Source organism: Inquilinus sp. YAF38 (genome assembly GCF_052113205.1).
GTDB lineage: Bacteria > Pseudomonadota > Alphaproteobacteria > DSM-16000 > Inquilinaceae > Inquilinus.
The window spans coordinates 1-109,584 of sequence record NZ_JBFRCU010000013.1 but is presented as its reverse complement, the minus strand read 5'-3'; the positions used below and the strand labels follow the sequence as shown (position 1 = coordinate 109,584).

Genomic DNA, 109,584 nt, shown 5'->3' with positions numbered 1-109,584 from the left:
CCCTCGGCGATTCGGTCCTGCAGGTCGAAAATCTCCTCGACCGTGCCGTCGAAGCGCCCGGACCACAGATGCAGCGCACTGGCGGCATCGATCAACTGGGCCGTGATCCGCACCCGGTTTCCCGATTTCCGCACGCTGCCTTCCAGCAGGTAGCGGACCTCGAGCGTCCGCGCAATTTCGCGAGGATCGGCAGGCCGTCCCGTGGCTCGATACGCCTCGGCCGAATGGCGGGCGATCACGGTGAAGTCGCGGATGCGGGAGAGCGTGGCCGTGATCTCTTCCACGGCGCCGTTGGCCAGGACGGAAGCCGCGGGATCGTCCGACAGATTGTCGAACGGCAGGACGACGATCGACGGCAGCTCATCCTCGTCGTCCTCCGCCGCTGCGTCTGCCGTGGCCCGCTCGATCTCTGTCCCGGGAGGCGCCCAGATCCACACCTCCATCGGTTCTTCCATGTCTTTCAGCGTTTTCATGATCCGGACGAACGGCGCCGACAATGACTTGCCCAACTGCCAGCGCACGGAATGGGTGATGGCGATCCCGCCCGGCGGTGCCGCCTGCTGCAGGCGGACGACGAAGGCGACGGCCGCGCCGAAGCGATCCTCACCTTCGATGAAGACGTCGGCGAGTGCGATGCCGGCGCGCACCAGGATCGGCCGCTGCGGTCGCCGCGCGGTGCGGACCGCCATCGCCTCCTGGAACTCGACCGTCCAGCACACGGCGTCCTCGATGTTCGGGAACTCGATCAGAACACCGTCGCCCATGGACTTGAATACATGACCATGCCGGGCCCGCAGTGTCGCGCCCAGAAGTTCACGGCGGATCGACGCCAGCGCCGCCAGCGTGGCGCGCTCATTCTCCTGCACCAACCGTGTGAAGCCGGCGACGTCGAGCGAGACGATGACGGTCAGCCGGCGCTGGGGAGTCATGAGCGGGGGTCTCCAGCAGCTGTGTCAGCTTGATATGTGCCTACCGATCTCGCAACGCCGGAGAGCCGGTCCGACGCTGCAGTGCACTCATCCAATAGTCGTAGTCGTGACCGGCGCCGGTCACATATGCCAGCCATGCTTCGGCTCGGCCGTCAGCGGGTCGTAATGCTGGTCGACCAGGTCGATCAGCGCGCGGACGGTGAACACGGAGGCCAAGTCGTCGCGCGGGAGATCGACGCCGAGCGCCTGCTCGATGTCCCAGGCCAGCCGCGTGACGTCGGCGGGGGCGAGGCCGAGATCCTCCAGCAGCCGGTCGTCCGGCGTGACGGTGCGGCCCGCCGGCGCCGCGGTGCCCAGCACCCGCAGCACCTCGGCCTCGGCCCGGTCGCGCCCGCTCATGACGCCGGCTCCAGCGACCCCAGCAGGGTCGGCAGCAGCTCGGACACCGTGGGGTGGATCGGCATCGACCGCTGCAGCACATCGTAGGGCGCCTTGGCGTACATCAGGTCCAAGAGGCCGTGCACCACCTCGTCGCCGCCGGTGCCGAGGATGGCCGCGCCCAGGATCTGCCGGGTCTCGGCGTCGACCACGACTTTCATGAAGCCATCGGTCTCACCCTTCTCGACGGCGCGGCCGACCCGGGTCATCGGCCGTTTGGCGACCAGGATGCGGCGGCCGGAGCGGCGCGCCTCCGCCTCGGTCATGCCGGCGCGGCCGAGCGGCGGGTCCGTGTAGAGGGCGTAGGCGGTGATCCGGTCGCTGACGCGGCGCTTGTCGCCGTCCAGCAGGTTGGCGGCGACGATCTCGAAGTCGTTGTAGGCGGTGTGGGTGAAAGCGCCGCGGCCATTGCAGTCGCCCAGCGCCCAGATCCCCGGCACGTTGGTCTGCAGCGTGTCGTCGACGGTGATGTAGCCCTTCTCATCGGTGGCCACGCCGGCGGCCTCCAGCCCCAGATCGTGGGTGTTCGGCCGGCGCCCGACCGCCAGCAGCAGGTGCGACCCGGTGACCACCGGCGCGCCGGCGGTGCAGTCGACCGTCACCGCCACGCCGTCGCCCTGCCGCGCCACGCTCAGGCATGTGGCGTTGGTGCGGATGGCGACGCCCTCCTTCTCCAGGAAGCCGGCGACCGCATCGGAGACGTCCTCATCCTCGCGGCCGATCAGCCGGGGGCCCATCTCGATCACCGTCACCTGGGAGCCGAAGCGGCGGAACATCTGGCCGAACTCCAGCCCGATATAGGAGCCGCCGACGATCACCAGATGCTCCGGCAGCGTGTCGAGATCCATCATCGTGCTGTTGGTCAGGTACGGCACATCCTTGATCCCCGGCATCGGCGGCACCGTGGCCCGGCCGCCGACATTCAGGAAGATCCGTTCGGCAGTCAGGGTCTCGTCGCCGACCTGGACGCTGCGCGGCCCGGTCAGCCGGGCATGGCCCTGGATCACGGTGCAGTTCGCCATCCCGCGCACCCAGCCCTCGACCCCGACCCGCGACTGGCCGGAGACGGCGTCCTTGCGCGCCTTGACCTGCTTCATGTCGACCCGCGGCGGGCCGGGCAGGACGACGCCGAATTCGGCGGCGCGCTGCGCCATCCGGGCGGCATAGGCGCTGGCGACCATGGTCTTGGTCGGGATGCAGCCGGTGTTGACGCAGGTGCCGCCGAAGCGCGCGCGCTCGACCACCGCGACGCGCTGCCCGGCCCGGCTCAGCCGGTCCGCCAGCGCCGGTCCGGCCTGGCCCGTGCCGATGATGATGGCGTCATAGCTGGTCATCGCCGCCTCCCTGTTGCCGGGGAGAAGGATAGCGCATCCGGCGGCCGGTGACCGGTCTCGCTTCGTCGGGTCCCGATTGAATTTTTACGACGAACCGTGGCGTTTCGCTATGATGTGCGGGTCCACGAGCGAAGGAGGCATTGCCATGGCCAAGGGTCAAGTGCGCAAGTCCAAGGAAGCCAAGAAGCCGAAGAAAAGCGCACCGGAAAAGCCGAAAGCCGGTGCGCCTTCTTCGGTTGGCCTGACGACCAAGAAGGCCTGACATCTGCGGAGAACCGGGGCCCGGGCAACCGGGCCCCGGCCGTGGGCTACTGATGGGCAGAATCCTGCTTGAGAGATCCAGGATGGATTTCGACGAAGCGATTCTGCGGTTCTGCGATCCCGTCCGCGGTCGGCACCAGGGGATCGTCTTCGCCAACGCCGCGCACGACGAACAGGGATTCCGACGCGCCCCGGGCGATCAAGGCATCTCGGACAGCCTCGGCACGGCGGAGCGAGAGTCTTAGATTGTCAGCAGCCGATCCCGTGCGATCAGCGTGCCCGATGAGGTCGACGCGATCGATACCCTTGAACCATCCGACTGGATCCGATGCATCCAGTATCTTTATGGTCTCGCGATTCAACTGAGCGCTGCCGGAATCGAAGAACACCAGCGAGTTGTCAACAATGGTGATGACTTCCCCGGGTTTCAGGTTCTGGTTGAAGGGATCGGGCTTATCGGCCTGTCCACAGCCGGAGAGCCCGGCGCAGATCAGTGCTATCGCAATTGAATGCCGCATTGTTTCCCCGCTGCGCGACAGTGAAAAGAGCCCGATACGGTGTCAATCGGCGGCGCCGGTCTCGGCCCGAGGAACCCGCCCGGTGCCAGTCGACCTATCGTGCTGGATCGGGGCAGATTTCAGGCGCGGTGTCGTGGATCAGGACCCAACGATTCTGTCGTTCGCGGACCCCATCGGCCGTGGGCACGAGTGGGTCCTGTTTCGCCGACCCCGCGAACCACAAGCAAGTCTTTGCGAACTCCATAGGCAATCAGCGCGTCGCGGACCGCTTCAGCCCGCCGTATCGATAGGCGTTGATTACCGGCCTGCGAACCGAATCGGTCCGTGTTGCCGGTGATCTCGATCGGGCCTGTTTTTCGACAGTGCAGCTCGGCGGCGGCCCCCCTCACAATTTGCTCCGATTCTCGATCCAGCCGAGCGCTTCCGGTCTCGAAGAACACCAGCCTATTGGCCTCTATAAACACATTAATGTCTTCGACCTGTAGATCCTGCTTTGCAGGATCAGGTCTGATATGATTTGAGCAACTGGCGAGCGCGATGCATGCCAGCGCAATTGCGGTCGAGTTCCACATCGGCTTCCCTCTGGGAAAGCCTGAAAGCGATCAGACCAGGTGTCAATCGCTGGCTTGCGGTCAGCCCCCGAGAAACCGCTCCAGCAGCCGGCGCGCCGCGGCGGTCGGCAGCAGGCGGCCGGCGGCGACCTCGGCTTCCAGCGCCGGCAGGGCCCTGGCCACCGAAGGATGGCCGCGCAGCGCGTCCAGCAGGCCGTCGCCGAGCTCGCGCCACAGCCAGGACCGGGCCTGCTCGGCGCGGCGTTCGGCCAGGGCGTCGCCCATCTGCGCGCGAAAAGACTCGATGGTGTCCCAGACAGTGTCGATGCCGCGATTCTCCAGCGCCGAGCATTGCAGCACCGGCGGGGTCCAGCCGCCGGTCCCGCGCAGCAGCGCCAAAGCGTGGCGATATTCGGCGGCGGCATGGTTGGCGGCGCCCTTCCGGTCGCCGTCGGCCTTGTTCACCACCAGGATGTCGGCGACCTCGACGATACCGCGCTTGATGCCCTGCAGCTCGTCGCCGGCGCCGGGCAGCAGCAGCAGCACGAAGACGTCGACCATCTGCGCCACCGCGGTCTCGGACTGGCCGACGCCGACGGTCTCGACGATCATCACGTCGTAGCCGGCGGCCTCGCACAGCAGCAGGGTCTCGCGGGTGCGCCGCGCAACCCCGCCCAAAGTGGAGCCGGCCGGGGAGGGGCGGATGAAGGCGGCGGGGTCGCGGGTCAGCAGCTCCATCCGCGTCTTGTCGCCCAGGATCGAGCCGCCGGAGCGCTGCGACGACGGGTCGACCGCCAGCACCGCGACGCGGTGGCCCCGGCCGGTCAGGTGCAGGCCGAAGGCCTCGATGAAGGTCGACTTGCCGACGCCGGGCGGGCCGGAGATGCCGATCCGCACGGCGCCGCCGGCGGCGGGGGCCAGAGCCTCCAGCAGCGCCTCGGCGCGCTCGCGGTGGTCGGCGCGGCGGGATTCGACCAGGGTGATGGCGCGGGCCAGGGCCCGGCGATCGCCGCCCCGGATCCGCGCCGCCATGCCCTCGACCGTCTCCGCCGTCACCCGCAATCCCTCGCATTGATTCTGCATCTGGAAGGCTAGGCGATTTGGCCGGGCATGCCTATTCGGAGGACGGCTCATCGAGGGCGCCGGTCCAGCGCAGGGTCAGCCAGAAGGCCAGCGCCCCGGAGGCGCCGAGAGCTCCGAACATACCCAGGAAGCGGAGGAAATCCAGCCAACCGACCAGGGTGGGGATGCCATCGACGCTGACGAGGACGCCATTGGCCCATGCCGTAGAGCCTGGCGAACGCCTGACCGGCCAGGTGAAGATACCGATCGGGATCACCCCTATGAGGAACCCCGTCGCGACGGCGAGGCCGGGCCATTGCCAGCGCTTCGCGCGATAGATAAGCGCGATCGGCAGGCCCAAGATGAGTGCATGGCCAAGCGCGAAAACGAATGCGACGGGCAACATCACGATCATCTGCACCGCTGCCGAAGAGATCGCGGCCGGCACCAATGCGCCGAGAAGAATGGCCGTGATCCAGGCAAACGGCATGGCCCCCTCCTGTTGTCGAGATCAGCCCGCGACCGGCTGCGGCTGCACCCGCCGCAATCCCAGCCGTGGCGGCAGGTCGGCGGGCTGCTTCAGGTCGCGGACCAGGCCGAGCCGCTCCAGCCCGCGCAGCAGCCACCAGCCGGGGTCGGCCTGGCCCGGCTCGACGCCGAGGCGGGCTGAGTCCGGGAAGGCATGGTGGTTGCCGTGCCAGGACTCGCCGAAGGTGACCAGGCTGCAGTAGCGGATGTTGAAGCCCTGCACCGCCACGCCCTCGACCCGCCAGCCCTGGTCGCCGTTACGATGGGCGAAGTGTCCGACCAGCCAGTGCCCGGTCAGCGACACCGCCACCCGCATCGGCACGCCCCAGACCAGCCAGGGCAGGCCGCCGATGCTCCAGAATAGGACGGCCCAGGGCAGCTGCTGCAACATCCAGCTGCGCTCCAGGATCCGGTAGAAGCGATCCTGCAGCACCCGCTGCTCCGGCGCGAAGCGGGGCGGGCGGTCGAGCACCAGCCGGCAATGCATCTGCCACCAGGCGTCGCGCAGCATCCCGGCGCGATGGGCGTGCAGGTCGTGGCATTCCGCCTGGCGCTGCGCCCAGTCGCGGGTGTCGTGAAGCCGCATCATACCGATCGGCCCGGCCATGCCGACCAGCGTGCCGAGAGTGACCAGCAGATGCTCCAGCCACAGCGGTGCCGCGAAGCTGCGATGGATCAGCAGTCGGTGCATGCCGACGGAATGGCCGGCGCAGATGGTGACGGCGGTGGTGGCGACGAACAGCCCCACCGCGCTCCAACTGGTGGCAAAGGGGGCGAGGCCGAGTGCCGCGGCGGTCATGCCGCCGGTCCACAGCGACCGGGCCGGCGCCCATTCCACCCGGCCGTGCACGGCGCTGCTGTCGGCATCGGCGATCATCCGGGTGGTGGAGACGCAGGCCATTGGATCCTCCAGCAGGGTTGCACCGTGCGCTGAGGTTCTGTATTTAGGTATTTACCTAACTGTATGGCGACCAATCTGTCAATGGTTAGTTAACTGCCTAAATACTGCGCCGGCCTGGCCGGCAGGATGACTCATGCAGCGTGTCTTCGAAGCCCTGGCCTCGGCCCCCCGCCGGAAGATCCTGGCCTATCTCGCCCATGCCGAGCTGAGCGCGGGCGAGATCGCATCGCGCTTCGAGATGTCGAAGCCGTCGATCTCGCAACATCTCAGCGTGCTCGAGGCCGCGGGGCTGATCGCCGGCGAGAAGCGCGGTCAGTACGTCTATTACCGGCTGCTGCAGGACAACCTGGCCAACACGCTGAACGGCTTTGTCCAGGAGGTCTGCCCGGTCAGCCGCCCGCTGAAGCGGGAAAGCGCGCGGCTGGCCAAGGCCAGGCAAGAAGGCTGAAACGGCGCCTCAGCCGGCCGCTCCGCCGATCTGCTCCGAGATGCGGGCGGCGGCGTCCTGAAGTGCCGCCAGGGCGTCCGCCGGGGAGATCGTGTTCCCCCGCTGCGGCAGGAAGGGCAGGGTCAGCGCGGCGACCGCCAGCCCCGAAGGGTCGAGCACCGGCGCGCTCATGTCGGTCAGGCCCGGTGCCGTCTCGCTCGGCGCCATGTCATGGCCCGCCGCGGCGATGCCCTCCAGCCGCGCCAGGATGTCTTCGACCGGCAGTTCGTCCCGCTGCGCCATGATCCGCACCATCTCACCGCGCCGCGGGTCGCGCTGGAAGGCGGTCAGGATGCGGGCGGAGACCAGGTGCATCGACAACGGGAAGACCGCACCGAGCTTCACGGTCCAGCCCATCGGCCGGTCCGGCTCGGCCTGGGCCAGGATCAGGAAATGTTCGCCGCTGGCCATGCTGAGATGGCAGGCCAGCCCGACCTGGGCGGCGAGGCCTTCCATGATCGGCAGCGCCGCCTGCTGCAGCCGGCGGGTCGGCGGATGCTGGGTGCCGAGCTGGAACAGCCGCAGCGTCAGCCGGTACTCGCCGGTCTTCGGGTCGCGGGCGACATAGCCGCGGCGCTCCAGCACGCCGAGCATGCGGAAGATCTCGCCGACCGACCGGCCGACCCGGGCCGCCAGGGACTTCTGGTTGATGCCGCCGGGCTCGGCCGCCAGCGCCTCCAGCAGGTCCAGCCCCTTCTCCAGCGCCGGGGCGCCCGGCTTGGCGCCGTCCCGGTCGTCGGCGTTGACATCCCATCTCGTATGGTTTTCCATATTTGAAATCATAACTGCATTAATAAAACTGGAACATCGCAAAGATGCCCGACGTCGGAGGAGCCGCCATGAAGATGCTGTCCCCGGCCGCGGTGGAGCATTACCGCACGCACGGCTATGTCGCGCCGATCCGGGTGATGCCGGCCGAAGAAGCGACGCAGATCCGCCGCCATCTCGAAGCGCATGAGGGCGTGCACGGGACGTTGAAGGKGCCGATGCGCCACAAGAGCCATCTGCTGTTCACCTGGCTGGACCGGCTGATCCGCCACCCCGCCATCCTCGACGCGGTCGAGGATATCATCGGCCCGAACATCCTGGTCTGGGGCTCGAGCTTCTTCATCAAGGAGCCGCGCGATCCCGGCTTCGTCTCCTGGCACCAGGATTCGACCTATTGGGGCCTCGACCCGGCCGACATCGTCACCGCCTGGGTGGCGCTGTCCGAGAGCACGGCCGAGAACGGCGCGATGCGGGTGATCCCGGACAGCCATCTGCTGGACCAGGTGCCGCATCGCGACACCTTCGCCGCCAACAACCTGCTGTCACGCGGCCAGGAGATCGCGGTCGAGGTCGACGAGGCGAAGGCGCGGATGCTCGAACTGCAGCCCGGCGAGATGTCGCTGCATCATGTCCGGCTGATCCACGGCTCGGACCCGAACCCGTCGGGCAAGCGCCGCATCGGCTTCGCCATCCGCTACCTGCCCACCCATGTGCGCCAGGTCGTCGGCACCCATGACGCCGCGACCCTGGTCCGCGGCGTCGACGAGTTCCACAATTTCGAGCCGGAGCAGCGGCCGGATTCCGACCTGTCCGAGGCCGCGCTGGCCTTCCACGCCCAGGTCACCGGCACCCACCAGCAGATCCTGATGCGCGGCACCGCCCGCCCGCCAGCCGCCTCGCGACTGGGTAAGGCCGGGTCGGCGGTCATCGTCACGACACCACGGCTTCGACCATCTCCGGGTCGCGGTTCGGCCGGTCCGGCGTGACCAGCTCGCCGCGCTCGGCTGCCTCCTGCTGCCGGCGCCACATCTCGGCATAGCGGCCGTCCTCGGCCAGCAGCTGGGCGTGGCTGCCGCGCTCGGCGATACGGCCGTCGGCCAGGACGATGATCTCGTCGGCGTCGATCACGGTCGACAGGCGGTGCGCGATCACCAGCGTGGTCTTGCCGCGGCTGACCTCGCGCAGATTGGCCTGGATCTCGCGCTCGGTGTTGGTGTCGAGCGCCGAGGTCGCCTCGTCGAACAGCAGGATTGCCGGGTCCTTCAGGATGGTGCGGGCGATCGCCACGCGCTGCTTCTCGCCGCCCGACAGCTTCAGCCCGCGCTCGCCGACCTTGGTCTCGTAGCCGTCGGGCAGGCGCAGCACGAAGTCATGGATGCGCGCCATCCGGGCGGCGGCCTCGACCTCCTCGTCGCTCGCCCCCGGCCGGCCATAGGCGATGTTGTAGCGGATGGTGTCGTTGAACAGCACCGTGTCCTGCGGGACGATGCCGATGGCGGCGCGCAGGCTGGATTGGGTGATGTCGCGGATGTCCTGGCCGTCGATCCGCACCGACCCGGCGGTGATGTCGTAGAAGCGGAACAGCAGGCGGCTGATGGTCGATTTGCCGGCCCCGGTCGGGCCGACGATGGCGACGGTGTGCCCGGCCGGCACGCTGAAGGTGACGCCCTTCAGGATCGTCCGGCGCGGGTCGTAGCCGAACTCGACATCGGTGAAGCTGACCGTGCCGCCCTGGACCTGGAGCGGCTGGGCGCCGGGCGCGTCCGTCACCTCCTGCGGCACGCCGAGCAGCGAGAACATCTTCTCGATGTCGACCAGCGCCTGCTTCACCTCGCGATAGACGAAGCCGAAGAAGTTCAGCGGCAGGTACAGCTGGATCAGATAGGTGTTGGCCAGCACGAAGTCGCCGACCGTCAGCCGGCCGTCGACGATGCCGGCCGCGGCCATCCACATCACCGCGGTCAGGCCGATGGCGATGATTGCGGCCTGGCCGATGTTCAGCAGCGACAGCGACACCTGGCTGCGCACCGCGGCCCGCTCGTAGCGGATCAGCGACGCCTCGTAGCGCCGCGCCTCATGGCCCTCGTTGCCGAAATACTTGACCGTCTCGAAGTTCAGCAGGCTGTCGATCGCCTTGGTGTTGGCCTCCTGGTCGGTCTCGTTCATCTGCCGGCGATATTTGGTCCGCCATTCCGTCACCCACAGGGTGAAGGCGAGGTAGAGGGCGACGGTGGCCAGCGTCACCAGCGCGAACCACAGGTCGAGGATCCACCACAGCACGGCGACGACGAACAGGATCTCGACCAGCGTCGGCAGGATGTTGAACAGCATGAAGCGCAGCAGCGTGTCGATCGCCGCATTGCCCCGCTCGATCGCCCGCGACAGGCCGCCGGTCTGGCGGTCCAGGTGGAAGCGCAGCGACAGGGCGTGCAGGTGCTGGAAGGTGGCCAGGCCGGTGCGGCGGATGGCGCGCTGGGCCACCTTGGCGAAGATCGCGTCGCGCAGCTCGCCGAAGGCCAGGCTCAGCACCCGGGCCGTGCCATAGGCCAGGATCATGCCGACCGGCAGGATCAGCGGCAGCCCACCCTTCACCGACAGGGCGTCGATCGCGCCCTTGTAGAAGATCGGGGTGTAGACGCTGGCGACCTTGGCCGCGATCAGCAGCACCACCGCCAGCACCACCCGCGCCCGCATCTCCAGCTGACCGACCGGCCAGAGATAGGGGGCGAGCGAGCGCAAGGGATGACGACCCTTGGCGGCGTCGAGGACGGAAGGGGGCGTGGCGGCGTTCATGGTGCGTACCCTAAGCGGGCGGCCCGCGGGCGGGAAGGGTAAAGCCGCTTCGCCGATCCCGATCCGCATCGGTAAAACTGTACGCATATGTTGCATCAAAACAACGCTGTGTGACTTTCACGATCGCTTCACGCCAAAAGGACTCCTCTGCGGCCCATACCGCGCTACGTATCTGAAGATTGCTGGAGATCCATTGATGCGACGCTTCGTTGTCCCGCTTTTGTCCCTGCTGCTCGGCGCGGCGGCTTTGCCGGCTGCGGCACAGGCCGGGTTGACGCCGGCGGCCGCGTCGCTCGATACCGCTTCCCTGTCCGACCCGCGCGCCGCCATCGAGGCGGTGATCGGCGACGGCGACACGATCACCGTCGGCGGCGTGGTGCTGAAGGCGCGCGAGGTGCGCGACCTCTATGCCGGCCGCGGCTGGTTCCCGCTGTGGATCGACATGGATGGGCGGCTCGATCCGCGCGTCGGGCCGGTCCTGGCGCGCCTGGCCAAGGCGCGCGACRAAGGTCTGGTCCCGGCCGACTATTATGTCGAGGCACTGGAGGAGTTGATCCGCTCCGCCGATGCCGACGACGTCGTCGCGACCGAGATTCTGCTCAGCGCCGCGGTGATGCGCTATGGCGTCGACGTGCATTCCGGCCGGCTGGTGCCGCGCGAGGTCGACCCGACCTTCGACATCACGCCGAAGCCGGTCGACCGGGCGGCCCTGGCCACCGCCGTGTCGATGCTGCCCGATCCCGACCGGTTCCTGGCCGATCTGGCGCCGAAGCATGCGCTATACCAGCAGCTGAAAGGCTCGTTGAGCGGCTTTGAGACGCTGGCCGAGGCCGGCTGGCCGACCATCCCGGCGGGCAACAGTGTGCGCCCGGGTGAGGAGAGCGACCGGGTGCCGGTGCTGCGCGCCCGCCTGGCCGCCACCGGCGAGCTGGTCGGCGATCCCGCGGACCGGAGCCACCTGTACGACCCGCAGCTGGTGGCCGCGGTCGAGCAGTTCCAGACCAAGCACGGGCTGAAGCCGGACGGCATCCTCGGCCGAGCCACCCTGGCCATGCTGAACCGGCAGGGGCCGGAGCGGATGAACCAGATCGTCGCCAGCATGGAGCGGCTGCGCTGGCTGCCGGACGACCTCGGCCCCGACTACCTGATGGTCAACATCGCCGGCTTCACCATGGACATCGTCGCCGACGGCCAGCTGGTGCGGACCATGGACGTCGTGGTCGGCCAGCCCAAGAACCAGACGCCGCTGTTCAACAGCGCGCTGACCTATCTCGAGTTCAACCCGACCTGGACCATACCGCCCTCGATCGCCGCCAAGGAGTACCTGCCGAAGCTGCGCAACAATCCGGGCTACCTCGCCAGCCGCAACTACCGGCTGTTCTCCGGCTGGGGCGGCGGCTCGCGCGAGATGGGCGCCGGTTACGTCGATTGGAACGGCGTCGGCGCCGGCACCATGCGGTCGCTGCGCATCCGGCAGGATCCGGGGCCGGGCAACGCCCTCGGCAAGGTCAAGTTCATGATGGCGAACAACTGGAGCGTCTATCTCCACGACACGCCGTCGAAGAGCTACTTCCAGCGCGCCAACCGCGCCCTGTCTCATGGCTGCGTGCGGCTGCAGGATCCGATCTGGCTGGCCGACTATCTGCTCGACGGATCGTCCGACTGGTCGCCGGCGCGGCGGGAGCGGGTGATGGGCAGCTGGACCCCGACGACTCGGATCAACCTGCCGGCTCCGATGCCGCTCTACCTCGTCTACCAGACCGCCTGGATCGATCGGAGCGGCGAGGTGGCGTTCCGCGACGACATCTACGGCATCGACGCCAAGGTCATCGCAGCGCTCCAGGCCCGTGAAACCCGGCGCGAACAACTCGCATCTTCACGCTGAAATCATCGTACGATTCTGACGTTGCTCCAAAGGGCGGCCGAATTTCGGTCGCCCTTTTTTATTTCATCTTGATGATCCTGAGTGGGGGTAAAGTATCTATTATGATTTTCTGGATCTATACTTGATCCTTCACCAAAAGTGCGACAGATCTACCACAATGTTGCCATTATGGCACAGAGTTTCTTTGTAGATCCGCGAAGAAACTGTTGATTCCCGCTTCGCYCTGCTTCACAAAGGACCGCATCGAACGGCCGGCGCCCAATACAGGCGTGTAAAGCGTCAGAAATGCCGGACGCGTAAAGAGTGATCGTTAGGAGCAGCGGGAACGATGCAGAGACGGCAATTCCTCAGGTTGTCGGCCGGGGCTGTTGCAGCCGCCGCCGTCGCGCCAATGGCACCACTCTCAGCCCTGGCCGCCACCAACCGACGAACGCTCCATCTCTACGACGCCCATAATCTCGTTGAAATCAAGGAAGAGTACTTCGTCGACGGCTGGTACAATCCGGACGTCCTGGCCAAGTTCAACTACTTCCTGCGCGACTGGCGGTCGGACGAGGTTCGGGTCATGGACCCGAAACTGCTCGACATCCTCAATTCGCTGCAGCGCAAAGGCGGGTCGAACGAGCCGATCCATGTCGTCTGCGGCTACCGCTCCCGCGCCACCAACGCCATGCTGGCCCGCCGCAGCCGTGGCGTCGCGCGCAACTCCCTGCACATCCAGGGGCAGGCCGCGGACATCTTCATGCCGAACATGAGCCTGGCCAGCCTGCGCCGGAACGCGGTCGGGCTCGAGGCCGGCGGCGTCGGCTATTATCCGCGCTCGAACTTCGTCCACGTCGACACCGGCGACATCCGCACCTGGTGACGATCCGGGATTGACGGGCAGGGGCCGCCGCAGGGCGGCTCTTTCCGTTCGGGTCCGCATCACAGATCGATCAGCGCGTAAGGCCGGCCGCTCGGCTTCTCGATCGCCCAGGCCACATTGTAGACCGGCGCCCCGGCAGGGGTGTGGCCCTGATACACGCCACGATGAGCGTGGCCGTGCACCACCGCGCTGACGGTGAAGCGGTCGATCGTCTCCGCCAGGCGCGAGGAGCCGAGGAAAGGGTAGATCTCCAGCGGCTCGCCCTCGATCGTCTCGGAGATCGGGGCGTAGTGCAGCACCACCATCGCCCGCTGCGTCTTCACCGTCCGCATCGCGTTCTCCAGCCGCATCGCCTCGGACACGGCCACGGCGACGAACTCCTTGGTCTCCGGCTCGCCAAAGGAACCCAGCATCCGCCGGCCGAAGCCGCCGGCGAAGCCCTTGACCCCGACGAAGCCGACGCCGTCGATCTCGACCGCGTTGCCGTCGAGCAGCTTCAGCCCCGCCTCGGTCAGGATCGACTTCACCGTTTCGATCTCGCCGCATTCATAGTCGTGGTTGCCCAGTACGCCGATCACCGGGATCGGGCAGGCACGCAGATCCTCGGCCAGCCGCTCCGCCTGCCGGACCGTGCCGGTGTCGGTCAGGTCGCCGCACAGCACCAGCGCGTCGGCCGCCTTGGCGATCTCACCGAACATCTCGCGCAACGGATCGGACTGGTCTTTGACATGGATGTCGCCGATCGCGGCGACGGTGAATTTGCCGTTCTTCGCCATGAGTCGGTCCCGTTCTCCCGTCTCGTGTCAGGCATCGCGCCATTCGCCCTCGCCGCCGACATCGGCGAAGCCCCACTCCTCAACCGCCATGGCGTAGTCGACCCGTGACAGCATCCGGCCGCGGCAGACCTTCATCTGCGGTGGCGGCAGGTCGAGCTGGTGGCGCAACCGGTCCATCAGCTCGTCCATCAGCCAGCGCGGCACCCGGTTCCGCTCGGTCGGATAGGCCCAGCGGAAGTTGAGCAGATGCACCAGCAGCATCTCCCAATGCAGCTCCATGTAGCCGAGCAGCCGTTGCCAATCGATCTGATCGTGCTGCTTCAGGATGACATGGATGACATCGGCGCCGTCATAGCGGTGGCGCATCTGGATGAAGGCCTTGGACCAGACCAGTTCGGTCGGGGCGACGATCTGGACCTGACTACCGAAGACCTCGATCTCGCGGGCGTGCTCAAACCACTGGTCGTTCACCGGCATAGTGCCGTTCGACGAGGCGTAGATCACATCGAAGAAGTGCCGGCCCTTGTGCACCTTGCCGAGCCAGCGCTCATCCTCGATCTCGATCGAATAGCCGAGGTCGTGGAACATTCCGAGGATCCGCGGGCTGTCGCCGGCCTTGCAGAAGATGTCGAGATCCTTGGTCGGCCGCGAGATGCCGGTATAGGCGCTGACGGCGTAGGTGCCGGCCAGCAGGAAGGGCAGGCCGGTCGCCGCGAGCTCACGCAGGGCATCGGAGTAGAACGCCTCGGCCTGCGGATCGTGCAGCGTCGGCGCGGCAGCGGCGATGATCGAGGTAATCGGCCGGTCCTCCCGGTTGCGGCAGCAGGCGTTGCAACAACCGGATGTCGAGGGGATCAGTTCCGTCGGCCGTTCAGCCCCCGGCTGCGTGCTTGGCGCAGAAGCCATCGGCGTCGAGCGTGCGGAAATCCTGCAACGCGTCGCGCAGCCGGTCATGCGGCCAGTCCCACCAGGCCAGCGCCAGCAGCCGCGCCTCCACCGCCTCGGTCACCCGGCGGCGGATCGGCCGGGCCGGGTTGCCGGCGACGATGGTGTAGGGGGCGACGTCGCGGGTGACCACGGTGCCGGCGCCGATCACCGCCCCGGTGCCGACCGCGACCCCGGGCAGCACGATGGCGCCATGGCCGATCCAGACGTCGTGGCCGATCGTCACCCGATGGTCGCGGCGCCAGGCGAAGAAGTCGGTGTCGTCGGTGTCCGCCAGGCCATAGGCGGCGGAGCGGTAGGTGAAGTGATGCTGCGTCGCCCGCCAGGTCGGATGGTTCGGGGCGTTGAGCCGGGTGTAGGCGGCGATCGAGCAGAACTTGCCGATCTCGACGCACCAGGCCATCGCCCCGTCCATCAGATAGCTGTAGTCGCCGAGCGTGACCTCGTTCAGCACGGCGTTTGCACCGATCTCGGTGTAGATGCCGAGGCGGCTGTCGGAGACTCGGGCGGTCGGGGCGATCAGGGGGACAGGCCCCAGGGTCTCAGTGTTCATCGGGCTCTCCGGGCGGACGTCGTATAAAGGTCTAGACAAGTTCGATGACGATTCTGCTGCCGCCCGGGTGACAATCCCAACGCCCCGCTTGTGCCGCGGACGGTCTTCCCCTTGAGTGCGCGAATGCCCGCGTCCTCCCATCTCGGCCTGCCGCCGCTCAACGCCCTGGTCGTGTTCGAGGCGGCGGCGCGGCTGGCCAATTTCTCCCGCGCCGGAGCCGAGCTGGGCCTGACCCAGAGCGCGGTCAGCCGCCAGATCCTGAAGCTCGAGGCTTTCATCGGCGGCAAGCTGTTCCAGCGCACCCCATCCGGYGTCAGCCTGACCCCGCTGGGCGAGAGCTATGTCGCCGAGGTCCGCCGTATTCTCGGCGACCTGGTGGCGGTAACCCACGGTGCGCGCGGCTCGGCCGGGCCGCGCCAGGTGACGCTGGCCTGCTCGCACGGCATCGCCGATCTCTGGCTGATGCCGCGGCTGAAGGCGCTCGACGCCGCCCTGCCGGGGATCGAGCTGCGGCTGCGGGTGACCGACGATGTCGCCCATCTCCGGCTCGACGAGTTCGACCTCGCCATCTTCTACCGGCGCGAAAGGCCGAGCGGCGTGGCGCTGCACGTGCTCGGCACCGAGGAGATCGTGCCGGTGGCGGCGCCGGGCCGGCCGGCGCTGCAGGACGATCCGGCGCCGACCCTGCTGGCGATCGAGGATTCGCTGCGCGAATGGATGGACTGGCCGCACTGGTTCGGCGCCGCGGCGATGCCGCTGCCGGCGAAGACAAGGATCTGGCGGCTCGGCTCCTACGCCCTGGCGGTGCAGGCGGCCTCGCAGGGGCTGGGCACGGCGCTGGGCTGGACCTGGCTGCTGCGGGACCAGCTGGCCTCCGGCACGCTGGTGCCGGCGCATGACTTCCATCTGCGCTCCGAAGGCTCGTTCTACCTGATGCGGCCGCTGGACCGGCATGTCCGCCGGGTGGTGCGCCAGACGATGGACTGGCTGGTCGCAAGCAACGCCGGCTAGGTGCTGAAGCATGATGCCGATCATGCTCCGGCGCCATCGCTTCGGCGCTGTTAACACATTGTGCTCTTGTATTATTTTGCGACCACGTTCATGTTATGTTCCATGAACAAGGCGCAGACCGATTCGGCCACCGAGGCCCCGGCCGCTCCGCAGGAGGAGCGGGCGGCGGATCTGTGCGTGGTGGCGGAGCTGGTCGAGATCCAGATGTCGATCGCCCGGGCGACGCAGCAGGAGGCGCTGCAGGCGCCGCAGCCCGGGGTCGACTATTGCCAGCGGATCGCCACCGTCTCGCGCGCCGTGCGGCTGACCCTGCTGCTCAAGGACAAGCTGTCGCGTCAGGCCGAGGAGAAGCGCAAGGCTGCGGCGCAGCGCGAGGCGGCGCAGGAGGACTGGCACGMGCTGCGGGTCMGGCTGGCGATGATGGCGGCGGCCTATGAGGTGTCCGAGGACGGCGAGGAGGCCGACCGCCGCGCCGACGAGGTGTGCGAGCGGCTGGAGCGGCCGGAGGTGGCGGAGCTGGTGGAAGCCAGCCGGGCCGAGGTCGCGGTGGCGGCGCTGTGCCGGCGCTGGGGCTACCCGGTGCGGGTGAAGCAGTGGCTGGAGATGGCCGACGAGGCCCTGGAGGAGCTGGGCTTCATTCCGCCGGAGGACGGCGAGGACGATCCAGAGGATGCGCCCGAGACCCGCCCGGCTGGCCGCCGCAAACCCAAGCCGGCGGATACTGGATAGCCGCCGGCGAACGCACTCGCTTCACCAACCTTCAGCACCAGCGAACGCAGCCTTCCACACTCCCCCTCCCCTTGCGGGAGGGGGTTGGGGGAGGGGTCTGCGCGCGTCCGCCATCCTATAAAACCCCGTCATCCCCGCGAAAGCGGGGATCTCATCCCGCTCGACCGGACAGAGATTCCCGCTTTCGCGGGAATGACGAAAGAAGAGACGGGTCGACGTTCTGAGCAGGTCTCGCAAACGGGAGAGGCATCACCGTATCGGCGCGGTCCAATCGGCGAAGCCCCGGCCGGCATCGGCCAGGCGGCGCAGCAGCGGTGCCGGGGCCAGGGCCGGCTCGCCGCGGGCGGCGGCGAAGGCTTCCAGCCGGGCCGCGACGGTGTTCAGCCCGACCTGGTCGGCATGGAACATCGGGCCGCCGCGCCAGGCCGGCCAGCCATAGCCGTTGACCCAGATCGTGTCGATGTCGCCGGGGCGGGCGGCGATGCCCTCCTCCAGGATCCGGGCGCCCTCATTGACCATCGGATAGACCAGCCGCTCGACGATCTCCTCGGTCGGGATCGGGCGGCGGGTGACGCCGAGCCGGGCCGAGACCTGCTGCAGTAGCGCCTCCACCTCCGGGTCGCGCACGCCGCTGCGGGCGCCTTCGGGGTACAGGTAGTAGCCGCGCCCGGCCTTCTGGCCCAGGCGCCCGGCCTCGCACAGCGCGTCGGCCACCGGCGCTGTCTGGCCCAGCGACTTGCGGTTGCGCCAGGCGATGTCCAGCCCGGCCAGGTCGCTCACGGCAAAGGGCCCCATGCGGAAGCCGAAGCCGGTCAAAGCGGCGTCGACCTCATGCGGCAGCGCGCCCTCGATCAGCAGGCGCTCGGCCTCCTGGGTGCGGCGGGCCAGCATGCGGTTGCCGACGAAGCCGCGGCAGACGCCGACCACCACCGGCACCTTGCCCAGCCGCTTGCCCAGCTCCAGCGCGGTGGCCAGCACCTCCGGCGCCGTCGCCTTGCCGCGCACCACCTCCAGCAGGCGCATGACATTGGCCGGGCTGAAGAAATGCAGCCCCACCACGTCGGTCGGGCGGGCGGTCGTGGCGGCGATCTGGTCGACATCGAGATAGGAGGTGTTGGTGGCCAGGATCGCGCCCGGCTTCGCCACCCGATCCAGCGTGCTGAAGATCTGCCGCTTCACATCCAGGTCCTCGAAGGCGGCCTCGACCACCAGGTCGGCGTCGGCCGCGGCGTCCAGCCCGACCTGGCCGGTCACCAGCGACAGGCGGTGGGCCTCGTCCTCCGCCGACAGGCTGCCGCGCTTGACCGAGGCGGCGTAGGTGCCGGCGATGCGGTCCAGGCCGCGGGCCAGCAGCTCCTCGCTGGTCTCGATCACGGTGACCGGGATGCCGGCATTGGCGAAGCACATGGCGATGCCGGCGCCCATGGTGCCGGCGCCGATCACCGCGGCCCGATGGATCGGCCGCCGCGCCGTGTCCTTCGCCAGCCCCGGCACGCGGGCGGTCTCGCGCTCGGCGAAGAAGGCATAGCGCAGCGCCTTGGACCGGTCGTCGGCGACCAATGCCGTGAAGCGGGCACGCTCCAGCGCCTGCCCGGCCGCGAAGGGCTCGGTGAAGCTGGCGCGCACCGACTCGGCCAAAGCGGCGATATTCGGCAGGTCCGGGCTGCGCTTCAGCGCCTCGGCCGCCGCCTGCTCGAAGGTCTCGCGGCCGCCCGGCTGCAACTGCCGGTCCAGGTCGCGGGTCCGCCGGTTCGTGCCGGTCTCGGTCAGCTCAAGCGCCTTGGCCCTGGCCGCGTCCAGCAGGTCGCCCTCGGCCACCGCGTCGACGATGCCGAGCGCCAGCGCCTCGGCGGCGGAGACGGGGGCGCCGTCGGCCATCAGCTTGAACGCGGGGGCGGCGCCGATCAGCCGCGGCAGCCGCTGGGTGCCGCCAGCGCCGGGGATCAGCCCCAGCTTGACCTCGGGCAGGCCCAGCTTGGCGCCCGGGCCGGCGATGCGGGCGTGGCAGCCCAGCGCCACCTCCAGCCCGCCGCCCAGCGCCGCGCCGCCGATCGCGGCGACCAGCGGTTTGCCGACTGAATCGAAGCCGTCGATGACCTCGGGCAGGGAGGGGGGCGCCGGCGGCTTGCCGAACTCGCTGATATCGGCGCCGGCGATGAAGGTGCGGCCCTCGGCGGCGATGACGATGGCGCGCACCGCCGGGTCGGCATCGGCCCGGCGCACCGCCTCGGCCAGGCCGGCGCGGACGCCGGCGTCCAGCGCGTTGACCGGCGGGCTGGCGATGGTGACGACGGCGATGCCGTGCTCGATCGTGCTGCGCACCTTCTCCATCGGTCCTCCCGGTTCGGCGATCATATCCGTGTCGACCTCGGTATAGGCGATGTCATTGATCCGCAAGCCGGATGGTATAGGCTTCAGATCCTGTTCCTCGGCGCAGCGGGCGGAGCTCATGGCTCGGCATGGGAAAAGGCAGATCGTACCGCCGGCCGCGGCGGCTGTGACGGCGCTGGCCCTGCTGTTGCCCGGGCCGGCCTCGGCCGGCGACTGCATGGCCCGCGCCGCGCTGCAGGCCGGGGTGCCGACCGAGCTGATCCTGGCCATGTCCTATGTCGAGACGCGCTGGCGGCAGCAGGCGGTGAACGCGGCCAACAGCAATGGTACCGAGGATATCTGCATGATGCAGATCAACTCGATCCACTATCCCCGCCTGGCCGCGCTCGGCGTCACCCGCGAGGCGCTGCTGGCCGACCGCTGCGTCTGCCTGCTGGTCGGCGGCGAGATCCTGCGCGAGATGCGCGCCGCCACCGGCGGCAGCGACATCTGGTCCGCCGTCGCCGCCTACAATGCCGGGCCGGACAACCTGGCGGCCGGCCGGCCCTATGCCGACCAGGTCCGCAAGGTCTATGAGGCGATCCACGTCATCCAGGGACAGTGACGGAGGGTCGAGCGGATCGGCCGGTGCCAACCCCCTCACCCGAAATCGCTGCGCGATTTCGACCTCTCCCCAGGGAGAGGTATCGCGAATGCGGCTCATATTCCCTCTCCTCGGGGAGAGGGAGGGGCCCGGCCCGCTTGGGCCGGGAGGGTGAGGGGGTGGCCCAGGCCCCGATCGGCCGTGCTTACTGCGCGATCTCCCAGGTCACGTTGACCCGGGCGGTGAACTCGCTCTCGCCGGCCTCGACCGGCACGGCGTCGAGCTTCTCCCTGGCATAGGCGGCCATCATCGGGCGCGGCGGCTCGGCGCCCGGCTCGGCGATCGCCAGGATGCGGCCCAGCTTCACCCCGGCCGCCTTGGCGATCAGCTCGGCCTTGCGCCGGGCGTCGGCCACCGCGGCCTCGCGCGCCTTGTCCAACACCGGCGCCGGGTCGGCCAGGCCGAAGTTGACACCGTCGATCTGGTTCGAGCCGCTGGCGACCGCGGTGTCCAGCACGGCGCCCAGCTTGGTCAGGTCGCGCACCCGCACCGTCACCTGGTTGCGCACCTCGTAGCCGTCGATCTTCGGCGCCTCGCCCGAACCCTCCTTCGGCTGGGCGTAGCGCGGCTGCACCGAAAAACCGCTGGTCTGCAGGTCGGCGGGCTGGATGCCGGCCTTCTTGAAGGCATCGATCAGCGCGGCCATGGCCTTGCTGTTGGCGGCCACCGCCTCGCTCGCGGTCTGGCCCTCGCTGGTGACGCCGCTGGTCACGGTGGCCTGGTCGGGTGCGGCGCTGGCGCTGCCCTCGCCGGCCAGGGACAGGGTCTGGGCAGAGGCCTCGACAGCCAGGGCCGGCGCCGAGACGGCGATCGTGCCCGGCACGGCGACGGCGGCGAGCAGGGCGACGGCGAGGACGCTGCGGCGGAAGCGGTTCATGGTCGAATCCCGAAGGAGTTGCAGTTGGGCGGGAGTAGAGGGGCGAATTGCGACGATGCCAAGGCAGGTATCGGGTCCCATAGGCATCGGCTCCGGGGCAGGGTAGAAGGGGAACCCGGACGGAGGGAACAACAATGACGGCCGACTTCATCCTGCCGCGCGACGCCGATCTCGGGCTGCGCCGGATCGCCAACCGCACCGGCCTCGCCGCCGCCCTGCTGCCGAACGGCGCGCTGTTCGCCCTGTCGCACCGGGCGGATGAGAAGAGCGACCCGGTGCTGGTCAACCAGGTGCTGGGATCGCCGGTCGCGGGCGGCATCGGCCGGCTTCTGCTTCGGCTCGGCGGCGGCCGGGTGGTCGAGGCGGTCGGGCCGGCGGCGCGGCTGCAGGTCGGCGTGGGGCCGGACCGATTCGTCTGGGCCGGGGAGAGCGACGGCCTGGCGCATCGCGTCACCCTGTGGCTGGCGCCGGACGCCGATCTCTGGCTGTGGCGGGTCGAGGTCGAGAACAAGGGCGCGGCGGCCGAGGTCTCGGCGGTCCTGCTGCAGGATATCGGCCTCGGCAGCCGCGGCTTCCTGATGAACAACGAGGCCTATGGGTCGCAATACACCGACCACCACGTTGCCCGGCATCCCAAGCTGGGGCCGGTGGTGATGAGCCGCCAGGCCCTGGCCCAAAGCGGCCGGATCCCCTGGGTGGCGCATGGCTGCCTGGAGGGTGCTTCGGGCTTCGCCACCGATGCGGCGCAAAGCTTCGGTCCCGGCTTCCGCGACCGCGCCGAGGTCACGGGCGACCTGCCGAACGAACGGCTGCAGCACGAGGTCGCCTGCCCGGCCATCGCCTCCGCCCCCGTCACGCTGGCGCCCGGCGCCAAGACAACCTGGAGCTTCTTCGGCCTGTTCGTGCCCGATCACAAGGCGGCGTCGGCGGATGCCGACCTGGCCGTGGTCGACCAGGCGCTGCAAGCCGCCGAATCCTTCCGTCCGGCCGAGGTGGCGCTGGAGACCCCGGTGCGCGGCCTGCTGCAGGACGCCCCGCCGCTGGTGGCCGAGGATCTCGACACCGCCGCGCTCGACCACCTCTGGCCGACCCGGCGGCTGGAGGAGCGGCAGGACGGGGCGCTGCAATCCTTCTTCGTCGATGAAGGCGACCTCAATCGCCACGTCGTGCTGCGGGCCAAGGAGCGGGACCTGCGCCGCCGCCATGGCGCGCTGCTGCGCTCCGGCGCGGCGCTGCTGCCGACCGACGACCTGCTCTGCGCCACGGTCTGGGCGCATGGCGTCTTCGCCGCCCAGCTGACAATCGGCAACACCTCGTTCCACAAGCTGTTTTCGGTCTCGCGCGACCCCTACAACATCACCCGCGCCTCGGGCCTGCGCATCCTGGTGGATGCGGGCGAAGGCTGGCGGCTGCTGTCGGTGCCCTCCGCCTTCGAGATGGGGCTGGCGGAGGCCCGCTGGATCTACCGCTTCGGCGGCCGGACCGTGGCCGTCCGCGCCGCCGTCTCGGGCGCCGACACGGCGATGCAGTGGCGGGTGGAGGTCGAAGGCGCGGCCTGCCGCTTCCTCGTCCTCGGCCATCTCGTGCTCGGCGAGCGTGAGCTGGAGCAGGCGGGGCGGGTCTCGATCGACGCGACAGCCAAGCGCATCGCCTTCCGCCCCGACCCGGACTGGCTGTGGGGCCAGCGCTATCCCGATTCGGTCTACCATCTGGTGACCCCGACCCCCGACGCGATCGAGGCGGTCGGCGGCGACGAGCTGCTCTATGCCGACGGGCAGGGCCGGGGCGGCGGATACATCGCGCTGCGCACCGGGACGGTCGCCGGCTTCGGCTTCGCCGTCACCGGATCGCTGACCGACGCGGCAGCGGCCGCCGCCTTGGCCGACCGCTACGCCGCCGGCGTGTCCTTCGACGAGATGCTGGGCTCGGCCAACGCCCATTGGGCGGAGGTGACGCGCGGCCTGCGGGTCACCGGCGGCGGGTCGGAGGGTGCGGCGCTGGACGCCGCCTTCCCCTGGCTGGCGCATGACGCGATGATCCACCTGACCGTGCCGCACGGGCTGGAGCAGTACACCGGCGGCGCCTGGGGCACGCGCGACGTCTGCCAGGGCGCGCTGGAGTTCCTGCTGGCGCTGGAGCACGACGCGGCGGCGAAGCAGGTGCTGCGCACGGTCTTCGCCCAGCAATACGAGGGCCGGGGCGACTGGCCGCAATGGTTCATGCTGGAGCCCTACGCGCCGATTCAGGACCGACATGCCCATGGCGATGTCATCGTCTGGCCGCTGAAGGCGCTGTGCGACTACATCGAGGCCACCGGCGACATGGCCTTCCTGGACGAGCCGGTGGCCTGGCGCAACGAGCAGGACTTCACCCGCACCGAGCGGCAGGACCCGGTCTCGGCTCATATCGACCGCATCGTCGCGGTGGTGCAGGAGCGCTTCATCCCCGGCACCCGGCTGCTGCGCTACGGCGAGGGCGACTGGAACGATTCGCTGCAGCCGGTCGACCCGCATCTGCGCGACTGGATGGTCAGCGCCTGGACCGTGGCCCTGCTGATCCAGCAGCTCAACCGCTGGGCCGCGGTGCTGGACCATGCCGGCCGTCCGGCCAAGGCGCGTGAGATCGAAGCCCTGGCCGGGTCGATGCACTGGGACCTGCAGCGCCATCTGGTGCGCGACGGGGTGCTGGCCGGCTATGCCGTGTTCAACCCCGACGGCACGGTGGCCGAGCTGCTGCTGCATCCGGACGACACCCGCACCGGCCTGCACTATTCGCTGCTGCCGATGAAGCGGGCGCTGATCGCCGGGCTGTTCGCGGGCGAGGCGGTCGAGCGCCATCTCGAGCTGATCCGCGAGCACCTGACCTTCCCGGACGGCATCCGGCTGATGGACCGGCCGGTGACCTATCGCGGCGGGGTCGAGACCCTGTTCCGCCGGGCCGAATCCGCCGCCTTCTTCGGCCGCGAGATCGGGCTGATGTACACCCACGCCCATCTCCGCGCCGGCGAGGCGATGGCGGCGCATGGCGAGGCGGATGCGGTGTGGCGGATCCTGCTGCAGGCCAGCCCGGTGGCGTCGACCGAGGTGGTGCCGAACGCGATGCCGCGCCAGCGCAACGCCTATTTCAGCTCCAGCGACGCCGCCTTCGCCGACCGCTACGCCGCCGGCGCCGACTGGGCCCTGGTGAAGCAGGGCGCGATCGCCGCGGATGGCGGCTGGCGGGTCTATTCCAGCGGGCCGGGCCTGACGACCAACCTGATGCTGTGCCACGTCTTCGGCCTGCGCCGCAGCTTCGGCGAGCGGATCACCGACCCGCTGCTGCCCTCCGCCCATCCGGATCTGGCGGTGGAGCTGGTGCGGGGCGGCCAGCGGCGGCGCTTCGGCCGGCCCGCGGGGGCATGAGCGCCGCAAGTTCCGGGTTGCGGATATGGTCGCCGGTGGCTGGGATGCAGCCATGATCTTCGCCGATCCAATCCCGCCGATCACCGCCGGCACGATCGACACGCCGCTCGGTCCGATGCTCGCCCTGGTCGACGCCACGGGCGCCCTGGTCGGCCTGGATTTCGACGGCGCCGACGGCACCCCCACCTTCAGCCAGCGCCGCGCGGCTCGCCAAGGTCTGCAGACCGGGCCGGCCGACGCCGTGGCGCTCCGTCCGGTCGCGGATCAACTCGCCGAATACTTTGCCGGCCGGCGACGGGTGTTCGACCTGCCGATGGCGCCCTTCGGCACGCCGTTCCAGCGTCGGGTCTGGGCGGCGCTCTGCGACATCCCCTGCGGCACCGTCCTGACCTATCGCGACCTGGCGCTGCGGCTCGACCGGCCGCAGGCGGCCCGTGCCGTCGGCGCCGCCAACGGCGCCAACCCGATCTCGGTGATCGTGCCCTGCCACCGCTTGGTCGGCAGCGACGGCACCCTGACCGCCTATGGCGGCGGCCTGCACCGCAAGGCGGCGCTGCTGGAGCTGGAGGGCGCAAGGCCGCAGGCGCTGTCGCTGGCGGTCTGAGCCCTCTCGCTTCACACTCCTCACCTGTGGTTCACTGCCGCCACGACGACATTCCTCGGGGGAGGATTCATGACCACGCCGCGCTACATCCTGCACCATGCGCCGCGCTCCCGCTCCAGCCGCATCCTGTGGCTGATGGAGGAGACCGGGGTGCCCTTCGCGGTCGCCCAGCACGACTTCGCCAAGGCGACGCACAAGGACCCCGCCTATCTCGCCATCAATCCGGCCGGCAAGGTGCCGGCGCTGATCGACCTCGGCCCGGCCGGGGACTGGTCGCCGCCGGCGGTGGTGACCGAGAGCGCCGCGATCTGCGCCTATGTCGCCGACACCCTGCCCGAGGCCGGCCTCGCGCCACCGGTCGGCTCGCGCGAACGCGCCGCCTATGCCAGCTGGATCGGCTACTGCCCTTCGGTGCTCGAGCCGGCGCTGTCCGATTCGGTGTTCCCGCGCCGGGAGGAGCCGCCGGCCAGCACCCTGGGCTGGTGCCCCTTTCCGGAGGCGCTGCGGCGGGTCGAGGCGACGCTGCAGGCCGGCGGGCCCTATCTGCTCGGCGCCGGCTTCAGCGCCGCCGACGTGCTGATCGGGTCGCTGCTGCAATGGCTGCAGGGTTGGGGCAAGCTGCCGGAGAATCCGACCCTGGCGGCCTATCTCGCCACGCTGGCGACGCGTCCGGCGGTGCAGCGCGCCCAGGCCCGGGACGCGGCGCAGAGCGCGGCATGACGCTCCGGCTGATATCCGCGGTCGCGGCCGTCGCACTGATGGCAGCGGCCGGTCCTGCCGGGGCAGAGACGCCGCATCCCTGCGCCGCCGACGCGGTCGACCATGCTCGCAAGCTGCTGGCCTTTCATTTCGGAGAGAGCGACCTGTCGATGTCGGTGGACGACACTGCCAAGCTGGTCGGCACGGTCAAGGCGCTACAGGGCAAGGGCCACTTCGACGTACTCGAGGTGATGGGCTATATCTACAAGGGCGAGTACCGCATGCACTTCATCTATGCGCAGATCCCTGGCGATTGCGTGCTGATGGGGCAGGAGATTCTGGAGACCAGCGATCCCTACTGACGTCATCCGGCCCGTCGTCGCCACCGATGCGCCGGCCATCGCCGCGTTGCATGTCGCGGTCTGGCGCGACACCTATCGCGACCTGGCGCCACCCGAGGCCGCGGCCGCGCTCGACGTCGCCCGCCGCCAAGCTCGCTGGGAGGCGACCCTGGCCGATCCGGCGCAGATCGCCCTGGTCGCCGAGATCGACGGCGCGCTGGCCGGCTTCGGCCTGGCCGGGCCGCCCGGCGACCCCGCCTTCGACGGCCGGGGCGAGGTCAAGTACCTCTATGTCGGGCGCGACTTCGCCCGCCGCGGCACCGGCCGCCGCCTGCTCGCCGCCCTGGCGGCGGCGCTGGCCGAACGGGGCTATGCGGCGCTCGGCCTCGGCGTCGTGGTCGGCAACGATCCGGCGATCGCCTTCTACGAGGCTCAGGGCGGCCGCCGCGCCGGCGCCTATACCGACCCCGGCCCGCTCTGGCGCTCGCACAACCTGCTCTACGCCTGGGACGACCTCGCGGCGCTGGCGGCGCGGGGATAGGGCGGTCAGTCGGACGAGCGACGGGCGTCGACCGGAGCCTCGCGGCGATCGCCCTCGAAAAGCGGTCCGCCATGACGTCCCAGCTCGACTTCGGCGAAGGCGATCAGGAGATCGGCTCGACCCTCGGCGAGCAGGCGCTGGAAGGCTTCGTCGAAGTCCCGGCCGAGCGATTCGTCCAGCGCCGCCAGCAGTCGGGGAATCCATTTCCCGCTTCCGGTCCAATGGCCGCGTCCCAGCAGCATCAGATCCGCGAGCCGCTGATGGAGGGCGGCGCCGATGGCCAGCAACTCCTGCGGCGTGCGCCGATCCCGCAGATCATCGAGCAGGTCGGTGATCTCGTATCTGAGCGCGTCGCGGCGTTCTGCCGCCAGCGGCGGAGGACCCTTTGCTAGAAGTCCAAGGGCCTCGGAGCGCAGGGTTTCGGCCCCAGCGGTGACCGGGCCGACGAGGCGACCATCGGCGACCATGGTGACGATGCTGGGGCGGCCCCGCGCCGCATCCTGATCCATGAACCACCGCAGCGTCGCGGGGTCATGGACGAAGGCCTCGACCGGAAAGCCGCCCGACCGGAAGGATTCCCGCCTGGCGCGATCGATCCGGCCGTACACCACTACGAGGTCGATGTCGGAATGGGCCGTACCCTGGCCGCGAATGATGGAGCCTGCCACGAAGGCGAAGTCCGCATCCGGGTAGCGTTCGGCCAGCACAACCTGGGCCGTCACCAGCGCCGCCTCGATCCGTGCGGTTCCCGTCGTCATCACCCGTCCCCCGAGGCCGGCCGAATCCCTACTCGAACCGCAGCCGCTCGACCAGGAAGTCGATGAAAGCGCGCACCCGGGCCGGCATGGTGCCGCGGCCCAGGAACACGGCGTGGATCTCCTCCATCTCGCGCGGGTCGTGGTCCGGCAGCAGCTCGACCAGCCGGCCGGCTTCGAGGTCGGGCCTGATATGATAGAGGGCCGTGCGGCCGATGCCCATTCCGGCCAGCACCGCCTGGCGCAGCGTCTCGCCATTGTTGACCACCAGCGGGCCGGTCACCTGCATCGGCTTCGGCCCGTCCGGCCCGGTCAGGATCCAGTCGGTGAAGCTGCGCCGGTAGTTGAAGGTCAGGCAGTCATGCCCGGCCAGATCGGCCGGGGTCTGCGGCACGCCGCGGCGCTCGAGATAGGACGGCGCCGCGATCACGGCACGCCGGCTGGCGCCCAGCTTGCGGGCCTGCAGGCTGCTGTCGCGCAACGGCCCGTGGCGGATGGCGACATCGGTGCGCTCGGCCAGGATGTCGACCACCTCGTCGGTCAGACTGACATCCAGCGTCACCGCCGGGAAGCGGGCGCGGAACTCCGGCAAGAGCGGCACCACGCAATGGGTGCCGAACGGGATCGAGGCGCTGATCCGGAGCCGCCCGCGTGGTGCCGAAGCGCCGGCGACGCCGGCCTCGGCCTCGGCGATGTCGGCCAGGATCCGGCTGGCCTGATCGTAGAACAGGTCGCCCTCCGGCGTCGGCCTCAGGCTGCGGGTCGAACGGGCCAGCAGGCGCACCCCCAGCCGCTCCTCCAGCCGGCCGATCAGCTTGGCGACGGCCGACGGCGTCAGGCCGAGACGGCGGGCGGCGGCGGAGAAGCTGCCTTCCTCCACCACCCGGACGAAGACTTCCATTTCACCGGAACGGTTGATGTCCATCGGCGGTTCTCGGCTGGAGTGCTGCGGTTCGATTCCCTGAAATCTTCAAATCAAGGTTTCGGACTATCGAGGGTGGATTCGGAAACGACGTCCTGGCATGCTGCGGTGCATCAAAACTGGTTTCGAGGTGTTGCCGGCCCAGCTGGACTGGGTCGCTAGACGGAAGGGATCTCCCATGTCCAGAATCCTGATCGAGCAGGACGGCGCGCAGCGCAAGGCCAGCGCGACGTTCTTCCGCGGCGAGACGACGAATTTCTACCCGAGCGACAAGTCGCTCGAGCGCGCCGGCGTCGTCTCCGACTACTTCGCCAAGGGCTGGATGCCGGCCGAGCGGTTCGTGACCCAGGACACGCCGATCGTCGCCTTCGGCTCCTGCTTCGCCGAGAACATCAGCCGCTACCTGCACAAGGCCGGCTTCAACGTCCTGACCAAGCGCGACAATCTCGCCTATGTCTCGAGCATGGGCGACGGTATGGTCAACACCTTCGCCATCCGCCAGCAATTCGAATGGGCCTGGCTGGGCAAGACGCCGCAGGCCGAGCTGTGGCACGGCTATGACGCCGCCCAGTTCGGCTATGACGAGGCGGTGCGGCAGCGCACCAAGGCGCTGTTCGACGAGGCGGAGCTGTTCGTCATCACCCTCGGCCTGTCCGAGGTGTGGTACGACGAGCCGACCGGCGAGGTGTTCTGGCGGGCGGTGCCGAAGGACAAATACGACCCGGCGCGGCACAAGTTCCGGGTCACCAGCCATGCCGAGAACCTCGAGAACCTGCAGGCGATCCATGCGCTGATCCGCGCCTTCCGGCCGGATGCGGCGGTGCTGTTCACGGTGTCGCCGATCCCGCTGACCGCGACCTTCCGGCCGGTGACCTGCCTGTCGGCCAATGCGGTGTCGAAGGCGATCCTGCGCTCGGCGATGGACGAGTTCTTCCGCCGCAACGCGCCGACCGACCCGCGGCTGTTCTATTTCCCGAGCTACGACATCGTCATGCACGGCTTCAGCCACCAGTGGCGGGACGACCGGCGGCATGTCTATTCCCATGTGCTGGACTTCAACATGAAGGTGTTCGAGCGCTACTACTGCCAAACTGAAATGGACGACGTGGCGGTGCTGGCCTCGTTCCGCTACGCCCAGCGCCAGGACCGGCGGATCGGCCAGCTCGGCCACGCCGCGGTGGCACTGCACGAGGCCGAGACTCCGGATGAGCGCAGGGCCGCCCGGGTGGCGGCGATCAAGAGACAACGCGAGCTGGAGCGGGCGAAGATCCGCGAGGAGCGGCGGCAGCAGCGCATCGCGGCGCGCCGTGCGGCGCAGGGGGCGGCGATCGCGGCGGAGTAGCGGGTTTGGCATCTTGGAAGCCACGTCACAACTGATTGGCTTCCCCGAAGCATAGTTCAAGCTGGGTTTGGCGGCCATCTAGCGGTGAGCTTTCATCGCAAGGTGGCCGTCATGCCCGTCGCCCTCTATGCCCTCGCAGTCGGTGCCTTCGGCATCGGCATCACCGAATTCGTGATCATGGGCCTGCTGATGGAGGTCGGGACCGATCTCGGCGTCTCGATCTCCTCCGCCGGCCTGCTGATCAGCGGCTATGCGCTCGGCGTCGTCGCCGGCGCGCCGATCCTCACCACCCTGACCGGCCGGATGCCGCGCAAGACCGTGCTGCTGGGGCTGATGGTGATCTTCACCCTCGGCAACCTGGCCTGTGCGGTGGCGCCCGACTACGCCACGCTGATGGCGGCGCGCGTGCTGACCGCCTTCGCCCACGGCACCTTCTTCGGCGTCGGCTCGGTGGTCGCCACCGGCCTGGTGCCGGCGCAGAGGCGCGCCTCGGCCATCGCCATCATGTTCACCGGCCTGACCGTCGCCAACGTCCTGGGCGTGCCGTTCGGCACCTGGCTGGGCCAGGGCTTCGGCTGGCGCTCCACCTTCTGGGCCGTGACCGCGGTCGGCCTCGTCGCCCTCGCCGTGATCGCCTTCGCCGTGCCGAAGGACGAGGCGCCGGCCGAGCCATCGGACTGGCGGCAGGACCTGACGGTGCTGGCGCGCCGCCCGGTGCTGCTGGGCCTGCTGACCACCGTGCTGGGCTTCGCCGCCGTCTTCGCCGTCTTCACCTATATCGCGCCGATCCTGACCCAGATTACCGGCGTGTCGGAGCACGCGGTGTCGCCGATCCTGCTGGTGTTCGGCGGCGGGCTGGTGGTCGGCAACCTGGTTGGCGGCAGGTTCGCCGATCGCTGGCTGGTGCCGACGGTGCTGGGCAGCATGCTGGTCCTGGCCGTGGTGCTGGGGCTGATGACCTTCGCCGTGCACAGCATCGTGCTGACCGTGATCTTCGTCGGCCTGCTCGGCGCCGCCGGCTTCGCCACCGTCGCGCCCTTGCAGATGTGGGTGATGGAGAAGGCGGAAGGCGCCGGCCAGAGCCTGGCCTCCAGCTTCAACATCGCCGCCTTCAACCTCGGCAACGCGCTGGGCGCCTGGCTCGGCGGCCAGGTGATCGAGCACGGGCCCGGCCTCGGCGCCGTGCCCTGGGTGGCGGCGCTGGTGCCCCTGGTCGGCGTCGCGGTGGCCATGGTCAGCCTTCGGCTCGACCGCCGAGCCCCGGCCCTGGTCCCCGTTGCGGACTGCGCCTCCTGATCAACAAGACGGCCCGCCGATCCCCGGCGGGCCGTTTCCGTGTCAGCCCGTGGTCCGGTTGGGTTCGGGCATGATGTCGCCGGTGTCGGTCTGCGCCATCGCCCGCTCGCGCTCGACCATGTAGTCGCGGGTGATCGGCACGGTGTCGATGCGCTTGGCGAATTGCAGCTGGAAGATCACCGTGGTGCGGTAGCGGAAGCCGACCTCACACAGCGCCAGGTAGAACTCCCACATCCGGCAGAAGCGCTCATCGTACAGCTTCGCGGCATCGGCCCGGCGGGCCATGAAGCGCTCGCGCCAGTGCCGCAGCGTCTCGGCATAGTGGATGCGCAGCACCTCGACATCGGTGACATAGAGACCGACGCGCTCCGCCATCGTCGCCAGCTCCGACAGGGTCGGCAGGTCGGCGCCCGGGAAGATGTATTTGCGGATGAACGGGTTGATCGGGCCCGGCGTGTCGGAATAGCCGATGCTGTGGATCAGGGCGACGCCGTCATCGGCCAGGAGGCCATGCAGCTTGGCGAAGAACTCGGCGTAGTTGCGCTTGCCGACATGCTCGAACATGCCGACCGAGACGATGCGCTGATAGGGCCCGGCCTCCTGCCGGTAGTCGCGCAGGTGGAACTTCGCCCGGTCGGCCAGCCCGGCCGCTTCCGCCCGCGCCGTGCTCAGCTTGTGCTGCTCGGTGCTCAGGGTCACGCCGGTGACGTCGGCCCCGGCCTCGCGGGCGAGGTAGAGGCCCAAGCCCCCCCAGCCGGAGCCGATATCCAGCGTCTTCAGCCCCGGCCGGTCGAACAGCAGCTTGGCGGCGATGTGCCGCTTCTTGTTCAGCTGCGCCGTCTCCAGGCTGTCCCCGGGGTTGGCGAAATAGGCGCAGGAATACTGGCGGTCGGCGTCCAGGAACAGGTCGTACAGCTGGGCCGAAAGGTCGTAGTGATGGGCGACGTTCTGCTGCGCCTTGCCGACCGGGTTGTACTGCTTCAGCCCGCGGGTCACCCGCGCGATCAGCGCCAGCCAGCCATGGCGGTCGACCTTCAGGTTCTTCGCCACCACCGCCAGGAAGTCGTAGAGCGAACCCTCCTCGACGGTCAGCTGGCCGTCCATATAGGCCTCACCCAGCGCCAGCCCGGGATTGCGCATCAGCGTATAGGCCAGCCGCGGGGACTTCAGCCGGATCACCGCGCGGGGCGGAGAGCTGTCGCCGATGGCATGCGTACGGCCGGCGGCGTCGACCACCCGCAGGCTGCCGTCCCGGACGATCGATTTCAGAAGTGCGATGAACATCCTGTCCGAATCTCTCTCTGACCGCCGTCAGGCGCGGATCGGACGCAGCCCGTGCGGGCATGGCAGGCGATCCGGATCGCCGGGGCGATTCCCTGTCCAAGCGCAAAGTTGGATCATGCCTTGGAACATTTGTGTACCCTTTTTGTCGAATCCGCCGGTCAGCCCCGGCGGATCTCCGGCACCAGCGCCGCTGCCTGGCGCAGCTCCGCCACGAAACGCCGGTGCTCCGCCTCCTGCGCGGCCGGGTCGGGCAGGCGCAGCAGATAGGATGGGTGGATCGTGACCAGCCCCGGCAGGTCGTCGCGGAAGCGCAGCGGCCGACCGCGCAGCGCCGACAGCGGCCCGGCATGGCCGGACAGCGACCGCGCCGCGGTCGCCCCCAGCGCCACCGCCAGGCGCGGCCGCAGCAGCGCCAGCTCCCGCTCCACCCACCAGCGGCAGGCTTCGACCTCGCCGCTGTTCGGCCGCTGATGGATGCGGCGCTTGCCGCGCACCTCGTATTTGAAGTGCTTCACCGCATTGGTGACGTAGATGCGGTCGCGGTCGATCCCGGCCTCGGCCAGGGCCCGGTCGAACACCTGGCCCGCCGGGCCGACGAAGACCCGGCCCGTGAGGTCCTCCTGGTCCCCGGGCTGCTCGCCGAGGAAGACGACCGGTGCGTCCGGTGGCCCCTCGCCCAGGACCGGCTGAGTTGCCGGGCCGTGCAGCGGGCAGCGCCGGCAGGCGGCGATCTCCGACGCCAGCCCGGCGAGGGTGCCGGCGGGGCCGGGCTCGTGCAGCCCCGGCGCCGGTATCGCCTTGCGCGGGGGCTCGGCTGTCGCCGCGATCATCGCCCGGGTGCGGGCCGGCGCGCCGTCCAGCAGCTTGGGAATCAGCCCGGCTTCCGGCAGGTTGCGCCAGTAGCGCTTCGGCATCTCCGCCCGCAGCATCGCCGGGTTGGCCCGCGCCGGATTGAAGGTGGCGGCGTAATAGCGGCGCCAGGCCTCCTCCAGCGCATCCTCGTCCGGCGCATCCTCGCGCCGCATGCCGGGGCCGATGTCGAGCGTCCCGTCGTCCCAGTGCAGCGACCCGTCCGGCGTCAGGATCGACCAGCGCATCGCTGCGAACCGGCCGATGAAAAAGTGCGCCGCCCGGCGCAGGATGTGGTGCTCCGGCTCGAACCAGGCGACGAAGCGCTCGGCGCCGTCCGCCTCGATCCGGCGGAAACGCAGGAAGGCGGTCATCCGGTGCTCGTCACGGTCGACCGCGCCAGCCATCCGCTCCAGCCGCCGGACCAGCGGGTGAGTGGGGTCCTGCAGCAGCGTGCGATGGCCGTGGCCCAACTGCCACAACGCGGTGTAGAGCAGGGCGAAGCGTTCCGGGTCGCGATGGCAGATCACCGGTTCCGCCAGCTCATGGAACCGCTTCGGCACGCTCAGCGGCGGGGCCGCGGCATTGTCCGGGGCTGGGTCGCCGAAGGGCAGGGCGCTCTCCTCCCCCTCCTGCCAGGACACGGTCTCCGGCTCTGCGCCGACGGCGATCAGGCTACGCGCCGCCCGGCGGAAGGCGTCGAGATCGTCGGGACGCTCGATCCGGACCGTGCGCATCACGCGAACAGCGACAGCTGGGTGGGCGGAGGCGCCAGCCGGACGCGCAGATCGGCCCGGTCCAGCAGGCGGGTGGGGCGGTGGTCGGCCGTGACGATGAAGGGCAAGGCGCGCTTCAGGCCGCCGGTCAGCCGCGCCAGGTCGGCCAGGCGCAGCGCGTGGAACCGGCGCGCCTCGACGATCCGGTCCACCGTCCGCGTGCCCAGGCCGGGCACGCGCAGCAGCAGGCCGCGCTCGGCCCGGTTGACGTCGAGCGGGAAGCGGTCGCGGTGGCGCAGCGCCCAGGCCAGCTTGGGGTCGACCGCCAGGTCCAGCATGCCGTCCGGGGCGCCGGCCAGGATCTCCTCCGCCGCGAAGCCGTAGAAGCGCATCAGCCAGTCGGCCTGGTACAGCCGGTGCTCGCGCTGCAGCGGCGGCGCCTTGGCCGGGAGGGCTTGGCTCGCCTCCGGGATCGGGCTGAAGGCGGAGTAGTAGACCCGCTTCAGCCGGTAGCCGGCATAGAGGCCGGCGACAGTGCCCAGGATGGCGCCGTCATCGGCCCCGTCGGCGCCGACGATCAGCTGCGTGCTCTGCCCGGCGGGGGAGAAGCGGGGCGCCTTCGGCTCCGCCTCCGACTCGTCGATGCCCAGCCGCAGCCGGCCCATGGCGCCGCGGATGGTGCGGCTGCGCTTCTCCGGCGCCAGCCGGGTCAGCCCGTCCTCGGTCGGCAGCTCGATGTTGATCGACAGCCGGTCGGCGTAGCGGCCGGCCGCTGCCAGCAGCTCGGGGCTGGCCTCCGGGATCGTCTTCAGATGGATGTAGCCGCGGAAGCCGTGCTCCTGCCGCAGCCGGCGCGCCACCTCCACCAGCTGCTCCATGGTGTGGTCGGCGGAGCGGACGATGCCGGAGGACAGGAACAGTCCTTCGATGTAGTTGCGCCGGTAGAAGCCGATGGTCAGCCGCACCACCTCGTCGACGGTAAACCGGGCACGGCGGACATTGCTGGTCCGCCGGTTGATGCAGTAGGCGCAGTCGTACTGGCAGAAATTGGTCAGCAGGATCTTCAACAGCGACACGCAGCGCCCGTCCGGCGTGTAGGAGTGGCAGATGCCGCGGCCGTTGGTGGAGCCAAGCCCCTTGCCGTCGCGCGAATCGCGGGCGGTGGCGCCGGAGGAGGCGCAGGACACATCGTATTTCGCGGCATCCGCCAGGATCTCCAGCTTGGCGTCGAGGGTCATGGCTCTGTTCATGTTGCTAATTTGTTCTCATTCACGATGGAGTCAATGGCCGTGTTGTCGCGTTAAACTGAGGCAACGAATCCGCAGGAGGGACCCATGGCCGAGGTGGCCAACAATCCGGCGCTGAACCGCTATGAGATGCTGGTCGAGGGCGTCACCGCCTTCGTCGAATACCGGCGCGAGGGCGATGTGATCGCGTTGACCCACACCGAGGTGCCGCAGGCCCTGTCTGGCCGCGGCGTCGGCACGGCCCTGGCGCGCGGCACGCTGGACCTGATCCGCGCCGCTGGGCTGACCATCCGGCCGCTGTGCCCGTTCATCGCCGCCTTCATCGAGCGCCACCCGGACTACTCGGATCTGGTGGCCGCCGATCGCGGTTGACGCTGTCCGCCGCGGCCCCGCAGATTTGCCGGACAAGAATCCGGAAGCAAGAGGCGGTCATGGCGGAGCTGTGCGATCTCGAGGCGGTGGAGCTGCGGCGCCTGATCGGGGCGGGGGAGGTCTCGCCGGTCGATCTGGTCGAAAGCTGCATCGCCCGGATCGAGGCAGCGGACCCGGCGGTCAACGCCATCACCGCCAAGGCGTATGACCGGGCCCGGGCCGAGGCGCGGGCGGCCGAGGCCGCGGTGCGCCGCGGCGACGCGCTGGGACCGCTGCATGGGCTGCCGATCGGGGTGAAGGACCTCAGCGACACCGAGGGGCTGCTGACCGCCTATGGCTCGCCGCTGTTCGCCGACAACGTGCCGGCAGCGGATGAGCGGGTGGTGGCGGTGCTGCGTCAGGCCGGCGCGATCGTGCTGGCCAAGACCAACACGCCGGAATTCGGCGCCGGCGCCAACACCCGCAACCAGGTGTTCGGCCCGACCCGCAACCCGTTCGACCATGACCTGACCTGTGCCGGCTCCTCCGGCGGCTCGGCGGTGGCGCTGGCCTGCGGCATGGTCCCGCTGGCCACTGGCTCCGACCTCGCCGGCAGCCTGCGCACCCCGGCCGCCTATTGCGGCATCGTCGGCTTCCGCCCGACGCCGGGCCTGATCCCGACCGAGACCCGCGGCCATGGCTGGTCGCCGCTGTCGGTCGACGGGCCGATGGCGCGCACGGTGGCGGACGCGGCGCTGATGCTGTCCGCCATGGTCGGGCACGATCCGCGCGACCCACTGTCGCTCGGGGTCGAGGGCGAGCCCTTCTGCGCGCTCGCTGCGGTCGATCTCGGCGGCCTGACCGTCGCCTTCACCGAGGATCTCGGCTTCGCCCCGGTCGACAGCCGCGTCCGCCGCAGCTTCCGCGCCGCCCGGCAGGCGCTGGAGCCGGCGGTCGGCGGCAGCGTCGATTTCGCCGTGGATATGAATGGTGTGGACGAGGCCTTCGCCACGTTGCGCGCCGTCGGCTTCGTCGCCGGCCATCGCGAGAAGGTCGAGGCGACGCCGGACAAGGTCGGTCCGAACGTCACCGCCAATGTCGCCGCCGGGCTGAAGCTTGGCCTCGCCGACGTGGCCAGCGCGCTGACGGTGCAGACCCGGGTGGTGCGCGACGCCGACGCCTTCCTGTCCGAAGTCGACGTGGTGATCTGCCCGGTGGCCGGCCACCCGCCATTCCCGTGGCAGGACTGGTACCCGGCCACGATCGACGGCGCCGTCCTGTCCAGCTACTTCCACTGGCTGGCGCTGGCCTATGGTCCGACCATGGCCGGCCTGCCCTCGGTGGCGCTGCCCTTCGGCCGTGACGAGGCCGGCCTGCCCTTCGGCCTGCAGATCATCGGCCGCCGCCGCGGTGACCATGCGGTGCTGTCCGCCGCCCGGGCGATCGAGGCCTGGGCCGGGCAAAACGGCTTCGGCCGGGCGATACCGACGGTCGCCTGACGATTTATCGGCCGGGCCTGTCACATCCGCGAAGGCCATCTCGTCTTGATGTCGAAACCGCCCCGACGGGCGGTTCCGATCTCAAGACTGGAAGGTTCGACCCATGTCCACTCGTCTCGACTACGCCACCGTCGCCCCCGGTGCCATCAAGGCCCAGTACGGCGTGCACATCTATCTGGAGGGCTGCGGCCTGCCGATGACCCTGCAGGAGCTGGTGTTCCTGCGCGTCTCGCAGATCAACGGCTGCGCCTATTGCCTCGACATGCACGCCAAGGCCCTGCGCAAGGACGGCGAGGGCCAGCAACGGCTGGACGCCGTGGCCGGCTGGCGCGAGGCGCACGGCCTGTTCAGCGCCCGCGAGCGGGCGGCGCTGGCATGGGCCGAGGCGCTGACTCTGGTGGCCGACACCCGCCAGGTGCCTGACGCGATCTATGATGAGGTGAAGGCCCAGTTCAGCGATCGCGAGCTGGTCGACCTGACCCTCGCCATCGGCTCGATCAACAGCTGGAACCGCCTGGCCGTGGGCTTTGCCCGGGGGCCGGAGCCGGACGAGCAGAGCCGGAAGGCCGCCGCAGCCTGAGGGCCGACAACCGGTTCCGCTCACCAAACAGGGGATCTTTCGACATGTCCATGCGTCTCGATTGGGCCGCCACGGCCCCCGGCGCCCTGAAGGCGCAGTACGGCGTGCACGTCTATCTGGAGAGCTGTGGCCTGCCGAAGTCCCTGCTGCTGCTGGTCGACCTGCGCGTGTCGCAGATCAACGGCTGCGCCTTCTGCCTCGACATGCACGCCAAGAGCCTGCGCGAGGCCGGGGAGAGCCAGCAGCGGCTCGATTGCCTGGCGGGTTGGCGTGAGGCGCACGGCCTGTTCAGCGCCCGTGAGCAGGCGGCGCTGGCCTGGGCCGAAGTGCTGACCTGCGTCGCCGACGCACGGCAGGTGCCGGATGCAATCTATGAAGCGGCGAAGGCGCAGTTCAGCGATCGAGAGCTGGTCGACCTGACGCTGGCCGTATGCTCGATCAACAGCTGGAACCGGTTGGCGGTCGGCTTCGGCAAGGGGCCGGAGCCGGATGGTGCCAGCCGCGAGGCTGCCGCGGCCTGACGTTCTGCCGGTCTGCGGGCTCCGGCGGGCGGCTTCGGCCGCCCGTCGCTTTTTCACGCCATGACATCCGGCTTGCCTCGACGCATTTTGCACTGCAGCATCCCGGTCCGGGACGACAGATCCCGAAGAGTGGGAGTGCACCGAGGTGAGCGTTTCCGCGCCGATCCGGCGCATCACGATCCCGCAGCTCCGCGCCCGCAAGGGGCAGGAGCCGATCGTGGTGCTGACCGCCTACACCACGCCGGTGGCCCGGCTGCTGGACCCGCATGTCGACGCGCTCTTGGTCGGCGACAGCCTGGGCATGGTGGTGCACGGGTTGGACAGTACGGTCGGCGTCACGCTCGAGATGATGGCGCTGCACACCGCCGCGGTCCGCCGCGGCTCGGCCCGGGCCGCGATCGTCACCGACCTGCCCTTCGGCAGCTACCAGGCCTCGCCGCGCGACGCCTTCGCCGCCTCCGCCCGGCTGATGGCCGAGGGCGCCTCGGCGGTGAAGCTGGAGGGCGGCGAGGAGATGGCGGAGACGGTAGCCTTCCTCACCGCCCGCGGCATTCCGGTGATGGGCCATGTCGGCCTGCTGCCGCAATCGGTCAACGTGCTGGGCGGCTACAACGCCCGCGGCCGGTCGGCGGGGGAGGCGGCGCGCATCCTCTCGGCCGCCAAGGCCATTGCCGCGGCCGGCGCCTTCTCGCTGGTGATCGAGGGCACGGTCGAGCCGCTGGCCCGCCGGATCACGGAGGAGGTGCCGATCCCGACCATCGGCATCGGCGCCTCTGCCGCCTGCGACGGCCAGGTGCTGGTGACCGACGACCTGCTGGGCCTGACCGGCGCCGCGACGCCGCGCTTTGTCCGCCGCTATGCCGACCTCGAAGCCGTGATCACCGAGGCGGCGACGGGCTTCGCCGCCGATGTCCGCGCCCGGCGCTTCCCGGGCCCCGAGCATGTCTTCGCCGAGAAGAAGCCGTCATGACCGATCCCGCCAATCCCGTGATCGCCCGGACCGCGGCCGAGCTGCGCGCCGCCGTGGCCGGCTGGCGCCGGGCCGGCGACCGCATCGGCCTGGTGCCGACCATGGGCGCGCTGCACCAGGGCCATCTGGAGCTGGCCGCGGCCCTGCGGAAGGCCGGGGCCGCCCGGGTGCTGTTCAGCATCTTCGTCAACCCGGCCCAGTTCGGCCCGAAGGAGGATTTCAGCCGCTATCCGCGGCGCGAGGCCGAGGACCTGGCCAAGCTGGCCTCGATCGGCGCCGACCTGGCCTATCTGCCGACGGTCGACGAGATTTACCCGGAGGGCTTCGCCTTCTCGATCGTACCCAGCGGCCCGATCGTCGCCGATCTCGAGGCGGCGGTGCGGCCCGGCCATTTCGCCGGGGTGGCGACGGTGGTGGCGAAGCTGCTGATCCAGGCGGCGCCGGACCTCGCCGCCTTCGGCGAGAAGGACTATCAGCAGCTGCTGCTGGTGCGCCGGCTGGTGCGCGACCTGGACCTGCCCTGCGAGATCCTGGGCGTGCCGACGGTGCGCGACCGCGACGGCCTGGCCCTGTCGTCGCGCAACGCCTATCTCGGCGAGGCGCAACTGGCGGTGGCGCGGCGGCTGAACCGGATCATGGCGGAGATCGCCGCCGATCCGGCGTTGCTGGCCGCGGGGCCGGACCGGCTGCGCGACGCCGGCTTCGACGCGGTCGATTATCTGGTGCTGCGCGACGCCGAGACGCTGGCCGAGCCGGCGCCCGGCCGGCCGCGGCGGCTGATCGCCGCGGTCCGGCTCGGCGCCACGCGTCTGCTCGACAACATGGCCGTGCCGTAAAGCCTACTGGGCCGGCGCCGGCTGCGTCTGGTCCTGCTGTCCGGTCAGCGAGGAGGGCGGGGCCGACAGCGGCCGGCGCTGGATCGCCTCGGCCGGAACCGCGGGCGGCGCCGGCTCGCCCTGCATGATCGGGCGGTCGATCGGCACGGTGTTGTCGCTGCCGCAGGCGGCGAGGGCCAGGACGGATAGGCCGGCGGCGGCCAGGATCAGACGGGTCATGGGCATCCTCGGTCGTTCCATGGGGTGCGCACTCTAGCCATCCAGGGCGGCGGAGGCGAGGGGTGGCGCCACCCTGGAAGCTGCAACGCGATTGCGGCAGAAATCGGCAGGCGGGCCTCAAAAACTGTCATGCCCGGGCTTGACCCGGGCATCCAGAAAATGTCGACAGCGTCTGGATTGCCGGGTCAAGCCCGGCAATGACAGTGAGTTGAATGGAACGGACGGCTCAGACAGCCGATTCCATCAGTTTCTTGGTGGTCTCGACCAAGCCCTTCACCGCGGCGACCGACTTGTCGAAGGCGGCCTTCTCGTCGGCGTTGAACTGGACCTCGACGATCCGCTCCACGCCGCCGGCGCCGATCACCACCGGCACGCCGATGTAGAAGTCGCTGACGCCGTACTGGCCGGTCAGGTAGGCGGCGCAGGGCAGCACGCGCTTTTTGTCGCGCAGATAGCTCTCAGCCATGGCGATGGCGGAGGAGGCGGGGGCGTAGAAGGCGCTGCCGGTCTTCAGCAGGCCGACGATCTCGGCGCCGCCGTCGCGGGTGCGCTGGATGATCTGGTCCAGCTTCTCCTGCGTGGTCCAGCCCATCTTCACCAAGTCCGGCAGCGGGATGCCGGCAACGGTGGAGTAGCGGGCCAGCGGCACCATGGTGTCGCCATGGCCGCCCAGCACGAAGGCGGTGACGTCCTCGACCGAGACGTTGAACTCCTCGGCCAGGAAGTAGCGGAAGCGGGCCGAGTCGAGCACGCCGGCCATGCCGACCACCTTCTCCGGCTTCAGGCCGGAGACCTCGCGCAGCACGCCGACCATGGCGTCCAGCGGGTTGGTGATGCAGATCACGAAGGCGTTCGGGGCGTATTGCTTGATGCCGGCGCCGACCGCCTGCATCACCTTGGTGTTGATGCCGATCAGGTCGTCGCGGCTCATGCCCGGCTTGCGCGGCACGCCGGCGGTGACGATGACGACGTCGGCGCCCTCGATCGCGGAATAGTCGCTGCCGCCCTTCAGCACGGCGTCGAAGCCCTCGACCGCCGAGGCCTGGGCGATGTCGAGCGCCTTGCCCTGCGGCACGCCGTCGACCACGTCGAACAGGACGATGTCGCCGAGCTCCTTGAGGCCGGCGAGAAGGGCGAGGGTGCCGCCGATTTGCCCGGCGCCGATGAGGGCGATCTTGTTGCGCGCCATAGCGTGCCATCCTTATGAGGGGGCGAAAAGTCGGCCCTGTCCTAGCGCTATTTCGCAGATGCGGCAAGAACGGGCGGGCCCGTCGCGGGTTGATCCGGACGAAGCGGTTGTCATCGACGGCAAGCGCCCCAGATCAGGTCCACAACAATGGCAGGTTCCGCGATGCGCATTCTCCTCCCGGCCGTGCTCGCCGTCGTCGCGGTGGCCGGCACCTCCCGCGCCCAGGAGGCTCAGCCGGCCAAGCCTGAAACGCCGCCTGCCGCCGCCGAGGCTCCGGCTGCGCCCGCAGCCCCGGCGCCCGACCAGCGGCAGGCCTCGGAGACGCCGGCGGTGGTGATCGATGGCGGCGCGGCCGGCACGCTGCTCGGCAAATCGGTGCGCAGCGCCTCGGGCGACGATCTCGGCCGGGTCGTGGACGTGGTGGTCGACCGCGCCGGAATGACGCGGGCCGCCATCGTCGATTTCGGCGGGTTCCTCGGCGTCGGCTCGCGCCAGATCGCGGTCGACTGGCGGGTGCTGCACTTCCCCAAGGACGGCAGCATGGACACCATCGTCACCGACCTGACCGAGGCCCAGCTGCGCGGCGCGCCGGCCTACAAGCGGGACGAGCCGGTGGTCGTGGTCGGCCGGGCGGACACCGCGCCGGCCCCGGCCGCACCGGACGCGCCGGGCTCGCCGTCCTCCGCTCCCGCCCCGGCCCAGGCCGCCCCCGCTCCCGCAGCCGCGCCGGACGCCAACGCACCGGCGCCGAAGCCCTAGCCGGGCCGATGGCGGGAAACGGCGGTTTCGACCGGAAGGACGCAGCCGGGGCCACGGCTCCGGTCGACGCGACTGTGCCGCAGCCGTCTCGCGGCAGCCGCCGCGGGCTCGACTGGTTCGTGTTCTTCGTCGCCGATGTGCAGACCGGGTTCGGCGCCTTCGTCGCGGTGTTCCTGACGACGCAGCGCTGGACCCAGGTCGATATCGGCCTGGTGCTCACCGTCAGCGGGCTGGTCGGGCTGGTCGGGCAGGTGCCGCTCGGGGCCTTCGTCGACAGCGTGCGGTCGGTGCGGGCGACGGCCGCCGTGGCGCTGACCGCGATCGGCATCGCCGCCTTCGCCTTCGCCGCCTGGCCGATCTTCCCGGTCGTGCTGGCGTCGCGCGTGCTGCACGCGGCGGCCAGCTGCATCGTCAGCTTCGCCATCGTCTCGCTCAGCCTCGGCCTGGCCGGCCCGGCCGGAATGGGCGAGCGCCTGGGCCGCAATGCCGCCTTCGCCTCGGCCGGCACCGGCATCGCCGCCGCGGTGATGGGGCTGTGCGGTCAGTATCTGTCGAGCCAGGCGGTGTTCTTCCTGGCCGCGGCGCTGGTGGCGCCGGCGCTGTTCGCCCTGACCCGAATCCGGCCCGGCGAGATCCGGGCGGCCCCGGCGGCGCCGCGGCGGGAAGGGAAGGGGCTGCAGTCTTCGCTGGCCGGCCTCGCCGTGCTGGCGCGCAACCGCACGCTGATGATCTTCGCCGGCTGCATCGCCATGTTCCACCTGGCGAATGCGGCGATGCTGCCGCTCGCCGCCAGCATGGTGACCCTGCGGTCGAGCCAGGCGGCGACGCTGATGGTCGCCGCCGCGGTGATCGTGCCGCAGTTGACCGTCACGGTCCTGTCGCCCTGGATCGGCCGGGCGGCGCAGCGCTGGGGCCGGCGGCCGTTCCTGATCCTCGGCTTCGTGGCGCTGGCGGTCCGCGCCTTCCTGTTCTCGCTGACCGGCGAGCCGCAGTTGCTGGTGCTGTTCCAGGTGCTGGACGGTGTGTCGGCGACGGTGCTCGGCGTGCTGGTGCCACTGACCGTGGCCGATCTCGCCCGCGGCAGCGGCCATTTCAACCTGGCCCAGGGGCTGGTCGGCTGCGCCATGGGCATCGGCGCCGCGATCAGCACCATCCTGGCCGGGCTCGTGGCCGATGCGTTCGGCAGCTACGCCGCCTTCACCACCCTGGCGGCTGTCGCCGCCGCCGGGCTGGTGCTGATCACGCTGACGATGCCGGAGACACGGCCAGCCGAGGAGGCCTAAAGCTCCGGCGCGAAGCGGGTGCGCAGCTCCTCCGGGATCGGGAAGGACTGGCGCGTCTCCAGGTCGAACATCGCGCTCACCGTCTCCGCCGTCGCGTGGCAGCGGTCGCCGACGAACAGCGCCTGGGCGTAGGTGAAGGACTTGCCGCCCAGCTTCACCATCCGGGTGCCGATGCGCACGTCGTTCGGCCAGGTCAGCTCGCGCAGGAAGTTCATGGTGATGCGGACCACCACGGCGCCGCGGCTCTTGCCCAGATGGATGCCGGCATCGCGGAAGAAATGCAGCCGCGCCGTCTCGAAATAGACGCCGTACGCGTTGTTGTTCACATGGCCCAGCGCGTCGGTGTCGGAGTAGCGCACGCGCTCCTCCGCCCAATGCGGGTAGGCGGCGGGATCGGTCGGGTCGAACTCAGTCATTCTGCACTCCGGTCGGGGCTGCCCGCGAGATAGCCCCGAATCGGCGGCGGAGAAAAGCCGCAGCTTGTCGCGAGACAAGGTTCCGGTCGCCGGGCGGGGCCGGCGGGCCTACCGTTCCCGGACCAGGGACAGAAGGAGAAGCGCCATGAGCGCCGAACAGGATTGGCTGGTCACGGTGGCCGGGACCGAGGCTCTTTTTCCCGCTTTGCCGGCCGAGCAGTTCCTCGACCGGCTGCAGCACGGCACCATGGAGACCGGGCTGTACGCCCCGCGCGGCACCGATCCGCAGGAGCCGCACAGGCGCGACGAGCTCTATGTGGTCTGGCGCGGCACCGGCACATTCTTCCGCGACGGCGAGCGCAAACCGTTCGGGCCGGGTGACGTGATCTTCGTTCCGGCCCATATGGAGCATCGGTTCGAGGAGTTCAGCGATGATTTTGCGACATGGGTGATCTTCTGGGGGCCGGAGGGCGGGGAGACGCGCTAGAGCTGGCACCGCGAGCCACGCCGGCCTGGGGTGCCGATCTCGGCGCACCGGCGACGCCGCGACAGGAAGCCGAGGCGCTGCGCCTGGCCGCCGAGATGGGCGCCGTGGCCGGCCGCTTTGCGCTCGACTGGGCGGCGCTGCAGCCGGAGGGCCGCGGCAAGCTCGACCCTGCGGCGCTGGCCGGGCTTGATCGCCGGGTCGATGCGATGGGCGAGGCCGGGCTAAGCCCCTGGCCGATGCTGGCGCCGGCCCGGCTGCCGCGCGACATCCGCATCCGCGGCGGCTGGACCGCGCGCGACACGGCCTGGCGCTTCGCCGAATTCGCCTGCCGGGTCGCCGGTCGGATCGGCGACCGCATGGCGGCGCTTTCGGTCGATGCTGGCGCCCCCGGCTTCGCCCGCGACGAGGCCGCCTGGCGCGACCGCCCGATCGGCATGGCGGAGGACGCGGCCTACCGCGCGATCCTGCACCATCTGCTGCTCGGCCGCGGCCTGGCGCTGTCGGCGCTGCGGCAGGAGAGCACCGGCTGGCGGCTGGGCGCCGCGCTGGCCGGCCCGCCGCCCGAGCCTTGGGACGACACGCTGGCCTCCTCCGACGCCGTCGTGATCGCGGAGGCGCTGGGCTGGGAGGGGGCGGTCTCCACCCTGCGCGACGGCCGGTATCCGGAACTGGCGGCCGAGCGGCTGGGCCGGCTGGTCGAGGAGGACGACGAGAAGCGCTGCCGCGGCCCGGTCGACCTGCTGCTGCTCGACCATGCCGGGCCGCTCTGGGCGCGGATGGAGGATGCGGCCCCGGGCGGGGTCGAATTGCTCAGCCGGCCGCGCGGCACCGCGCCGGAGAGCGCCGGCCCCGACTCGCTGCGCCGGGCGCTCGACCGGCTGGCCGCGGCCTGGCCGAAGCTGCCGCTCCATCTGACGCTGCGGGTCGCGGCCGACGACCCGCCGCTGCGCGAGGGCCGGATCGAGGACGGTGTTCGGATCGAGCGGCTGGAGGTGCAACTGGAGGCCGCCGAGGCCGCCTGGGAAGCGGGCGCGCCGCTCGCCACCGTGTTCCTCGGCCCGGTGCTGGACGACGGCGCCGCGCCGCCCGCCGGGCTGGCCGTCTGGGACCGGCGCGCCGACGCGCCGCTGCCGAAGGACAGCTGGCGCCGGCTGCAGTTCCGCATCCGGGGGTAGGGAAGATCGGCGGGCGAATGCGCCACCCGCCGTGACGGCCGGCGCTACAGCACGAAATCGGCGGCGATGCAGGTCGTCATGGCTTCCCTTCGCGTGAAACGGGTCGCGGGTCGGCGCGGCCGGCCGAAGATGAAAACTGGAAGAATAATTCCTGACGGCCCGCTCAAACGGCCGGCGCAAGTCCCTGTAAAACCTGGATTCGACCGATAAAACCCCTGTTCCGTAGCAGCACAATGTGACGTCGGTATGTTCGCCGCGGGCATGGCCGGCCTTCCGCCTGCGACGGAACCGGACGGGCCGCGCTGCGTTGATTCGTCACGCCGCGGGGGGACGCCGCGACGCCATCGCGGCGACAGCCCGCGGCCTGATGGAGTGTCAGGTCATGACTCGGACCCGTCTGCGCCGGCTGGTACAGGCCGGTACCCTGGCCGCAGCCGCGGCTGGCCTCGGCGGCTGCTACGCCTATCCGGTGGGCTATGCCGGCTACAGCACCTATGGCTATGACGACTATGCCTATGCGCCGCCGCCGACCTACAGCGCCCCGAGGTACTACAGTTATCCTCGGGCCTACAGCTATCCGCGAGCCTACAGCTATCCAAACTACTACAGGGCCCCGCGGTACTCCGGCTATCCCCGGTACTACGGCTATCCACGCTACGGCTATGGCGTCGGCTACAGCACTTACGACGACGATGCTCGAGGCGGCAACCGGCGCTAGCCGCCGGCCGCCCATGTCTTACCCAGCCGCGGGTTGAGGGAAGCGGCCCGCGGCCTTAAGGAGTATCAGCTCATGTCCCCGACCGGTCTGCGTCGGTTTTTCCTGGTGGGTGCCCTGGCGACTGCGGCCAGCCTGGGTGCCTGCGTCGCCTATCCGGGAGACTACGGGTACGACGGATACGGCGACAGCTACGCCTATAACGACTATGGCTACGGCACCGGCTATTCCCGGCCGAGCTACGGCTATCCCGGCGGCTATTACTCGCGAGGCTACAGCTCTCCGCGGTACTACAGCAGCCGCCGCTCGTACTACGACAACGACCGGCGCTCCTACCGGCGGTCCTACAGCCGCCGCGACGACGGCTGGCGCGATGGCGACCGGAGCCATTACGTCCGTCGCAACGACGGCGACAATGGCTGGCGCAATGGCGACCGGAATCGCTATGTCCGTCGCAACGATGGCGACAACCGCCGCTACGATCGCGGTTCGTCGAACCGCGGCGCTTCCCGAAATCCGTACTACTACTATCGGCCGGGACACGAGAACGACCGCTGACCGGCCGTCAGGCGGCTTAGCAAGTCAGGGGCCGGCTCGTCAGGCGATCCAGCCCAGCGCCACAGCGCCCAGCAGCAGTGCGCCGAAGATGATCCGGTAGATCGCGAAGGCGGTGAAGCGGTGGGTCTGGATGTAGCCCAGCAGCCACTTCACCGCGATGAAGGCGGTGACGGTCGAGACCACGAAGGCGACGCCCAGCGCGCCCCAATCCTCATGCGCGCCGCCCTCCTTGAACTGGCCGTACAGCTCATAGGCGCTCGCCGCGTACATGGTCGGGATGCCGACCAGGAAAGCGAATTCGGTCGCCGCGGCGCGGTTGCTGGCGCCCACCAGCATGGCGGCGAAGATGGTGGCGGCCGAGCGCGAGGTGCCCGGGAAGATGCCGGCCACGATCTGAGCCAGGCCGACCACGATGGCCACCAGCCAAGTGATCTTGACGCTGTCGGGCAGCTTGGCCGCCTGCCGCTCGGCCCAGATCATCCAGAAGCCGCCGACCACCAGCGCGATCGCGATCGGCAGGATGTTCTCCGGCAGGGTGAAGCCGAGCTTCTTGGCGACCAGGCCCAACACGGCGGTGATCACGAAAGCCAGCAGCAGCCGGATCGCGTAGTGCCGGTTCTCCGGCCGGCGCCAGCCCAGCACCAGGTCGAAGATGCGGCGCCAGTAGATGATGGTCACGGCCAGGATGGCGCCGGCCTGGATGACGATGTTGAAGGTGTCCGAGCGCTCGCCCAGCCAGTGCTCGGCGATGATCAGGTGGCCGGTCGAGGAGATCGGAAGAAACTCGGTGATGCCTTCGATCACCCCGAGGATGATCGCGCTCAGATAGTCCAAGACGGTGCTCCGGGGTGAAACGAGGCCACCTCGCTTGTGAACGAAGCGGACGGGTTTGGAAAGCCCCGCCGCGGCGGCGGGACCGATCCTGGCGCGAATTCACCTCGGAGGAGGTGCCGGATCAGCCTCCGGCCGCGGTGGCCTCGAGGTCGGGATCCCGGCCGGCGCGGTAATCGGCGAAGGTGAAGGGCACCGTCACGGTCGGCGACAATTCGCCGCCGGCGACGCCGTACAGGTAGTTCAGCCAGAAGCAGCGGCCGATCTGCGTCAGGCCGCAGCCTTGGCCCCAGTCGTGAAAGCCGGTGGCGTAGCGGATGGAGATGCCCGAATGCGGCAGGGTCAGCCGCCCGCCCTCGCCCCAGAAGGCCGGGAAATCCCCGACCGGCCGGCCGATGATGGCGACCTGGTCGCCGCCGAAATGCTTCAGCCGGGCTAGGGTGGAGATCGCGGCGGAGAAGGTGTCGGGGCCGGTCAGGACACGGATCCGCGCTTCCGGCCCGACGACCTCGGGCAACCGGCGGGTGAAGACGGCGGTCAGCATGTAATCGCCGCCGGTGTTGGCGCGCAGGTCGACGATCACGGTCTTCGGCTTGCGCTCCGCGGCCTCAGCCAGCACCCGGTCGAGGAACAGCTCAAGACCGTCGCCGGGCTCATCGCGGATGCGGCGCAACTCGACGAACAGCGTGTCCGGTGCCGGATAGTCGTGCCAATAGGCGCGGTCGGCGTGCTGCAGGTAGAGCGGTGGCGCGTCCACCCCCGCTAGGACATGCCGCCAGGGGCCGTCATCCGCCGGCAGCGCGGTCGGCAGCAGGTCGGCGGCCGGCCACCGCACCTCGCCCTCCGGCCGGATCGCCGGCCGCGGATCGGCCTCGATCCGCCGTTCGACGCGCCGGCCGTCCGGCAGGTCGAAGGCCAGGGTCGCGGCATCGGCCGCGGGCAGCAACCCGAGGGCGTGCAGCGCGGCGGGGGAGGAGAGGAGGCTGACCGACAGCAGCTTGGCCCGGACGTCGTTGCCGCCGATGCAGGGCCGCAGCGCGCCGGCCAGATCCTCGGGTGTCCTGCCGTCCAGCACGGCCACGCGCGCGCCGAGCAGGTCGGCCAGCGCCGCCCGGGCGGCGACCACGTGCAGGCCGTCGTCGAACCAGACCAGCCGCAGCGGCAGCGCGTTCAGCGACCGGCCCATGGCGGCGCCGCGGACATAGGTGTGGCCGTTGCCGGCCAGCGCCACGGCGCAGGTGATTGCCATCTCGAAGCGGGCCCGGTCCATCCCCGCGGGGCCTGTCGCCGACACCTCCGCCAGCAGCCCCTCGATCCGCAGGTCGAAGCGTTCGCGGGCGCCCTCCGCGAAGCTGCGGTCGACCTCCGGCAGCCGGCGCAGCAGCTCCAGATCCTGGCGGTCGGCCTCGGCCTGAGTCTGCGGCGGCGGGGCCTCCAGCACCGGGACGGGCGGGTAGTTGGGCCGCACCGCGGCGACATAGGCGGCGGCCGGCACGGCCAGCAGGGCGGCGGCGATCCCGGCCGCGAGTTTCCATCGCTTCTTCATGGGCGTCCCCCGACGCAACACCGCCCGGGTTGGGCGGCGGTCAGGGTGTTGCAACGGGTGTGCCAGGACGTCGTGGGGCCGGTCCCGCGACGGCCTTCACACATGATCGGTAACACTGACGGTGGACATATGAGCCGATTACCTCTCCCGCTTGCGGGAGAGGTCGGAGACGCGAAGCGGCTCCGGGTGAGGGGATGGCGGCCTCGCCGAAAGCGCAGCGTTTCCGCGGGGGAGCACATGATCCCTCCCGTCCTGAAACGCTGATCCTGGTGTCGCGGCCGAGCCGCCCTCACCCGGTCTCGCTGCGCGAGCCCGACCTCTCGCGCAAGCGGGAGAGGCACAAAACAACTCGGCGGCTCAACTTGCAGCAGCCGGGGCGAAAATTTCGCCGGAGAAGGCGGAATCTCCTACTCCGCCGGCGACGAGCCCTCGCTGCGATGGACCAGCAGCTGGCGCTCCAGCTCCTTGCTGGTCCGGCTGGCCGGCGAGGTGAAGCGGGCCAGGGCGCGGTACAGCACCGGCACCAGGTACAGCGACAGGACGGTCGAGACCATGACGCCGCCGAAGATCACGACGCCGATCGCCTGGCGCGATTCGGCGCCGGCGCCGGTGGCGATCGCCAGCGGCAGGGCGCCCAGCGCGGTGGCGATCGAGGTCATCAGGATCGGCCGCAGCCGGGTCGCCGCGGCCTCGTGCACCGCCTGCAGCACGTCCAGCCCTTCGTCGCGCAGCTGGTTGGCGAATTCGACGATCAGGATCGCGTTCTTCGCCGTCAGCCCGATCAGCATGACCATGCCGATCTGGGTGTAGATGTTCACCGTCATGCCGAGCAGCGCCACCGAGCCGAGCGCGCCGAAGATCGCCAGCGGCACGGTCAGCAGGATGGTGACCGGGTGGACGAAGCTCTCGAACTGCGCCGCCAGCACCAGGAACACGATCAGCAGCGCGGTGCCGAAGGTGATGTAGAGCGAGACGCTGCTCTCCAGGAATTCGCGGGTGTCGCCGTCCCAGGACAGGCGGGCCTCGGTCGGCAGCACCTCGGCGACGGCGGCGCGGATCTCGTCCACCGCGTCGCCCAGCGTGGCGCCGTCGGCCAGGCTGGCGGTGAAGGTGATGGCGCGGACCCGGTCGAACCGGCCCAGGCTGGCCGGCCCGGCGACGTCCTGCAGCTTCACCAGGCTGGTCAGCGGCACCAGCGTGCCGCCGGAGGCGCGGACGAAGATGTTGGACAGGTCGCGCGGCGTCTGCCGGTCCTCGGCCCTAGCCTGCAGCACCACGTCGTATTCCTCGCCGTCATCCTCGTAGCGGGTGACGGCAACCGACCCGAACATGGTCTCCAACGTCTCGCCGATGGCGCGGATCGAGATGCCGAGATCGGCGGCGCGGTTGCGGTCGATGGCGACGCGCAGCTCCGGCTTGGTCTCGTCGTAATCGGCCTGCAGGTTGCGCAGCACGCGGGAGTTGCGCAGCTTGTCTTCCAGCCGGTCGCGCCAGCCGACCAGCTCCTCATAGGTGTTGCCGCCGATGACGAAGCGCACCGGGGCGCCGGAGCCGCGGGAGAGGCCGCTCGGGTTGATGGCGACGGCGCGGATGCCGGGGATGCCGGCCAGCTTGGCCGCCAACTCGCGCACCACCGTCTGCTGCGACCGGCTGCGCTCGTCCCAGGGCTTCATCTGGCCGATGACGGTGACCCGGTTCACCCCGGCCGGCCCCCAGGACGGCGCCAGGATGGCGAGGATGCGGGTGACGTCCTGCGCCTCGACATAGGGCGCCAGCGCCGTCTCGATCCGGGTCAGCTGGGCGCTGGTGTATTCCAGGCTGGAGCCTTCCGGCCCGGTGGCGCTGATCACCACCCGGCCGCGATCCTCGGTCGGCACGAATTCCTGCGGCAGGCCCTGCAGCAGCGCCACGGCGCCGAGGCTGAGCGCCACGGCGATGGCGCAGACCAGCAGGGGCGCGGCGAGGGCGAAGCCCAGCGTCGCCTTGTAGCCGCGGTTCAGCAGGTCGAAGCCATGCTCGGTCACCTTGTGCAGCCAGGTCTCCTCGTTGGCCGGGCGCAGCAGCCGGCTGCACATCGCCGGCGTCAGGGTCAGGGCGATCAGCGCCGAGAACAGCACCGAGGAGGCGACGGTGATGCCGAATTCGCTGAACAGCCGCCCGACATTGCCCTGCAGGAAGGAGATCGGAACGAACACGGCGGTCAGAACCGCGGTGGTGGCGACCACGGCGAAGCCGATCTGGCGCGAGCCGAGATAGGCGGCGACCAGCGGCGGCTCGCCATGCTCGATCCGGCGGCTGATGTTCTCCAGCACGATGATGGCGTCGTCGACCACCAGGCCGATCGCCAGCACCATCGCCAGCAGGGTCAGGACGTTGATCGAATAGCCCAGCGCCGCCAGCACGATGAAGGAGGCGGTGATCGAGACCGGCACGGCGACGGCCGGGATCAGCGTGGCGCGGATGCTGCGCAGGAAGATGAAGACGATGCCGATCACCAGCGCCAGCGCGATGGCCAGCGCCAGGAACACCTCCTCGATCGACTTGTCGATGAAGACGCTGTCGTCGGAAGAGATCTCGATCCGCACATCCGGCGGCAGCGACTGGCGCAGCGCGTCCATCGCGTGGCGCACGCCCTCGGCCACGTCCAGCGTGTTGGCGGTCGACTGCTTGACGATACCGATGCCGACGGCGGGCTTGCCGTCGGCGCGGAAACCGCTGCGGTCGTCGCGGGCGCCGACCTCGACCCGGGCGACGTCGCCCAGCCGCACCAGGGTCTCGCCCTCGCGGCGCAGCACGATGCGGGCAAACTCCTCCGGCGTCGACAGCCGGGTGTTGGTGCGCACCGTCAGCTCGCGGTCGTTTGATTCGACCCGGCCCGACGGCAGCTCGACATTCTGGGCCTCCAGCGCGTCCTTGACGTCCTGCGCGGTGACCAGCCGCGCCGCCATGGCGTTGCGGTCCAGCCAGACCCGCATCGACGGCTGGCGCTCGCCGCCGATCGTCACCTGGGCAACGCCGTCGACGGCCGAGAGCGGGTCGACGACATAGCGCTTGGCCATGTCGCTCAGCTCGATCGCGGAACGGCCGTCGCTGGTCAGGGTGGCGTAGATGATCGGGCTGGCGTCGGCATCGACTTTGCGGATGATCGGGGTGTCGGCATTGTCCGGCAGCCTGGCGATCACCCGGCCGACCGAATCGCGCACGTCGTTGGTTGCGCTCTCGACATCGCGCTCGATGTCGAACTCCAGCCGGACGCTGGACCGCCCCTCCTGGCTGGTCGAGCGCATGGTGCGGATGCCGGCGACGCCGGCCACGCCCTCCTCGATCACCTGCGTGATCTGGCTCTCGATCACCTGGGCCGAGGCGCCTTCATAGGTGGTGCTGATCGACACCACCGGCGGGTCGATGTTGGGGTATTCGCGGACGGTCAGCCGCTGGAAGGCGAAGACGCCCAGCACCACCAGCAGCAGGCTGACGACGACGGCGAAGACCGGGCGCTTGATGGCGGTGTCGGACAGGACCATGTCAGGTCGCCGGCGCCGTGCCGGCCCCCTGCACCTGGACCGGCACGCCGTCGCGCAGCCGCTGCGTGCCCTCGACCACCACCGATTCCCCGGCGGCCAGGCCGGACAGGATCTGCACCTGGCCGCGCAGCCGGGTGCCCAGCGTCACCTCGCGCCGCACCGCCTTGCCATCGACCACGAGGTAGACGAACTGGCGGGTGCCCTGCGGCACCAGCGCCTGCTCCGGCACCAGCAGGGCGGAGGCGTCGGTCGACAACTGCACCCGCACGGTCAGGAACATGCCGGGGCGCAGCAGCCCGTCGCGGTTGTCGATCTCCGCCACCGTGGTGACCGACCGGGTGGCCGGGTCGATGCGGGTGTCGACCGAGGTGACGACGGCGGTGAAGGCGCGGTCGGGATAGGCGTCGCTGTGGACCTCCAGGGTCAGGCCCGGGGCCAGGCGCGACAGCAGCATCTCCGGCAGGTTGAAGTCGACCTTGACCCGGCTGAGGTCGTCCAGCGTCACGATCGCGGTGCCGGGCGACACCAGCGCGCCCTGGCTGACCCTGCGGATGCCCAGTGTGCCGGCGAAGGGGGCGGTGATCACCCGCTCCGCCAGCCGGGCCTTCTGCGCCGCCACCGCCGCGGTCTTGACCTCGAGATCGGAGCGCAGGGTGTCGACCTGGGCCTGGGGGATGTTGCGGGCCTTCGACAGGGCCTCGCCGCGGTCGAGCGACAGGCGGGCGTTGCGCAGCTCGGCCTCGGCCGAGGCGACGGTGGCCACCAGCTCGTCGCTGTCCAGCCGGAGGATCGGGGCGCCGGCGGGCACGACCTGGCCGTCCTGGAATTCGATCCGGTCGACGATGCCGGTGGTCTTGGCGGTGATGGTGACGGCCTCGCGCGCCCTGGTGGTGCCGACCGCGTCCATCGCCTCGGTCACCGTGCCGGTGTGCGCCGGCGCCAGCAAGACCGGGACCGCGACCGGGCCGCCGCGCGGCGCCATCGCACCATCGGCCCGGAACGGCGCATAGCGCCACACCCCCGCCGCCGCGGCGGCGAGCAGGCCGATGATCACAAGTTGTTTCCACGCGCGCATTGCGTCCGCGAAGCCCCCTTCCGTACGCGCACCCGTTCTCACGGGCGCATTCTAGTACCAACCGCCCGTTTCTTCTTGATGAAAGCCGGCTTCGTCCTTCACGGCATGGCGGCGTGATTCCGTCGCAACCGTGAGACGATCGGGAACAGGCACCGTAATCCCGTGTTTATGGCCATGATATGACAATTTCGCCCGCCGCGCCGCAGCGGCACTGGAAGGGACCCGGAGGAACGGCCTGCGCATGGCCGAGCCCGGGACTGGTGGAATGGGACTGCTCTACAGTGAAGCAGAGGACGCGGTCGACCTGCACGGGCGCCGCATCCTGATCGTCGAGGACGAGCAGATCGTGGCGCTCGACCTCGAACTGACGCTCCGGACCTGGGGCGGCACCGTGGTCGGACCGGCGACAACGGTCTCGCGCGCGGTCGAGATGGCGCGCAGCCAGTCGATCGACGGCGCCATGGTCGACATCAATCTCTGCGGGGCCGCCGCGTTTCCGGCGCTCGACATCCTGCTGCAGCGCGGCGTGCCGGTGATCCTGGCCACCAGCTATCCGCGGGAAAGCCTGCCGGCCGCCTACCGCAACCTGCCGATCCTGTCGAAGCCCTACGACCCGCGCCGCTTCTCCGGGCTGGTGCAGTCGATCTTCAGCTCCAGCGCTAGCGAGGGCAGCCTCCACTGACGGGGTGCCGTCAGGTTGCCCAGGGCTGCGTCTCGGTCCGCACCGCCTCGCCCGACGCCTTCGCCGCGGCGATCGACAACGCCAGGTACTGGTCCTGCGCCGCCTCGGCGAAGCTGTAGATCTCCTCCCCCGTCTCGACATAGCGGGCCATGCCGGCCAGGCAGGCGCCGACGGCGATCTCGTCGTCGTTCAGCCGCGCCCCCGCGAATGGATTGCGGTAGACCCACTCCGTTCCGGCCAGGATGCCGACGAGGTGATGGCCCTGGATGTCGGCATACTGCCCGGCATCCTGGCGCAGCAGGCGCAGCGTCACCGGGGTGCGGTGGTCCTGCAGGAAGCGCAGCTCGTCATCCTTGATCTCGCCGCGCTCGCCCCGCACCAGCACGCGCGGCGACCGGATCCAGTGGTGGTACTGGTCGCTGGTGAAGTCGAACAGCGCCGAGCGGCCGCCGAAATCGAGCGTGGCGATGGTCTGCTCGGACTGGGCGATGCGCTCCTCGGCCGGCGGGCCGACGCGGGTCGGGCCGGCGACGATCGGGCTGGTGAAGCCCTGCGCCCGGATAGTCGCGTTCTCGAAACCGAGACCGAGATGCCGCCGGATCAGGCTGGTGCCGTGATAGCCATGCGCCACCGCGATGTGGGCGTGGCTCGGCGTGCCGATCCGGCCGGCGGCGATCAGCGCCAGCCGGGCGGCATGGGTCGGCTGCAGGAAATATTGCTCCGCCACCTGGATGCGGGCGCCGCCGCGGACCAGCTCGTTGAGCCGCAGCAGCCCGTCCAGGTCGGGCGCCGGCGGCGTCTCGGTCAGCACCGGCAGGCCGGCGGCGGCCAGCTCGGCGATCACCCCGGGCGCGGCCGGTTGCGGCACCGACACCACGGCGAAGCGCGGCCGGGTCAGCCGCAGCAGCGCCTCGGTGGTGCGGAAGGTCGGCAGGCCCCATTGCGCCTCGAAAGCGGCGCCGCGGGCGGGGTCGCGCACCACCACGCCGTCGATGCGGAAGCGCTCCGGCAGCGCCCGGGCGACGCGCAGGAAGAACTCGGTGCGCCAGCCGGGGCCGACGATGGCGAAGTTGCAGGGGGGCATGCGGGATCGTTCCCTTGGGGACTCGGAGGCGGATCGGAATCTCACCCCAGAACCGCAAACGGTGTAAACCGCATCCGATGGTTTGGCGGAGGGAAGCGATGGCGAAGCGGCCGCGGGCGGATCTGGTGCTGGTCGAGCGCGGCCTGGCGGAAAGCCGGGCGCGGGCCCAGGCGCTGATCCTGGCCGGGCTGGTCTATGAGGGGACGAAGCGGGTCGAGAAGCCGGGCGACGGCGTGGCCCGGCCCGAGGCGCTGTCGGTGCGCGGCCGCGACCATCCCTGGGTCAGCCGCGGCGGGCTGAAGCTGGTCAAGGGGCTGGACCATTTCGGCATCGACCCGGCGGGCCTGACGGGCCTGGATGTCGGCGCCTCGACCGGCGGCTTCACCGACGTGCTGCTGCATCGCGGCGCCGCCAAGGTCTATGCTGTCGATGTCGGCCACGGCCAGCTGGCCTGGTCGCTGCGCCAGGATCCCCGCGTGGTGGTGCTGGAGCGGACCAACGCCCGGCACCTGGACCGGGCGCTGATCCCGGACCCGATCGGCATCGTCGTCTGCGACGCCAGCTTCATCGGGCTGGAGACGGTGCTGCCGGCGGCGCTGGGCCTGGCCGCGCCGGGCGCTTGGGCGGTGGCGCTGATCAAGCCGCAATTCGAGGTCGGGCCCGACCGGGTGGGCAAGGGCGGGGTGGTGCGCGACCCGACGCTGCACCGCGAGGTCTGCGACCGCATCGCCGCCTGGCTCGCCGCCCGCCCGGGCTGGCAGGTGCTGGGCGTCACCGAAAGCCCGATCACCGGCCCGGAGGGCAATGTCGAGTTCCTGATCGGCGGGCGGTTCGAAGGGTGAGGCGGCGGTGGCCGGGCGACTCAGAACCGCCCGATGCGAAAGGCGAGACGGGCCCGTTCGCACAGGAGATCAGGCGGGCGAAGTGACCATCCACTGATCCCACGGCATCCAGAGCTTGGGGATGCCGAGTTTGTCCGGTGCTTCTCTCAACGCTTTCGCGGTTTCCCGTCGTTCTTGCGGATCACAGCCGAAATTGAACACCAGATCCGCATCCGGGCCTGCACCATGCCACTGCACCCGGACACCGTCCAAATCGTACAGGAACGTCCGGCAGGGTGGCTTGTCTTGGAACGTCAACCGGCCAACTGGCCGGAAGGGCTGCAACTGGTCCCGGAAGCGCCTGAACTGCTCGGCTGTGATTTGCCGTGGATAGCGCAAGGTCACCAGACCGCAGTCCAGGCCCTTGCACTCCGGGTCAGTCCAGTAGGAATGTTCGATCAGCGCTCGCCCATCTGAGTATGCGGTGACCTTGACGCTGTCGCATCGCCCACAGAAGGGCCCCGTCTCATTCTCGATGCTGATGAGTTCCACGCCTGATCCAGGCGATGGATCCGGCGACTGCGGAACACGCCCGCAAGATGTGACAGCCGATAGCGTCGCAAGGACCAAACCGATGGCGATCGGTCGATGACGGCTGCTATACGTTCGGCTCCCCCACATGCGGTCGAGACTGGCACCGTACACCGTCTGTCGGCAAGGGCCGGAGTGGCCGGCTGTCGCTTCACCGCGTCCCGGTTCTGCGTCTCGGCTCCTCCGCGTCGGCCCCGCCCCCCTTCGCGTGCTTCAGCAAGCTGCTGCGCAGCTTGACGACGGCCTGCTGCAGCGCCGTGAACTCCGCCGCATCCAGGCCCGTCGCGTCGACCAGATCGCGCTGCTCGCCCTGCTCGCGCACACGGCGTCCCTCCTCGGTCAGGCCGACGATCAGCTGCCGCTCGTCGGCGGGGTCGCGCCGGCGACGGAGATAGCCGAGCTCCTCCAGCCGCCTGAGGATCGGCGTCAGCGTGTTCGATTCCAGGAACAGCTTCTCGCCCAGGCTCTTGACGGTCTGGTGGTCGTCATCCCATAGGGCGACGATGGTGATCCACTGGGTGTAGGTGATGCCGAGCTCCTCGATGATCGGCTTGTAGGCCCGGCCGAAGGCGAGATTGGCCGAATAGACCGCGAAGCACAGGAAATCGGCCAGCTTCGGCAGCGCCCGGTCATGGGATTGGGTCACGAGGGGCCTCGCGTCGTATGATGTTGCCTCTATATAGATCGCGTCCGATTAAAACGGACGCGATTTAAAAGGGAGAACGCGCAGATCCGCGAGCTCCCGCAACCCAGGGAGCAGGGCATGAGCAACACCAATGTGCGGGCCCCCGAGCTGAAGCTCGAGGTCGTCACCATCCCGGTCTCGGACATCGACCGCGCCAAGGGCTTCTACACCGGCCTGGGCTGGCGGCTGGACGCCGACATCTCCGGCGACAATTTCCGGGTCATCCAGGTCACCCCGCCGGGCTCACCGGCCTCGGTGATCTTCGGCCAGGGCAACACCGTGGCCCCATACTTCATCGTCTCCGACATCGTGGCGACGCAGGCCGAACTGGCCGCCCGCGGCGTCGAGGTCGGCGAGATCTATCATTTCGACGCGACCGGCGCGCGCCGCAGCGGGCCGGAGCCGACCCGGCGCAGCTATGCCTCCTGGGCCTCGTTCAAGGACCCGGACGGCAATCCCTGGCAGATCCAGGAGGTCACGAACCGCCTGCCCGGGCGCGTCGAGGCGGGCGACACCACCTTCACCTCGTCCCGCGAGCTCGCGGCCGCGTTGCGGCGGGCAGCGGCGGCGCATGGCGAGCATGAAAAGCGGAACGGCGGCGTGCACGACGCCAACTGGCCGGACTGGTACGCCGAATACATCGTCCGCGAGCAGGCCGGCCAGGAGCTGCCCCTCTAAGTGACGATGGTGTCGTGCAGGACCACCGCAGTCTCGTAGGTTAGGTTCGCGGTTCGCGAACCTAACCTACGACGTCAGCGCCCCAGCAGCAGCGGCTGCATTGCCGCGACCGGGCCGTCGGTGACGGCGGCGACGGCACCGAAGCGTTCCGCGATCGGGCTCAGCGGGCTCAGCCCGGCCTCGAGCAGCGCCGCCCCGCCCAAGGGGCTGCCGGAGATCAGCCGGCGCAGCGTGTCCAGGGCCGAGCGCGGCCGCGGCAGGCGCACCACCGCCACCTTGGCGTCGGGGCCGAGGCCGATCGCCTGCCGGGCGATCACCATGGCCGCGTCGAGGCCGCCCAGCCGGTCCACCAAGCCGTTCTTCACCGCTTCGCTGCCGAGCCAGACGCGGCCCTGGGCGACGGCGTCGACCGCTTTCGGGTCCATGCCGCGGCCCTTGGCCACCAACTGCACGAAGGCGTCGTAGCCGGCGTCGACGCCGGCCTCGAAGCGGCCCTTCTCGGTGGCGTCCATGGGCTCGTTCACGGTCCAGATGCCGGCGTTGCGGCCGCGCTGCACGCTGCCCCAGTTGACGCCGACCTTCTTCCACAGCGCCTGCAGCACCGGCTTGCCGGCGAAGATGCCGATCGAGCCGGTCAGGGTCGAGGGCTGGGCCACGATCGCCTTGGCCTGGGCCGCGATCCAATAGCCGCCGGAGGCCGCGGTCTCGCCCATCGACACCACGATCGGCTTGCCGGCGTCGCGCGCCCGCCCGACCGACCGACCGACCAGGGCGGAGGCGATCACCGAGCCGCCGGGGCTGTCGATGCGCAGAACGATCGCCTTGATCTTGTCGTCCTCGACCGCGTCGTCGATGGTCTCGGCCAGCTCGCGGCCGACGATCTGGCGCTGCAGGCTGCCCTCCGACGGCTCGTCGACGATCGGGCCGGTGGCGTAGATCACCGCGATCCGCGGCTGGTCCTTCTTCACCTCCGGCTCGGTCGCTTCGAGATAGGCGTCGGCCTTGACCTCGGTCAGCTTGCGGCCGGCGCGGGCGTCGACCAGCCCGTCGACCTCGTCCCAATAGGCCAGCTTGTCGACCAGCCTGGCGTCGATCGCCTCCTTTGCCGTGTAGGGCCCGCCGTCGATCAGCCGCTTGACCTGGTCCGGCGGCAGGGCGCGGCCCTGGGCGATGCCGGCGACCAACTGGTCGTACAGGCCCTGGGCCATGGCCTCGTTCATCGCCCGGCTGGCCGGGGTGAAGTCGCGCTCGGTGAAGGTCTCGGGCGCCGATTTGTACTGGCCGCGCTTGCTGACCTCGGGCTGGACGCCGACGGTGTCCAGGAGGTCGCGCACGAACGGCACCTCGACCGAGATGCCGGTCAGGCCGACGGCGCCCTGCGGCATCATCAGGGTCTGGTCGAAGCCGGCGGCGAGGAAGACCGCGACATTGCCTGGCCCGCCGCCGCCCAGATCGTCGGCATGGGCCACGGTCAGCTTGCCGGCCCGCCGCGCCCGGTCGATGGCATCGCGCAGCTCCTGCGCCGAGGCCAGCGGCACCGCGTCGGCCGACAGCCGGGCGACGATGGCGCCGACCCGCGGGTCGGCGGCGGCGCGGTCGATCGCGTCGATCGTCTGGTGCAGCGTCAGCGGGCTGCGGCTCAGGCTGAAGGCGCTGGCCGGGACCCCGTCCGGCGCGCCCCTGCGCAGGTCGAGCATGAGGGCGAGGTCGCCCTTCGGCAACTGCGGCGACCGGTCGGCCGCGTACCAGGCCAGCCCGCCGGCGGCCACGATCAGCAGCAGGAAGAGCACGCCGAAGATGATGAGGATGGCGCGGATGAAGCGGCCCATGAATGATTCCTGCCGGGGGGATCAGCGGTTCATCGCGTGATAGTCGCGGTTCGGCATCATGTCGACGCCCGAGGCGACCCGGTTCGACATGTTGAAGAACCCGGCCACGTCGCAGATGTCGAAGATGTCCTGGTCGGAGCAGCCGTGGCCGCGCAGCGCCGCTCGCTCGGCATCGCCGACCTTGTGCGGCTCGGTGGTCAGCAGCCAGGCGAAGTCCAGCATGGCGCGCTGGCGCGGCGGCAGCCGGGCGACGCGGTGGTTGAGGGCCAGCATCTCGCCGAGCTCCGGGTCGTCCGCCAGGCGCCGCACCGCCTGGCCGTGCGCGACCAGGCAGTAGTAGCAGCGGTTGGCGGAGGAGACGGTGACCGCGATCATCTCCCGCTCCAGCTTCGACAGGCCGCTGTCGCCCAGCATCAGCTCGTTGTAGGTGGCGATGAAGTTGCGCAGCTTCTTCGGCCGCAGGCTGTAGGCGCGGATCACGTTCGGCACCAGCCCCAGCTTCTCCAGGCACTTGGCGTAGTAGGCCTTGAGATCGTCATCGAGCGCGGCCTCGTCCGGAATCGGCAAGGCCATGACGTGATCGGGCTGCGGCACGGTTGGGATCCTCTCTGGTCGCCGAGGCAGCCTAGCAGGCGGCAGGGGCTGGGTCGAACCCGGCTCGCGGTGAGATCCATGGCGATGATTTGATACCGACCCTCATTGACGATGACCCATGTCCCTCATCGTCATGGCGAGCCCCGGAGGGGCGTGGCCATCCAGGATGGTGGGGCTTGTTCCGGCTGCACGACTGGATGGTCACGCTTCGCTCGCCATGACGAGGAAGGTACGGAGAGTCGGAGAGAGATACCTCCCCGGGAGGCTAGCCCTGGCGCTTGTAGATGCGGTGGTCCAGCCGCTCGTCATCCAGCCCCGCCGGCTCCTGGTGCAGGATCACCTCGGCGTCGGGGAAGGCGGCGGACAGCGCCGCCTCGACCCGGTCGCAGACGGTGTGGGCCTGCCACAGGGTCAGGCCGCCCTCCATCTCGACATGCAGCTCGATGAAACGCGTGCCGCCGGCGCTGCGGGTGCGCAGGTCGTGCAGGCCGGCGACCTCGGCATCGGCGCGGACGATGGCGGCGATGCGCAGCCGCTCCTCTTGCGGCAGCTCGCGGTCCATCAGGTGGTCGACGGCGCGGCGGGCGATGCGGGCGGCGCTGACCAGCAGCCACAGCGCCACGCCGATGGCGGCGGCGGGGTCGAGCCACAGCCAGCCCGGCCGCTGGCCGATCACCAGCACCGCCAGCACCACCACGCTGGTGGCGGTGTCGCCGATGTAGTTCAGCCGGTCGGCCTCGATCGCGGTCGATCCGGTGCGGCGGGCGACGCCGCGCTGGAACACCACCAGCAGGACCGTCGCCACCAGCGAGATCGACATTACGGCGATGCCCAGCGGAACCTCGACGATCGGCGTCGGGGTGATGAAGCGGCCGGCCGATTCGAAGATCAACAGCAGGGCCGAGCCGCCGACGAAAGCGGCCTGGGCGATGGCGCCCAGCGGTTCGGCCTTGCCGTGGCCGAAGCGGTGCGACCGGTCGGGCGGCCGCAGCGCGTGGCGCACGCTGATCAGGAGGATGCCGGAGGCGGCGACGTCGACCAGGCTGTCGAGCAGCGAGGACAGGATCGCCGCCGACCCGGTGACCAGCCAGGCGGCCAACTTGAGCACGGCGAGGGTCGAGGCGACCGAGACGCTGACCGTCGTCGCCAGCCGCAGCAGGCGGTCGCGCCGCGCCTGGTCGCCGCCGGCCTGCCCGGTCCGGGCGGCGTCGGTCACGGATACAGCCGGTGGTGGCGCCAGCCGTCGAGGCCCGGCTCGTACACCACCCGGTCATGCAGCCGGTGCGGCCGCTCCTGCCAGAACTCGATCCGCCACGGCACCAGGCGGAAGCCGGACCAGTGCGGTGGCCGCGGCACCGGCCCATCCGACTCCTCCGGGCCGAAGCGGCGGGTGGCCTCGTCTACCGCCTGCTCCAGCGTCGCGCGGTCGGGCAGCGGGCGCGACTGGGCCGAGGCCCAGGCGCCGATTCGGCTGCCGCGGGCCCGGCTGGCGTAATAGGAATCGGCCTCGGCCAACTCGACCGACGTCACCGGCCCCTCGACCCGCACCTGCCGGCGCAGGCTCTTCCAGTAGAAGCACAGCGCCGCCCTTGGGTTGCGCGCCAATTCCTCGCCCTTGCGGCTCTCCAGATTGGTGAAGAAGACGAAGCCGCGCGCTTCGGCCGCGGCGTCGTCGACGCCCTTCAGCAGCACCATGCGGAGCGACGGCGCGCCGTCGGCGGTCGCGGTCGCCAGCGCCATGGCGTTCGGATCGTTGATCTCATGCGCCGCCGCCAGATCAAACCAGGTTTCGAACAGCGCGAACGGGTCCGCCGGCGGAACGAAATCCAGATTGGCGGGTTCGGTTGCGGCATTGCCGGGATTCGGGATGGTGGAGGGGGGCGTCGTCATGGCGCACGGCCTTCATTCGATCGAAGTCCGGCTACATTAGGCATCGACGCCGTGAAGTCCATGGCGGCCAGGACAGGTCCGATGCCCGCTGCGGGCATCGCAGGAGGATCGGAGTTATCATGAGGAAGTTCACCATCGCCGCCGTGCTCGTCGGCGCGGTCGCCCTGGCCGGTTGTCAGGACTACGGCCCGAAGCAGGGCGCCGGCACCCTGATCGGCGCGGCCGGCGGCGGCCTGCTGGGCTCGCAGTTCGGCGGCGGCACCGGCAAGCTGGCGGCCACGGCCGCGGGCGTGCTGATCGGCGGCTGGCTCGGCAACTCGGTCGGCGCCTCGCTCGACCGGTCGGATCAGCTGTACGCCGAGCGCACCTACAACCAGGCCTTCGAGAACAGCCACAGCGGCACCGAGAGCTCCTGGCGCAACCCGGATTCGGGCAATTACGGCACGGTCACCCCGACCCGGACCTATCAGGAGAGCGGGCGCAACTGCCGCGATTTCACCCAGACCATCTATGTCGAGGGCCGGGCCCAGACCGGCACCGGCACTGCCTGCCGCGAAGGCGACGGAACCTGGCGGATCGTGAACGGCTAAGACGCGGGGTCCGAACCGTTCGGCGAAGGCCCGTCGCTCACGGCGGGCCTTCCGCATTCGGGGAAGCGCGGTGCAGCGATATCGGCGGCTTCTCCGCCCGGCCGATGCGCTCGGCCGGCGGCTCGTCGACCAGCACGGTCGCCAGAGGAACGCCCAGGCTGTCGTGATGCGCCTCCTCGGCGGCGTGGATGCGGTCGGCCAGCGCCTGCAGCCAGGCGCCCTCCAGCCCCGGCACCTCGCCGATCTTGCCGCGCATCCCGATGCCGAGGCCGCGCAGCAGGTCGGCCAGCGTCGTCACCCTGAGGTCGCGCGAGATCAGCCAGCTGTCGGAGGCGGAGCGTTCGACGAAGCGGGCGTGGCGCAGCTGCTCCAGCATGCCGTCGAGGGCGGAGATGCCGACCGGCACCCGGTCGAGCAGGGTCGGGCGATGCAGGCCGATGCCGAGCCGGCTGGCCGCCGCCAGCTCGCGCAGGATGGCGACAGCGATGGTCAGCCGCGGCCCGGGCAGAAGGCTGTCGATCTCGCCGCCCAGCAGGCGGCCGGAGCGCCAGTCCGGCAGCGCCGCGGCGATCACGGCGCCGATCAGCACGATCGACCAGGCGAGGTACAGCCACAGCAGGAAGATCGGGATCGTGGCCAGGGCGCCGTAGATCGTCTCATAGGCCGGAAATTCGCGCAGATACCAGGCAAACAGGCGCTTGGAGAGGTCGAACGCCACGGCCGCGATGGCCCCGCCGATGACGGCGTCGTTCCAGCGCACCGAGCGGTTCGGGATCAGCTGGTACAACAGCGTGAAGCCGATGAACTGCAGCACCAGCGGCACGAAGCCGATGAACGGCGACCACAGCTCCTGCCCGAAGCCGCCATGGCTGGTGAAGAAGTTGATGGTCAACGAGAAGCTGGCGACCACGAGGATCGGGGTCAGGGTCAGGATCGCCCAGAAGGTGACGATCCGCACCGCCCAGGCCCGTTGCTCCTTCACCCGCCAGATGCCGTTGAACGCGTCCTCGATTGTGGCGAGGAGCAGCACCGAGCTGACCACCAGGCCGACGATCGAGAAGGCGGTCAGCCGGCCGGTGTTCTGGCTGAAACCCTCGAGATAGTTCAAGACGGTGTGTCCGACCTCCGGCACCAGCATCTCGACCAGCCAGGTCTGGGCCGCACCCTTGATCAGGCCGAAGGCGGGGAAGGCGGACAGGATCGAGAAGGCGATAGTGGCGATCGGTACCAGCGCCAGCAGCGAGGAATAGGTCAGGGCCGAGGCCGCCTGCGCCCCGCGGTCGTTCCAGAAGCGCAGCACGGCGTAGCGGCCGAAGGTGTAGAGCGCCCGTCCCCAGCGGCGGGCCTTTTGGCCGACACTCCGGCCCCGCTCTTGCCGATCACCCGGTCCCGATGCCATTCATCAGCCCACATTTGACCCGACAGGGCGTTCGTGTACGATCCCCGCACTCTCATCCAAGGACCCGCGGCGCGCCCCGTTCGGGTGTCCTGACCCCAACTGAGGCTCTGCAATGACGGTTCCCTCTCCGCTCCTTCAAGGCAAGCGCGGCTTGATCATGGGCGTCGCCAACGACCGGTCGATCGCCTGGGGGATCGCCTCGGCCTGTGCGGCGCATGGTGCGGAGCTCGCCTTCACCTATCAGGGTGACGCGCTTCACAAGCGTGTCAAGCCGCTCGCGGAAAGCGTCGGCTCGACCCTCGTGCTGCCCTGTGACGTCACCGACCAGGCCAGCATCGACGCCGTGTTCCAGACGCTGGAGCGCGAGTGGGGCCGGCTCGACTTCCTGGTGCACGGCATCGCCTTCTCCGACAAGAACGAGCTGGACGGCCTGTACCTGAACACGACGCGGGACAACTTCCTGCGCACCATGGACATCTCCTGCTACAGCTTCACCGCCGTGGCGCAGCGCGCGGTGCCGCTGATGGGCGACGGCGGCAGCCTGCTCACCCTGACCTATTACGGGGCGGAGCGGGTGATGCCGCACTACAATGTGATGGGCGTGGCCAAGGCGGCGCTGGAGGCCAGCGTGCGCTACCTCGCGGTCGATCTCGGCGGCCGCGGCATCCGGGTCAACGCGATCTCGGCCGGCCCGATCAAGACCCTGGCGGCCAGCGGCATCGGCGACTTCCGCTACATCCTGAAGTGGAACGAGCTGAACGCGCCCTTGAAGCGCAACGTCACCATCGAGCAGGTCGGCGGCGCCGGGCTGTACCTGATCTCCGAACTCGGCTCCGGCGTGACCGGCGAGGTCCATCACGTCGACAGCGGCTATCACACCGTCGGCATGGTCTCGGTCGATGCCGCCGCAGCGACCGCCGAGCTGCTGCAGGGCCTGGCGCCGAAGCCATGAGCGTGGCCGTCACGGTCCGGCTGGCCACGGCTGCCGATCGTGCGGCCGTGACGGCGGTGTTCCAGGACCTCGACCGGCACTATGCCGAAGGCCGGGTGCTCGACCCGGACGCGGTCACGGCCGAGCGGGTCGAACGCTATGTCTATGGCGAGCATCCGACCGAGATCGCCCTGGCCGAGATCGACGGCCGGGCGGTCGGCGCCGCCAGCTTCGGCATGCTGTTCCCGGGTCGGGCCCTGACCGGGCATCTGCAGTTGAAAGACCTGTATGTCCGCGACGGTGCGCGCGGGCTCGGCGCCGGCGAGGCGCTGCTGCGCTTCCTGGCGCGGCTGGCACAGGGCCGCGGCTGCACCCGGCTGGACTGGACCACCGAGACCTGGAACGAGGGCGCGCAGCGCCTCTATGACCGGATCGGCGCGGCGCGGCTGGCGCAGAAGATCTATTATCGGCTCGAGGGCGACGCCCTCGAGCGCGTCGCTCGAGAGGGCTGAGGGCCCAGGCGGATACGGATATGGCCGGCAACAGCTTCGGAACCCTGTTCCGCTTCACCACCTGGGGCGAAAGCCACGGGCCCGCCATCGGCGTCGTGGTCGACGGCACGCCGCCGCGCATCCCGCTGGCCGAGGCCGACATCCAGCCCTGGATGGACAAGCGCAAGCCGGGGCAGTCGCGCTTCGTCACCCAGCGGCGCGAGGCCGACGAGGTGAAGATCCTGTCCGGCGTCTATGAGGGCCAGACGACGGGCACGCCGATCTCGCTGCTGATCGAGAACACCGACCAGCGCAGCAAGGACTATTCCGAGATCGCGGCCAAGTTCCGGCCTGGCCATGCCGACTACACCTATTGGAAGAAGTACGGCATCCGCGACCCGCGCGGCGGCGGCCGGTCCAGCGCCCGCGAGACCGCCTGCCGGGTCGCTGCCGGCGCCGTTGCCCGCAAGATCCTGACTGGGGTGACCATCCGTGGCGCCCTGGTCCAGATCGGCCCGCACAGGATCGACCGCGACCGTTGGGACTGGGACGAGGTCGACCGCAATCCCTTCTTCTGCCCTGATGCCGAGACAGCCGCGCGCTGGACCGATTATCTCGACGGCGTGCGCAAGGCCGGGTCCTCCACCGGCGCCGTGGTCGAGGTGGTGGCCGAGGGCGTGCCGGCCGGCTGGGGCGAGCCGATCTACGACAAGCTCGACAGCGATCTGGCCCGGGCGATGATGACGATCAACGCGGTCAAGGGGGTCGAGATCGGCGCCGGTTTCGGCGCCGCGGCCCTGTCCGGCGAGGAGAACGCCGACGAGATGCTGATGGGCAATGACGGCGCGGTTCGCTTCACCGCCAACAACGCCGGCGGCATCCTCGGCGGCATCTCGACCGGCCAGCCGGTGGTGGTGCGCTTCGCGGTCAAGCCGACCAGCTCGATCCTGACCCCGCGGCGCACGGTCGACATCGAGGGCCACAACACCGAGATCCTGACCAAGGGCCGGCACGACCCCTGCGTCGGCATCCGCGCCGTGCCGGTGGGGGAGGCGATGATGGCCTGCGTCCTGGCCGACCACCTGCTGCGGCAGCGGGCGATCGAGGATCGGGGCTGAGCGGACCCTTGTCGACTCTGCAATCAATGATTAATTTGCAATCATTGATTGCAGGAGTGGTCCGATGGCGAGCATCACCATCCGGCAGCTCGATGAGCAGCTGAAGGCGCGCCTCCGTCTGCGCGCCGCCAAGCACGGCCGGTCGATGGAAGACGAGGCGCGCGACATCCTCCGATCTGCGCTGTCGACGGAGCCGAGCCGGCCGAAGAATCTGGCCGAGGCGATCCGCCGACGTTTCGCTCCCCTGGGCGGCGTTGACCTGCCGGATCTTCCCCGGGATGCGATGCGCGAGCCACCGCGCTTAGACGAATGATCGTCCTGGATACCAATGTCCTATCGGAGCTGATGCGGCCACGCCCGGAGCCGGCGGTGGCGACGTGGCTTGGAGCACAGCCGATACCGTCGCTCTTCGTCACCGCCGTCACCCAGGCCGAGATCCTCTATGGGCTGGTGCTGTTGCCGAAGGGTCGGCGCCGGGACGATCTGTTGGGGGCCGCGCGGTCGTTGTTCAATGAGGAGTTTGCGGGCCGTATCCTGCCCTTCGACAGCGATGCGGCTGCTGCCTACAGCATCATCGCCGCGGATCGACGGTCGGCCGGGCGCCCGATCAGCCAGTTCGACGCGCAGATTGCCGCCATTGTCCTCTCACGCGGTGGCATTCTGGCGACGCGAAACACGGCTGATTTCGTCGATTGTGGGATCGAACTCATCGATCCATGGCCATCGGGTACGCCGCAACAGTAGCGGGCCTTGCCTCTCATCGCCGGCGGACGACCCTCTGCGCCCGGACGTCGATCACCGAGAAGGCGCGGTCGGCATAGGCCTGGATGCCGCTTTCGGTCGCCGTCGTCGGGTTGTCGAAGAAGCACTTGATCCTGCCGCGCCGTACCAGGGCATAAGGCGCCACCGCAGCCCCGTCGGATTCGGACAAAAATTTCGCCAAAGCCTCGATATCCGCGCGGTCGGCGTGGTCGCTCACGGTCATGAAATCTCTCTCCGGATCTGGGCGCAGCCCCGATGTCTGTCGCCGATGCCGTTGTCACACGGTCGTCATGTCCGACTATATAGCCCGGCCGGCAGCCGGACGGGAGGGGCGGCGACACCGCGATCGCAAAACCCTTGCTCCGACGGGCTCCGTGCCGCCACCCTGACCGACCGTGAACTTTCGCCGACCTCGCGGGTTCGGTGGGGGCACCCAAACCTGGACGCTTGGCGCAAACCGGCGCACATCTTCCAGCGGACCGGAAGGAGAAACGTGATGCGCCGCATCCTGACGTTGTTGATCGTGCCTGCGATGCTGGCGCTGGCTGCCTGCAATTCCGGAGGCTCGGCCGGAACCGCCTCGCGCGGCTCCCTTCCCACCCTCAACCCGTTGCTGACCGAGGCCATGCCGGCGGTGGTTAACGTCCAGGTCAAGGGCACCGTGCGCCCCAGCGCCGAGATGCTGCGCGACCCCGACATCCGGCGCTATTTCGGCGGCGAGAAGGAGAAGTCGTTCCGCAGCGTCGGCTCCGGCGTCATCGTCGACGCCGCCAAGGGCCTGGTCGTCACCAGCGCCCATGTCGTCGAGAACGCCACCGAGATCGGCGTTACCCTGGGCGACGGCAACGAGGTGACGGCCCAGGTCGTTGGCTCGGCCGCCGACATCGATATCGCGGTGCTGCGCATTCCCGCCAGAGGGCTGAAAACCGAGCTGCCGGTGGACAACACCGACATGCCCAAGATCGGCGACTTCGTGGTCGCGATCGGCAACCCGTTCGGCCTGGGCCAGACCGCCTCGCTGGGCATCGTCAGCGCCACCGGCCGCAGCGGCCTGGGCATCGAGGGCTATGAGGACTTCATCCAGACCGACGCGGCAATCAATCCCGGCAGCTCCGGCGGGGCGCTGATCGACCTCAACGGCCGCCTGGTCGGCATCAACACCGCCATCCTCAGCCCGTCCGGCGCCAATGCCGGCATCGGCTTCGCCATCCCGATGCACATGGTCAAGAACTCGATCGACCAGATCGAGCAGTTCGGCTCGGTGTCGCGGGCCCGGCTCGGCGTCGCCATCGAGGATCTGACCGCGGCCAAGGCGGCGTCGCGCGGCATCTCGGTCAACCGCGGCGCGCTGATCACCGGCATCGTCCCCGGCACCGTGGCGGCCTCGGCCGGCCTCAAGGTCGGCGATGTGGTGACGGGGCTGGACGGGCACCCGATCGACGGCGCCACCGCCTTGCGCAACGCCGTCGGCCTGATGCGGCCGCAGACCTCGGTGATGCTGACCGTGGTCCGGGGCAAGGAGACGCTTAGCCTTCCGGTCGCGCTCGGCGCGCAATAGCCGTATTCACATTCCGGCGCTGGCGTCGGGCCTCGCCGTCGTTGTAACGGTCTGGGATCCGATCGGCGCGGCCCCTCGCAGCCGTGCCGATCCCGTCTCCCGCGGCGCCGAGGATGTTCATGCTGATCGCCCAGATCACCGATACCCATGTGACCACGCCGGATGTCGCGGTCGAGACGGGGATCGACGCGCTCGGTGCGCTGCGCCGCTGCGCCGAGCATCTCGCCGCGCTGTCGCCGCGGCCGGACCTGCTGCTGGTCACCGGCGACCTGGTCGACCGCGGCGACGTCGAATCGTACCGGCTGTTTCAGAAGGCGCTGGCGCCGCTGGGCCTGCCGATGCTGGCGATCCCCGGCAACCATGATTCGCGAGAGGCGATGCGCGAGGCCTTCGCCGGCCATGCCGGCATCGGCACCGACGGCCCGTTCCTCAACATCTCGGGCGAGACCGGCGGCCTGCGCCTGATCGGGCTCGACACCACTATCCCCGGCCGGATCGAAGGGCTGTTGTGCGACGACCGCCTGGAATGGCTCGACGCCCGGCTGTCCGAGGCGCCGCAGCAGCCGGCGCTGGTGTTCATGCACCACCCGCCCTTCGAGACCGGCCTGACCCGGATGGATGGCTGGCGCTGCGGCAATGGCGACGGCCTGGCCCGGGTGCTGGTCCGGCACCGCCAAGTGGTGCATGTGCTGTGCGGCCATGTCCATCGCGCGGTCGACACCACCTTCGCCGGCATCCCGGCCTCGATCGGGCCCAGCCCGTCGCATGCGGTCGGGTTCAATCTCGAGCAGGGGGCGGAGCTGACGGTCGGTATCGAGCCGCCGCTGGTCCGGCTGCTGTACTGGACCGGCAAGCGACTGATCTCGCACCTGTCGCCGATCGACGGGGTGCAGCGGCGCGTGTCGTGACGCGAGGAGAGGAGGCGGCCGTGCCTGATCCGGAGATCGTGCTGACAGATGTCGTCGACGACCGGCTCGAAGCCGTCATCAATGACGGGCTGAACGCCTATAACGACGCGGTCACCGGCTACAGCGACCGCCGGCCGCTCGCCGTGACGGTCAAGGATCCCGCGACCGGCGAGATCCTGGGCGGCGCCAAGGGGCGCACCTCGCTGGGGCTGCTGTTCGTCGAGCTGTTCTGGCTGCCGGAGACGCTACGCGGCTCGGGGCTGGGCAGCCGCATCCTGCGGATGATGGAGGAGGAGGGGCGGCGGCGCGGCTGCCGCTCCGCCATGCTCCTCACCATCAGCTTCCAGGCGCCGGACTTCTACCGCCGCCAGGGCTGGCGAGTGTTCGGCGAGATTCCCTGCGACCCGCCGGGCACCAGCCGAGTGTTCATGACCAAGGATCTCTAGCCCGCGACCGTGGCTCGCCGCATCAGGCTGACCGGCACCGTCTCCACCACCGCTGGCCGGGCGGGGTCCTCGGCCCGGCCCAGCATCAGCGCCACGGCGCGGGCGGCGATGCGGCCGGCATCCTGGCGGATCGTGGTCAGGCGATAGGGGGCCAGGCCGGCCGGGGTGACGTCGTCGAAGCCGATGATCGAGACATCGCGCGGGGCGGCGCGGCCTGCGGCCTTTGCCCCGTCCAGGAAGCCGCAGGCCAGCACGTCGCTGGCGCAGAACAGCCCGTCCAGCGGCGCGTCCCACGCCCGGGCGGCGGCCGCGGCGCCGGATTCGTGGTCGGGCCCGGCGGCGGCGATCGGGCGGAAGGTGGCGCGGCCGGCGGCCAGGGCCGGCGCCAGCGCGGCGACGAAGGCGGCGCTACGGGCCAGGCCGCTATAGGTGCCGCCCTCGACCCCGAGGAAGCCGAGATGCCGGCAGCCGGCTTCCAGCAGCGCCTGCGCCGCCAGCCGGCCACCGGTCTCGTTGTCCGACAGCACGGCGTCGACCCCCGGGATCGACACGGCGCGGTTCAGCGCCACCACCGGGATTCCCAGCCGGGCGCATTGCTCGGCCAGGGCGATCGGCGGCGCGCCGGAGGTCACCAGCACGCCGCTGACCCGGTATTGCAGGAAACGGGCGATGGTGCGGTCCAGCGCCGCTTCGTCGCCGACCTCGCTGACCAGCGACTGCAGGCCGCGGCCGTCGATCTCGCGCAGCAGCGCCTCGAACAGCGCCGCGCGGTAGGGGTCGGTGGCGCCGCGCACGACGATGCCGACCAGGTCGGAGCGCTGGCGGTTCATGCCGCGGCCCAGCATATTGACCTGGTAGCCCAGGGCTGAGGCCGCCTCCAGCACCCGCTCGCGGGTCTCGGCCGCCACCCGTGCCTGGCCGGACATGATGCGCGAAACCGTGGCACGCGACACCCCGGCCCGCTCCGCCACCGCCTGGGCCGTCACCGACCTTGTGCCGCTGTCCTGCTGCCGTCGCCCCAACCGACGCTCCCATGCCGAAGATCCAGGATAGCGCACACGTGTTCACGATGGCGAGGCGTCGTAAAGCCGAAATCGGCAGGCCTGGAGGAATGTCACCGGACCGTCACCAAACATTCATTTCCTTGAAAGCGTGCGGTGTCCAGGACCATGATAGAACCGCCGCCGGAGAGCGGTGCGGCCCATGTTCGGGTGTAGTGATAGATGAACACGTGTTCATAACTTTGCTGTCCGGGCGCCGCCGACCATCCTGCGGACTGGGAGGGATTGATGAAGAGGAAGTTGATTGGCCGGCTGGCAGGGCTGACGGCGCTGGTGCTGGCCGGGGCCGCGCAGGCGGACGAACTGGTGATCGCCGGCCGCGACGGCGTCTATGGCGACGCCCTGGCCTATGCCATCGACGCCTACAAGAAGGTATCGCCCGACACCGAGGTCGAGCTGCTGAAGCTGCCCTATGGCAGCCTGTACGAGAAGCTGGTGGTGTCGCTGCGCGGCGGCGCCGACGCCTATGACGTGATCGTGGCCGACGACACCTGGATGCCGGAATTCACCGCCAATGGCTGGCTGAAGCCGGTCACCGCCGATCTTTCGGGCGTGATCCCCAGCCTGACCGCTTTGTCCAAGGGCAAGGACGGGCAGGTGGTGGCGCTGCCCTTCGCCGGCAATGTCGAGATGTTCGCCTACCGCACCGACCTGTTCCAGGCGGCCGGCCTGGCCGCGCCGAAGAGCTGGAGTGACGTGCTCAAGGCGGCCGAGACGCTGAATGCCAGGGACCCGAATGTCGCCGGCGTGGTGTTCCGCGGCACCAAGGGCAACCCGATCGTGACCGGCTTCCTGCCGATCTTCTGGGCCAATGGCGGCGAGATCATCGACGGCTCGGGCAAGGCGGCGCTGGCGTCGCCGGCCGGGGTCAAGGCGCTGCAGCAGTTCCTGGCGCTGAAGGCCTATGCCCCGACCGGGGTCGAGACCTACAACGCCACCGAGGTGCGCGACGCGCTGCAGCAAGGCCGCGCCGCGATGGCGATCGAGGTCTGGCCGGCCTGGGTGCCGTCGCTGGACGACGCCGACAAGTCCAAGGTGGTCGGCAAGGTCGCGATCGGCCCGGCCCCGGGCGAGACCAAGGGCCCGGCGCCGATGCTGGGCATCTGGCAGGTGGCGGTGCCGTCGGGCGCGCCGAATGCCGAGGGCGCCCAGAAGTTCCTGGCCTTCCTGAACGGCGCCGACATGCAGAAGGAGTTGGCGCTGCGCTTCGGCCTGCCGCCGACGCTGACCGCGCTCTATGCCGACAAGGATCTGGTCGCCAAGTACCGCTGGTACCCGGACCAACTGAAGGCGCTCGAGGCCGGCGTGTCGCGGCCGCGGATCAAGCAGTGGCCGCAGGTCGAATCGATCCTCGGCGACTACCTGCAATTGGCCCTGGTCGGCCAGATGGCGCTGGAGGAGGCGCTGCAGAAGGCCTCGGCCGACATCGACACGGCGCTGGCGAAGAAGTAACCCGTAGCGGCCCCCTGTCCTGTCATCGCCGGGCTCGACCCGGCGATCCAGGGGCCACCAAGAGCGGTGTCTGCCGCCCTGGATGCCCGGGTCAAGCCCGGGCATGACAGGATAGGAATTCCGAAAGACCGTACAGACCGCCATGCTCTTCACCGACCGCCGGCAGCTCGTCCTGCTCCTGCTCCCCGCCGCGCTGCTGCTGGTCGTGTTCGCGCTCGCGCCCGTGGTGCAGGTCGCGGTCTACTCCTTCCAGGCGATCGACTTCGCAGCGGAGACCTCGCGCTGGGTCGGCCTCGCCAACTACGCCACGCTGTTCGGCGACTGGTTCTTCCGGGTCGACATCGGCAACACCGTCCGTTTTGCCGTCGTGGCCTCGCTGGTCCAGGTCGCGCTCGGCACCGCCCTCGCTTTGCTGCTGAACCGCGAGTTCCGCGGCCGCGGCGCGGTGCTGTCGGTCGTGGTCTATCCGATGATGCTGTCGACCCTGGTCTGCTCGGCGATCTGGCGGTCCTGGTTCCATTACGATGTCGGCGTGCTGAACGGCGCGCTGGGCTGGCTCGACCTGCCGCCGGTGGCATGGCTGTCCGATCCCGGCCTGGCGCTGTGGTCGGTGATGCTGGTCGACACCTGGCAGTGGACGCCGATGACGACGCTGATCGTCCTGGCCGGGCTGCAGTCGATCCCGCCCGAGATCGTGGAGGCGGCGCGCACCGACGGCGCCCGGCCCTGGGTGCTGCTGACCCGGATCGTGCTGCCGCTGGTGCGCGGCCAGATCTTCCTGGCCCTGCTGCTGCGCCTGATCGACACCTTCAAGCTGTTCGACAAGGTCTATGCCCTGACCGGCGGCGGCCCCGGCAACGCCACCGAGACGATGTCGATGTATGTCTACCAGAAGGGCTTCAAGTTCTTCGATGTCGGCCTCGCCGCCGCCGCCTCGGTGGTGATGATGGCGATCGCCTGCGCCCTGTGCGCCGTCTATGCCCTCCAGGCGATGCGAGGTTCGGCCAAGTGATCCGCCTGCGCCAGGTCATGCCCTATCTCGGCATCGCCCTGTTCGTGCTGGTCTTCGCCCTGCCGGTGGTGTGGATGGTCGGCGCCGCCTTCGAGGACCCGGCCCGCGCCGGCCGCGGCTTCCTGCCGACCGCGCCGACCCTCGACAACATCCGGGCGGTGCTCGCCGACGGCTTCCTGGTGCGGCTGAAGAACACCGCCATCGTCGCCTTCGGGGCGACCCTCTTGTCGCTCGCCGCCGGCTTCCTGGCCGCCTACGCCCTGGCCCGGTTCCGCTTCCCGAAGCGGCTCGACATCCTGTTCCTGCTGCTGGTGCTGGTGGTCAAGCTGATGCCGCCGATCGTGGTGGCGCTGCCGCTGCATGCGCTGCTGCTCGATCTCGGCCTGCTCGGCAGCCTGTCCGGGCTGGTGCTGGTGTACCAGCTCTACACCCTGCCCTTCTGCCTGTGGATGCTTCTGGGCTTCGTGCGCGAGGTGCCGGTCGAGATCGAGGCCGCGGCGGCGATCGACGGCGCCGGGCTGGGCCGCCGGCTGTGGCACATCGTGCTGCCGCTGGCCCTGCCCGGGCTGGTGGCGACGCTGATCTTCGCCCTGATCCTGTGCTGGAACGAGTTCCTGTTCGCGCTGCTGTACCTGCAGCGCCCCAGCCGCTTCACCTTGCCGCTCTACGTCGCCACCTTCATCACCGAGGACGAGACGCTGTGGGGCCGGCTGATGGCGATCGGCCTCTTGTCCTCGCTGCCGGTGCTGCTGGTCGCCGGCTATATCCAGAAGCACCTGCTGCGCGGCTTCGCCCACCAGGCCAAATAGCGGCACAACGGTGCCATCCGCGGCCATGGGTTGACGCTGCTGCCCCAGCAGGCCACAAGCCGCGCATTGCGGGTGCGGCGGAGCGGGCGATGGGCGAGCGGGACCTGACCGGGCGGGCGGTGGCGGATGCCATCCTGGCCGAGGTGGCGGCGGAGGTGCAGGCGCTGGGCGAGGCGCATTGGCCGCCGAAGCTGGTGTCGATCACGGTCGGCGACGAAAGCGCGGTCGACGTCTATGTCCGCAACCAGCGGCGCACGGCCGAGGGCGTTGGCATCGCCTTCGAGACAAGGCGCCTGCCGGAGCGGATCACGCAGGACGAGCTGCGCGCCGCGATCGCTGCGCTGAACGCCGACCCGCAGGTCAGCGGCATCATCCTGCAGCGCCCGGTGCCGAAGCACATCTCGATAAAGGCGATGCAGACGGCGATCCATCCGCTCAAGGATGTCGAGGGCATGAACCCGGCCTCGATCGGCAACATCGTCTACAACGAGCTGGAGCTGGCGCCGTGCACCGCGCTGGCGGCGGTCGAGATGCTGAAGCGCACCGGCCTGCAGCTGCAGGGGCTGGAGGCGGTGGTGATCGGCCATTCCGAGATCGTCGGCAAGCCGATCGCCTTCCTCCTGATGTCGGAAGGCGCGACGGTCACGGTCTGCCACCACATGACCCGGTCTCTGTCGGTGCATTCGCGCCGCGCCGATGCGGTGTTCGTCGCCGTCGGCAAGCCGAAGCTGGTCACCGGCGACATGATCAAGCCGGGCGCCGCGGTGATCGACATCGGCATCAACGAGGTGACGGACGACAACGGCAAGAGCCGGGTGGTCGGCGATGTCGACTATGACAGCGTTGCCCCGGTGGCCGGTTGGATCACCCCGGTGCCGGGCGGCGTCGGGCCGGTGACGGTGGCGGTCCTGATGCGCAACACCGTGGTCGCCACCCGCCGCCAGAAGGCGCATTACGAGGCCCGGCTGGGCGCGTCGACGTTCTAAGCTCCGCATGGCAGGCGGTGCCGTTGTCCACCAGTGTCGTATACGGTGTATGCGAATGGAGGCCCGGAGATGCTGACCCGACTGTTCAGAAGCGGCAACTCCCTGGCCGTGCGCATTCCCAAGGAGTTGGCCTTTGCCGACGCGGCGCAGGATGTGGAGATCGAACGCCGCGGCGACAGCCTGGTCATCCGGCCGGTGGGGTCCGGTTCGCTGGCCGGGGTGGCGCAGGCGTTCGCGTCCTTCCCGCCGGACTTCATGGCCGAAGGCCGGGAGCACTATGAGCAAAAGGAGAGAGACTGGGGCGATTCCTGAGCCAGCCACTTGGGAGTGGGGCATCGCGAGATAGGCGCGCGCATGCCGCGGCCGCAACCCAGTGGCGCTTGGAGGTGAGGTGCAAGCGGCCGGTGGCGGGTTTAAACCCGACATATGACGGCACCGGACCGAGCACAGCCCCAATTCGTGACGGAGCGGGATCCGCGGCTGCGCGTGATCATCCCGATGATCGTCGCCGTCGCCTTCCTGATGGAGCAGCTCGACTCCACCATCATCACCACCGCCATCCCGGACATGGCCGCCAGCCTGGACACCACGCCGCTGCGGCTGAACCTGGCGGTGACGACCTATGTCCTGACCCTGGCCGTGTTCATCCCGGTCAGCGGCTGGTTCGCCGACCGCTTCGGCGCGCGCCGGATCTTCGCCCTGGCGCTCGGCATCTTCACCCTCGGTTCGGCGCTGTGCGGCATGGCCGACAGCTTCGGCATGCTGCTGGCGATGCGGGTGCTGCAGGGGCTGGGCGGCGCCATGATGACCCCGGTCGGGCGGCTGATCCTGCTGCGCAGCTTCCCGCGGGCGCAGCTGGTCACGGCGATGACCTACATGACCCTGCCGGCGATCCTGGGGCCGGTGATCGGGCCGCTGCTCGGCGGCGTCCTCACCACCTACACGTCCTGGCGCTGGATCTTCTACGTCAACGTGCCCTTCGGCTGCGTCGGCATCCTGGCCGCGCTGCACTATTTCGATGACGTCAAGGGCGAGACGGTGACGCCGTTCGACTATACCGGCTTCGTCATGGTCGGGCTCGGCGTCGCCCTGCTGCAATACGGGCTCGAGAACATCGGCCGTCCGACCATCCCGGTCCTGGCGATCGTGGCGGTGCTGGCCGCCGCCATCCTGCTGCTGCTGGCCTTCGGCCGCTACGCCCGGCGGAAGGCCAATCCGGCGGTCGACATGACGCTGTTCCGGCTGCGCTCCTTCTGGGTCGGCACCCTGGCCGGCGGGCTGTGCCGGATCGGCTTGAACGGCGTGCCCTTCCTGCTGCCGCTGATGCTGCAGGTCGGCTTCGGCTTCAGCCCGGTGGTGTCGGGGTCGCTCACCTTCGTCAGCAGCCTGGGCGCGCTTCTGGTGCGGCCGGCACTGTCGCCGCTGCTGCGGCGGCTAGGCTTCGACCGGGTGCTGATCATCAGCGCCGCGCTCGGCTCCGTCGCCATCGCCGGCTTCGCCCTGATGCGGCCTGACACGCCGCACTGGGTGCTGCTCGGCTACATCTTCCTGTTCGGCCTGCTGCGGTCGATGCAGTTCATGACCTCGAACACCCTGTCCTATGCCGACATGCCGGGCGAGCGGCTCAGCCGCGCCACCAGCCTGGGCGGCGTGCTGCAGCAGCTCAGCGTCAGCTTCGGTGTCTCGATGGGGGCGATGCTGCTCGGCCTGGTCAGCTTCGAGAGCCATGTGCTGACGCCGGAACGCTTTCACGAGGCGTTCCTGCTGATGGCCGTGATCCCGCTGCTGTCGATCCCGGGCTTCTTGTATCTGCGGCCGGAGGACGGGGTGCAGGTCAGCGGGCACCAGCGGAAGTAGCCGCCTGCGGCGACGGTGGCCGTTGCCGTCCCTCGGTCCCTGCCGTTAGCTTTCTCCTCGGGGAGGGTTCGGCATGATGAAGCCCGTGGGCCGGATCGAGGGTGGCTCGGCCAGCCCTGTCCTGGGTCGCCCGGTCCTGGATCCGGCCAAGGCGGCCTGGAACGGCGGCATGCTGTTGGCGGCGCTGGCCTTCGCCGGCCCGCTGTTCAGCTGGTCCGCCCTGGCCATGTTCGTGGGCTCGACCTATGCCCTGCTGCTGGTCGGCCACAGCGTCGGCATGCACCGGCTGATGATCCACCGCACCTTCACCTGCTCCCGGCCGCTCGAACGGGCGCTGATCTATGCCGGGGTGCTGGTCGGCGTGGCCGGGCCGTTCGGGATCATCCGCATCCACGATACCCGCGACTGGGCACAGCGCCAGCCGGCCTGCCACGACTTCTTCGCCCATACCCGGACGCTCGCGCTCGACCTGCTGTGGCAGCTCGCCTACCGCTTCGAGTTCGAGCGGGCGCCGACGCTGACGATCGAATCGCATTGGGCCGACGATCCCTGGCTCCGGTTCATGGAGCGGAGCTGGCGGCTGCACCAGCTGCTGCCAGCGGTGCCGTTCTTCCTGATCGGCGGCTGGTCCTGGGTCGTCTGGGGTGTCTGCCTGCGGGTGTTCGTCAGCACAGCCGGCCACTGGACCATCACCTATTTCTGCCACAACCCGGGGCCTGGCCGCTGGCGGGTGCATGACGCTTCGGTGCAGGCCTCCAACCTGCCGGGGCTGGGCCTGCTGACCTATGGCGAGTGCTGGCACAACAACCACCACGCCTTCCCTGAATCCGCACGCATCGGCCTGGAACCGGGCCAGGCCGATCCCGGCTGGTGGTTCGTCCGCGGCCTGGAGCGGCTGGGGCTGGCGCACGAGGTCGGCCGCCCCCGCCCGGCGTCCAGCCGCGAGGATCTGGACGATCTCGGCCCAGGCCGTGACGCTGTTTAGGCTGCCGCGGCGGCGACGGGGATGGCGAGCGTCGACCAGACATCGCGCAGCGCTTCGACCAGCCGCGCCATCTGCAAATCGTCATGCAGCGGCGTCGGGGTGATGCGCAGGCGTTCGGCCCCGCGCGGCACGGTCGGGAAGTTGATCGGCTGGACGTAGATCCGGTGCCGGTCCAGCAGCAGGTCGCTGGCCGCCTTGCACAGCCGGGCGTCGCCGACGAAGACCGGCACGATATGGCTGGCCGACGGCATCACCGGCAGGCCGGCGGCACGCAGCAGGCGCTTCAGCGTCGCCGCCCGTTCCTGGTGCCGCTCGCGCTCGGCGCCGCTGGCCTTGAGGTGGCGGATCGCGGCCAGGGCCCCGGCCGCCACCACCGGCGGCAGCGAGGTGGTGAAGATGAAGCCGGGGGCGTGGCTGCGCAACGCGTCGACCAGCATGGCCGAGCCGGCGACATAGCCGCCCATCACGCCGAAGGCCTTGCCCAGCGTGCCCTCGATCACGGTCAGCCGGCGGGTCAGCCCGTCGCGCTCGGCGATGCCGCCGCCGCGCGGGCCGTACATGCCGACGGCGTGGACCTCGTCGAGATAGGTCATGGCGCCGTGCCGGTCGGCGACGTCGCAGATCTCGGCGATCGGCGAGATGTCGCCATCCATCGAATAGACGCTCTCGAACGCCACCAGCTTCGGCCGGTTCGCCGGGTATTCCGACATCAGCCGGTCCAGGTCGGCCGGGTCGTTGTGGCGGAAGATCCGCTTCTCGCAGCCGGAATGGCGGATGCCAGCGATCATCGAGGCATGGTTCAGCGCGTCGGAGAACACGACGCAGCCGGGGATCAGCTTCGCCAGGGTCGACAGCGAGGCGTCGTTGGAGACGAAGCCCGAGGTGAAGAGCAGCGCCGCCTCCTTGCCGTGCAGGTCGGCCAGCTCGGCTTCCAGCGCCCGGTGGTAGATATGGGTGCCGGAGATGTTGCGGGTGCCGCCGGCGCCGGCGCCGCAGCGCTCCAGCGCTTCATGCATCGCCGCCAGCACCGCCGGATGCTGGCCCATGCCGAGATAGTCGTTCGAGCACCAGACGGTGACGTCCGGCGCGCCGTCGAGGCCGTGATGGGCGGCGCGCGGGAAGGCGCCGGCGTGGCGTTCGAGCTCGGCGAAGATCCGGTAGCGGCCTTCGGCCTTCAGGGTCTCGATCGCCGTCCTGAAGATGTTCTCGTAGTCCATTCCACCGTCTCGCCGTGCCGCGGGCCGGGACCCGTGCAGGAAGTGTAACCCACCTGGCGTCGCCGCGTGAAATGGCACCATAGTCGAAGCACGCCGGGAGGCGAGCCCGCGGGCGGCTTCGGCGGCGATCCGCCGCATCAGTCGAAAGAATTTTCGGGACCCTGTCGGGACGCTCCCGGACCGTCCGTCCTCTGAGCATCGCCAACGAAGGAGGCCGACTTGGCCCAGCTCACCCAGAAGATCTCGCCGTTCCTGTGGTTCCTCGACGGCAAGGCCGAGGAAGCGGCCGAATTCTATGTCTCGGTCTTCGACAATTCGCGGATCACCTCCGTGCTGCGCAACGGCGACACCATGTCGGGGCCGAACGGCACCCCCCTGACCGTCGGCTTCCAGCTCGAGGGCCAGGACTTCACCGCCATCAACGGCGGCGGAGACTTCAAGTTCTCCTGGGCGGTCTCCTTCGTCGTGCTGTGCGAAACCCAGGAGGAGGTCGACCGGTACTGGGCCCGCCTGGTCGAGGGCGGCGGCGAGCACAAGCAGTGCGGCTGGCTGCAGGACCGGTTCGGCCTGTCCTGGCAGATCACGCCGAAGATCCTGCTCGAGCGGACCCACGACGCCGATCCGGCGAAGGCGGCCCGGGCGTTCCAGGCGATGCTGCAGATGACCAAGATCGACATCGCCGCGATCGAGCGGGCCTATCGCGGAGAGGCCTGACCGCCGCGCCCCCGGCCGGATCGCTACGGGCGTAGCCATTCCGCGCTGGGGCAACCCGCCCCGTTCATGCGACGAAGAGTATGCCCGGCGGGCTTTGCGCCCGCCGGCTTCGGCGTCATGATCCCCAGGCGTGGGATCGCAGGGACGGGTTGGGCTCGATGACGGTGCAGGATGCGGCGGCCAGGGTCGCGATGACTCCGCGCGGCCGGAAGAAGCGCGAGGCGATCCTCGACGCCGGGGTCAAGGTGTTCATGGCCGAGGGCTATGCCGCCAGCATGGACCGGGTGGCGGCCGAGGCCGGCGTCGCCAAGCAGACCCTGTACAGCCATTTCGGCAGCAAGGAGGGCCTGTTCCACGCCCTGTTCGATCGCTACAAGCAGCAGTCGCTGCGGGTGTTCGACCCGCAGGGCAACCTGGCGGCCGAGCTTGCCGCCTTCGGCGAGGACCTGCTGCGCCGGATTTTCGATCCCGAGATTCTCGGCGTGCAGCGGCTGATGATCGCCCAGGCCGGCGCCTTTCCCGATCTGGCCCGGATCTTCTACGCCGCCGGCCCGGGCCATGTCCGCGCGACGCTGGCCGCCTTCCTGCGCAACAGGATGGAAGCGGGCGTGCTGCGTCCCGACGATGCCGCGGCCGCGGCGGAAGACCTGATCGGGCTGCTGCAGGGCGGCCGGCGACAGCGTCATCTGTTCGGGGTCGAGCCGGCGCCGGAGCCGGCCGAGCTGCGCGGCATGGCCGAACGGGCCGTAACAATCTTTCTGCGTGCCTATACTACACGTTAAGGTCTTGTTTCGGCCCCTTGTTTCGCCGCAATTCCTGCTTACCTCCGAGGGCAAGGGGTGCCGATGGAGGAAGCAGATGGCGAAGTTCCGCTATTGGGGCGTATCGGTTCTCCTGAGCCTGGGCCAGGCCGACCTCGCCGTGGCGACCGAGCGGCCGCCCTATGATGATGCCCTGGCCGCCTATCTCGGCTCGGCCCGCGCGGCCAATGACGATACCGCTCTGGCCCCGCTCTATTTCTATCGCCCCGACAGCTTTGCCCGCGTCACCTTCATCGGCCATGTCGCGCCGGATGCGGTGCCGTCCTGGCGCGGCGTCGCCATCGACGGCGTCTGGCAGCCGGCGGTGACGCCGGACGACCTCGCCCCGCTGCTGCTGCCCGATACCGGCTGGGCGGCGGCGGACGAGGCGACGCGCGAGGCGATCGCCGTGCGCTGGGTCGAGGAGATCGTGCTGACCGGCGAGGTGCTGAAGAGCGGCGCCGACCTGGTGCCGCCCGCGCCGGACGGCGCCGTGGCGCCCGCTGCCGCCCGCACCCTGCCCGACGGCTCGATCGAGGTCAGCGGCTGGGTGTCGCATCTCAGCATCGCCGGCGAGATCGCCGACCCGTTCACCGTCCGGCTGGCGCCGGACGGGACGGTGTTGGCGTAGGCAGTTCCTACCCCCGCGGGCCCTCTCCAACCTGTCATCCTCGGGCTTGACCCGAGGATCCAGGGGCCTTCAAGAGCGGCTCTCGGTGGCCCCTGGATTGCCGGGTCAAGCCCGGCAATGACAATAAGGGGGAATCGCAGCAGCGGGTTCGTGATCGCCAGCCCAACCTACCCAGTTACTCCTGCGCCCCCAGCTCCTGGCCAACCAGCGTGACCCAGTAGGTCGAGCCCAGCGCCAGGATCTCGTCGTTGAAATCGTAATGCGGCGTGTGGACGTAGTGATAGCTGCCGTCCGGCTTCACGCCGTTGCCGATCATGATGAAGGCGCCGGGCCGCTTCTCCAGCATGAAGGAGAAGTCCTCGGCGCCGGTGATCAGCGGGATGCGGGTCGCCACCTTGTCGTCGCCGACGATCCGGCCCGCCACGCCGGCGGCGATGTCGGTCTGCTCCGGATGGTTGACCAGGGTCGGGTAGCGGCGGTCGTAATGCACCGCGGCGGTGCAGCCATAGGTGGCGGCCAGCCCTTCGGCGGTCTCGCGCAGCCGGCGCTCGATGGTGTCGCGCACCTGGGGCGAATAGCTGCGGGCCGTGCCGCTGACCACCACCTCGGGCGGGATGATGTTGGGCGATCCGGCCGAACCGCCGGAGATATGGCCGACGCTGATCACCGCCGGTTCGACCGACGGGATGTTGCGGCCGACGATGGCCTGCACCGCCAGGATGAAATGCGCCAGCACCACGGTCGGGTCGGTCGCCAGATGCGGGGCGGAGCCGCCATGGCCGCCGGTGCCGCCGAAGGTGACGGTCCAGGTGTCGGCCGCCGCCATCATCGGGCCGGGGCGGATGCCGAACTCGCCGACCGCGCGGCCGGGATTGTTGTGCATGCCGTAGACGGAATCGGCCGGGAAGCGGTCGAACAGCCCTTCCTCGACCATCAGCCGGCCGCCGCCCTGGCCCTCCTCGGCCGGCTGAAAGATGAAATGTACCGTGCCGGCGAAGTCCCGGTTCTCCGACAGGTAGCGGGCGGCGCCCAGCAGCATGGCGGTGTGCCCGTCATGGCCGCAGGCATGCATCTTGCCGGGCACTGTGGACGCATAGGGCAGGCCGGTCTTCTCCTCGATGAACAGCGCATCCATGTCGGCACGCAGCGCCACCGCCCGGTTGCCGGGCCGGGTGCCCTTCAGCGTGCCGACCACGCCGGTCTTGGCGATGCCCTCATGCGTCTCGATGCCCAGGCCGCGCAGCGTCTTCGCCACCAGCGCCGCGGTGCGCACCTCCTCGAAGCCGGTCTCCGGATGAGCGTGGATGTCGCGGCGGATGGCGATCAGCTCATCCTCATAGCCCTTGATCTCGGCCAGGATGTCCTTCGGCTCGGCGGTCACAATCGTCCCTCTCGGTTGGTGTCACTGCAATTGGGGAGGAGCCGAGCTTTGCAGGTTTTTCGGCCTGCGCCCAGGGTTGGCGGGCAACTCATGTGCACATCGGTTGCGTTCCGGCCCGCGCCGCGCCAGGATCGCGCCCTTCGTCGGGGAGGACCGCCGCGTGATCCTGGATTTCGGCTCGATCAACATGGATTTGGTGATGGCGGTGACAGTGCTGCCGCGGCCGGGCGAGACCGTGCTGTGCGACGGCTATGTCACCAAGCCCGGCGGCAAGGGGTCGAACCAGGCGGTGGCGGCGGCACGGGCCGGGGCAAAGGTGGCGATGGCCGGCGCGGTCGGCGATGACGGTTTCGGCCAGGTGATGCGCGCGACCCTGGCCAAGGAAGGCATCGACACCGCCCTGATCGCCACCAGCGACCGGCCGACCGGCGTCGCCTATATCTGTGTCGACGCCAAGGCCGAGAACTTCATCGCCGTCGGCAGCGGCGCCAACCTCGCGGTCCGCGCCGACCAGGTGCCCGACGACCGCCTGACGCCGGACACCCTCCTGGTGCTGCAGATGGAGCTGCCGCCGGAACAGAACTGGGCGCTGCTGCAGCGCGCCCGGGCCCGCGGCTGCCGCGCCATCCTCAACGTCGCCCCGGCCGCCGCGGTGCCGGAGGCGGCGCTGCGCGACCTCGACCTGCTGGTGGTGAACGAGCATGAGGCGCTGGCGATCGCCGGCGGGCTCGGTCTCGACACCTCCAGCCCCCGCGCCGCGGCCCAGGCGCTCAGCGGCCGGATGAGCCTGACCTGTGTCGTCACCCTCGGCGGCGAGGGCGCGATCGCCGTTGGCCCGCAGGCGAACTTCGCCGTGCCGGCGCTGCCGATCCAGCCGGTCGACACCACCGGCGCCGGCGACACCTTCACCGGCGTGCTGGCGGCCGGGCTCGATGCCGGGCTGCCGCTCGACCAGGCGCTGCGCCGGGCCTCGACCGGTGCCGCCCTGGCCTGCCTCGCCCTCGGCGCGCAGGAGAGCATGCCGACCGCCACGGCAATCGACGCCGCCCTGCCGCGGCTGGGCCCGACCACCGCGATCGGGTGAGCGGTCTACGTCTCTTCCGGCTCGGTGGTGAACAGCAGCGGATAGCCCAGCTTGCGGGCGGCATCGGTCGCCCGCGTCGCCTTGGTCTCGGCGACTTCCTTGGGATAGACCGCGATGACGCAGACGCCGCGCCGATGCGCCGTCATCATCACCCGGTGGGCCTCGTCCTCGCTCATCCGGAACTCGCCCTTCAGCACCACGACCACGAATTCGCGCGGCGTGTAGTCGTCGTTCAGCAGGATGACCTTGTGCAGCCGCGGCCGCTGGGTCTTCGGCCGGGTGTCGATGCGGGGTTTGGTCGTGAAGTCGCTCATCGGCTGCTCCTGGCCGCGGCGGAGATTCGGCGGCAGCTTGTCACGCTCGGAACCGCCCGTCCACCGCCCCGGGCAGCGGCCGGTTGCCGCCCCTGTACCTGCGCCGGGTTGCCCCGGCGGCGCGGACGGACCAGTATCGGGGTTTCGCCATCCCAGCCAGCGCAAGACGAGACCGACCGATGCCCGTCATCAATTCGATCGCCGCCCGCAAGGAGGAGATGACCGCCTGGCGGCGCGACCTCCACGCCCATCCCGAGCTCGGCTTCGAGGAGGTGCGGACCTCCGGCATCGTGGCGGAGAAGCTGGCCTCCTGGGGCATCGAGGTGCATCGCGGCCTGGCCAAGACCGGGGTGGTCGGCGTGCTCAAGGGGCGGACCGACAGCGGCCGCACCATCGGCCTGCGCGCCGACATGGACTGCCTGCCAATGGACGAGGTCAACGACTTCGCCCACAGATCGACCGTGCCCGGCAGGATGCATGCCTGCGGCCACGACGGCCACACCACCATGCTGCTCGGCGCCGCCCAGTACCTGGCCGAGACGCGGAACTTCGACGGCACCGTGCACTTCATCTTCCAGCCGGCGGAGGAAGGCGGCGGCGGCGGCGACGTGATGGTCCGCGAGGGGCTGTTCGACCGCTTCCCCTGCGACGAGGTCTACGGCCTGCACAACTGGCCGCTGCTGCCGGCCGGCACGGTCGGGGTGCGGCCCGGCCCGATGATGGCGGCGGCCGACATGTTCGACATCAGGATCCGCGGCGTCGGCGGCCATGCCGCGATCCCGCAGTCGGCGAAGGACCCGGTGGTGATCGCGGCCCAGCTGGTCGGCGCGTTGCAGACCCTGGTCAGCCGCAACACCAACCCTATGGATTCGGCGGTGCTGTCGATCACCCAGATCCACACCGGCAGCACCCACAACGTGATTCCGGACGAGGCCTATCTGAACGGTACAGTGCGGACCTTCCGGCCCGAGGTGCAGGCGATGATGGTCACCGGCATCCGGCGCATCGTCGACGGCATCGCCACCGCCTTCGACGTCGCGATCGAGATCGACTACCAGTACGGCTACCCGGCGACGGTGAATCATGCCGAGCAGGCCGAGACCGCGGCGCGGGTGGCGGAGACGGTGGTCGGCGCGGGCAATGTCCAGCGCGACGTCGAGCCGTCGCTGGGCGGCGAGGACTTCGCCTATCTGCTGAACGCCCGGCCGGGCGCCTATCTGTTCCTCGGCCAGGCTGGCGGCGCTTCGGGGGCGATGATCCATAACCCGCATTACGACTTCAACGACGAAGTCCTGCCGCTCGGCGCCTCGCTGCTGGCGGGTCTGGTCGAGAGCCAGCTGAAGGCGGGCTGAGTAGGTTGGGTTCGCCATGGGCGAACCCAACCTTTTGCTCCTCAAACTGTCATGCCCGGGCTTGACCCGGGCATCCAGAGACTGTCGACATTTCCTGGATTGCCGGGTCAAGCCCGGCAATGACAGGAAGGGGAAATCGCATCGTGTTGGGTTCGCGGACGCGAACCCAACCTACCTGGGCCTACCGCACCTGATCCGGCGGGACCGCGACGCCCTGCGCGTCCCAGGCTGCGGCGGCGCCGCGGTGAAAGGGCATGGCGCGGTTGGTCAGCGGGTCGAGCGCCGGCGAGGCTTCGAAGCCGGCGGTCTCGGCCAGCGAAGACGCCTCGCCGACCGCGATCTCGGTGGCACGGCGGGCGACGTCCTCCGGCAGCGCATCGGTCGCGACCAGCCAGGTCCACATGCCGGCGCTGGGCGGCAGCGGTTGCGGCGGCAGGGCGGCCGGAGCGGGAGCCGTTGCGGGATTGGTTACGGCAGCCGGATCCGCGGACGCCGGTGGCGCGGGCGGCAGCGGCACCGCGGCGGCGGYCACGCCGGGGATCACGCCGGCGACCGTGGCGATCTCGGCCGCGGAAAGGCCGAAGGTCACGGCAGGCTGCGCCGGCGGCAGGGCGAAAGGCTCCAGGCCGGTGACCGCGACCGCGTCGATCTTCTTGTCGGCGACCTGCTTGGCGACCTCTGCCAGCGGCAGGCGCCGCAGCGTCGCTTTGATGTCCAGCGCCTTCAGCATCGGCTCGGTCAGGGCGTCGTCGGTGGCCAGCGCCACCCGTTTGCCGGCGAGGCCGGCGGCGCCGGTGATGTCGCTGCCCGCCGGCACCACGAAGCGCAGCACCGCGGCCGGCGCCACGGGCGCCAGGGCGCGCAGATGGTCGAACTTCATGCCCGGCGCCATCGGGCTGGTGCCGCCCCACGCCGCGGCGGCGACGTCGAGCGAGACCAGGCCGATCGCCACCCGGCCGCTCTGCAGCAGCGCGACATTCGGCAGCGAACCGGCGGTGATCGCCTCCGACACCGGCTGGTCCGCCTTCAGCCGCTCGACGAAGGCGCTGCCCCAGCGGCCGAGCGGCGAGTTCACCGGCGCGGTGGCGACGATGATCTCGGCCTTCGGATCGGTGCTTTGCGCCCCGGCGCCGGGGGCGGCGAGGCCGAGGAGGAGGATGGCCAGGCCGGCGAGGAGGGGGGCGCGCGAAGAGGGCATCGTCGATCCGGAATGGTGGGTACCGGTGGCAAGGCTAGCGGTCGGCCGCGCTTTCCGCCAGAAGCAGCTCCGGAACATCGCGGCGCAGGTCTTCGTTCCTGACGGTTCGCGACCCGTTCCGATTGGATTTCCGCCCGCCGGTCCCCATCATTATCGGTGATGGACACGAAGTCATGACCGGCCCCGACGACAAGCTGCCTGCCGGCCGGAACCGGTCGGAGGTGGACGCCTTCCTGCGCCGGGTGGCGGCAACGCCGGCGCAGCGCCAGGACGGGCGGCGCGGCCGGCTGATCTTCGCGCTCGACGCGACACAGAGCCGCGAGGACACCTGGGACCGCGCCTGCCGCCTGCAGGGCGAGATGTTCACCGAGACCGCGGCGCTGGGCGGGCTGGACCTGCAGTTGGTGTTCTACCGCGGCTTCGGCGAGTGCAAGTCCACCGCCTGGGTCTCCGACGGGACCGAGCTGGCGCGTCTGATGAGCAAGGTGCGCTGCCGCGCCGGCGAGACCCAGCTCGGGCGGGTGCTGTCTCATGCCGAGGCGGAGGCCGGCCGCGGCAAGGTCGACGCCCTGGTCTTCGTCGGCGACGCTTTCGAGGAATCGCTCGACCCGGTCTGCGCCCAGGCCGGCCGGCTGGCGCTGCGCGGCGTGCCGGTGTTCCTGTTCCATGAGGGGCCCGACCCGCTGGCCGCCCGCGCCTTCCGCGAGATCGCGCGGCTGACCCGCGGTGCCTATTGCCCGTTCGATGCCTCAAGCCCGGGCCAGCTGCGCGACCTGCTGGCCGCCGTCGCGGTCTATGCCGCCGGCGGCCGCCCGGCGCTGGAGGATCTCGGCCGCCGCCGCGGCGCCGCGGTCACGGCGCTGATCGGGCGGATGGGAGGCTAGGCGACCACAGTGCTCCAGCTCCTCATCCTGGTCGTGGCGCTCGGCCTCGGGCTGCCGCTGCTCGCCGGTTGGTTCGCCAACACCCAGCCGAAGCAGGTGATCCGCGGCGCGCGCTGGGGCGGCATCGTGCTGCTGGCAGGGCTCGGCCTGTTCCTGCTGCTGACCGGGCGCCTGTCCGGCCTGCTCGCCGTGCTCGGCGCCGCGATCCTGTGGCTGCAGCGCCTGTCGCCACTCCTGATCCAGGGGCTGCCCTGGTTCCTGCGCTGGCGCCGCGGGCGCCAGACCGCGGCCGGGCCGACGCCCGGCGGCGTCTCGCGGCTGAAGACGCGCAGCCTCGACATCCAGCTCGACCACGCCAGCGGCGCGATGGACGGCTATGTGGTGCGCCCGGGGCCGCTGGAGGCGCGCAGCCTGGCCTCGCTGCCGCTGCCGGCGCTGCTGCGCCTGCTGTTCGAGTGCCGTGCCGACGACCCCGATTCGGCGCGGGTGCTGGAGACATATCTGGATCGCCGCTTCGGGGCCGACTGGGCGAAGCAGGATCCGTCCGGCCCACGGCAGCAGGGAATGTCGGAGGCCGAGGCCTATGCCCTGCTGGGCCTCGGCGCCGGCGCCTCGCCCGCGGCGGTGAAGGCGGCGCATCGGCGGATGATGAAGCAACACCATCCGGACCGCGGCGGCTCCGCCGACTTTGCGGCCAGGCTCAACGCCGCCCGCGACCGCTTGCTCGGGACCTGAGGCCTACTCCCCCGGCGCGACCCGGGGCGAGCCGGGCTGCTCCGCCGGCACCGGGGCGACAGCGTGGCCGGAGACCTCGGCCCCGGCATCGGGGGCGAGGCGCATGAACATCAGCACCGAACACAGCGACAGCAGGCCGACCACGAAGAAGGCCCAGGAGAAGTCGGTCGCCTGCAGCGTGGTGCCGCCATGCAGCATCAGCGTCAGGTTCAGCAGCACCGCGCCGGTGGCGACGCCCAGGCTGGCCGACAGCTGCTGCGCCGTGCTCGAGAAGCTGGAGGCGCGGCTCATCTTCTGCGGCGGGATGTCGGCGAAGGCCAGGGTGTTCAGGCTGGTGAACTGCAGCGACCGGAAATAGCCGCCGGCCAGCAGCAGCGCCATGATCAGCAGATGCGGCGTGTCGGCCCGGAACAGCGAGTAGCTCATCAGGAAGACCGAGCTGATCACCGCGTTCCACACCAGCACCCGGCGGAAGCCGAAATGGCGGATGATCCGGGTGGCCGTCATCTTCATGCACAGCGCCCCCGCAGCACTGATGAAGGTCAGCATGCCGGATTCGAACGGGGTCATGCCGAAGCCCAGCTGCAGCATCAGCGGCAGCAGGAACGGGATGGCGCCGATGCCGACCCGGAAGATGGTGCCGGCGACCACCGAGATGCGGAAGGTGCGGACATGCAGCAGCGTCAGGTCGATGATCGGCGCCGGCACCCGGTGGGCGTGCCTGACATAGAACCAGAGTGAGCCGAGGCCGATGACGAACAGGGCGCCTGTCACCGGCAGCGGCACGATCGATCGGCCCAGCGTCTCGAAGCCGAACACCAGGCAGCCCAGGGCGACGCCGGACATCAGCAGGCCCCGAACGTCGAACGGGGTGCGCTCCTCCTCCCGCACATCATCGATGAACAGCGTCACCAGGATCACGCCGATGATGCCGATCGGGACATTGATGAAGAAGATCAGGCGCCAGGAGCTATAGGTGGTGATGAAGCCGCCCAGCGGCGGGCCCAGCACGGGCCCCAGCAGCGCCGGGGTGGTCAGATAGGCCATGGCCCGCACCAGCTCGGCCTTCGACACGCTGCGCAGCAGCACCAGCCGGCCGACCGGCACCATCATGGCGCCGCCCATGCCTTGGATGATTCGCGCGCCGACCAGCTCGACCGTCGAATTGGACAGACCGCAGAGGATCGAGCCGAGGGTGAAGACGATGATGGCGGCGCGGAACACGTTCTTGGCGCCGAAGCGGTCCGCTACCCAGCCGCTGGCCGGGATGAAGACCGCGAGGCTGAGCAGGTAGGAGGTGATGGCGAGGCTGAGATGCAGTGGGTCCGTGCCGAAGGATTTGGCGATCTGCGGCAGCGAGGTCCCGATCACCGTCGAATCGAGATTCTCCATGAACAGCGCGCAGGCGATGATCAGCGGGATCAGCACTTGGCGCGGAAGGCGGGTGGTCATGTCTCAAGGCCGCGGCGGCGCGGCCCCCTCGGGCGTGCGGGATCCGGTTCTCTACTCGTCTGATGAGATGGAATCCTGCGCGCCAAACCCGCAATGGAGGCATGCAAGTTTCGGACGTCAGGCCCCCATGCCATATCCGGTGAGTCGACCCGGGCCATAATCCCGCTGGCGCGCGCTCCAACCAACCCTTCAGTTGTCATCCTCGGGCTTGACCCGAGGATCCAGGGGCCACCCAGAGTGGCATCGACAGTCTCTGGATTGCCGGGTCAAGCCCGGCAATGACAGTTTAAGATTTGGAGCCGTTCTTCTTACCCCTCACCGCCATAGCGCCGGCGCAGATGCGCCTTGAACACGGCGGCGTCGAGCGGCCGGCCGGTGGCGCGGGTCAAAAGCTCGTCGGTCTCCCAGCGCGAGCCCTGGTCGTGAATATTGGCGCGCAGCCAGCCGACCAGCGGCGCGAAGTCGCCGCGGCCGATCGCGGGCAGGATGTCCGGCTCGGCCCGGTTGGCGGCGTCGAAGATCTGCGCCGCGGTCATGGCGCCCAGCGTGTAGGTCGGGAAATAGCCCCAGCCGCCGCTCGGCCAGTGGATGTCCTGCAGGCAGCCCAGCCGGTCGTCCGGCGGCACCACGCCCAGCAGCGCCTGCATGCCGTCGTTCCAGGCGGCGGGCAGGTCGGCCAGGGGCAGCTCGTCGGCGATCATCGCCTTCTCCAGCCGGTAGCGCAGGATGACATGGGCGGGGTAGGTCACCTCGTCGGCGTCGACCCGGATGAAGCCGCGCTCGACCCGGGTGTAGTGACGCCACAGCGCCTCCGCCTCCCAGGCCGGGCCGCTGCCGCCGAAGGCGTCGCGCATCTGCGCCGCGGCGAAGGCGATGAACTCGCGGCTGCGGCAGGCCTGCATCTCCATCAGCAGCGACTGACTCTCATGCAGGCTCATGCCGCGGGCCTGGCCGACCGGCTGGCTCATCCAGGCCTGCGGCCGGCCCTGCTCGTAGAGCGCGTGGCCGGTCTCGTGCAGCACGCCCATCAAAGCGCGGGTGAAGTCGGTCTCGTCGTAGCGGGTGGTGATGCGGACGTCGTTGTCGGCGCCGCCGCAGAACGGGTGGGTGGAGACGTCCAGCCGCCCGCGCTCGAAATCGTAGCCCAGCACCCCCATCATGGCGACGCCCAGCGCCCGCTGCGACTCGACCGGGAACGGGCCCTCCGGCCGCGGCGTGGCCGGCCGGCGCGCCTGGGCGGCCAGCACCTCCTCGGTGAATCCGGGCAGGAAGTCGGCCAGATCGTCGAACAGCGCGTCGATCCGCTCCGACCGGCCGCCGGGCTCGTAGTCGTTCAAGAGGGCGTCATAGGCCGACAGGCCCAGCGCCTCGCCCTTGGCGCGGCCAATCTCGCGCTGCAGCCGCAGCACCTCCTGCAGCTTCGGCAGCAGCGATGCGAAATCCGAATCGGCGCGGGCCTGGCGCCACGCCATCTCGCAGGCCGACACCGCCTTGCTCGAGGCCTCGACCAAATCGGCCGGCAGCACGGTCTGCACCGTCCACAGCCGCCGGATCTCGCGCAGATTGGCGCGCTCCCAATCGCCCAGCCGGTTGTCTGCCTCGGCTTCGGGCAGCCAGTCGGCCAGGCGCGGATCGGTGACCATGCCGTGGCGCAGCACCTGCAGCAGCGCCAGGCTCTCCGCCCGGGTCTCGGCGGCGCCCTTCGGCATCATCGTGGCGTTGTCCCAGTCGAGGATGCCGATGGCGTTGGACAGCGCGGCGATGCGGCCGAAATGGGCGGCGATCTCGGAATAGGTGGTCATGCGTCGGGTCCTTTCCGGGCGGTGCGGCCGCGCCGCAGATGGTGCAGCAGGTAGATCGCGATCAGAATCACGGCGAAGCCGAACCAGGTGATCGCATATTGCAGATGGTCGTTCGGCAGATTGATTTGGGTCTGGCCGCCGATCGGGGGGCGGGCGCGGCCAGCACTTGCTTCCGGGCCGGCCGACTGTTCGACCACGATCGGCGCCACTTCGTCCAACCCGGCCGCGGCGGCCATGGTCGGCAGGTCGGTCCAGAACCATTCATTGGTGGCCGGGCTGTTGTCGGGCTGCATCCAGCCCTGCGGCAGCGGGCGGCGGGCCACGCCCTCGACCGTCACCGTCCCCTCGGGCGGCGGGTCGTAGGCGGCGGGCTTGCCGTCGGGGCCGAGCGGCACCCAGCCGCGGTTGATCATGACAGCCGGGCCGCCGTCGTCGCGAAGCAGCGGCGTCACCACCTGGATGCCGGCGGCGCCGTCATGCACGCGGGCCAGCAGCGGGAAGGCATGGAGGGCGTCTAAGCGGCCGGTGACGGTGACCCGGCGGTAGTCGAAGCCGGGATCGTCGATCCGGGCCGGAAGCGGCACCGGCGGGGCGGCCAGGCCGCGCTCGATCCGGTCGATCAGGTCGGTCTTCCAGGCCAGGCGCTCGAGCTGCCAGATGCCGAGCCCGAGCATCAGGGCGAGGGCAGGGATCAGGAAGACGGTCGGCCAGAACTCCGGCCGGAAACCCCGCACGGTCATGATGTCACTGTCCCGTGCGGCGGTGCCGGTATTGCAGCGCCACGACATAGGCCTTGGCGGGGCGGATCAGGAGGGCGGTGAGCAGGACGAGGAGGGTGGCGCCGATCGCAACCGGCGCCCAATCCGGCAGGTCGAAGGCGAAGCCGAGCCAGAGGGTTAGCGGCACCACGGTAAAGCCGAGGATGAAGATCAGAAAGACGGCCGGGCCATCACCGGAATCGACCTCCGAGAGGTCGAGATCGCAGGCCGCGCAGCGGTCGGCGACCGTCAGGAAGCCCTTGAACAGGGCACCCCGGCCGCAGCGCGGGCATTTGCAGCCCAGCGCCGCGGCCAGAGGAGAGACCGAGTCATCAGCCACCGAGGCTCAGTGCGCCGCGACGGCGCCACCATGACCGCCCCACCAGTAGATGGCGACGAACAGGAACAGCCAGACCGCGTCGACGAAGTGCCAGTACCAGGCTGCGGCCTCGAAGCCGAAATGGCTGTCCTTGGTGAAGTCGCCGCGCGCCGTCCGGAACCAGCACACCGCCAGGAAGATGGTGCCGACCAGCACATGGAAGCCGTGGAAGCCAGTGGCCATGTAGAAGGTCGAGGCGAAGACGCCGTCGGTGAAGCCGAACTCGGAGTGGGTGTATTCCCACAGCTGGATGCAGGTGAAGATGGCGCCGAGCAGCACGGTGATGCCGAGCGCCTTCGACGCCTCCTTCATGTGGCCTTCGACGATCTCGTGATGCGCCCAGGTCACGGTGCAGCCCGACAGCAGCAGCACCAGGGTCATCAGCAGCGGGAAGTGGAAGGCGTCGACCGCGGTGATGCCCTTCGGCGGCCAGACACCGCCGGTCGCCGCGACCCGGGCGTATTGCGAGGCCTCGCCGACGAACAGGCTGGAGTCGAAATAGGCCCAGAAGAATGCGACGAAGAACATCACCTCCGAGGCGATGAACAGCATCATGCCGTAACGCAGGCCCAGCTTCACCACCGGGGTGTGCAGCTTGCGGAAGGTGGCTTCCTTGATCACGTCGCGCCACCAGCCGAACATCACGGCCAGCACGCCCAGGAAGCCGGCGATCAGCAGGACCGGCCCTTCGTCATGCATGAACAGGACGCCGCCGATCGCCATGCAGCCTGCCGCGAGCGCGCCGAGCAGCGGCCATGGGCTGGGGTCGACCAGATGATAGGGATGCGGAACCGCGTTCAGTTCGTAGCTCGTCTCGTGCCTGTCGGCATGGACGTCGGTCGTGCTCATCCTCGTGCCCCTCTCGGTCTCTCGTCCGATATCCGCTTCGGTGTTCCGCCCGGGTGCTGCCGGCAGGCCGTCAGCCGTCGTTCTTGGCCGCACGATAATAGGCGGCCACCGCATTCTCCAGCGCCTTCGAGCGCTGGCCGTAGAAGGTGTAGGACAGGGTGATGGTGCGCACGTCGCTCAGGTTCGGCTGCGCGTCCATCGCCGCGTCGACATAGAAGTAGACCGGGAACTCCACCGTCTCGCCCGGCTGGATGATCTGCTCGGTGAAGCAGAAGCACTGCACCTTGGAGAAGTAGAGCCCGACCTTGTCCGGCGTCACGTTGTAGACCGCCTGGCCGGCGGTCGGCTCCTTGGCCGTGCTGGTGGCCTGGAAGTAGATCAGCGCCGGCTCGCCCAGCCGGACCTCGACCTCGCTCTGCTCGGCCTTGAAGGTCCAGGGCAGGCCGGCATCGGTGTTGGCGACGAAGCGGACCCGCACGGTGCGGTCCAGCACCTTGCCGGACACCGAATCGGCAACCTGGGTGGTGCCGCCATAGCCGGTGACCTGGCAGAACAGCCGGTACAGCGGCGACGAGGCGAAGGCCAGCACGCCCATCGAGAAGGCGACGCCGCACAGCGAGGTCAGGATGAGGCGGTTGCGGCGCCGGATCTTCGGATCCAGTTCGGCCATTTCAGTGCTCCGGCCCCATGCCAACCGTCGTCATCCCGGGCGCGACGCAGCACGAAGTGGTGCGCTGCAGACCCGGGATCTCTCGCAGGCCCGTGCGACATCCCGTGTCTGCGCAGCGGCACTCCGCGCCGCAGCGCGCACGGGATGACGGCAGGGAGTCCGACGACCGCCTCATGAACATCACCCGCCCTTCATCTTGACGATGGTGATCACGAAGATCAGCGCCACCCAGGCGACGAGGCCCAGGGCCAGCGCCAGGTTGCGGCCGCGCAGGCGGCGCCTTGCGTCGGGCGCCGGGGTTGCCGGCGGGATTGGTCTGGCGGCCATCTCAGAAATGCACCGCGGTGTGGTCGACGATCAGCAGGCCGAAGATCGCGAACAGGTAGAAGATCGAGAAACCGAACATCTGCTTGGCGGCGCGGTGGTTGGTGGCTGTGCCGTCCTCGCGCAGCACCCGCAGGGCGCACAGGATGAACAGCGCGCCGAGCAGGCCGGCGCCGATGCCGTAGGTCAGCCCGGCGGTGCCGACCAGCCAGGGGCCGAGCGCGAGCGGGAACAAGGCCAGCGTGTAGGCCAGCATCTGGCGCTTGGTCTCGCGCGCGCCGGACACCACCGGCAGCATCGGCACCCCGGCCTTGGCGTATTCCTCGCTGCGGAACAGCGCCAGCGCCCAGAAATGCGGCGGGGTCCACATGAAGATCAGGGCGAACAGCAGCATCGACGGCACGCTGATGTCGCCGGTCACGGCGGCCCAGCCGATCATCGGCGGGAACGACCCGGCGGCGCCGCCGATCACGATGTTCTGCGGCGTCCGTCGCTTCAGCCAGATGGTGTAGACGAAGATGTAGAAGGCCGAGGCCGAGGCCAGGACCAGGGCGGCGACCCAGTTCACCGCCAGCCCCATCACCAGCACGGCGGCGACCGACAGGAACACGCCGAAGGCCAGCGCCTCGGACGGCGCGATGCGGCCGCGCACGATCGGCCGGCCGCAGGTCCGGCTCATCACCGCGTCGATGTCGCGGTCGTACCACATGTTGATGGCACCGGCCGCGCCGGCGCCGACGGCGATGCACAGCACGGCGGTGGCGGCCAGGACCGGATGCAGATAACCCGGCGCCGCGATCAGCCCGGCGATGCCGGTGAAGACGACGAGCGTCATCACCCGCGGCTTCAACAGCGCGAGATAGTCCTGCCAGGTGGCGCCGCCTTCGGCCTCGGCCGCGGCGGTTCGGGCTGTCCGGTCCAGGGTCACGTCAACCATCATAAACCTCAAGCGGACCGGGCCGCACGGAGTATCCGCGCGGCCCGGCCCGGTCTCCTCTTTTTCTCAGCCTCGGGTCACTTGACCCGGGGCAGCTGCTCGAACTGGTGGAAGGGCGGCGGCGACGGCAGCGTCCACTCCAGCGTGGTGGCGCCTTCGCCCCAATAGTTGCTCTCCACCCGGCGGCCGTAGCGGATCGTGTAGAAGGCGATGCCGACGAACAGGAAGGCGGCCGCGACCGAGATATAGGCGCCGAAGGACGACACCATGTTCCAGCCGTGGAACGCGTCCGGATAGTCCGGCTGGCGCCGCGGCATGCCGGCCAGGCCCAGGAAATGCTGCGGGAAGAAGGTCAGGTTGACGCCGATGAACGTCATCCAGAAGTGGATCTTGCCCCAGGTCTCCGGGTACTGCCGGCCGGACATCTTGCCGATCCAGTAGTAGAAGCCGCCGAAGATCGAGAACACCGCGCCCAGCGACAGCACGTAGTGGAAGTGCGCGATGACGTAGTAGGTGTCGTGCAGGGCGGTGTCGATGCCGGCATTGGCCAGCACCACGCCGGTGACGCCGCCGATGGTGAACAGGAAGATGRAGCCGACGGCCCACAGCATTGGGGTCTTGAACTCGATCGACCCGCCCCACATCGTCGCGATCCAGGAGAAGATCTTGATGCCGGTCGGCACCGCGATGATCAGGGTGGCGGCGGTGAAGTAGGCGCGGGTGTCGACGTCGATGCCGGTGGTGAACATGTGGTGCGCCCACACGACGAAGCCGACGACGCCGATCGCGACCATGGCGTAGGCCATGCCGAGATAGCCGAACACCGGCTTCTTCGAGAAGGTCGACACGATGTGGCTGATCATGCCGAAGCCCGGCAGGATCATGATGTACACCTCGGGGTGCCCGAAGAACCAGAACAGGTGCTGGAACAGCAGCGGGTCGCCGCCGCCCTCGGGCTTGAAGAAGCTGGTGCCGAAGTTGCGGTCGGTGATCAGCATGGTGATGGCGCCGCCCAGCACCGGCACGGCCAGCAGCAGCAGGAAGGCGGTCACCAGCATCGACCAGACGAACAGCGGCATCTTGTGCAGCGTCATGCCCGGCGCGCGCATGTTGAAGATGGTGGTGATGAAGTTCACCGCGCCGAGGATCGAGGACGCGCCGGCCAGGTGAAGGGCGAAGATCGCCATGTCGACCGACGGCCCGGGCTGCCCGGCCTCGGACAGCGGCGGGTAGATGGTCCAGCCGGTGCCGGCGCCCTGACCGACGAAGGCGGAGCCGATCAGCAGGCAGAAGGCTGGGACCAGCAGCCAGAACGAGATGTTGTTCAGCCGCGGGAAGGCCATGTCCGGCGCGCCGATCATGATCGGCACGAACCAGTTGCCGAAGCCGCCGATCATCGCCGGCATGACCGTGAAGAAGATCATGATCAGGCCGTGGGCGGTGACGACGACGTTCCATTCCTGCCCGCCGGACAGGAACTGCATCCCCGGATTCTGCAGCTCGAGCCGCATGATCAGCGAGAACACGCCGCCGATCAGCCCCGCGCAGATCGCGAAGATCAGGTACAGCGTGCCGATGTCTTTGTGGTTGGTCGAGAACAGCCAGCGCTTGAAGAAGCCCGGCTTGTGATCGTGGTGGTGGTCGTCGTGACCGTGTGCTGCGGCGTGAGCCATCGTGTCAACCTCTTCCCCGTCCGGGGTTGCCTGTCGGGGCTGCGGCCCCGAGTGGGATCACTCCCCGATGGGGATCACTGCCCTGCCTGGGCCAGCTTGGTACGTGCCTGCGCCTCGTCCCAGGTCATGGTCAGAAGCTTCGGCTTCTCGGCCGGGTTCGGCCCGACCTTCTCGACGACCCACTTGTCGAAATCCGCCCGGCTGACCGCGTGCACCTCGATCGGCATGTAGGCGTGGTCGGTGCCGCACAGCTGCGAGCACTGGCCATAATAGACGCCGGGCTTGTCGATGCGGACCCAGGTCTCGTTGGTCCGGCCCGGGATCGCGTCCTTCTTCACGCCGAAGGCGGGTATTGCCCAGGAGTGGATGACGTCGCCGGCGGTGGTCAGGATCTGAATGTCGGTGTCGACCGGCAGCACCACCGGGTTGTCGACCGACAGCATCCGCACCTGATCCGGCTTCAGATCCTCGTCCTTCACCCCGTAGCTGGTGTATTCGGCGACCTTCTGGTCCGGATATTCGTAGCCCCAGTACCACTGGTAGCCATGGGCGATCAGGGTCATCTCGGGGTTCGGCGTGCGGTCGCCGGCGTAAAGCAGCCGGAACGACGGCACCACGATGACCAGCAGGATCAGGACCGGCGCGACCGTCCAGACCACCTCGATGATCGTGTTGTGCGCGGTCTTCGACGGCACCGGGTTGCGGTCGGCGCTGAAGCGCCACATCACATAGACCAGCAGCCCCAGCACGAACACCGTGAGCGCCACGATGATGACGAGGAGCAGGTTATGGAAGCTCGCCATCTGCTCCTTGACCGACGAGGCTGCTTCCTGGAAGCCGATCTGCCAGTTGTGCGGCGGGCCGTCGGCGAAGGCCGTGCCTGTGCCGAGGAGAAGCAGGGCCGACACCCCTGCCGCCAATTCACGCAGTCTGCCCGATCGCATGCCGTGCGCTCTTTCGTTATCGTTGTCGTTCCCACCCATGGCCCATGCCGGCTGTCGCCGGCAATGGACTCCGTCCGGCCTTATAGCGATGGAACCGCAAGGGTTGAAGCCCCCACGACATCGCCGGCCGCACGAAGCCGGGCCAATCCTGGCCAGGGCGAAAATACAGGGCGTTCCCTGGGGCAACAACAGGCTGTGCCGTCGCGCCCATCACGCAAATGGTCGCATCCCCTTGGCAAGCCGATTCGGCCGGCCGGAGCCGATCGGGGCTGGCCCCGGCCGGCGGGCGGCACTATGTCTGGAGTCCAGATCCGCTGACCGGAATTCCGTCATGAGCGCTCTCGACCAGACTGACGACCTGTTCTTCACCCAGGCCGGGCTCGACCGTGCCCGGCTCGAGCGGCTGGTCGGCGAAGCGCTGCAGGGCGCCGATGACGGCGAGCTGTTCCTGGAATACGTCCAGTCCGAGGGACTGAGCTGGGACGACGGCAAGCTGAAGAGCGCCAGCTTCGACACGTCGCAAGGCTTCGGCCTGCGCGCGGTGGCGGGCGAGACCACAGGCTACAGCCATGCCTCGACCCTGAGCGAGGACGCGGTCAAGCGGGCGGTGGAGACGGTGCGCGCGGTCCGCGCCGGCCATGGCGGCAGCCTGGCCGAGCCGCCGCAGGGCACCAACCGGCAGCTCTACACCGACGCCAACCCGCTTTCGGCCGTGCCGTTCGAGACCAAGGTCAAGGTTCTGGCCGAGATCGACGCCTATGCCCGGGCCAAGGATCCACGGGTGCGCCAGGTCAGCGCCTCGATCAGCGGCAACTGGCAGGCGGTGCGGATCGTCCGCGCCGATGGCCGCCACGCCGCCGATATCCGGCCGCTGGTCCGGGTCAACGTCTCGGTCGTGGTCGGCGACGGCGACCGGATGGAGAGCGGCAGCCACGGCGCCGGCGGCCGCACCGGCTACGATCTCTACCTCGAGCCGGGGCAGTGGCAGGCGGCGGTCGACGAAGCGCTGCGCCAGGCCCTGGTGCGGCTGGACGCGGTCGAAGCGCCGGCCGGCGAGATGACCGTGGTGCTGGGCTCCGGCTGGCCCGGCATCCTGCTGCACGAGGCGATCGGTCACGGCCTCGAGGGCGACTTCAACCGCAAGAAGACCTCCGCCTTCTCCGGCCTGATGGGCCAGCGCGTGGCGGCGCCCGGCGTCACCGTGATCGATGACGGCACCCTGCCGGACCGGCGCGGCAGTCTGACGGTGGACGACGAGGGCACCCCGACCGGCAGCACCACGCTGATCGAGGACGGCATCCTGGTCGGCTACATGCAGGACCGCATGAACGCCCGACTGATGGGCATGGCGCCGACCGGCAACGGCCGGCGGCAGAGCTACGCCCACCACCCGATGCCGCGGATGACCAACACCATCATGCTCGGCGGCAAGACGCCCGCGGCCGAGATCCTGGCCTCGGTCAAGCGCGGCCTCTACGCCGTCAACTTCGCCGGCGGCCAGGTCGATATCACCAACGGCAAGTTCGTGTTCTCCGCCTCCGAGGCCTATCTGATCGAGGATGGGAAGATCGGCCCGGCGGTGAAGGGCGCGACCCTGATCGGCAACGGGCCTGACGCGCTGACCAAGGTGTCGATGGTCGGCGACGACATGGCGCTCGACCCCGGCATCGGCACCTGCGGCAAGGAAGGCCAGGGTGTGCCGGTCGGCGTTGGCCAGCCGACTTTGCGCATCGACGGGCTGACCGTGGGCGGCACCCGGGCCTGATCGCCGCCCCATCGGATCGGCTAACCTCGGGCTGGGCATTCTCTACGGTCGGCAATAAGCAGCTACCGCTCCGCTTCGGTGAATTTCTGAAATCTGCATATGATGTTATGAAGTGCCCGGGACTTGCGGCTCTACGTCGATTAAATCGGACGATTGGCTTTTTGGACTCTTTAGATGACGACACATAATGTTTTCCTTGATTCACTCTGCCTCATCATCCAATTATATAAAAAGCGTTTCAATTCGAGACGCAGATTTGAGAAGCGGTATTTGAGGAGCTCGTTATGCGGATCCCGGTTTGTTTCTTGGTCGGCGCAACAATCGCCGTTCTCGCGCCCAGCAGCGTTGTTATGGCCGCGACGGCGACCACAAGCTTCCTGGTCACGGCGACCGTGCTGAAGTTCTGCACGGTTTTGGCGACGCCGCTGGCATTCGGCAATTACACCAGCTCGGCGGATGCGCTCAGCACCTCCACCATCACCGTCACCTGCACGGCCGGCACCGGTTATAACATCGGGCTCAACGCCGGCGCGGCTGCCGGCGCCACCGTGACCACGCGGCAAATGTCGGGCACGACCGTCACCGCCGCCCGACTGGACTACTTCCTGTACAGCGACAGCGGCCGCACCACGAACTGGGGCAACACCGTGGGCACCGACACCGTCAGTCTCACCGCCGGCGCGGTGCCCATCATCTCGACCGTCTACGGCCGCGTTCCGGCCGGCCAGTTCGTCGCTCCCGATGCGTATCTGGATACGATCGGCGTCACGGTCACTTACTGACAGGGGGCGGTCCATGACGGCGATACGCCGACGCCTCGCCCTGGCCGTGGCAGCGTGGGCGTCCTTGTGCCTCGCCGGCACGGCAGTCCAGGCCGGCGGGCTCGAGGTGGCGCCGATCGGCGTCGACTTCGCCGCCGGCCAGATGGCGCAGACCATCACCGTCACCAACCGGGCCACCGCGCCGGCGACGGTACAGTTGCGCACCTTCGACTGGTCGCAGCCCGGCGGCATTGACCGGCTGGCCCCGACCGACGCAGTGGTCGCGAGCCCGCCGATCGTCACCATTCCGCCGGGGCGGGAGCAGGTGATCCGCGTGCTGCTGCGCCGGCCGGCCGGAGCCGCGGAGAAGAGCTACCGGCTGATGGTCGAGGAGATCCCGGTGCCGGTGCCGGGCCAGATCAACCTGGCGCTGCATCTGTCGCTGCCGATCTTCGTCTCCGCGGCAGCCCCCGGGCAGGCCAAGATCACCTGGTCGGCGCGGCCGGCGGGGGGCGGGGTGGTCGAGCTCGCGGCCCGCAATGACGGCACCAGGCACGCCAAGTTCGACGGGTTGACCATTGCCACCCGCGGCGGCGCGGCCAGCCAGGCCTTCAGCGGCTATGTCCTACCGGGGCAGGAGAAGCGCTGGCGCATCCCGCTGCGCGGGCTGGACCGGGCCGGTCAGGTCACGCTGCGCGGCGCGGGGGACCAGGGCGGGGTCGATGCCACGATCGCCCTGGACGGCAGCCCGTAGGGCAGGTGCCATGCTGGCGGCTGCCGGGTGGCTGGCGGCCATCCCGGCGGCGGCGGCGGACCGCGCCCTCTATCTCGACGTCACCGTCAACGGCCAGAGCCAGCAGCTGATCGGGGGCTTCGTGGAGCGCGACGGCACCCTCTATGCGACGGCGCAGGAACTGCAGGCCGTGGGCGTGCGGCCACCGGAAGGCGTCGACCCGAGCGCGGACGGGCTGCTGCCGCTGTCCGCCATCCCCGGCCTGCAATACGACTATGACGAGTCGGCTCAGGCGGTGCGCATCGATCTGCCGGAGGCGGGGCGGCAGCCGGTGGAGATCGGAGCGCGCGACACCCGGATCAGCCAGGCCGAGAGCGACTACGGGCTGCTGCTCAACTACGACTTGATCGGCACCCGGGGCGAGGGCTCGACCTACGGCTCCGGCGTGGTGGAAGGCCGCGTCTTCGGCCCGCTCGGCGTGCTCGACACCAGCTTCCTCGGCAATATCGGTACCGGCGGCAGGCAGGATGACGGGGTGATTCGGCTGGACACCACCTGGACCTGGTCCGACCCCGGCGCGCTGCGCCGCTATCGGCTGGGCGACTTCATCAGCGGCGGCCTGGCCTGGACTCGGCCGGTGCGGATGGCCGGCGCCCAGGTCGACCGGGATTTCGCGATGCGGCCCGACCTCATCACCTTCCCGGTGCCGGCCTTCGGCGGCGACGCCGCGGTGCCGTCCACCGTCGACGTCTACCTCAACAACGTGAAGCAGTTCACGACCGAGGTGAAGCCGGGCCCGTTCGAGATCAACAGCCTGCCGGTGCTGACCGGCGGCGGCGACGCCCGGGTGGTGGTGCGCGACGCGCTGGGGCGCGAGACGGTGCAGACGCTGCCCTTCTACGCCAGCCGCAACCTGCTGCGCGAAGGCCTCGCCGACTATTCTTTCGAAGCCGGCTCGATCCGACGGCGCTATGGCGAGGCCAGTGCCGACTATTCCGGCTTCGCCGGCATCGGCTCGCTGCGCTACGGCCTCTACGACAGCCTCACCCTGGAGGGCCATGTCGAGACCAGCCGCGACCTGGTCCTGGGCGGCGCCGGCTTGGTCTATGGCGTCGGCACGCTCGGCACCGTCAACGTCGCGGTGTCGGGCAGCCGCTCCAGCGGCGATTCGGGCCTGCAATACGCGATCGGGGCCGAGCATCTCGAGCCGCGCTGGAGCGTCGGCCTGCAGCGCACCGGCACCGTCGGGGTCTACCGCGACCTGGCGGCGGTGGACGACCGCAACCGGCTGCGCAGCAGCACCCAGATCAACGCCAGCCTCAACCTCGACCGCTGGGGGTCGCTCGGCGTTGCCTATGTCGATCTCGACCGGACCGATTTCGGCCGGACGCGGATCGCCTCGGGCAACTACAGCCTGACGCTGTTCGATGACATCCAACTGGTGGCCACCAGCTTCCTCGACCTCGACGACGGTTCGAACGCCGGGGTGATGGTGTCGCTCACCGTTCCCCTCGGCCGCGAGACCAGCGTCGGCGTCGACGCCACGGCCCAGAACGGCCAGCGCTGGCTGACCCAGCGCGCCAGCTACGTCCAGGACACCGGCGTGTCCGACCGCGGTCTGGTGGTGAACGCCCAGGCCAGCGAAGGCGACCTGCGCCGCTATTACGGCCAGGTCGACTACCGCACGGCGCTGGCCGATTTCACCGTCGCGGGCGACCAGATCGACGGCCAGACCAGCGTCCGCGGCGAGGTTCGCGGCTCGCTCACCTATGCCGGCGGCGGGGTGTTCGCCGGCCAGCGCATCGACGACAGCTTCGCCGTGGTCGACACCGGCGTGCCCGATGTCGGCGTGACGCTGGAAAACCGGCCGGTCGGCCGCACCGACGCCAACGGCCAGTTGCTGGTCCGCGGCCTGCGCGCCTATGAGGCGAACAAGATGGCGATCGACGTGACCGATCTGCCGGCCGATGCCGCCTTCGAGGACACCCGCCGGTTGGTGACCCCGGCCGACCGCAGCGGCATCGTCGTCCCGTTCCCGGTCCGTGTCGGCGACGCCGCCACCATCCTGATCCAACGCCCGGACGGCAGCGCAGTGCCGCCCGGCTCGATGCTGGCGCTGGACGGCGGCGGGGCGGAGCCGCTGCCGGTCGGCTATGACGGGCTGGGCTACGCCACCGGCCTGCAGCCGGAGAATGCCGGCACGGTCACCCTGCCGGACGGCAGCCAGTGCCGCATCGCCTTCGCCTTCGCGCCCGCGCCGGGCGAGATCCCCCAGATCGGTCCCGTCACCTGCGGAGGAACGCCATGAGACGATCCCTGCTGTGGAGCCTGCCCGCGGCTCTGGTCTGCCTCCTGGCGGGTCGTCCGGCCTTCGCCCTCGGTGAAAGCTGCTCGGTGACCGCGACCGCGCTCGCCTTCGGCAATTTCGCGCCGCTTTCGGGCACGGTGCTGGACGCGACGTCGACGATCACGGTGACCTGCGTCTGCCCGGTGCTGTGCCTCGGCATCAACTACACCGTCGCGGTCAGCACCGGCGGGTCGGGCACCTTCTCACCGCGGCGAATGAGCGCCGGGACGCCGACGCTGGCCTATAACGGCTACACCGCCGCCCCCCGGACCACGGTCTGGGGCGACGGCAGCGGCAGCACCGCAGTGCAGGCGCGCTGCCGGCTGGTCGGCGCCATCGGCAGCAGCTGGGTCGAGCCGATCACCTTCTACGGGCGGATCCCGGTCAACACCGCCGCGATCCCGGCCAGCTACACCGACACGCTGAACGTGACGGTGACTTATACCGGTATCTCGCTCTGCCTCTTGTAGCCGCTGGCCGGTTAAGCTGGGCCAGAGACGCAGCCAGGGAGGAGCGCATGATCGCCGTGATTTTCGAGGTCGAGCCGGCGGAGGGCCGGTTCGACGACTATCTCGACCACGCCGCCCGGCTGCGCCCGGTGCTGGAGCAGATGCCCGGCTTCATCTCGGTCGAGCGCTTCCGCAGCCTGACCAACCCGGAGAAGCTGCTGTCGCTGTCCTTCTGGGAGGACGAGGCGGCCGTGGCCGGCTGGCGCAACCGGGCCGAGCACCGCGCCGCCCAGGCCGCCGGCCGGGCCGGCATCTTCCAGGGCTACCGCCTGCGCATCGCCGCGGTGCTGCGCGACTACGAGATGGACGAGCGACGCGAGCAGGCCCCGGCCGATTCGCCGTTCTAAGGGGCGGCCGACAGGTCGGTCCGGCTGAAATCGTTGCCCTTGAACAGGAGGGTCTCACCCCTCGTCGCGGCGAGGGCATAGGCGAAGCAGTCGCCATAGTTAAGCCCGGCCGGGTGCCGGCCCTTGCCGAAGCGGCGCCACGCACGCCGCGCCATCTGGGCTTGGTCGCCATCCACCGGAACGATTTCGGCGTCGAGCTTGTGGAGCCAGAGGTCGAATTCTCGGCCGCCCGCATCTCCCAGCCGTGACTCGATCACGATAGCCGCCTCGACCAAAGTCGCGGGCGAGATCAGCCGAACCGGATCTGCCGCGATGCGTCGCTCGAAATCCGGCGCCTCCGGCTCGTTGAGCAAGATGGCGAGGATCGCCGAGGTGTCGATCACCATCAGCGCGGCAGCCCGTCCTCGTCATAGCCCAGGATCTCGTCCGGGCTGCGGCGATCCAGGATGGGCAGGGCGGCCACCCGCTTGCGGATGACGGCCATCTCCTCGAGCAGCAACGGCGCTTTCTTGGCACCGACCACCCGCCGAAGCCGATCCTCCAGGGCGCGCCGGGTGGCCTCCGTGATCGATTCACCGGTCCGTCGTGCCAATTCGCGGGCCAGCGTCTCGGTTTCGGGATCCTTGATGCTGAGAGCCATGGATGGTTCCTAGGTAGCCTCCCAGGCAGAATATACCTGGCGGGCCACCGATGCCACCGTAACGTCTCACCCTAGCCCAGGGACCTGCGGATAGGCGGGGTCATCCCAATCCGGGTGCTCGTGCCATTGCGGGGCGTCGCCGGCGATCGCGTAGTAGTCGCCCTTGTCGGCGGTGTAGAGATGGCCGCCGATGCCGAGGCCGGTGGCGCCGTCCAGCGTGCCGGCGGCGATGCTGACAGTGCGGGCCTGCGCCATCCGCCAGAACAGGCTGGCGCCGCATTCGCCGCAGAAGCCGCGCTCGGCTGCGCGGGAGGAGCGGTACCAGCGCAGCGTGCGGTCGCTCTCCAGCACCAGATCGCCGGCGGCGCAGGCGGTGAAGGCGGCGAAATGGCCGGAGGTGCGGCGGCACTGGCCGCAATGGCAGGTCACCACCTGGCGCAGCGGCCCGGTCACCCGATAGCGCACCCCGCCGCACAGGCAGCGGCCCGTGTGGTCCGTCATCTCTCGCCTCCTTCCATCGCCGACGACCAGGGTGCGGCCGTCAGGCCGCCGTCATTGTGCCGGACCCGTCCCGCGATGTCGCAGTCGCGCCACCGTTCTGTCGCGTCTGGCCTTGCCAAGGCCCCGCGGCCTCCCGATATTCGAGACAGCCGTCCGGATCCCCCGGGCGGCGGACGTTCTCAGGGCGGGGTGAAAGTCCCCACCGGCGGTAATGGCGCGATCCCTCGGGACAGCGCACAAGCCCGCGAGCGCCTGCCGGGTCAACCGGCAGGGTCAGCAGATTCGGTCAGAATCCGAAGCCGACGGTCATAGTCCGGATGAAAGAGAACGGGGACGGCAGGCCGGGCACGAGTCCTGGTGGTCGGTCCCGTATGCCCTGATTCTGGTCCGTTGCATGAGGATGACCATGAATCAGCCCCTGTCTTCTGCTTCCCGCACCGACGCGCCCCGCATCGCCTTCATCCAGGCGTGCTGGCACCGCGACATCGTCGACCAGTGCAAGACCGCTTTCCTGGCCGAGATAGCCCAGGCTGGCGCCGCCGCGCCGGAGGTCGACCTGTTCGAGGTGCCGGGCGTGTTCGAGATCCCGCTGCACGCCCAGCTGCTGGCCAAGACCGGCCGCTACGACGCCATCGTCGCCACCGGCTTCATCGTCGACGGCGGCATCTACCGGCACGAATTCGTGTCGACCGCGGTGATCGACGCGCTGATGCGGGTGCAGCTCGACACCGAGGTGCCGGTGCTGTCCGCGGTGCTGACGCCGCAGCGCTTCCACGAGCACGAGGCCCACACCGCCTTCTTCCGCGAGCATTTCCTGGTCAAGGGCAAGGAGGCGGCGGAGGCCGCGCTCAAGACCATCGCCGCGGTGGCGAAGCTGCGCGGCAAGGGCCTGCGCGCGGCGGCCTGAGCCGCACGGGCCGCGTAGGTTGGGTTCGCGGAGCGAACCCAACACGGCGGTTGTGATTGCCGCGAAATGCTGGGTTCGCTCTCGCGAACCCAGCCTACGCGAACCCTTTTATCCCGCCACCCGCCCGAAGCCGATGCGGGCGACGCCGTAGCGGCGCTCGTCAAGCAGGGCGAGGCCGTCCACCGCCGGCTCGTCGGCAGCGGTCTCGGCCACCACCAGGCAGCCGGGGGCCAGCCAGCCGGCGGCGGACAGCGCCTTGATCGCCGGGCCGATCAGCCCCTGGCGGTAGGGCGGGTCGAGGAACAAGAGCGTCGCCTGCGCCCGGGCCGGCGGCGGCTTCAGCGCGTCGGCGCGCAGCAGATGGGCGCGCGCCGTCTCGCCCAGCGTCTCGGCATTCTTCCGGGCGAAGCCCAGCGCCGCGGCCGAGCTGTCGAACAGCCAGGCCTCGGCGGCGCCGCGCGACAGCGCCTCGAAGGCCAGGGCCCCGGTGCCGGCGAAAGCGTCTAGCACCACCGCATCGGTGACGGCGTCGCCGTCATCGGGGCCGTAGCCGGCATGGGCCAGGATGTTGAACACCGCCTCGCGCACCCGCTCGCCGGTGGGGCGGGTGGCGCGGTCCGGCGGGGCGGCGAGGGCGCGGCCCCTATGACGGCCGGCGACGAGGCGCAGGGGCATGGCGGGACGCGGGACCGGTCGCGGGCTTCGAGCCTGTCGGCTTGGTGGGCGCCGGCTTGGCGGCTATCGGCTTAGGCGCCGGCTTGCGCGTCGGCCGCTCCTCCTCATGGGTCGTCAGCCAGCGGCCCAGCTGGTCGCGCAGCACCGAGGCCTTGATCTCCTCGGCCTCGCCCTTCTCCAGGATGCCGAGCTGGAAGGGGCCGTAGGCGACGCGGATCAGCCGGTTCACGTCCAGGCCGATCGCTTCCATCACCTTGCGCACCTCGCGGTTCTTGCCCTCGCGCAGGGTGATGGTCAGCCAGGCATTGGCGCCCTGCACCTTGTCCAGCGCCGCCTCGATCGGGCCGTAGTGGACCCCGGAGACGGTGATGCCCTTGGCCAGGCCGGCCAGCTTCGCCGGGTCGGGGGTGCCGTGCACCCGCACGCGGTAGCGCCGCGGCCAGCCGGTCGACGGCAGCTCCAGCCGGCGCGACAACTCGCCGTCATTGGTCAGCAGCAGCAGGCCTTCGCTGTTCAGGTCCAGCCGGCCGATCGAGACCACGCGCGGCAGCTCCTCCGGCAGGCTGTCGAACACGGTCCGGCGGCCCTGCGGGTCGGACCGGGTGGTCACCAGCCCCGCCGGCTTGTGGTAGCGCCACAGCCGGGTGCGCTCGGGCTCCGGCACCGGCACGCCATCGACGCTCAGCACCGCGCCCGGCGGCACCACCACGGCCGGCGTCTCCAACACCTTGCCGTCCAGCGCCACGCGGCCCTCGGCGATCCAGCGCTCAGCCTCGCGGCGCGAGCACATGCCGGCCCGCGCCAGTACCTTGGCGACGCGCTCGCCGTCCTTCTCGCCGCCATCCTTGAAGGTGGCCTTGGGTTTTCCGGCGGGCGTCGCGGCGCCTGTCGCGGCCGGGTCGCCCGCCGTCTTCCCGACGGTGGTCATGGGGGTCTTGCTCATCGCCCTTGTCTAGCGCGAAGCGCCCGGCCAGGGTTAGCACGAAACTCGAGGATCTGACCCGTGCCCGCCGACCCGCCAGCCCCCGATCCGGCCGACACCTATATGCGCTTGGCACTCGACGAGGCGGCGGCGGCTGCTGCGCGCGGCGAGGTGCCGGTCGGCGCGGTGCTGGTCGAGGCCGCGACCGGCGCGGTGCTGGCCCGGGCCGGCAATCGGGTGGAGGAGCTGGCGGACCCGACCGCCCATGCCGAGGTGCTGGCGATCCGCGAGGCCGGCCGGCTGCGCGGCCGGCCGCGGCTGCCGGACTGCGATCTCTACGTCACGCTCGAGCCCTGCGCGCTGTGCGCCGGCGCGATCTCCTTCGCACGTCTCCGCCGGGTGGTGTTCGCCGCCCTCGACCCGAAGGGCGGCGCGGTCCTGCAC

General features: G+C 69.8%; 116 protein-coding genes and 1 riboswitch (1 of these 117 only partly in view). Of the genes, 60 read left to right on the top strand and 56 right to left on the bottom strand.

All coding sequences use genetic code 11. The features are described 5' to 3' along the window. The 8 genes from AB4Z01_RS08690 to AB4Z01_RS08655 all read right to left on the bottom strand — a co-directional run. Window positions 1-929: the 5' portion of a hypothetical protein gene (locus tag AB4Z01_RS08690; RefSeq protein ID WP_441692454.1), read on the bottom strand. 871 nt of this gene lie to the left of the window's left edge; 929 of the gene's 1,800 nt are visible here — the first part of the coding sequence; it begins with the start codon at window positions 927-929; its stop codon lies beyond the left edge, outside the window. 120 nt (window positions 930-1,049) lie between these two features. Beyond that, on the bottom strand, window positions 1,050-1,328 hold the full coding sequence (locus tag AB4Z01_RS08685) for an acyl carrier protein (protein ID WP_441692453.1): 279 nt from the start codon (window positions 1,326-1,328) through the stop codon (window positions 1,050-1,052). Beyond that, window positions 1,325-2,701: an FAD-containing oxidoreductase gene (locus AB4Z01_RS08680; protein WP_441692452.1), complete on the bottom strand. Its 1,377-nt coding sequence runs from the start codon at window positions 2,699-2,701 to the stop codon at window positions 1,325-1,327. The genes AB4Z01_RS08685 and AB4Z01_RS08680 overlap by 4 nt, the downstream gene beginning before the upstream one ends. Before the next feature lie 308 nt (window positions 2,702-3,009). Then, the gene (locus AB4Z01_RS08675) at window positions 3,010-3,480 is read right to left on the bottom strand and encodes an OmpA family protein (protein ID WP_441692451.1); all 471 of its coding nucleotides are present in this window, start codon (window positions 3,478-3,480) and stop codon (window positions 3,010-3,012) included. 119 nt (window positions 3,481-3,599) lie between these two features. Continuing rightward, window positions 3,600-4,052 carry an OmpA family protein gene (locus AB4Z01_RS08670; RefSeq protein WP_441692450.1) on the bottom strand — a complete coding sequence of 151 codons (453 nt, stop codon included), beginning with the start codon at window positions 4,050-4,052 and terminating at the stop codon, window positions 3,600-3,602. Window positions 4,053-4,112: 60 nt separating this feature from the next. Beyond that, complete coding sequence (gene meaB / locus AB4Z01_RS08665) at window positions 4,113-5,114, bottom strand: methylmalonyl Co-A mutase-associated GTPase MeaB (RefSeq protein ID WP_441692449.1); 1,002 nt, start codon at window positions 5,112-5,114, stop codon at window positions 4,113-4,115. Window positions 5,115-5,145: 31 nt separating this feature from the next. Continuing rightward, window positions 5,146-5,583, bottom strand: a complete 438-nt coding sequence (locus tag AB4Z01_RS08660) for a hypothetical protein (protein ID WP_441692448.1) — start codon at window positions 5,581-5,583, stop codon at window positions 5,146-5,148. 21 nt (window positions 5,584-5,604) lie between these two features. Then, window positions 5,605-6,522 (bottom strand): fatty acid desaturase, encoded by a 918-nt coding sequence (locus tag AB4Z01_RS08655; RefSeq protein ID WP_441692447.1) that lies wholly within the window; start codon window positions 6,520-6,522, stop codon window positions 5,605-5,607. Window positions 6,523-6,655: 133 nt separating this feature from the next. Between AB4Z01_RS08655 and AB4Z01_RS08650 the strand changes: the two genes are divergently transcribed. Beyond that, complete coding sequence (locus AB4Z01_RS08650; protein ID WP_441692446.1) at window positions 6,656-6,970, top strand: metalloregulator ArsR/SmtB family transcription factor; 315 nt, start codon at window positions 6,656-6,658, stop codon at window positions 6,968-6,970. 9 nt (window positions 6,971-6,979) lie between these two features. Here the strand turns inward: AB4Z01_RS08650 and AB4Z01_RS08645 are convergent, their stop codons facing one another. Next, window positions 6,980-7,780: an IclR family transcriptional regulator gene (locus AB4Z01_RS08645; RefSeq protein ID WP_441692445.1), complete on the bottom strand. Its 801-nt coding sequence runs from the start codon at window positions 7,778-7,780 to the stop codon at window positions 6,980-6,982. Window positions 7,781-7,848: 68 nt separating this feature from the next. Here AB4Z01_RS08645 and AB4Z01_RS08640 point away from each other — a divergent pair, with 68 nt between their 5' ends. Then, window positions 7,849-8,763: a phytanoyl-CoA dioxygenase family protein gene (locus tag AB4Z01_RS08640; protein ID WP_441692444.1), complete on the top strand. Its 915-nt coding sequence runs from the start codon at window positions 7,849-7,851 to the stop codon at window positions 8,761-8,763. On the opposite strand, the gene AB4Z01_RS08635 is transcribed toward AB4Z01_RS08640, so the two are convergent. Further along, complete coding sequence (locus AB4Z01_RS08635; protein ID WP_441692443.1) at window positions 8,708-10,570, bottom strand: ABCB family ABC transporter ATP-binding protein/permease; 1,863 nt, start codon at window positions 10,568-10,570, stop codon at window positions 8,708-8,710. The two genes, AB4Z01_RS08640 and AB4Z01_RS08635, sit on opposite strands and share 56 nt — an antisense overlap. Window positions 10,571-10,766: 196 nt before the next feature. Between AB4Z01_RS08635 and AB4Z01_RS08630 the strand changes: the two genes are divergently transcribed. Together AB4Z01_RS08630 and AB4Z01_RS08625 are read left to right on the top strand one after the other, a co-directional pair. Next, on the top strand, window positions 10,767-12,455 hold the full coding sequence (locus AB4Z01_RS08630) for a L,D-transpeptidase family protein (protein ID WP_441692442.1): 1,689 nt from the start codon (window positions 10,767-10,769) through the stop codon (window positions 12,453-12,455). 391 nt (window positions 12,456-12,846) lie between these two features. Further along, window positions 12,847-13,320: a DUF882 domain-containing protein gene (locus AB4Z01_RS08625; protein WP_429229621.1), complete on the top strand. Its 474-nt coding sequence runs from the start codon at window positions 12,847-12,849 to the stop codon at window positions 13,318-13,320. Between the two features lie 59 nt (window positions 13,321-13,379). Here the strand turns inward: AB4Z01_RS08625 and AB4Z01_RS08620 are convergent, their stop codons facing one another. From AB4Z01_RS08620 to AB4Z01_RS08610, 3 genes are read right to left on the bottom strand one after another with little or no spacing between them, the layout of a single operon-like run. Then, complete coding sequence (locus tag AB4Z01_RS08620; protein ID WP_441692441.1) at window positions 13,380-14,096, bottom strand: metallophosphoesterase family protein; 717 nt, start codon at window positions 14,094-14,096, stop codon at window positions 13,380-13,382. Window positions 14,097-14,123: 27 nt separating this feature from the next. Beyond that, on the bottom strand, window positions 14,124-15,002 hold the full coding sequence (locus AB4Z01_RS08615) for a nucleotidyltransferase family protein (RefSeq protein ID WP_441692440.1): 879 nt from the start codon (window positions 15,000-15,002) through the stop codon (window positions 14,124-14,126). Continuing rightward, window positions 14,968-15,594, bottom strand: a complete 627-nt coding sequence (locus AB4Z01_RS08610) for a DapH/DapD/GlmU-related protein (protein ID WP_441692439.1) — start codon at window positions 15,592-15,594, stop codon at window positions 14,968-14,970. Before AB4Z01_RS08610 ends, AB4Z01_RS08615 begins: the two co-directional genes overlap by 35 nt. Window positions 15,595-15,717: 123 nt before the next feature. On the opposite strand from AB4Z01_RS08610, the gene AB4Z01_RS08605 reads away from it, so the two are divergent. Next, window positions 15,718-16,605 (top strand): LysR substrate-binding domain-containing protein, encoded by an 888-nt coding sequence (locus AB4Z01_RS08605; protein WP_441692438.1) that lies wholly within the window; start codon window positions 15,718-15,720, stop codon window positions 16,603-16,605. Window positions 16,606-16,707: 102 nt separating this feature from the next. After that, complete coding sequence (locus tag AB4Z01_RS08600) at window positions 16,708-17,334, top strand: hypothetical protein (protein WP_441692437.1); 627 nt, start codon at window positions 16,708-16,710, stop codon at window positions 17,332-17,334. A 249-nt stretch (window positions 17,335-17,583) separates the two neighbouring features. Here AB4Z01_RS08600 and AB4Z01_RS08595 read toward each other — a convergent pair whose 3' ends face one another. Then, entirely contained in the window at window positions 17,584-19,785 is a 2,202-nt protein-coding gene (locus tag AB4Z01_RS08595) for a 3-hydroxyacyl-CoA dehydrogenase NAD-binding domain-containing protein (RefSeq protein ID WP_441692436.1), read from the bottom strand. Here AB4Z01_RS08595 and AB4Z01_RS08590 point away from each other — a divergent pair. Beyond that, window positions 19,784-20,269, top strand: a complete 486-nt coding sequence (locus tag AB4Z01_RS08590) for a lytic transglycosylase domain-containing protein (RefSeq protein WP_441692435.1) — start codon at window positions 19,784-19,786, stop codon at window positions 20,267-20,269. The two genes, AB4Z01_RS08595 and AB4Z01_RS08590, sit on opposite strands and share 2 nt — an antisense overlap. Window positions 20,270-20,453: 184 nt before the next feature. On the opposite strand, the gene AB4Z01_RS08585 is transcribed toward AB4Z01_RS08590, so the two are convergent. Continuing rightward, window positions 20,454-21,185, bottom strand: coding sequence for an SIMPL domain-containing protein (locus AB4Z01_RS08585; protein WP_441692434.1), 732 nt, complete (start codon window positions 21,183-21,185; stop codon window positions 20,454-20,456). 134 nt (window positions 21,186-21,319) lie between these two features. Here AB4Z01_RS08585 and AB4Z01_RS08580 point away from each other — a divergent pair, with 134 nt between their 5' ends. The 5 genes from AB4Z01_RS08580 to AB4Z01_RS08560 all read left to right on the top strand — a co-directional run bounded on the left by AB4Z01_RS08580 (window position 21,320) and on the right by AB4Z01_RS08560 (window position 26,771). Continuing rightward, on the top strand, window positions 21,320-24,586 hold the full coding sequence (locus AB4Z01_RS08580; protein WP_441692433.1) for a hypothetical protein: 3,267 nt from the start codon (window positions 21,320-21,322) through the stop codon (window positions 24,584-24,586). A 52-nt stretch (window positions 24,587-24,638) separates the two neighbouring features. Beyond that, window positions 24,639-25,190, top strand: coding sequence for a methylated-DNA--[protein]-cysteine S-methyltransferase (locus tag AB4Z01_RS08575; protein ID WP_441692432.1), 552 nt, complete (start codon window positions 24,639-24,641; stop codon window positions 25,188-25,190). A gap of 69 nt (window positions 25,191-25,259) precedes the next feature. Continuing rightward, window positions 25,260-25,910 carry a glutathione S-transferase family protein gene (locus tag AB4Z01_RS08570; RefSeq protein ID WP_441692430.1) on the top strand — a complete coding sequence of 217 codons (651 nt, stop codon included), beginning with the start codon at window positions 25,260-25,262 and terminating at the stop codon, window positions 25,908-25,910. Beyond that, a complete protein-coding gene (locus AB4Z01_RS08565) occupies window positions 25,907-26,251 on the top strand; it encodes a hypothetical protein (protein WP_441692429.1) in 345 nt (114 codons plus the stop codon). The genes AB4Z01_RS08570 and AB4Z01_RS08565 overlap by 4 nt, the downstream gene beginning before the upstream one ends. 46 nt (window positions 26,252-26,297) lie before the next feature. Next, window positions 26,298-26,771: a GNAT family N-acetyltransferase gene (locus tag AB4Z01_RS08560; RefSeq protein WP_441692428.1), complete on the top strand. Its 474-nt coding sequence runs from the start codon at window positions 26,298-26,300 to the stop codon at window positions 26,769-26,771. A gap of 5 nt (window positions 26,772-26,776) precedes the next feature. Here AB4Z01_RS08560 and AB4Z01_RS08555 read toward each other — a convergent pair whose 3' ends face one another. Continuing rightward, window positions 26,777-27,529: a hypothetical protein gene (locus AB4Z01_RS08555; RefSeq protein ID WP_441692426.1), complete on the bottom strand. Its 753-nt coding sequence runs from the start codon at window positions 27,527-27,529 to the stop codon at window positions 26,777-26,779. 28 nt (window positions 27,530-27,557) lie between these two features. Beyond that, window positions 27,558-28,451 (bottom strand): LysR family transcriptional regulator, encoded by an 894-nt coding sequence (locus AB4Z01_RS08550; protein WP_441692425.1) that lies wholly within the window; start codon window positions 28,449-28,451, stop codon window positions 27,558-27,560. A 175-nt stretch (window positions 28,452-28,626) separates the two neighbouring features. Between AB4Z01_RS08550 and AB4Z01_RS08545 the strand changes: the two genes are divergently transcribed. Both AB4Z01_RS08545 and AB4Z01_RS08540 read left to right on the top strand, forming a co-directional pair. Continuing rightward, window positions 28,627-29,790 (top strand): GSCFA domain-containing protein, encoded by a 1,164-nt coding sequence (locus tag AB4Z01_RS08545; RefSeq protein WP_441692424.1) that lies wholly within the window; start codon window positions 28,627-28,629, stop codon window positions 29,788-29,790. Window positions 29,791-29,901: 111 nt separating this feature from the next. Next, window positions 29,902-31,086 carry an MFS transporter gene (locus tag AB4Z01_RS08540; protein WP_441692423.1) on the top strand — a complete coding sequence of 395 codons (1,185 nt, stop codon included), beginning with the start codon at window positions 29,902-29,904 and terminating at the stop codon, window positions 31,084-31,086. 42 nt (window positions 31,087-31,128) lie between these two features. Here the strand turns inward: AB4Z01_RS08540 and AB4Z01_RS08535 are convergent, their stop codons facing one another. From AB4Z01_RS08535 to AB4Z01_RS08525, 3 genes are all read right to left on the bottom strand, one after another. Next, window positions 31,129-32,370: a class I SAM-dependent methyltransferase gene (locus AB4Z01_RS08535; RefSeq protein WP_441692422.1), complete on the bottom strand. Its 1,242-nt coding sequence runs from the start codon at window positions 32,368-32,370 to the stop codon at window positions 31,129-31,131. 158 nt (window positions 32,371-32,528) lie between these two features. Further along, on the bottom strand, window positions 32,529-33,956 hold the full coding sequence (locus AB4Z01_RS08530; RefSeq protein WP_441692470.1) for a UdgX family uracil-DNA binding protein: 1,428 nt from the start codon (window positions 33,954-33,956) through the stop codon (window positions 32,529-32,531). Further along, a complete protein-coding gene (locus tag AB4Z01_RS08525; protein ID WP_441692421.1) occupies window positions 33,956-35,173 on the bottom strand; it encodes a putative DNA modification/repair radical SAM protein in 1,218 nt (405 codons plus the stop codon). The genes AB4Z01_RS08530 and AB4Z01_RS08525 overlap by 1 nt, the downstream gene beginning before the upstream one ends. A gap of 96 nt (window positions 35,174-35,269) precedes the next feature. On the opposite strand from AB4Z01_RS08525, the gene AB4Z01_RS08520 reads away from it, so the two are divergent. From AB4Z01_RS08520 to panC, 6 genes are all read left to right on the top strand, one after another. Beyond that, on the top strand, window positions 35,270-35,554 hold the full coding sequence (locus tag AB4Z01_RS08520; RefSeq protein ID WP_441692420.1) for a GNAT family N-acetyltransferase: 285 nt from the start codon (window positions 35,270-35,272) through the stop codon (window positions 35,552-35,554). 59 nt (window positions 35,555-35,613) lie between these two features. Beyond that, the gene (locus AB4Z01_RS08515; RefSeq protein WP_441692419.1) at window positions 35,614-37,032 is read left to right on the top strand and encodes an amidase; all 1,419 of its coding nucleotides are present in this window, start codon (window positions 35,614-35,616) and stop codon (window positions 37,030-37,032) included. 103 nt (window positions 37,033-37,135) lie between these two features. Further along, complete coding sequence (locus AB4Z01_RS08510; protein ID WP_441692418.1) at window positions 37,136-37,612, top strand: carboxymuconolactone decarboxylase family protein; 477 nt, start codon at window positions 37,136-37,138, stop codon at window positions 37,610-37,612. A gap of 44 nt (window positions 37,613-37,656) precedes the next feature. Further along, the gene (locus AB4Z01_RS08505; RefSeq protein ID WP_441692417.1) at window positions 37,657-38,133 is read left to right on the top strand and encodes a carboxymuconolactone decarboxylase family protein; all 477 of its coding nucleotides are present in this window, start codon (window positions 37,657-37,659) and stop codon (window positions 38,131-38,133) included. Between the two features lie 145 nt (window positions 38,134-38,278). After that, window positions 38,279-39,103, top strand: a complete 825-nt coding sequence (panB, locus tag AB4Z01_RS08500) for a 3-methyl-2-oxobutanoate hydroxymethyltransferase (RefSeq protein ID WP_441692415.1) — start codon at window positions 38,279-38,281, stop codon at window positions 39,101-39,103. After that, window positions 39,100-39,939, top strand: a complete 840-nt coding sequence (panC, locus tag AB4Z01_RS08495; protein ID WP_441692414.1) for a pantoate--beta-alanine ligase — start codon at window positions 39,100-39,102, stop codon at window positions 39,937-39,939. The genes panB and panC overlap by 4 nt, the downstream gene beginning before the upstream one ends. A gap of 3 nt (window positions 39,940-39,942) precedes the next feature. On the opposite strand, the gene AB4Z01_RS08490 is transcribed toward panC, so the two are convergent. Both AB4Z01_RS08490 and mdh read right to left on the bottom strand, forming a co-directional pair. Beyond that, on the bottom strand, window positions 39,943-40,158 hold the full coding sequence (locus AB4Z01_RS08490) for a hypothetical protein (protein WP_441692412.1): 216 nt from the start codon (window positions 40,156-40,158) through the stop codon (window positions 39,943-39,945). Between the two features lie 226 nt (window positions 40,159-40,384). Next, on the bottom strand, window positions 40,385-41,347 hold the full coding sequence (gene mdh / locus AB4Z01_RS08485; protein ID WP_441692411.1) for a malate dehydrogenase: 963 nt from the start codon (window positions 41,345-41,347) through the stop codon (window positions 40,385-40,387). A gap of 162 nt (window positions 41,348-41,509) precedes the next feature. Between mdh and AB4Z01_RS08480 the strand changes: the two genes are divergently transcribed. Then, a complete protein-coding gene (locus tag AB4Z01_RS08480; RefSeq protein ID WP_441692409.1) occupies window positions 41,510-42,106 on the top strand; it encodes a PRC-barrel domain-containing protein in 597 nt (198 codons plus the stop codon). A gap of 74 nt (window positions 42,107-42,180) precedes the next feature. Further along, window positions 42,181-43,389, top strand: a complete 1,209-nt coding sequence (locus AB4Z01_RS08475) for an MFS transporter (protein ID WP_441692407.1) — start codon at window positions 42,181-42,183, stop codon at window positions 43,387-43,389. Here AB4Z01_RS08475 and AB4Z01_RS08470 read toward each other — a convergent pair. After that, window positions 43,386-43,805, bottom strand: a complete 420-nt coding sequence (locus AB4Z01_RS08470; RefSeq protein WP_441692406.1) for an acyl-CoA thioesterase — start codon at window positions 43,803-43,805, stop codon at window positions 43,386-43,388. The two genes, AB4Z01_RS08475 and AB4Z01_RS08470, sit on opposite strands and share 4 nt — an antisense overlap. Window positions 43,806-43,950: 145 nt before the next feature. Here AB4Z01_RS08470 and AB4Z01_RS08465 point away from each other — a divergent pair, with 145 nt between their 5' ends. From AB4Z01_RS08465 to AB4Z01_RS08450, 4 genes are all read left to right on the top strand, one after another. Beyond that, window positions 43,951-44,292: a cupin domain-containing protein gene (locus tag AB4Z01_RS08465; protein WP_441692404.1), complete on the top strand. Its 342-nt coding sequence runs from the start codon at window positions 43,951-43,953 to the stop codon at window positions 44,290-44,292. Further along, on the top strand, window positions 44,250-45,467 hold the full coding sequence (locus AB4Z01_RS08460; RefSeq protein ID WP_441692402.1) for a family 1 glycosylhydrolase: 1,218 nt from the start codon (window positions 44,250-44,252) through the stop codon (window positions 45,465-45,467). Before AB4Z01_RS08465 ends, AB4Z01_RS08460 begins: the two co-directional genes overlap by 43 nt. Before the next feature lie 382 nt (window positions 45,468-45,849). After that, window positions 45,850-46,185 (top strand): hypothetical protein, encoded by a 336-nt coding sequence (locus AB4Z01_RS08455; RefSeq protein ID WP_441692401.1) that lies wholly within the window; start codon window positions 45,850-45,852, stop codon window positions 46,183-46,185. Window positions 46,186-46,257: 72 nt separating this feature from the next. Continuing rightward, complete coding sequence (locus tag AB4Z01_RS08450) at window positions 46,258-46,740, top strand: hypothetical protein (RefSeq protein WP_441692400.1); 483 nt, start codon at window positions 46,258-46,260, stop codon at window positions 46,738-46,740. A 39-nt stretch (window positions 46,741-46,779) separates the two neighbouring features. Here the strand turns inward: AB4Z01_RS08450 and AB4Z01_RS08445 are convergent, their stop codons facing one another. From AB4Z01_RS08445 to AB4Z01_RS08430, 4 genes are all read right to left on the bottom strand, one after another. Beyond that, the gene (locus AB4Z01_RS08445) at window positions 46,780-47,574 is read right to left on the bottom strand and encodes an undecaprenyl-diphosphate phosphatase (protein ID WP_441692399.1); all 795 of its coding nucleotides are present in this window, start codon (window positions 47,572-47,574) and stop codon (window positions 46,780-46,782) included. Window positions 47,575-47,695: 121 nt separating this feature from the next. Then, window positions 47,696-49,117, bottom strand: coding sequence for a hypothetical protein (locus AB4Z01_RS08440; RefSeq protein ID WP_441692397.1), 1,422 nt, complete (start codon window positions 49,115-49,117; stop codon window positions 47,696-47,698). A gap of 407 nt (window positions 49,118-49,524) precedes the next feature. Then, window positions 49,525-52,641: an efflux RND transporter permease subunit gene (locus AB4Z01_RS08435; protein WP_441692396.1), complete on the bottom strand. Its 3,117-nt coding sequence runs from the start codon at window positions 52,639-52,641 to the stop codon at window positions 49,525-49,527. Window position 52,642: 1 nt separating this feature from the next. Then, window positions 52,643-53,695 (bottom strand): efflux RND transporter periplasmic adaptor subunit, encoded by a 1,053-nt coding sequence (locus AB4Z01_RS08430; protein ID WP_441692394.1) that lies wholly within the window; start codon window positions 53,693-53,695, stop codon window positions 52,643-52,645. 286 nt (window positions 53,696-53,981) lie between these two features. Between AB4Z01_RS08430 and AB4Z01_RS08425 the strand changes: the two genes are divergently transcribed. After that, window positions 53,982-54,398 carry a hypothetical protein gene (locus AB4Z01_RS08425; protein WP_441692393.1) on the top strand — a complete coding sequence of 139 codons (417 nt, stop codon included), beginning with the start codon at window positions 53,982-53,984 and terminating at the stop codon, window positions 54,396-54,398. A 10-nt stretch (window positions 54,399-54,408) separates the two neighbouring features. Here the strand turns inward: AB4Z01_RS08425 and AB4Z01_RS08420 are convergent, their stop codons facing one another. Continuing rightward, on the bottom strand, window positions 54,409-55,482 hold the full coding sequence (locus tag AB4Z01_RS08420; protein ID WP_441692391.1) for a Gfo/Idh/MocA family protein: 1,074 nt from the start codon (window positions 55,480-55,482) through the stop codon (window positions 54,409-54,411). Between the two features lie 98 nt (window positions 55,483-55,580). Here AB4Z01_RS08420 and AB4Z01_RS08415 point away from each other — a divergent pair, with 98 nt between their 5' ends. Continuing rightward, on the top strand, window positions 55,581-56,324 hold the full coding sequence (locus AB4Z01_RS08415; protein ID WP_441692390.1) for a TlyA family RNA methyltransferase: 744 nt from the start codon (window positions 55,581-55,583) through the stop codon (window positions 56,322-56,324). Between the two features lie 69 nt (window positions 56,325-56,393). On the opposite strand, the gene AB4Z01_RS08410 is transcribed toward AB4Z01_RS08415, so the two are convergent. Both AB4Z01_RS08410 and AB4Z01_RS08405 read right to left on the bottom strand, forming a co-directional pair. Further along, window positions 56,394-56,855 carry a hypothetical protein gene (locus tag AB4Z01_RS08410; protein WP_441692388.1) on the bottom strand — a complete coding sequence of 154 codons (462 nt, stop codon included), beginning with the start codon at window positions 56,853-56,855 and terminating at the stop codon, window positions 56,394-56,396. A gap of 190 nt (window positions 56,856-57,045) precedes the next feature. Further along, window positions 57,046-57,540, bottom strand: a complete 495-nt coding sequence (locus AB4Z01_RS08405; protein ID WP_441692387.1) for a MarR family winged helix-turn-helix transcriptional regulator — start codon at window positions 57,538-57,540, stop codon at window positions 57,046-57,048. A gap of 117 nt (window positions 57,541-57,657) precedes the next feature. Between AB4Z01_RS08405 and AB4Z01_RS08400 the strand changes: the two genes are divergently transcribed. Then, entirely contained in the window at window positions 57,658-58,257 is a 600-nt protein-coding gene (locus AB4Z01_RS08400; RefSeq protein WP_441692386.1) for a VOC family protein, read from the top strand. Window positions 58,258-58,331: 74 nt separating this feature from the next. On the opposite strand, the gene sppA is transcribed toward AB4Z01_RS08400, so the two are convergent. The 4 genes from sppA to pdxH all read right to left on the bottom strand — a co-directional run bounded on the left by sppA (window position 58,332) and on the right by pdxH (window position 62,510). Then, the gene (gene sppA, locus AB4Z01_RS08395; RefSeq protein ID WP_441692384.1) at window positions 58,332-60,086 is read right to left on the bottom strand and encodes a signal peptide peptidase SppA; all 1,755 of its coding nucleotides are present in this window, start codon (window positions 60,084-60,086) and stop codon (window positions 58,332-58,334) included. 21 nt (window positions 60,087-60,107) lie between these two features. Then, complete coding sequence (locus AB4Z01_RS08390) at window positions 60,108-60,680, bottom strand: peroxidase-related enzyme (protein ID WP_441692382.1); 573 nt, start codon at window positions 60,678-60,680, stop codon at window positions 60,108-60,110. Window positions 60,681-60,945: 265 nt separating this feature from the next. Next, window positions 60,946-61,896 (bottom strand): cation diffusion facilitator family transporter, encoded by a 951-nt coding sequence (locus AB4Z01_RS08385; RefSeq protein ID WP_441692381.1) that lies wholly within the window; start codon window positions 61,894-61,896, stop codon window positions 60,946-60,948. After that, entirely contained in the window at window positions 61,893-62,510 is a 618-nt protein-coding gene (pdxH, locus tag AB4Z01_RS08380; protein WP_441692469.1) for a pyridoxamine 5'-phosphate oxidase, read from the bottom strand. The genes AB4Z01_RS08385 and pdxH overlap by 4 nt, the downstream gene beginning before the upstream one ends. 179 nt (window positions 62,511-62,689) lie before the next feature. Between pdxH and AB4Z01_RS08375 the strand changes: the two genes are divergently transcribed. Continuing rightward, window positions 62,690-63,160, top strand: coding sequence for an RT0821/Lpp0805 family surface protein (locus AB4Z01_RS08375; protein ID WP_441692379.1), 471 nt, complete (start codon window positions 62,690-62,692; stop codon window positions 63,158-63,160). A gap of 37 nt (window positions 63,161-63,197) precedes the next feature. Here AB4Z01_RS08375 and AB4Z01_RS08370 read toward each other — a convergent pair whose 3' ends face one another. Then, the gene (locus tag AB4Z01_RS08370; protein ID WP_441692377.1) at window positions 63,198-64,559 is read right to left on the bottom strand and encodes a YihY family inner membrane protein; all 1,362 of its coding nucleotides are present in this window, start codon (window positions 64,557-64,559) and stop codon (window positions 63,198-63,200) included. Window positions 64,560-64,671: 112 nt separating this feature from the next. Between AB4Z01_RS08370 and fabI the strand changes: the two genes are divergently transcribed. From fabI to AB4Z01_RS08345, 5 genes are all read left to right on the top strand, one after another. Then, window positions 64,672-65,511, top strand: a complete 840-nt coding sequence (fabI, locus tag AB4Z01_RS08365; protein WP_429226205.1) for an enoyl-ACP reductase FabI — start codon at window positions 64,672-64,674, stop codon at window positions 65,509-65,511. Then, window positions 65,508-66,002, top strand: a complete 495-nt coding sequence (locus AB4Z01_RS08360) for a GNAT family N-acetyltransferase (protein WP_441692375.1) — start codon at window positions 65,508-65,510, stop codon at window positions 66,000-66,002. Before fabI ends, AB4Z01_RS08360 begins: the two co-directional genes overlap by 4 nt. 20 nt (window positions 66,003-66,022) lie before the next feature. Then, window positions 66,023-67,099, top strand: coding sequence for a chorismate synthase (aroC, locus tag AB4Z01_RS08355; RefSeq protein ID WP_441692374.1), 1,077 nt, complete (start codon window positions 66,023-66,025; stop codon window positions 67,097-67,099). A gap of 64 nt (window positions 67,100-67,163) precedes the next feature. Then, a complete protein-coding gene (locus AB4Z01_RS08350; RefSeq protein WP_441692372.1) occupies window positions 67,164-67,412 on the top strand; it encodes a FitA-like ribbon-helix-helix domain-containing protein in 249 nt (82 codons plus the stop codon). Beyond that, window positions 67,409-67,843 carry a type II toxin-antitoxin system VapC family toxin gene (locus tag AB4Z01_RS08345; protein ID WP_441692371.1) on the top strand — a complete coding sequence of 145 codons (435 nt, stop codon included), beginning with the start codon at window positions 67,409-67,411 and terminating at the stop codon, window positions 67,841-67,843. The genes AB4Z01_RS08350 and AB4Z01_RS08345 overlap by 4 nt, the downstream gene beginning before the upstream one ends. 13 nt (window positions 67,844-67,856) lie before the next feature. Here the strand turns inward: AB4Z01_RS08345 and AB4Z01_RS08340 are convergent, their stop codons facing one another. Next, on the bottom strand, window positions 67,857-68,084 hold the full coding sequence (locus tag AB4Z01_RS08340) for a hypothetical protein (RefSeq protein WP_429226209.1): 228 nt from the start codon (window positions 68,082-68,084) through the stop codon (window positions 67,857-67,859). A 273-nt stretch (window positions 68,085-68,357) separates the two neighbouring features. Between AB4Z01_RS08340 and AB4Z01_RS08335 the strand changes: the two genes are divergently transcribed. From AB4Z01_RS08335 to AB4Z01_RS08325, 3 genes are all read left to right on the top strand, one after another. Continuing rightward, on the top strand, window positions 68,358-69,419 hold the full coding sequence (locus AB4Z01_RS08335) for a trypsin-like peptidase domain-containing protein (protein ID WP_441692370.1): 1,062 nt from the start codon (window positions 68,358-68,360) through the stop codon (window positions 69,417-69,419). Between the two features lie 119 nt (window positions 69,420-69,538). Further along, window positions 69,539-70,327: a phosphodiesterase gene (locus AB4Z01_RS08330; RefSeq protein WP_441692369.1), complete on the top strand. Its 789-nt coding sequence runs from the start codon at window positions 69,539-69,541 to the stop codon at window positions 70,325-70,327. 20 nt (window positions 70,328-70,347) lie between these two features. Continuing rightward, complete coding sequence (locus AB4Z01_RS08325; RefSeq protein WP_441692367.1) at window positions 70,348-70,773, top strand: GNAT family N-acetyltransferase; 426 nt, start codon at window positions 70,348-70,350, stop codon at window positions 70,771-70,773. Here the strand turns inward: AB4Z01_RS08325 and AB4Z01_RS08320 are convergent. Beyond that, entirely contained in the window at window positions 70,770-71,795 is a 1,026-nt protein-coding gene (locus AB4Z01_RS08320) for a LacI family DNA-binding transcriptional regulator (protein ID WP_441692365.1), read from the bottom strand. The genes AB4Z01_RS08325 and AB4Z01_RS08320 overlap by 4 nt on opposite strands. A gap of 267 nt (window positions 71,796-72,062) precedes the next feature. Between AB4Z01_RS08320 and AB4Z01_RS08315 the strand changes: the two genes are divergently transcribed. From AB4Z01_RS08315 to AB4Z01_RS08285, 7 genes are all read left to right on the top strand, one after another. After that, window positions 72,063-73,286 (top strand): ABC transporter substrate-binding protein, encoded by a 1,224-nt coding sequence (locus AB4Z01_RS08315; RefSeq protein WP_441692364.1) that lies wholly within the window; start codon window positions 72,063-72,065, stop codon window positions 73,284-73,286. A gap of 142 nt (window positions 73,287-73,428) precedes the next feature. Then, entirely contained in the window at window positions 73,429-74,298 is an 870-nt protein-coding gene (locus AB4Z01_RS08310) for a carbohydrate ABC transporter permease (protein WP_441692363.1), read from the top strand. Then, entirely contained in the window at window positions 74,295-75,107 is an 813-nt protein-coding gene (locus AB4Z01_RS08305) for a carbohydrate ABC transporter permease (RefSeq protein ID WP_441692362.1), read from the top strand. Before AB4Z01_RS08310 ends, AB4Z01_RS08305 begins: the two co-directional genes overlap by 4 nt. An 89-nt stretch (window positions 75,108-75,196) precedes the next feature. Then, window positions 75,197-76,093 (top strand): bifunctional 5,10-methylenetetrahydrofolate dehydrogenase/5,10-methenyltetrahydrofolate cyclohydrolase, encoded by an 897-nt coding sequence (locus AB4Z01_RS08300; protein ID WP_441692361.1) that lies wholly within the window; start codon window positions 75,197-75,199, stop codon window positions 76,091-76,093. Window positions 76,094-76,162: 69 nt separating this feature from the next. Continuing rightward, the gene (locus AB4Z01_RS08295; protein ID WP_441692360.1) at window positions 76,163-76,405 is read left to right on the top strand and encodes an antitoxin; all 243 of its coding nucleotides are present in this window, start codon (window positions 76,163-76,165) and stop codon (window positions 76,403-76,405) included. Between the two features lie 147 nt (window positions 76,406-76,552). Next, window positions 76,553-77,950 carry a DHA2 family efflux MFS transporter permease subunit gene (locus tag AB4Z01_RS08290; RefSeq protein ID WP_441692358.1) on the top strand — a complete coding sequence of 466 codons (1,398 nt, stop codon included), beginning with the start codon at window positions 76,553-76,555 and terminating at the stop codon, window positions 77,948-77,950. Window positions 77,951-78,023: 73 nt separating this feature from the next. Beyond that, entirely contained in the window at window positions 78,024-78,935 is a 912-nt protein-coding gene (locus AB4Z01_RS08285; RefSeq protein ID WP_441692357.1) for an acyl-CoA desaturase, read from the top strand. On the opposite strand, the gene hemA is transcribed toward AB4Z01_RS08285, so the two are convergent. Beyond that, complete coding sequence (gene hemA / locus AB4Z01_RS08280; RefSeq protein WP_441692355.1) at window positions 78,932-80,152, bottom strand: 5-aminolevulinate synthase; 1,221 nt, start codon at window positions 80,150-80,152, stop codon at window positions 78,932-78,934. The genes AB4Z01_RS08285 and hemA overlap by 4 nt on opposite strands. A gap of 219 nt (window positions 80,153-80,371) precedes the next feature. Between hemA and AB4Z01_RS08275 the strand changes: the two genes are divergently transcribed. The 3 genes from AB4Z01_RS08275 to AB4Z01_RS08265 all read left to right on the top strand — a co-directional run bounded on the left by AB4Z01_RS08275 (window position 80,372) and on the right by AB4Z01_RS08265 (window position 82,297). Beyond that, complete coding sequence (locus AB4Z01_RS08275) at window positions 80,372-80,866, top strand: VOC family protein (protein ID WP_441692354.1); 495 nt, start codon at window positions 80,372-80,374, stop codon at window positions 80,864-80,866. A gap of 158 nt (window positions 80,867-81,024) precedes the next feature. Further along, window positions 81,025-81,648: a TetR/AcrR family transcriptional regulator gene (locus AB4Z01_RS08270; RefSeq protein ID WP_441692353.1), complete on the top strand. Its 624-nt coding sequence runs from the start codon at window positions 81,025-81,027 to the stop codon at window positions 81,646-81,648. A gap of 76 nt (window positions 81,649-81,724) precedes the next feature. Continuing rightward, the gene (locus tag AB4Z01_RS08265) at window positions 81,725-82,297 is read left to right on the top strand and encodes a hypothetical protein (protein ID WP_441692352.1); all 573 of its coding nucleotides are present in this window, start codon (window positions 81,725-81,727) and stop codon (window positions 82,295-82,297) included. Between the two features lie 175 nt (window positions 82,298-82,472). Here the strand turns inward: AB4Z01_RS08265 and AB4Z01_RS08260 are convergent, their stop codons facing one another. Further along, window positions 82,473-83,678, bottom strand: a complete 1,206-nt coding sequence (locus tag AB4Z01_RS08260; RefSeq protein WP_441692350.1) for a M20 aminoacylase family protein — start codon at window positions 83,676-83,678, stop codon at window positions 82,473-82,475. Between the two features lie 160 nt (window positions 83,679-83,838). Between AB4Z01_RS08260 and AB4Z01_RS08255 the strand changes: the two genes are divergently transcribed. Continuing rightward, the gene (locus tag AB4Z01_RS08255) at window positions 83,839-84,762 is read left to right on the top strand and encodes a ribokinase (protein ID WP_441692348.1); all 924 of its coding nucleotides are present in this window, start codon (window positions 83,839-83,841) and stop codon (window positions 84,760-84,762) included. Window positions 84,763-84,767: 5 nt separating this feature from the next. Here AB4Z01_RS08255 and clpS read toward each other — a convergent pair whose 3' ends face one another. Beyond that, entirely contained in the window at window positions 84,768-85,076 is a 309-nt protein-coding gene (gene clpS, locus AB4Z01_RS08250) for an ATP-dependent Clp protease adapter ClpS (RefSeq protein WP_441692346.1), read from the bottom strand. Window positions 85,077-85,255: 179 nt separating this feature from the next. On the opposite strand from clpS, the gene AB4Z01_RS08245 reads away from it, so the two are divergent. Continuing rightward, window positions 85,256-86,428, top strand: a complete 1,173-nt coding sequence (locus AB4Z01_RS08245) for a M20 aminoacylase family protein (RefSeq protein WP_441692344.1) — start codon at window positions 85,256-85,258, stop codon at window positions 86,426-86,428. Window positions 86,429-86,609: 181 nt separating this feature from the next. Here the strand turns inward: AB4Z01_RS08245 and AB4Z01_RS08240 are convergent, their stop codons facing one another. Next, the gene (locus tag AB4Z01_RS08240; protein ID WP_441692342.1) at window positions 86,610-87,626 is read right to left on the bottom strand and encodes a TAXI family TRAP transporter solute-binding subunit; all 1,017 of its coding nucleotides are present in this window, start codon (window positions 87,624-87,626) and stop codon (window positions 86,610-86,612) included. Window positions 87,627-87,799: 173 nt separating this feature from the next. On the opposite strand from AB4Z01_RS08240, the gene AB4Z01_RS08235 reads away from it, so the two are divergent. Both AB4Z01_RS08235 and AB4Z01_RS08230 read left to right on the top strand, forming a co-directional pair. Then, complete coding sequence (locus AB4Z01_RS08235) at window positions 87,800-88,510, top strand: VWA domain-containing protein (RefSeq protein WP_441692340.1); 711 nt, start codon at window positions 87,800-87,802, stop codon at window positions 88,508-88,510. 9 nt (window positions 88,511-88,519) lie between these two features. Next, window positions 88,520-89,245 carry a J domain-containing protein gene (locus tag AB4Z01_RS08230; protein WP_441692339.1) on the top strand — a complete coding sequence of 242 codons (726 nt, stop codon included), beginning with the start codon at window positions 88,520-88,522 and terminating at the stop codon, window positions 89,243-89,245. 3 nt (window positions 89,246-89,248) lie between these two features. Here AB4Z01_RS08230 and AB4Z01_RS08225 read toward each other — a convergent pair whose 3' ends face one another. From AB4Z01_RS08225 to coxB, 10 genes are all read right to left on the bottom strand, one after another. Next, the gene (locus AB4Z01_RS08225) at window positions 89,249-90,697 is read right to left on the bottom strand and encodes a DHA2 family efflux MFS transporter permease subunit (protein ID WP_441692337.1); all 1,449 of its coding nucleotides are present in this window, start codon (window positions 90,695-90,697) and stop codon (window positions 89,249-89,251) included. Window positions 90,698-91,005: 308 nt separating this feature from the next. Then, a complete protein-coding gene (locus tag AB4Z01_RS08220) occupies window positions 91,006-92,499 on the bottom strand; it encodes a carboxypeptidase M32 (RefSeq protein WP_441692335.1) in 1,494 nt (497 codons plus the stop codon). Further along, window positions 92,496-93,239, bottom strand: a complete 744-nt coding sequence (locus tag AB4Z01_RS08215) for an SURF1 family protein (RefSeq protein ID WP_441692333.1) — start codon at window positions 93,237-93,239, stop codon at window positions 92,496-92,498. The genes AB4Z01_RS08220 and AB4Z01_RS08215 overlap by 4 nt, the downstream gene beginning before the upstream one ends. A 4-nt stretch (window positions 93,240-93,243) precedes the next feature. Beyond that, window positions 93,244-93,597: a DUF983 domain-containing protein gene (locus AB4Z01_RS08210; protein WP_441692332.1), complete on the bottom strand. Its 354-nt coding sequence runs from the start codon at window positions 93,595-93,597 to the stop codon at window positions 93,244-93,246. A 6-nt stretch (window positions 93,598-93,603) separates the two neighbouring features. Next, window positions 93,604-94,485, bottom strand: a complete 882-nt coding sequence (locus AB4Z01_RS08205; protein WP_441692330.1) for a cytochrome c oxidase subunit 3 — start codon at window positions 94,483-94,485, stop codon at window positions 93,604-93,606. Window positions 94,486-94,555: 70 nt separating this feature from the next. Then, entirely contained in the window at window positions 94,556-95,155 is a 600-nt protein-coding gene (locus tag AB4Z01_RS08200) for a cytochrome c oxidase assembly protein (RefSeq protein ID WP_441692328.1), read from the bottom strand. 180 nt (window positions 95,156-95,335) lie between these two features. After that, on the bottom strand, window positions 95,336-95,482 hold the full coding sequence (locus AB4Z01_RS08195; protein ID WP_441692326.1) for a hypothetical protein: 147 nt from the start codon (window positions 95,480-95,482) through the stop codon (window positions 95,336-95,338). A 1-nt stretch (window position 95,483) separates the two neighbouring features. Then, window positions 95,484-96,416 (bottom strand): heme o synthase, encoded by a 933-nt coding sequence (locus AB4Z01_RS08190; protein ID WP_441692324.1) that lies wholly within the window; start codon window positions 96,414-96,416, stop codon window positions 95,484-95,486. Between the two features lie 77 nt (window positions 96,417-96,493). After that, window positions 96,494-98,089 (bottom strand): cytochrome c oxidase subunit I, encoded by a 1,596-nt coding sequence (ctaD, locus tag AB4Z01_RS08185; protein ID WP_441692323.1) that lies wholly within the window; start codon window positions 98,087-98,089, stop codon window positions 96,494-96,496. 74 nt (window positions 98,090-98,163) lie between these two features. Next, entirely contained in the window at window positions 98,164-98,997 is an 834-nt protein-coding gene (gene coxB, locus AB4Z01_RS08180; protein ID WP_441692322.1) for a cytochrome c oxidase subunit II, read from the bottom strand. A 367-nt stretch (window positions 98,998-99,364) separates the two neighbouring features. Between coxB and tldD the strand changes: the two genes are divergently transcribed. From tldD to AB4Z01_RS08150, 6 genes are all read left to right on the top strand, one after another. Further along, complete coding sequence (gene tldD / locus AB4Z01_RS08175; protein WP_441692320.1) at window positions 99,365-100,798, top strand: metalloprotease TldD; 1,434 nt, start codon at window positions 99,365-99,367, stop codon at window positions 100,796-100,798. 284 nt (window positions 100,799-101,082) lie between these two features. After that, window positions 101,083-101,580, top strand: coding sequence for a Csu type fimbrial protein (locus AB4Z01_RS08170; RefSeq protein ID WP_441692318.1), 498 nt, complete (start codon window positions 101,083-101,085; stop codon window positions 101,578-101,580). A 13-nt stretch (window positions 101,581-101,593) separates the two neighbouring features. Beyond that, entirely contained in the window at window positions 101,594-102,313 is a 720-nt protein-coding gene (locus AB4Z01_RS08165; protein ID WP_441692316.1) for a fimbrial biogenesis chaperone, read from the top strand. Window positions 102,314-102,323: 10 nt separating this feature from the next. Beyond that, window positions 102,324-104,600 (top strand): fimbria/pilus outer membrane usher protein, encoded by a 2,277-nt coding sequence (locus AB4Z01_RS08160; RefSeq protein ID WP_441692315.1) that lies wholly within the window; start codon window positions 102,324-102,326, stop codon window positions 104,598-104,600. Continuing rightward, window positions 104,597-105,109, top strand: coding sequence for a Csu type fimbrial protein (locus AB4Z01_RS08155; RefSeq protein ID WP_441692313.1), 513 nt, complete (start codon window positions 104,597-104,599; stop codon window positions 105,107-105,109). The genes AB4Z01_RS08160 and AB4Z01_RS08155 overlap by 4 nt, the downstream gene beginning before the upstream one ends. 47 nt (window positions 105,110-105,156) lie before the next feature. Further along, entirely contained in the window at window positions 105,157-105,495 is a 339-nt protein-coding gene (locus AB4Z01_RS08150) for an antibiotic biosynthesis monooxygenase family protein (RefSeq protein WP_441692311.1), read from the top strand. On the opposite strand, the gene AB4Z01_RS08145 is transcribed toward AB4Z01_RS08150, so the two are convergent. From AB4Z01_RS08145 to AB4Z01_RS08135, 3 genes are all read right to left on the bottom strand, one after another. Beyond that, on the bottom strand, window positions 105,492-105,881 hold the full coding sequence (locus AB4Z01_RS08145; protein WP_441692310.1) for a type II toxin-antitoxin system VapC family toxin: 390 nt from the start codon (window positions 105,879-105,881) through the stop codon (window positions 105,492-105,494). The two genes, AB4Z01_RS08150 and AB4Z01_RS08145, sit on opposite strands and share 4 nt — an antisense overlap. Beyond that, a complete protein-coding gene (locus AB4Z01_RS08140) occupies window positions 105,881-106,135 on the bottom strand; it encodes a type II toxin-antitoxin system VapB family antitoxin (RefSeq protein WP_441692308.1) in 255 nt (84 codons plus the stop codon). Before AB4Z01_RS08140 ends, AB4Z01_RS08145 begins: the two co-directional genes overlap by 1 nt. A gap of 66 nt (window positions 106,136-106,201) precedes the next feature. Further along, window positions 106,202-106,636, bottom strand: coding sequence for a GFA family protein (locus AB4Z01_RS08135; RefSeq protein ID WP_441692306.1), 435 nt, complete (start codon window positions 106,634-106,636; stop codon window positions 106,202-106,204). 171 nt (window positions 106,637-106,807) lie between these two features. Beyond that, window positions 106,808-106,969: riboswitch (FMN riboswitch) on the top strand. Between the two features lie 73 nt (window positions 106,970-107,042). Between AB4Z01_RS08135 and AB4Z01_RS08130 the strand changes: the two genes are divergently transcribed. Beyond that, complete coding sequence (locus AB4Z01_RS08130; RefSeq protein ID WP_441692304.1) at window positions 107,043-107,543, top strand: 6,7-dimethyl-8-ribityllumazine synthase; 501 nt, start codon at window positions 107,043-107,045, stop codon at window positions 107,541-107,543. Window positions 107,544-107,651: 108 nt separating this feature from the next. Here AB4Z01_RS08130 and rsmD read toward each other — a convergent pair whose 3' ends face one another. Together rsmD and AB4Z01_RS08120 are read right to left on the bottom strand one after the other, a co-directional pair. After that, a complete protein-coding gene (rsmD, locus tag AB4Z01_RS08125; RefSeq protein ID WP_441692302.1) occupies window positions 107,652-108,218 on the bottom strand; it encodes a 16S rRNA (guanine(966)-N(2))-methyltransferase RsmD in 567 nt (188 codons plus the stop codon). Then, window positions 108,187-109,161 carry a pseudouridine synthase gene (locus AB4Z01_RS08120; protein ID WP_441692300.1) on the bottom strand — a complete coding sequence of 325 codons (975 nt, stop codon included), beginning with the start codon at window positions 109,159-109,161 and terminating at the stop codon, window positions 108,187-108,189. The genes rsmD and AB4Z01_RS08120 overlap by 32 nt, the downstream gene beginning before the upstream one ends. A 102-nt stretch (window positions 109,162-109,263) precedes the next feature. Between AB4Z01_RS08120 and AB4Z01_RS08115 the strand changes: the two genes are divergently transcribed. Beyond that, window positions 109,264-109,584 (top strand): nucleoside deaminase (locus tag AB4Z01_RS08115; protein ID WP_441692467.1); only part of this gene is annotated, 321 nt, incomplete at its 3' end.

Coding starts and splice junctions, on each gene's coding strand:
- AB4Z01_RS08685 (WP_441692453.1), bottom strand. CDS start 1,328: ATGAGCGGGCGCGACCGGGCCGAGGCCGAGGTGCTGCGGGTGCTGGGC.
- AB4Z01_RS08680 (WP_441692452.1), bottom strand. CDS start 2,701: ATGACCAGCTATGACGCCATCATCATCGGCACGGGCCAGGCCGGACCG.
- AB4Z01_RS08675 (WP_441692451.1), bottom strand. CDS start 3,480: ATGCGGCATTCAATTGCGATAGCACTGATCTGCGCCGGGCTCTCCGGC.
- AB4Z01_RS08670 (WP_441692450.1), bottom strand. CDS start 4,052: ATGTGGAACTCGACCGCAATTGCGCTGGCATGCATCGCGCTCGCCAGT.
- meaB (WP_441692449.1), bottom strand. CDS start 5,114: ATGCAGAATCAATGCGAGGGATTGCGGGTGACGGCGGAGACGGTCGAG.
- AB4Z01_RS08660 (WP_441692448.1), bottom strand. CDS start 5,583: ATGCCGTTTGCCTGGATCACGGCCATTCTTCTCGGCGCATTGGTGCCG.
- AB4Z01_RS08655 (WP_441692447.1), bottom strand. CDS start 6,522: ATGGCCTGCGTCTCCACCACCCGGATGATCGCCGATGCCGACAGCAGC.
- AB4Z01_RS08650 (WP_441692446.1), top strand. CDS start 6,656: ATGCAGCGTGTCTTCGAAGCCCTGGCCTCGGCCCCCCGCCGGAAGATC.
- AB4Z01_RS08645 (WP_441692445.1), bottom strand. CDS start 7,780: ATGGAAAACCATACGAGATGGGATGTCAACGCCGACGACCGGGACGGC.
- AB4Z01_RS08635 (WP_441692443.1), bottom strand. CDS start 10,570: ATGAACGCCGCCACGCCCCCTTCCGTCCTCGACGCCGCCAAGGGTCGT.
- AB4Z01_RS08625 (WP_429229621.1), top strand. CDS start 12,847: ATGGCACCACTCTCAGCCCTGGCCGCCACCAACCGACGAACGCTCCAT.
- AB4Z01_RS08620 (WP_441692441.1), bottom strand. CDS start 14,096: ATGGCGAAGAACGGCAAATTCACCGTCGCCGCGATCGGCGACATCCAT.
- AB4Z01_RS08615 (WP_441692440.1), bottom strand. CDS start 15,002: ATGGCTTCTGCGCCAAGCACGCAGCCGGGGGCTGAACGGCCGACGGAA.
- AB4Z01_RS08610 (WP_441692439.1), bottom strand. CDS start 15,594: ATGAACACTGAGACCCTGGGGCCTGTCCCCCTGATCGCCCCGACCGCC.
- AB4Z01_RS08590 (WP_441692435.1), top strand. CDS start 19,784: ATGGCTCGGCATGGGAAAAGGCAGATCGTACCGCCGGCCGCGGCGGCT.
- AB4Z01_RS08595 (WP_441692436.1), bottom strand. CDS start 19,785: ATGAGCTCCGCCCGCTGCGCCGAGGAACAGGATCTGAAGCCTATACCA.
- AB4Z01_RS08585 (WP_441692434.1), bottom strand. CDS start 21,185: ATGAACCGCTTCCGCCGCAGCGTCCTCGCCGTCGCCCTGCTCGCCGCC.
- AB4Z01_RS08580 (WP_441692433.1), top strand. CDS start 21,320: ATGACGGCCGACTTCATCCTGCCGCGCGACGCCGATCTCGGGCTGCGC.
- AB4Z01_RS08575 (WP_441692432.1), top strand. CDS start 24,639: ATGATCTTCGCCGATCCAATCCCGCCGATCACCGCCGGCACGATCGAC.
- AB4Z01_RS08570 (WP_441692430.1), top strand. CDS start 25,260: ATGACCACGCCGCGCTACATCCTGCACCATGCGCCGCGCTCCCGCTCC.
- AB4Z01_RS08565 (WP_441692429.1), top strand. CDS start 25,907: ATGACGCTCCGGCTGATATCCGCGGTCGCGGCCGTCGCACTGATGGCA.
- AB4Z01_RS08555 (WP_441692426.1), bottom strand. CDS start 27,529: ATGACGACGGGAACCGCACGGATCGAGGCGGCGCTGGTGACGGCCCAG.
- AB4Z01_RS08550 (WP_441692425.1), bottom strand. CDS start 28,451: ATGGACATCAACCGTTCCGGTGAAATGGAAGTCTTCGTCCGGGTGGTG.
- AB4Z01_RS08545 (WP_441692424.1), top strand. CDS start 28,627: ATGTCCAGAATCCTGATCGAGCAGGACGGCGCGCAGCGCAAGGCCAGC.
- AB4Z01_RS08540 (WP_441692423.1), top strand. CDS start 29,902: ATGCCCGTCGCCCTCTATGCCCTCGCAGTCGGTGCCTTCGGCATCGGC.
- AB4Z01_RS08535 (WP_441692422.1), bottom strand. CDS start 32,370: ATGTTCATCGCACTTCTGAAATCGATCGTCCGGGACGGCAGCCTGCGG.
- AB4Z01_RS08530 (WP_441692470.1), bottom strand. CDS start 33,956: ATGCGCACGGTCCGGATCGAGCGTCCCGACGATCTCGACGCCTTCCGC.
- AB4Z01_RS08525 (WP_441692421.1), bottom strand. CDS start 35,173: ATGACCCTCGACGCCAAGCTGGAGATCCTGGCGGATGCCGCGAAATAC.
- AB4Z01_RS08520 (WP_441692420.1), top strand. CDS start 35,270: ATGGCCGAGGTGGCCAACAATCCGGCGCTGAACCGCTATGAGATGCTG.
- AB4Z01_RS08515 (WP_441692419.1), top strand. CDS start 35,614: ATGGCGGAGCTGTGCGATCTCGAGGCGGTGGAGCTGCGGCGCCTGATC.
- AB4Z01_RS08510 (WP_441692418.1), top strand. CDS start 37,136: ATGTCCACTCGTCTCGACTACGCCACCGTCGCCCCCGGTGCCATCAAG.
- AB4Z01_RS08505 (WP_441692417.1), top strand. CDS start 37,657: ATGTCCATGCGTCTCGATTGGGCCGCCACGGCCCCCGGCGCCCTGAAG.
- panC (WP_441692414.1), top strand. CDS start 39,100: ATGACCGATCCCGCCAATCCCGTGATCGCCCGGACCGCGGCCGAGCTG.
- AB4Z01_RS08490 (WP_441692412.1), bottom strand. CDS start 40,158: ATGACCCGTCTGATCCTGGCCGCCGCCGGCCTATCCGTCCTGGCCCTC.
- mdh (WP_441692411.1), bottom strand. CDS start 41,347: ATGGCGCGCAACAAGATCGCCCTCATCGGCGCCGGGCAAATCGGCGGC.
- AB4Z01_RS08480 (WP_441692409.1), top strand. CDS start 41,510: ATGCGCATTCTCCTCCCGGCCGTGCTCGCCGTCGTCGCGGTGGCCGGC.
- AB4Z01_RS08470 (WP_441692406.1), bottom strand. CDS start 43,805: ATGACTGAGTTCGACCCGACCGATCCCGCCGCCTACCCGCATTGGGCG.
- AB4Z01_RS08465 (WP_441692404.1), top strand. CDS start 43,951: ATGAGCGCCGAACAGGATTGGCTGGTCACGGTGGCCGGGACCGAGGCT.
- AB4Z01_RS08460 (WP_441692402.1), top strand. CDS start 44,250: ATGGGTGATCTTCTGGGGGCCGGAGGGCGGGGAGACGCGCTAGAGCTG.
- AB4Z01_RS08455 (WP_441692401.1), top strand. CDS start 45,850: ATGACTCGGACCCGTCTGCGCCGGCTGGTACAGGCCGGTACCCTGGCC.
- AB4Z01_RS08450 (WP_441692400.1), top strand. CDS start 46,258: ATGTCCCCGACCGGTCTGCGTCGGTTTTTCCTGGTGGGTGCCCTGGCG.
- AB4Z01_RS08440 (WP_441692397.1), bottom strand. CDS start 49,117: ATGAAGAAGCGATGGAAACTCGCGGCCGGGATCGCCGCCGCCCTGCTG.
- AB4Z01_RS08435 (WP_441692396.1), bottom strand. CDS start 52,641: ATGGTCCTGTCCGACACCGCCATCAAGCGCCCGGTCTTCGCCGTCGTC.
- AB4Z01_RS08425 (WP_441692393.1), top strand. CDS start 53,982: ATGGGACTGCTCTACAGTGAAGCAGAGGACGCGGTCGACCTGCACGGG.
- AB4Z01_RS08420 (WP_441692391.1), bottom strand. CDS start 55,482: ATGCCCCCCTGCAACTTCGCCATCGTCGGCCCCGGCTGGCGCACCGAG.
- AB4Z01_RS08415 (WP_441692390.1), top strand. CDS start 55,581: ATGGCGAAGCGGCCGCGGGCGGATCTGGTGCTGGTCGAGCGCGGCCTG.
- AB4Z01_RS08400 (WP_441692386.1), top strand. CDS start 57,658: ATGAGCAACACCAATGTGCGGGCCCCCGAGCTGAAGCTCGAGGTCGTC.
- sppA (WP_441692384.1), bottom strand. CDS start 60,086: ATGGGCCGCTTCATCCGCGCCATCCTCATCATCTTCGGCGTGCTCTTC.
- AB4Z01_RS08375 (WP_441692379.1), top strand. CDS start 62,690: ATGAGGAAGTTCACCATCGCCGCCGTGCTCGTCGGCGCGGTCGCCCTG.
- AB4Z01_RS08370 (WP_441692377.1), bottom strand. CDS start 64,559: ATGGCATCGGGACCGGGTGATCGGCAAGAGCGGGGCCGGAGTGTCGGC.
- fabI (WP_429226205.1), top strand. CDS start 64,672: ATGACGGTTCCCTCTCCGCTCCTTCAAGGCAAGCGCGGCTTGATCATG.
- AB4Z01_RS08360 (WP_441692375.1), top strand. CDS start 65,508: ATGAGCGTGGCCGTCACGGTCCGGCTGGCCACGGCTGCCGATCGTGCG.
- aroC (WP_441692374.1), top strand. CDS start 66,023: ATGGCCGGCAACAGCTTCGGAACCCTGTTCCGCTTCACCACCTGGGGC.
- AB4Z01_RS08350 (WP_441692372.1), top strand. CDS start 67,164: ATGGCGAGCATCACCATCCGGCAGCTCGATGAGCAGCTGAAGGCGCGC.
- AB4Z01_RS08345 (WP_441692371.1), top strand. CDS start 67,409: ATGATCGTCCTGGATACCAATGTCCTATCGGAGCTGATGCGGCCACGC.
- AB4Z01_RS08340 (WP_429226209.1), bottom strand. CDS start 68,084: ATGACCGTGAGCGACCACGCCGACCGCGCGGATATCGAGGCTTTGGCG.
- AB4Z01_RS08335 (WP_441692370.1), top strand. CDS start 68,358: ATGCGCCGCATCCTGACGTTGTTGATCGTGCCTGCGATGCTGGCGCTG.
- AB4Z01_RS08330 (WP_441692369.1), top strand. CDS start 69,539: ATGCTGATCGCCCAGATCACCGATACCCATGTGACCACGCCGGATGTC.
- AB4Z01_RS08315 (WP_441692364.1), top strand. CDS start 72,063: ATGAAGAGGAAGTTGATTGGCCGGCTGGCAGGGCTGACGGCGCTGGTG.
- AB4Z01_RS08310 (WP_441692363.1), top strand. CDS start 73,429: ATGCTCTTCACCGACCGCCGGCAGCTCGTCCTGCTCCTGCTCCCCGCC.
- AB4Z01_RS08300 (WP_441692361.1), top strand. CDS start 75,197: ATGGGCGAGCGGGACCTGACCGGGCGGGCGGTGGCGGATGCCATCCTG.
- AB4Z01_RS08295 (WP_441692360.1), top strand. CDS start 76,163: ATGCTGACCCGACTGTTCAGAAGCGGCAACTCCCTGGCCGTGCGCATT.
- AB4Z01_RS08285 (WP_441692357.1), top strand. CDS start 78,024: ATGATGAAGCCCGTGGGCCGGATCGAGGGTGGCTCGGCCAGCCCTGTC.
- hemA (WP_441692355.1), bottom strand. CDS start 80,152: ATGGACTACGAGAACATCTTCAGGACGGCGATCGAGACCCTGAAGGCC.
- AB4Z01_RS08270 (WP_441692353.1), top strand. CDS start 81,025: ATGACGGTGCAGGATGCGGCGGCCAGGGTCGCGATGACTCCGCGCGGC.
- AB4Z01_RS08265 (WP_441692352.1), top strand. CDS start 81,725: ATGGCGAAGTTCCGCTATTGGGGCGTATCGGTTCTCCTGAGCCTGGGC.
- clpS (WP_441692346.1), bottom strand. CDS start 85,076: ATGAGCGACTTCACGACCAAACCCCGCATCGACACCCGGCCGAAGACC.
- AB4Z01_RS08245 (WP_441692344.1), top strand. CDS start 85,256: ATGCCCGTCATCAATTCGATCGCCGCCCGCAAGGAGGAGATGACCGCC.
- AB4Z01_RS08235 (WP_441692340.1), top strand. CDS start 87,800: ATGACCGGCCCCGACGACAAGCTGCCTGCCGGCCGGAACCGGTCGGAG.
- AB4Z01_RS08225 (WP_441692337.1), bottom strand. CDS start 90,697: ATGACCACCCGCCTTCCGCGCCAAGTGCTGATCCCGCTGATCATCGCC.
- AB4Z01_RS08220 (WP_441692335.1), bottom strand. CDS start 92,499: ATGACCACCTATTCCGAGATCGCCGCCCATTTCGGCCGCATCGCCGCG.
- AB4Z01_RS08215 (WP_441692333.1), bottom strand. CDS start 93,239: ATGACCGTGCGGGGTTTCCGGCCGGAGTTCTGGCCGACCGTCTTCCTG.
- AB4Z01_RS08205 (WP_441692330.1), bottom strand. CDS start 94,485: ATGAGCACGACCGACGTCCATGCCGACAGGCACGAGACGAGCTACGAA.
- AB4Z01_RS08200 (WP_441692328.1), bottom strand. CDS start 95,155: ATGGCCGAACTGGATCCGAAGATCCGGCGCCGCAACCGCCTCATCCTG.
- AB4Z01_RS08195 (WP_441692326.1), bottom strand. CDS start 95,482: ATGGCCGCCAGACCAATCCCGCCGGCAACCCCGGCGCCCGACGCAAGG.
- AB4Z01_RS08190 (WP_441692324.1), bottom strand. CDS start 96,416: ATGGTTGACGTGACCCTGGACCGGACAGCCCGAACCGCCGCGGCCGAG.
- tldD (WP_441692320.1), top strand. CDS start 99,365: ATGAGCGCTCTCGACCAGACTGACGACCTGTTCTTCACCCAGGCCGGG.
- AB4Z01_RS08170 (WP_441692318.1), top strand. CDS start 101,083: ATGCGGATCCCGGTTTGTTTCTTGGTCGGCGCAACAATCGCCGTTCTC.
- AB4Z01_RS08165 (WP_441692316.1), top strand. CDS start 101,594: ATGACGGCGATACGCCGACGCCTCGCCCTGGCCGTGGCAGCGTGGGCG.
- AB4Z01_RS08160 (WP_441692315.1), top strand. CDS start 102,324: ATGCTGGCGGCTGCCGGGTGGCTGGCGGCCATCCCGGCGGCGGCGGCG.
- AB4Z01_RS08155 (WP_441692313.1), top strand. CDS start 104,597: ATGAGACGATCCCTGCTGTGGAGCCTGCCCGCGGCTCTGGTCTGCCTC.
- AB4Z01_RS08150 (WP_441692311.1), top strand. CDS start 105,157: ATGATCGCCGTGATTTTCGAGGTCGAGCCGGCGGAGGGCCGGTTCGAC.
- AB4Z01_RS08145 (WP_441692310.1), bottom strand. CDS start 105,881: ATGGTGATCGACACCTCGGCGATCCTCGCCATCTTGCTCAACGAGCCG.
- AB4Z01_RS08140 (WP_441692308.1), bottom strand. CDS start 106,135: ATGGCTCTCAGCATCAAGGATCCCGAAACCGAGACGCTGGCCCGCGAA.
- AB4Z01_RS08135 (WP_441692306.1), bottom strand. CDS start 106,636: ATGACGGACCACACGGGCCGCTGCCTGTGCGGCGGGGTGCGCTATCGG.
- AB4Z01_RS08130 (WP_441692304.1), top strand. CDS start 107,043: ATGAATCAGCCCCTGTCTTCTGCTTCCCGCACCGACGCGCCCCGCATC.
- rsmD (WP_441692302.1), bottom strand. CDS start 108,218: ATGCCCCTGCGCCTCGTCGCCGGCCGTCATAGGGGCCGCGCCCTCGCC.
- AB4Z01_RS08120 (WP_441692300.1), bottom strand. CDS start 109,161: ATGAGCAAGACCCCCATGACCACCGTCGGGAAGACGGCGGGCGACCCG.